This window comes from Variovorax sp. RO1 (assembly GCF_002849325.1).
GTDB lineage: Bacteria > Pseudomonadota > Gammaproteobacteria > Burkholderiales > Burkholderiaceae_C > Variovorax.
In genome coordinates, this window is sequence record NZ_PKMT01000009.1 from 111775 (window position 1) to 223172 (window position 111398).

Consider the following 111398-nt stretch of genomic DNA (forward strand, 5'->3'; position numbering starts at 1 on the left):
AGCGCGTTGTCGCTGAGCACGGCCACTTCGCGTGCGATGTCTTCCACGCTCGCATTGCGCCCGAGCGCCCCGGTGAGCACGTAGCGGCCACCGACGCGCCCGAAGGACGACAGCGGCACCGACGGGTTGAGGTCGAGCAGCGATTCGAGCAGCTCGGTGCGCCGCGCGGGTTTCACGTCTTCCTCGGTCCAGAGGTAGCAGATGCAGATGATCTGCATGTCGGAACTGGTGACGAAGATCGGCAGCTCATCGCGCCCTTCGATGCTCACCTGGACCACGGGCGTGCTGCCGGGAATGGGCTGCAGCTGCACGGGCAGCCCGCCCATCGCCGCACCGGCCAGCACATCGAGGCCCTTGAGTTGATCGAGCAGTGATTGCATACCTCTCCTTTGGGTTGTCTACCGTTGGAAGCGCGCGATGCTTCGCTGGATTCACTATAGGTGCAGCGACATAACATGTCAAAAATTCTTTTAGCCCATGCGCATGACTTTCGGCACTGGCGCGCTCTCTAGAATCCGCCGATGCCCCGCACCATCAACCCCGCGCGTGTCGATTTCGTGACGCTTCGCCTCTTCTGCGCAGTCGCCCAGTCGGGCAGCATCACCAAGGGCGCGGAGGCGTGCCACCTCGCGCTCTCGGCGGCGAGCCGGCGGCTTTCCGACTTCGAAGCCGCCACAGGCTCGAAGCTGCTCGAACGCAGCGCCCAGGGCATCGCGCTCACGCCCGCGGGCCACGTGGCGATGCAGCATGCGATGCGGCTCTTCCAGGGTTTCGAGCAGTTCAGCAACGAGCTGGGCGACTACGCCAGCGGCGTGCGCGGCCATGTGCGGCTGTGGGCCAACATGTCGGCGCTGACGGAGTTCCTGCCGACCACGCTGGCGACCTTCCTCGGGCAGCATCCCGATATCCGCGTCGAGGTCGAGGAACAGCTGAGCGGCGACATCGTGCGCGCGCTGGTCGACGGCCTCGCCGACGTGGGCGTGTTCGCCGAGAACACACCCGCCTACGGCCTCGACGTCGCGCCCTTCCAGACCGACGAGCTCGTGGTGCTGTGCGCCCGGCCGCACCCGCTGGCGCGCCTGCGTGCGAAGCAGGTCGACTTCAAGACCTGCCTCGCGCATGAGTTCGTGGGACTGAACCGCAGCAGCTCGCTGCTCGAGCTGACCTCGCGCGCGGCCGAGCAGGCCGGCATTCCGATGCGCCTGCGCGTGCAGGTGCGCAGCTTCGATGCGATGTGCCACATGATCGCGGCCAACCTCGGCATCGGCGTGGTGCCGCTGGCCGCCTGCAAGGCGCAGGTCGCCGCGCTCGACCTGAAGGTGGTGCACCTGAAGGACGCGTGGGCCACGCGGCGCCTGCTGATGGCGACGAAGACGGGCGCGGCGCTCTCGCCGGCGGCGCAGCTGCTGGTGCGGCAGCTGCTCGCCTCGTCGAACTGACAACCGACCGAGGCCCTACTCCGCAGCCTCGGCCTCGAGCACCGTCCACTCCGCATCAGTGAACAGCCGCGAGCGCGTCAGAAAGCGCACGCCCAGCGGCCCTTCCAGCGAGAACATGCCGCCGCGCCCCGGCACCACGTCGATGGTCAGCTGCGTGTGCTGCCAGTACTCGAACTGCGGCCCGCTGATGTAGAACGGCATGCCGCCGATGTGGCCCAGCAGCCGGTCGTAGTCGCCCACGATGAACTCGCCCTGCGCGTAGCACATGGGCGCGCTGCCGTCGCAGCAGCCGCCCGACTGATGGAACATCAGCGGGCCGTGCCTGGCGGCGAGGTCGTCGATGAGCGCAAGGGCCGCATCGGTCGCGGTGACGCGCAGGACCTCGCCGGTCATCAGAAGAAGCCCAGCTTGTTCTCGCTGTAGCTCACGAGCAGGTTCTTGGTCTGCTGGTAGTGGTCGAGCATCATCTTGTGGTTCTCGCGCCCGATGCCCGACTGCTTGTAGCCGCCAAAGGCCGCATGCGCCGGGTACTGGTGGTAGCAGTTGGTCCACACGCGGCCGGCCTGGATGCCGCGGCCCATGCGGAAGGCGCGGTTCATGTCGCGGCTCCACACGCCGGCGCCCAGGCCGTAGAGCGTGTCGTTGGCAATGGACAGTGCTTCTTCCTCGTCCTTGAAGGTGGTGACCGACACCACGGGCCCGAAGATTTCCTCCTGGAAGATGCGCATCTTGTTGTGGCCGCGGAACACGGTCGGCTTCACGTAATAGCCGTCGGCCAGATCGCCTTCGAGCTGCTGGCGCTCACCGCCGATCAGCACCTGCGCGCCCTCCTGCCGGCCGATGTCGAGGTACGACAGGATTTTTTCCAGCTGTTCGCTCGAGGCCTGCGCGCCGATCATGGTGGCCGCGTCGAGCGGGCTGCCCTGCTTGATCGCGGCCACGCGCTTCAGTGCGCGCTCCATGAAGCGGTCGTAGATCGATTCCTGAATCAGCGCGCGGCTCGGGCAGGTGCAGACCTCGCCCTGGTTCAGCGCAAACATCGTGAAGCCTTCGAGCGCCTTGTCGAAGAAGGCGTCGTCGCGCTCCATCACGTCGGCAAAGAAGACGTTGGGCGACTTGCCGCCCAGCTCCAGCGTGACCGGAATGAGGTTCTGGCTCGCGTACTGCGAGATCAGCCGGCCGGTGGTGGTTTCGCCGGTGAAGGCGATCTTGCCGATGCGGTTGCTCGACGCCAGCGGCTTGCCCGCTTCCACGCCGAAGCCGTTGACCACGTTGAGCACGCCCGGCGGCAGCAGGTCGCCGATGACCTCCATCAGCACCAGGATCGACACCGGCGTCTGCTCGGCCGGTTTCAGCACCACGCAATTGCCGGCCGCCAGCGCGGGCGCGAGCTTCCACACGGCCATGAGGATCGGGAAGTTCCACGGAATGATCTGTCCGACCACGCCGATGGGCTCATGAAAGTGGTACGCGAAGGTCTCGTGGTCGATCTCGCTGATGCCGCCTTCCTGCGAGCGGATGCACGAGGCGAAGTAGCGGAAGTGGTCGATGGCCAGCGGCAGGTCGGCGGCCATGGTCTCGCGAATCGGCTTGCCGTTGTCCCAGGTCTCGGCGGCGGCCAGCATGGCCAGGTTTTCCTGCATGCGGTCGGCGATGCGGTTCAGGATGTTGGCGCGCTCGGTGGTCGAGGTGCGGCCCCAGGCGGCCTTGGCCTTGTGGGCGGCGTCGAGCGCGCGGTCGATGTCGGCGGCGCTGGAGCGCGGCACTTCGCAGAAGACCTTGCCGGTGACGGGCGTGATGTTGCCGAAATACTGGTTCTCCACCGGCGCGACCCATTCGCCGCCGATGTAGTTGCCGTAGCGCGCCTTGAAAGGCACTGCGGTACCGAATTTGCCCGGTTCGAGCATGTCCATGGGTTGTCTCCGTTGGGTAAGGTGTGAACAGGCGGCACCGCGACATGCGGCGGCCCGCACAGGTACCGCAAGCGGCATACCTGCGCGGATCGGGACAATCCCCAAGCCCCGCGCCAGAGGAGCGCGGCCTGCGCAGAGGGTTTCCATTCGCAATCTGCGACATGTTTGCGCGAATACGGCGACTACGATGTCGCACAAGGCGAATCGCCGGCAACCCCTGTCATCGGAGTTCCGCAAGATGAGTGAAGCGTCAGTGCCATCCGTCAGCGTCGCGCAGGCCCGCGAGCTGTTCTTTGCGCAGGGCCGCGACCCGGCGCCGTGGATCGCGCCGCACATCTCGCGCTCGTGGCAGCGCAGCCGGCCGGTCGATCCGCAATGCATCGACCCCACGCCGATGGCGCCGTCGCTGCTCAACGAACGCCGCGAGCAGGCGATGCGCCTGCTCAGCTGCGCGCAGCCCGAGCTCGACGGGCTCGCCGAGCATGCGGTGGGCAATGGCTGCATCGTCGCGCTGTCGGACGCGACCGGCCTGATCCTCGAAGAAATCGGCAGCCCCGACTTCCTGCCCAAGGCCCAGCGCGTGGCGCTGCAGCCCGGCGTGGAATGGTCGGAGAGCCACCGCGGCACCAACGCCATCGGCACCGCGCTGGCCGAGCGTGTGGCGCTGATGGTGCTGGGCGGCGAGCACTACCTGGCGCAGAACGGCCGGCTGGGCTGCGCGGCGGCGCCCATCTTCAGCGGACGCGGCGAGCTGGCCGGCGCGCTCGACATCTCGGGCGAGACCGCGCGCGTGAACCACCACGCGCTCGGCCTCGTGCGCATGGCGGCACAACAAGTTGAGCACCGCATGCTGCTGGCCGAGGCCTCGGGCCATGTGCTGCGCTTCCATGCACGGCCCGCGCTGATCGGCACGGCGCGAGAAGGCCTGATGGTGATCGAGGGCGGGCGCATCGTCGCGGCCAACCGCGTGGCGCTCGACCTGTTCGGCCGCTCGTGGGAGGGTCTGCTCGACCTCGATGCCGAAGAATTCCTCGGCGCGCAATGGCCGCGCATGGAACACCGGCGCAGCCTGCTCACGCTGCCGGGCGGACGGCAGATCGCGACGGTCATGGAGCGCACGGGCACGGCGAACAGCGGCGCGGGCCGCAGCGGCGCGCGGCAAGCGATGGCCGCAAACACCGCTCCGATCGACAACGACGACGTCGTGCGCCCGCTGCTGGCGCGCGCCGTGCGCGTGCTCAACGAAGGCGTGCCGGTGCTGGTGAACGGCGAGACCGGCAGCGGCAAGGAGGTGTTCTCGCGCCGCCTGCACGCCGCCAGCCGCCGCAGCGCGGGCCCGTTCGTGGCAGTCGATTGCGCCTCGCTGCCCGAGACGCTGATCGAGGCCGAGCTGTTCGGTTACGAAGAAGGCGCCTTCACCGGCGCGCGCCGCAAGGGCATGCCGGGCCGCATCCGCGAGGCGCACGGCGGCGTGCTCTTCCTCGACGAGATCGCCGAGATTCCGCTCGCGCTGCAGACCCGCCTGCTGCGCGTGCTCGAAGGCCGCGTGGTCACGCCGCTGGGCGGTGGCCAGGGCGTGGCGGTCGATTTCGATTTGGTCTGCGCCACGCACGCCGGCCTGCCCGCGCTGGTCGAGGCCGGGCGCTTTCGCGCCGACCTGATGTACCGCGTCGCCGGCTTCACCGTCGCCCTGCCCGCGCTGCACGAGCGCGCCGACCGGCGCGCGCTGATCGCGCGGCTGTTTCTCGAATCGGGCGGCGCCGCCAAGCACCTGTGCCTGGAGAACGATGCACTCGAACGCCTGGCCGCCTACCGCTGGCCCGGCAACGTGCGCGAGCTGCGCAGCGTGCTGCGTGCGCTCGTCGCGCTGGCCGACCCGGGCGATGCGGTGACCGCCGATGCGCTGCCCGCGCACCTGCACGACGCCGGGCCCATCGCCGACTTCAGCGAAGCCACAGCGTCGCAACCCAACGCGCCCCTGCAAACCATCACGCGTCACGCCATCGACGAAGCGCTGCGGGCCTGCGACCACGACGTGGCGCGCGCGGCCCGCCGGCTCGGCGTGCACCGCAGCACCGTGTACCGCCACCTCGCGCGCCAGCGCCCGCCTGCGGGCAACACCAAAGACTGACTTGCCCGCACGCGCGGGACCGGCCAGACTTTGCGCATGGCCCTGTTCCCGCCTCCATGACCACCGGCAAACCCGCGCGCAAGCTCTCGGCCGTGCCGTCCACCTTGCGGATTCCGCTGGCCGCGCGGGCCTCGGGCGATGCGCTCTTTCCGCAGATGGCCGTGCGCGACGCCTACGCCGCCGGCATCCTCGAGCAGATCCGCGACGACGACCACGCCCTGCCCGACGACCGCACGACTATCTTCGGCATCCTCGCGCGCACGCGACGCTTTCGCAGCCTGGCGCAAGACTTCCTCAAGGCGAACCCGGGCGCGCGCGTCGTGAACATGGGCTGCGGCCTGAGCCACTACTTCCAATGGCTGGACGACGGCAAGTCGCGCATGACCGACGCCGACCTGCCCGAGGTGCTCGACCTGCGCCGCGAGCTGCTGCCCGACACCCATCCGCGCCACGACGTGCGCGAACTCGACCTGACGGCGCCTGATTGGTGGGAGCAGCTCGGCCTGCCGCGCAAGCGCCACGCGCAGCCGGTCTTCCTGTTCACCGAGGGCGTGCTGATGTACCTCACGCCCGAGCAGGTGAACGCCGTGCTCGTCACCTTCGGCGAGCGTGCGCCTGCGGGTTCGGTGCTGGCCTTCGATGCGATGTGCTGGCTGGCCGTGGGCCGCGCGCGCCAGCACCCGTCGGTGCGCGCGACGGGTGCGGAGTTCCAGTGGGGCCTGCGCCGCTACGACGACCTCACGCGGCCGCATCCGCGCCTGCAGCTGGACGGCACCTACCGCGTGATGGAAGGCATCGGCTGGCCCTACACGCTGTTCGCGCCGATGGTGCTGTTCTTTCTCGGCGTGCCGATCTATGCGGTGTACGCGCTGCGCGCGAAGGACTGACGCGTCTTTGCCGGCTCAGGCAAAGGGCACGCTGCGCCAAGGGCTGCGCGCGTCGCTCAGCAGCAGGCGGTTGGTGCGCAGCAGGTGCTCTTCGCGCGCATCGGCGTACTGCCAGATCAGGCCGCCCGCGATGTATGCCGCGCTCACCTGCGACCAGTCGGCATAGGCCGCACGCACCTGCGATTCGAGGCCGCCCGCGAAGCCCGTGAACTCCGCGCGATCGATGTAACCCAGCTGCACCGCCCAGCGCGACAGGTTGGCCAGTCGCACTGCATCCCAGGCCACGAGGCTCGTCAGCTATTCCGGCGCCACGCCGAAGTGCTTGCGCAAAGCCTTGACCCAGCTCTGGCTGCCCGTCATCAACTGGCCCAGCTCGGCGTTCGAGTGCCCGGTCTGCGCGGACAGCGCACGCATGTCCAGGTGCTCGCGCGCCTTGATCTGGAAGAACGCAGGAAACCACGCGTCCATGACCAGGCGCAGCACGCCCGGCGTGGATTGCACTGCCGCATCGATCGCGCCGATGGCCTTCCACGACGGCAGGTACTTGGCGCGCTGCCCTTCTTCGGTCAGCCAGCGCGCGGTCTGCTCGAAGCTCGCGCGGTCGGTCACGTTCCACACCTGTGCGACGCCTTCGCGCAGGGTGTCGTTGTCCCTGCCGGTGAGCACGGCATTCACGACGTCGCCATTGAAGGCCGACAGCGGCGTGCTCAGCGTGACCAGCCATTGCTCCTGCGCGGAAAGCGCCGGTGCGGCGGCGTCGAACTTCAGCTTGTCGTTGTCGAGCATCGAGTGCGCGAGCGTGTCCTTGAACCCCATGGAATCCCCCCAGAGTTGATGAAGTTGTTGAAGCCGCTCAGGCCCGCGATTGCAGTCGCACGACTTCCTGCTGCAGGAACGCGAGGAACGGCGCGCGCAGCGCTTCCTTCATGTGGGCGGGCAGCGCCATCGGTGGCGTCGAACCGGTCAGCATCTGGTCGCCCTTCTCCCCGATCTGCAGCGAGCGCGCCTCCACGCGCTCCAGCGCGATGCGCAGCGGCGACTCCATCAGGTCCTTGCCGTACAGCGCCTGCGCCGTGAGCGCCACGCCGTAGGGGCCGCCGAACAGCGGAAAGTCGGCCAGCGCGAACTGCAGCGTCTCGCCCGCGGAGATCTGGAACTTGTCGCTCACCTTGCCCAGCTTCTTGGCCAGCTTCGGGTTGGCGGGGTCGAGCAAGGTGTCGGCCGCGTCGTAGTCGGCCACCAGCTCGGCCAGCGTCCACACGCGCTGCTGCGCCTGCCGCTGGCTGCCGTTTTCCGCGTGGTACGCGACCACCGCCGCGACCGCTGGCGCCAGCAGTTCGCCGCAGCGCTTGAGCAGCACCGGCTCGGGTTCGTCGGCCACACCCGACCAGTCTTTCCATGCCTTGTAGCGCGCGAGCAGCGTCGAGACGAACGTAGGCGCGTCGTCCGCGCGCGCGGGCAAGGCATGGCCTTGGGCCGGCGGCGGCGCGGCCGACAGCACGGTGAAGTCGTCCTGCACGTACACCGCCTGGTCGGTCAGCAACAGCCCTTGCGACGTGCGCTTGCCGCTGAGCCGGTTCATTGCGTGATAGCCAAGAAAGAACAGCGGGATCTCGTCACCCAGCCAGGGCTTGGGCAGGTACATCTGCTCGACCGCTTGCGCGAACACCTGCGGTGCGTCTTCGTGGTCGGGGTGGTCGGCCTGGTCGGGCAGGAAGGCGAAGGCCGACAGGTCGGCATGCAGCGGCGCCTGCACCTGTTGCTGCACGCGTGCGCGCAAGGCATCACCATGGCGCGAGCGTTCGGGCGGCAGCGCGCCCAGGTGATCGGTGAACGACGAAAAAACGAATGACATGCTGAATCTCTCCCTGAAACCGTGGACATGTGAATAGGTATGCGGCCCGACATCTGCTTGCGTTGGCACTGCACGGCAGATCGGTCGTGATCGCGGCATGTCCTGGAAGGACATCGCCGCAATGCCGGCCCAAAGGAGGGGTTTCCGGCGGCTCACGGACTGAAAGATCACGCCTCCCTGTCGAAGGCGCGGCCATGCTAATTGGAAGCGTCGTTTGCCATTCTGACGAATTCTGAGAGCGGCTGCGATCACGAAATTCGTGCCGCTAGCATCACCGCATCTGCAACGTGGCCGCGCCACATACGGGAGTCAAACTAATGGGTACATGGTCCACCGCAGGCTTCGGCAACGACGAGGCACTCGATTGGCTGGCTGAGCTGCAAGAGGCCGACGACGCGCTCGCGTTCATCCGCGAGACCGTGGCGTCCGGATCGACGGAAGGCACCGTCGCCGCTGCCGAAGTGCTGGCGCTGCTCGCCGGCCAAGGCAGTGCCGACGTGCACCCGGACGCCGTCGACTGGTGCGTCGGCAAGGCCGCGCCACCCGCCGACTTGCGCCATGCCGCTGCCGACGCCCTGCAGGCCATCCTCGACGATCCCGATGCCGACGGGCACGACACCTGGGCCGAGTTGGGCGAGGACGACGAGGACTACCTCGCGTGGCTGGCGAACCTGAAAAGCCTGCAGGCACGGCTGCGCAACTGAGCACCGCCGAACGTCGCCGACGTTCCGGCAAAAAATTGCGCCGTGTTACGTAACGAGTGGCGACAGCTGCCCGTTTTGCACCGCGGGGCTGACAGGGTCTCTCGCACAAAAATCGTTTTGAATCAACGAGATACGGCGTTTTCTGGCAGGCGCTGAACGCTGAAAGCAAAGGCGGCACGCATGTTGCCCTCTGTAGTCATTTATTTGACGAGGAGGCCGCATGACCACCACCGTATCGCCGATCGCTTCGATCCCCGCAGCCGCCGAAAGCGGTGCTCCCGTGGTGCTTGCGCAGGCCAGCGTCACGCCCCTGGGCCCCGTCGGCGCCAGCGCCCCCATGGCCGCGCCCGCCGGGCCGTCCAGCCTGGGCACGCTGTCCAATGCCACGCCCGGCACCGTCGTCATGCGCGACGGAGTGCGCCTGCCGGTGGACGGCAACCAGAACCTCATTGCGGGCGATCGCGTGATCGTTCCTGACGGCGGCCAGGCCAACGTGCTCTTCCCCGGCTCGGCCACCAACAAGGCGCCGCTGGCCGGCGTGTTCGCGAGCGGCACCGACGCCACCATCACCTCGACCAAGCTGTCCAGCGGCCTGGAGCAGGTGAACGTCGACGTGGCCTCGGGCAACCTCGATGTGACCTCGCCCGACAGCGACGCGGAAGCCGCAGCCCTCGCGGTCAGCAAGAAGACCGCGGCCGGCAGCGGCATCGGCCTGGGCGAATTCGCGCTCGGCGCGCTGGGCGCCGTCGGCCTCGCCGCTGCGCTCGGCGGTGGTGGCGGCGGTGACGGCGGCGGCTTCCCGCTGTTCGTGTCGGGCATCGGTGACAGCGATGCCGATGCCGATTCGGACGCCGATGCGGATGCCGATTCAGATTCGGATGCAGACGCCGATGCTGATGCCGATTCGGACGCCGACGCAGACTCGGACGCCGATTCGGATGCAGATGCCGACGCGGATGCCGACGCTGACGCCGACGCCGATGGCGACCACCTGCTCGATCCGGGCGACGGTCTCGCCGGGGGGCTGCTGGGCGCCCTCGACAACGCGCTCGGCCTGGGCGGCGGTGCGGCCAACGTGCGCGGCGCCTCCGGTTCGTCGGGCACGCTGGCCTCGCTGATGCCCGTCGCCGACGGCCTCACCGACCTCGTCGACGACCTGCTCTCGCCGGTCACCGGCGAAGAGTTCACGCCCAACGATCCGAACGAATTCGAGCCCGTGGACAACGTGGTCGAAGACATTGCCATTCACGTGGGCGGCGTGGTGGCCCCCGTGGTCGACGGCCTGCTCGGTGAAGGCCTGACCGACGCCCTCGTCGGCTCGCTGATCGGCCAGGTCGACTACCTGACCGACGCGCTGGGCAACGCGCTCGAGAACGTGCTGGGCAGCGAAGGCCTGCTGGCCGGCGTCACCGTTCCGCTGGGCCTGGACGGTCTGGTGGATGACCTGCTCGGCACCGACGGCGTCGTCGGACAGGTGCTCGAAGGGCTCTTGGGTGATGGCAGCCTGCTGGGCAGCGTGCTTGGTGAAGACGGATTGATCGGGCAGCTGCTGGGGGATGACGGGCTGCTGGGTGGCGTGCTGGGTGACGACGGCCTGCTGGGCGGTGTCCTCGGTGGTGAAGGCGGACTGCTTGGCGGTGTGCTCGGTGACGACGGCCTGCTGGGTGGTGTCCTCGGAGGCGACGGTGGTCTGCTTGGTGGCGTGCTGGGTGACAACGGATTGCTGGGTGGCGTCCTCGGTGGCGAAGGCGGCTTGCTGGGCGGCGTGCTGGGTGACGACGGTCTGCTGGGCGGCGTCCTCGGTGGCGAAGGTGGTTTGCTCGGCGGTGTGCTGGGCGATGACGGCCTGCTGGGCGGTGTCCTCGGTGGCGAAGGCGGCTTGCTTGGCGGTGTGCTGGGCGACGACGGCTTGCTGGGTGGCGTCCTCGGTGGTGAAGGCGGTCTGCTCGGCGGCGTGCTGGGCGATGGCGGCTTGGCCAACGGCCTCCTCGGTGACGAAGGCATCCTGGGCGGCGTGCTCGGCGGCGACGGCGCACTGTCCGGCCTGCTCGGCAGCGAAGGCCTCACCGGCGGACTGCTCGGCTGCGACGGGCTCGTGGACAACCTGCTCGGCCCCGACGGCGCGGTCGGCGCCCTGCTGAGCGCAACCCCGGTGGCCGGCCTGCTTGGCGGCGAAGACGGGCTGCTCGGTGGCTTGCTGGGCGATGACGGGCTCCTGGGTGGCGTCCTCGCTGGCGACGGGCTGCTGGGCGGTGTGCTGGGTGACGACGGCATCCTCGGTGCTGAAGGCCCGGTCGGCGGTCTGTTGAATGGCGTCCTGGGCGGCGACGGTGGTGGCCTGCTCGGCGGTGTGCTGGGTGACGATGGCTTGCTCGGCGGCTTGCTGGGTGACGACGGACTGCTGGGCGGTGTGCTCGGTGGCGACGGTGGTCTGCTTGGTGGCGTCCTGGGTGACGACGGCCTCCTGGGCGGCGTTCTCGGCGGCGACGGTGGTCTGCTCGGCGGCTTGTTGGGTGACGAAGGCCTTCTGGGCAGTCTGCTCGGCGGCGGCGACGGTGGCTTGCTCGGCGGTGTGCTCGGCGACGACGGCCTCCTGGGCGGCGTCCTCGGTGGCGACGGGGACTTGCTCGGCGGCGTGTTGGGCGATGACGGCCTGCTGGGTGGCGTTCTCGGCGGTGACGGCGGCCTGCTCGGCGGCGTGTTGGGCGATGACGGCCTGCTGGGTGGCGTTCTCGGCGGTGACGGCGGCCTGCTCGGCGGCGTGTTGGGTGACGACGGCCTCCTGGGTGGCGTCCTCGGCGGTGACGGTGGTCTGCTCGGCGGCGTACTGGGTGACGACGGTCTGCTGGGCGGCGTCCTCGGCGGCGATGAAGGCGGCCTCCTCGGTGGCGTGCTCGGTGATGACGGCCTGCTGGGCGGTGTCCTCGGTGGCGGCGAAGGCGGCCTGCTCGGTGGCATCGTCGGCGAAGACGGTCTCGTCGGCAGCCTGCTTGGCGGCCTGCTGGGAGGCTCGGGCCCGGCCGCGGACATCCTGGCGCCGGTGTCGTCGGTGCTCGGCCATGCGGCCGATGCCGCCGAGCCCGTCGCGGCCGAAGCCACGCAGGCCGCATCCGGCGCCACGGCGCCCGCGACCGACATCCTGGCCGGCGCAGGCACAGCGGTCGCGCCGGTGCTCGCAGAGGTGGTGAACACCGTCGAACATGCGGTGTGCGAGGTCGTGGCCCCGATCACCAGCCTGCTCGACCACAACGGCACCGGCGCCACGCTGGCGCCCGTGACGAACATCCTGCACGGCCTGCTGGGCTGATCCAGGACGGGGGGCTGGCGACGGCCCCTTCCCTTTCGCTTCTTGCGCGCACATGCAGGCGCAGCGTTCCGCCCCCCGGCGCGCTGCGCCTTCGCACGTCCGCCGTGCACAATCGGCGCTCCCGAGCCCTTCTGCCCCACGCCGCGCATGCGAATCCACGAACTGAAACGACGACTCCGCGAGGCCGGGGCCGGCCCGAGCCACGAGCAGCGCATCCTGCGACTGTGGTCGCATGCGCTGCCGCGCAACAGCGGCCGGCGCCTGCCGGCCACGTTCTTTCCGTCGTCGCTGATGGAGGCCCTGCCGGCCATCGAAGCCGAGCTCGCGGGCCTGGCGCGCATCCATGCGATTCACCCCGGTGCCGATGGCTCCGAGCGACTGCTCGTTGCGCTGGCCGACGGCCAAACGGTGGAAAGCGTGCTGCTGCCGCGCGACGGCCTGTGCGTCTCGTCGCAGGTCGGCTGTGCCGTCGGGTGCCAGTTCTGCATGACGGGCCGCGACGGCCTGCTGCGCCAGGTCGAAAGCGCCGAGATCATTGCCCAGGTGGCGCTCGCGCGCCTGCGCCGGCCGGTGCGCAAGGTGGTGTTCATGGGCATGGGCGAACCGGCGCACAACCTGGACAACGTGATCGAGGCCATCGAGCTGCTCGGCACGGTCGGCAACATCGGCCACAAGAACCTGGTGTTCTCCACCGTCGGCGATGCGCGCGTGTTCGAGCGGCTGCTGCAGGCGCGTGTGCGGCCCGCGCTGGCGCTCTCGTTGCACACGACCGATGCGGCGCTGCGCCGCAAGCTTCTTCCGCGCGCACCCAACCTGACGCCCGAAGCCCTCATCGACGCGGGCGAGCACTACGCCCGCGCCACCGGCTACCCGATCCAGTACCAGTGGACACTGCTCGAAGGCGTGAACGACGGGCCCGAAGAAGTCGAGGGCATCGTGCGGCTGCTCTCCGGCAAGTACGGCGTGCTGAACATGATCCCGTTCAACACGGTGGAGGGCGTGGACTTCGGCCGCCCGTCACGCGAGCGCTGCGAGCAGATGGCCCGCACGCTGCACGAGCGCGGCATCCTCACGAAGCTGCGCTACTCGGCCGGCCAGGACGTCGACGGTGGCTGCGGCCAACTGCGGGCGCGCGCCGCCGAGGTGCGGGTGACCGTGCCGATCCGCCGGGCCGACGACCGGCTCAGCTGAGCGAAACCACCCAATCCCACACCGCAGCGGGCGCCTCGACCATCACGTTATGGCCGTGCGCGCCCAGGTCGCGGGCTTCGGGGTCGAGGGCGCGGGTCTGCTCGAGGGTGACCAGCGCATCGTGGCGGCCTTGGCCGAGGTGGATCGGGCAGCGCGCCAATCCCACCAGTTCAGACAGCGGCGGCTTGCCCACGGCATTGGCACGCGGGTCCATCGCGAGGCGCCAGCCCTCGGAATCTTGCGCGACGCCGCGCGCCACGACGGGCGCCGTCGCACCGACGATCGCTGCCAGGCCAGAGACCTTGAGGTAGCGGTCCCGCGCCTCTTCTTCTGTCGCGAATCGCTTGGCGGGCTGCGTCGCCAGCGTCTCCATGCGGCGGACCTCGTCATCGCTCCACGCGACCTTGATGCCGGCTGCGAACACCGCGTGCGGCGCGACGCCGAACCATCCGGTCGCCAGCGCAAGGCCGATCACACCGCCCAGCGAATGCCCGAGCACCACAAGCCGGCCTTCGGGCTGCAGATGCGGCAGCACCGCACGCGCCACGGTCGCGGCGTGCTGGCCGATGGCATACGAAGCCTGCCGGTCCGATGCACCGTGCCCGGGCAGGTCGAGCGCCAGCCAACGACCACGCCATCGCGCGCCGGCCTGCGCGCACAGCGGCGACCACACCGCGCCTGTGGCGCCCATGCCGTGCAGCAGCACCAGCAGGTCCGGGCCTTCGCCGCCTTGTTCCGTGTACATGTCCGTGGTCTCCAGGCACTTTCGATGGCGCGAGAATACCCGGCGACGCCGCGAAAAGAGCCTGGTCGGCACCCGCTGCCGCAACACAACGCGGGGCCTTGTCCGGCCCCGTTTGCGCGGAATGGCTGACGCGCCGTACCCTGTGGTTCGGGGCATGCTTGACGTTTTTCCCCGTCGCCCCTTGGCTCTTTCTTTTCCCTTCCCCTTCAAAGGCTTTCGCCGCCCCTCAAGAACCCATGCTTGATCGCCGATCCTTCCTCGCCGCCGGCAGTGCCGCCGCCGCACTCGCCGCCCTGGGACTGCCCGAAGAGGCGCTGGCCGCCAACGGCCTGCAACTGAGTCAGCCGGCGCCCTTCTCTTTCGATTCGCTCGTCGCGCAGGCCAAGCGCCTCGCCGCCCGCCCCTACAACGCCGGCGCGCCGCTGGCGCCGCAGGTGCTGGAGCGCATCGACTACGACGCGCACGGAAAAATCCGCTTCGACCCCGCCAACGCCCTCTTCCGCGACGGGCCCGGCGCGTTTCCGGTCACCTTCTTTCACCTCGGCCGCTTCTTCCAGACACCGGTGCGCATGCACGTGCTGGAGTCGGCCGGCGGCGACAGCTTTGCGCGCGAAGTGCTCTACAGCCCTTCGTACTTTTCGATGCCCCCCGACAGCCCCGCGCGCGCGCTGCCCGAAGGCGCCGGCTTCGCGGGCTTTCGCCTGCAGGAAAGCCGCCTGGGCGACCAGGGCAAGCTCGACTGGCAGAAGAACGACTGGGTCGCCTTTCTCGGCGCCTCGTACTTCCGCGCCATCGGCGAGCTCTACCAGTACGGCCTGTCGGCGCGCGGCATTGCGCTCGACGTCGCGGTGCCCGACAAGCCCGAGGAGTTTCCGAACTTCACGCGCTTCTATTTCGAGACACCCGCCGCAGGCAACACCACCTCGATGACCGTCTACGCGCTGCTCGAAGGGCCGAGCGTCACGGGCGTGTTCAAGTTCATCATGCAGCGCGGCAAGGCCGTGATCATGGACATCGACGCGCGCGTGTTCCTGCGCCGCGACGTGTCGCGCCTGGGTCTGGTGCCGCTCACGTCGATGTACTGGTATTCGGAAACGATCAAGCCCACCGCCATCGACTGGCGCCCCGAAGTGCACGACTCCGACGGCCTCGCGATCTGGAACGGCGCGGGCGAGCGCATCTGGCGCCCGCTCAACAACCCCACGCAGACCCGCGCCTCCGCGTTCGCCGACACCCGGCCGCGCGGCTTCGGCCTGCTGCAGCGCGACCGCAACTTCGACCACTACCAGGACGGCGTCAACTACGAGAAGCGCCCCAGCCTGTGGATCGAACCGCTGGGCGACTGGGGCGAAGGCTCGGTGCAGCTCATCGAGATCCCGACCGACGACGAGATCCACGACAACACCGTCGCCTTCTGGGTGCCCAAGGCCGATGCCAAGGCCGGGTCGAGCTACAGCCTGCAGTACCGGCTGCACTGGACCGACCAGGAGCCCTTTCCGTCACCTCTCGCGCGCTGCGTGGCTACGCGCATCGGCCGCGGCGGCCAGCCGGGCCAACCGCGCCCGCAGGGCGTGCGCAAGTTCATGGTGGAGTTCGTCGGGCAACCACTCACCACGGTGCCCTTCGGCGTGAAGCCCGAACTGGTGCTCACCGCGCCGCGCGGCAAGTTCTCTTATGTCTTCGCCGAGGCCGTGCCCAACGGCGTGCCGGGCCACTGGCGCGCGCAGTTCGACTTCACGCCCGAAGGCACGGAGCCGGTCGACATGCGGCTATACCTGAAGAACGGGGATCAGACGTTGACGGAGACCTGGCTGTACCAGTACCAGCCGGGGTGAGCGAAAGCGGCTGCATCTCGCAGCCTCAGTTGATTCGCGCGTGGGTCAGTTGCATGTCTTCAAACTGACTGCCCGTGAAGTCGACCTGCTCGCCCTGCAGGCCGGTCGCGCTCACCTGCGTGCCTCTGCAGTCGAGCAACTTCAAACCCGACCACTGGCTCGCATCGAAGTTCAACGCGGTCCAGTTGCACCCGGTGAAGGTGCAATCGCTGAGCGTGCTGGCCTTCAACTGCGACGCGGTGAAAGTGCAGTCGACGAAGGTGCATCCGCTGATCGCGATCCGCGCCATGTCGCACTGGTTGAAGGAGCAACCGCTGAACTGACACATGCTCCAGACGGCGTCTTGAAACGTGGTCGATGTGAAGCTGCTGCCACTGAAGGTGCTGGACGAGAAGGTGATCAGGTTGAGGTCGAGGCCAGCGTAAGCATTGCCGTCGCTCTGGCCGGAAAGACCCGCCGGCGCACCGCCCGCGCCCTTTCGCCACTTGTCGTGGTCCTCGATGATTTGTTTAGCGCTCATGGTGCACCTCGACAAATCCGACCGCACATGAGGGCACCACGCGGCCCAGAAACACCAGGGTGGCGGTGCTATTGATTTGAAGCGTGCGCGTCGGCGCAGCATTGAATGCGGACATGTGTTCCTCCCAGAAGCCGCTCCTGTGGATCAGGAGTCAGGCGGCGGATTGTGGGAGGCCCATGTGCGCAAAGAACGAGAGGAAAGAATCGGGCAACTATTGCGAAGCGGGCAGCGTGATGGACTGCACGCACCGCCCATTGCCCAGGCCGGCCCCGACCGGCCGCGACCCCTATTTCTTCGTAACCGACACCAGCTCGACTTCGAAATTCAACGTCGCATTCGGCGGAATCACACCGCCCGCACCGCGCGCGCCATACGCGATCGACGGCGGGCAGGTCAGCTTGGCCTTGCCACCCGGCTTCATCTTCTGCACGCCTTCGGTCCAGCATGGGATCACACCGTTGAGCGGGAACTCGGTGGGTTCACCGCGCTTGTACGAGCTGTCGAACTCCTTGCCGGTGTCGGGGAAAGTGCCGCGGTAGTGGACCTTGACCACGTCGGTGGCGGCGGGCGATGCGCCGGCGCCTTCCTTGAGCGACTGGTAGATCAGGCCGCTGGGCGTGGTGACGGCGGCAGATTGCGCAAAGGCTGCGGGGATGGCAAAGACGGACACGAGCGCGGCACAGACAAATGACTTCACGAAACACCTCGGTGGTTGAAAAGCTGCCGATTATGGACAGCCCCCGTGAAGCCGCCTGTACGCCGATGTATCCGATGGAACGGCCCTTGCTTTGGGACAGACGCACTGTCACCATCCACAAAGAGAGGAAGCCCCCATGCGCTCCAACGACGCCTCGCCGGCCCCCGTCGCCGGCACCGGCCATCTCAAGAAAGTCCTCGGCCCCATCCAGTTGTGGGGCATTGCCGTCGGCCTCGTCATTTCGGGTGAGTACTTTGGTTGGAGCTACGGCTGGAACACGGCCGGCACGCTCGGCTTCCTGGTCGCTACGGTGCTGGTGGCGACGATGTACACGACCTTCATCTTCAGCTTCACCGAGCTCTCGACCGCCATCCCGCACGCGGGCGGCCCCTTCGCCTATGCGCGGCGCGCCTTCGGGCCGCGCGGCGGTTTCGTGGCGGGCTTCGCGACGCTGATCGAATTCGTCTTCGCGCCGCCGGCCATCGCGCTGGCGATCGGCGCCTACCTCAACGTGCAGTTCCCGGGCATCAATCCGAAGTGGTTCGCGGTGAGCGCGTACGTGATCTTCATCGGGTTGAACTGGATCGGCATCGGCATTGCGGCCGCCTTCGAGCTGTTCGTCACCGTGCTCGCGATCTTCGAGCTGCTGGTGTTCATGGGCGTGGTCGCACCGGGCTGGTCGATGGCGAACTTCGTGGCAAACGGATGGGCCGGCGGCAACGTGCTGAACGGCGCGGCGGTATCGGGCATCTTCGCGTCGATCCCATTCGCGATCTGGTTCTTCCTGGCGATCGAAGGCGCTGCCATGGCGGCCGAAGAGGCGCGCGATCCGCACCGCACGATTCCGCTGGCCTACACCACCGGCATCGTCACACTGGTGCTGCTGGCCTTCGGCGTGATGATCTTCGCAGGCGGCGTGGGCGACTGGCGCCAGCTCGCGAACATCAACGACCCGCTGCCACAGGCCATGAAGGCGGTGGTGGGCGGCGACAGCGGCTGGCTGCACATGCTGGTGTGGATCGGCCTGTTCGGGCTGATCGCTTCGTTCCACGGCATCCTCATGGGCTACTCGCGCCAGATCTTTGCGCTCGCCCGCGCCGGCTACCTGCCGCGCTATTTCGCCGGCCTGAGCCCGCGCTTCGACACGCCGCACCGCGCACTGCTGGCCGGCGGCGTGGTGGGCATCGTCGCCATCTTCAGCGACACATGGGTGCAGTTCGGCGGCCAGACGCTCACCGCCAACATCGTCACGATGGCCGTGCTCGGCGCGATCGTGATGTACCTGATTTCGATGGCCGCGCTGTTCAAGCTGCGCCGCACCGAACCGAACCTGCTGCGCACCTACCGCGCGCCCTTCTACCCCGTGTTTCCGGCCATGGCGCTCGGCCTCGGCCTGGTGTGCCTGGGCGCGATGGTCTGGTTCAACACCATGCTCACGGTGCTCTTCCTCGTGCTGATGGCGGCGGCCTACGGCTACTTCCTGCTCACCTCGGCGCAGCGTGACGCCGCCGCGCCGGACGAGATGCTGTCGTCCACGCCCTGAAAAAAATCCCACGACACGATGCGCTACCGCACCACCATTGCCGGCCAAGTGTTCGCGTTCGACGATCTGCGACAGGTGCTCGCCTGCGCCAGCCCCGCGCGCTCGGGCGATTACCTCGCGGGCCTCGGCGCCGCCACCGCGCAGCAGCGCATGGCGGCGCGCCATGTGCTGGCCGACACGCCGCTCAAGCAGTTCCTCACCGAAGCGCTGATTCCCTACGAGCAGGACAACATCACGCGGCTCATCATCGACACGCACGACGCGCAGGCCTTCGCGCCGGTCGCACACCTCACGGTCGGCGACTTCCGCAACTGGCTGCTGTCCGAGCAGGCCACCACAGAGGCACTCGCCGCACTGGCACCGGGCCTCACGCCCGAGATGGTCGCGGCCGTGTCCAAGCTCATGCGCAACCAGGACCTGGTCGCGGTCGCAAAGAAGTGCCACGTGGTCACGCGCTTTCGCGACACCATCGGCCTGCCCGGCCACCTGGCCGTGCGCCTGCAACCCAACCACCCGACCGACGACCTGCGCGGCGTGGCCGCCTCCACGCTCGACGGCCTGCTTTACGGCGCGGGTGACGCGGTGATCGGCATCAACCCCGTGTCCGACAGCCTGCCGGTGCTCGGGCGCCTGCTGCACATGCTCGACGAGGTGATCCAGCGCTTCGAGATCCCCACGCAAAGCTGCGTGCTCACGCATGTGACCAACACGCTGAAGCTCGCCGAGGCCGGCGCGCCGGTCGACCTCGTGTTCCAGTCGATCGCCGGCACCGAGCAGGCCAACCTGTCGTTCGGCGTGACACCCGCGCTGCTCGACGAAGCCCATGCCGCAGCCCAATCGCTCGCGCGCGGCACCGTCGGCAACAACCTCATGTACTTCGAGACCGGCCAGGGCAGCGCGCTCTCGGCCAACGCCAACTTCGGCGTCGACCAGCAGACCTGCGAGGTGCGCGCCTACGCGCTCGCGCGGCGCTACCAGCCACTGCTCATCAACACGGTCGTCGGCTTCATCGGCCCGGAGTATTTGTATGACGGCAAGCAGATCATTCGCGCCGGCCTCGAAGACCATTTCAGTGGCAAGCTGATGGGCCTGCCGATCGGCTGCGACATCTGCTACACCAACCACGCCGAGGCCGACCAGGACGACATGGACACGCTGCTCGTGCTGCTGGGCACCGCGGGCATCAACTTCATCATGGGCATCCCGGGCGCCGACGACGTGATGCTCAACTACCAGAGCACCTCGTTCCACGACGCGCTGTTCCTGCGCGAGACGCTGGGCCTCAAACGCGCGCCCGAGTTCGAAGCCTGGCTGCAGCGCATGCAGATCACCGACACCACCGGGCGGCTCGCACCGCCCTCGGCCAACCGGCTGCTGAACGACATGGGCGGGCTGTCCGCGCTGGCGCCGTGAGCGATTCATCGGTCACCCCCAACCCCTGGGCGCAATGGCGCGCCGCCACGCCCGCGCGGCTTGCACTCGGCCGCGCCGGCGCCGGCATGCCCACCGACGAGACGCTGCGCTTCGGCTGGGCCCACGCGATGGCGCGCGACGCGATCCATGCGGCACTCGATGTCGACGCACTCGATGCCGCACTTCGCGCCGACCAGTGGGACGTGAACCGCGTGCGCAGCCGCGCCCCCGACCGCACCACCTACCTGCGCCGCCCCGACCTCGGCCGCCAGCTCGATGCGGAAGATGCCGCGCGCTTGCGCGATGAACGGCCGGCGGGCGGCTGCGACGTCTGCCTCGTGATCGGCGACGGCCTCTCCTCGCTGGCCGTCGCGCGCCATGCTGTGCCGTTGCTCGCCGCGCTGCGCCCGCAGCTGCCGCCCGGTACGCGGCTGTCGCCCGTGTTCATCGCCACCCAGGCGCGCGTGGCGCTGGCTGACGAACTGGGCGAAGCAGTCGGCGCTGGGCTGTCCGTCATGCTGATCGGCGAACGCCCGGGCCTCAGCTCCCCCGACAGCCTCGGCATCTACCTGACCCACGCGCCACGGCGCGGGCGGCATGACGCGGAGCGCAACTGCATTTCGAACGTGCGGCCCGAGGGGCTGTCGTACGCGCACGCGGCCCTCAAGCTGGCGTGGCTGGTGCGCGAGTCCCGAAGGCGTGGATTGACGGGTGTCGAGTTGAAGGACGAGAGCGATCTCTCGCTGTTGGACACCCGAGACGAGCCGTCAGCAGGTCTGCCGAAATAGTCAATAAACTGACTCTTAAGCCGCTTAAGACTCAGTTTATTGACGCGGCTCTCCGGTCTGCATCGCGGCCGAGAGTGCCAACACAACTGCCCGGCCCCAACCGCGACGCAGGCAATGCGCTCACGCTGTCGACCGCTTGCCTATGATCTTGTCATTCCACCCAGGAGACAAAGACATGACAGCCCCCCGCTACCCCCTCGCCGAACTGAAAGACCTGCCTGACGACATCCGCACCGCGATCCTCGCCGTGCAGGAAAAGGCCGGCTTCGTGCCCAACGTGTTCCTCGGCCTCGCGCGCCGCCCTGCCGAATGGCGCGCGTTCTTCGCGTACCACGATGCGCTGATGCTGAAGGAAGAAGGCTCGCTCACCAAGGGCGACCGCGAGATGATCGTCACGGTCACCAGCGCGGCCAACCAGTGCCTGTACTGCGTGGTGGCGCACGGCGCGCTGCTGCGCATCTACGAGAAGAAGCCGCTGGTGGCCGACCAGGTGGCGGTGAACTACCGCAAGGCCGACATCACGCAACGCCAGCGCGCGATGCTCGACTTTGCGATGAAGGTCTGCGAGCGCTCGCACGAGATCGACGACCGCGACTTCGGGCCGCTGCACGCGCACGGCTTCGACGACGAAGACATCTGGGACATCGCGGCCATCACGGCCTTCTTCGGCCTGAGCAACCGGCTGGCCAGCTTCAGCGGCATGCAGCCGAACCCGGAGTTCTTCCTGATGGGCCGGTTGCCGCGCGAGAAGAAGTAAGAAGCTGAAGCTGCGGCGACGGGCTCAGAAGGTGTGAATGAATCCGGCGTGGCCGAGCAGCCCGCCCAGGCGCGCCCCATCAAGGCGCAAAGCGCAGCCATAGCTGGCTATGGCGAGCATTTGCAACGCAGAGGGGCGTGTCTGGGCGGGATGAGCGGGCATGGCGGGTTCGTTCACACCTTCTCAGGCCTTGCCGCGGCACGAGGCCAGCGCGTCGAGCGCGGGCTTGTAGGTGGGCGTGGTCACGTCCATCAAACCCAGCACCGTGTGATACAGGTTGTCGTGCGTGAGCGGTGCGTCCAGGCCCGCTTCCATGCACGCGCGCGAAAGCTTGCGGCGCTCGCTCATGCCGTCGCCGAACCAGGTGACCAGGGGCACGTGCTTCTGCGCATCGGGCGCAAAGCTGTACGGCACGCCGTGCAGGAACAGCCCGTACTCGCCCAGTGACTCGCCGTGGTCGCTCATGTAGAGCAGCGCCGGGTCGTACTGCTTCGACTGCGTCTGAAGCCAGTCGATGGTGTGGCCGAGAAAACGGTCGGTCTGGGCGATCGAGTTGTCGTAGACGTTCATCAGCTCGGCATGCGCGCACTCGGCCAGCGCGTTGGTCTTGCACTCGGGCGCGAAGCGCTTCACATCGGTGGCCGAGCGTTTGTAGTAGGCCGGGCCGTGGCTGCCCATCTGGTGCATCACGAGCACGACGCCCTTGGCGCGGCGCTCGGCGGGCAGCGCGGTGATGCGTTCGTCGAGGCCCTTGAGCATCACGTCGTCGAGGCACTCCTCGCCGTCGCACAGCGCCTTCTTGGTGGCCGCATCGAGTCCGTCGAAGGCCGAGGCATTCGGAACGCGCGCGCACACGCCCTTGCAGCCGGCCTGGTTGTCGAGCCAGAACACCGCCAGGCCCGAGGCCTGCAGCACGTCCATGAGGTTCTCGTACTCGTCCTTGCGCGACTCGTAGCCGCTCTTGCCCAGCGGCGAGAACATGCAGGGCACCGAGGCCAGCGTGTTGGTGCCGCAGGAGCGCACCTCGCGGTAGCTCAGCACGTTGCGCTTGGCGAGCTCGGGCGTGGTGTCGCGGGCGTAGCCGTTCAGGCCGAAGTGGTCGGCGCGCGCGGTCTCGCCCACCACCACGACGAACAGCGGCGGCCGCTTCTGCGACGCGTAGCTCGCGCCAAGCGCGGTACCGGCGGTGATCGGAATCAGCTTGCTGCTGCGCTTGAACATCGGCTTGAGCACCACGGCGCCCGCCGAGTACAGGCTGGCGATCGGGTTCATCATGTAGCGCAGGTGCACGTTGTTGCGCATCAGCGGCGCGAGCTGCCGGTTCATGGCCACGCCCGTGCCCACGGCCACGACGGCGGCCAGCACCAGCAGCAGCGCGTTGCGCCAGGCATGCGACAGCAGCCCCATCGGCACGATGCGCACGCGCCAGAGGGCCCAGGCCGCCGGCAGCACCACCACGAGCACGTTGAAGGCCATGCGCCCGCTCAGGAGGTCGCGCGCTTCGTTGGGGTCGGTCTGGAACGCGTTCGCGATCATGCTCGGGTCCATCACCACGCGGTACTGAAGCATGTAGTGCTGCGCCACCGCGGCGATCACGACAACGGCCAGCCACAGCGGCTTCATCCAGCGCGACCAGGCCGTGAGCGACAGCATCGCGACGGTGCCGCAGAAGGTGAGCAGTCCCAGCGCGACGATGGTCGGCATGTAGGTGCTGGGCGCGCCGCCCAGGCGGGCCAGGTCGTTCAGCAGCGGCCAGTTGGCGGTGAGGCCGAGGTACAGGCTCAGCCAGACGATCACCTGCCGGGTCGAGCGCGGCTGCGAGATCCAGCCGTCGATGCGTTGCCACAGGGTGCCGGCGGCGCCCGCATCCGACAGCGGCACGGGGCCGGAATCAGAGCGGTGGGGCGCACGCGCGAGCAGCGCAGAGTCGAGACGCGAAACAGACATGCAGCCAATGTAGGCAGCGTGCCTGAAGAGAGCCTGAACACCTCATTCAGAGCGCATTCAGACTCGGCCGATGCGCGCGCGGCGCAGCAACCGCAGGCGCGGGCTGCGCGACACCACGCGGCCAGCGGGGCGGCTGATGCCGCGCTCCACCACGATCGAGACCAGCGCCGCCAGGATCGCGGCGGCCGTCACGTCGGTCGGGAAATGCAGGCCCAGGTACAGCCGGCTCCAGGCCACCACCACCGCGGCCACGAGCGCCAGCCGCATGGGCGTGCGCCACGGCAGGCACCACAGCGAGAAGGCTGCGGCGAAGGTGCCGGCCGCGTGCAGGCTCGGAAAGCCCGGCCGCGCGCCCTGCGGCACCCACTGGATGCCCAGGCCGTAGAACGCGGGGCGCGGGAACGGCAGCACCGAACGGAACACGTTCACCACCAGCCACACCACGACCACGCTGACGAGCGCGGTAAAAAAGGCATGGCGCCAGCGGCGGTCGAAGGCCGCGGCGGCGGCGATCGACAGTGCCAGCAGCGTCGGCAACACATCGGACGCGAACGCCGCGAAGCGGATGCTCCACGCCGGCGCGTGGGCCGAGGCGTTGATCCAGCTGAACAGGGCGAAATCAAGAGCTTGCATGCAGGCGTGTGGTGCGTTCGATGGGAAGACGTTTCCGGCGGTGCGTCACCGCCAGTTCGATGACAAAGCCGACCGTCCAGCAGACCCACGCGGTCCACAGCGTGTGGCTCATGTAGTGCGCGCCGCGCAGCTGCTGCGCCAAGCCCAGCACGAGGCCGGCGACCAGCGCCGTGCCGAGCCACACGATGGCCCCGCGCGGCGCCACATGCCGCAGCACGAAGTAGCCGCCGAGGAAGGCGAAGGCCGCCGAGGCATGGCCGGCCGGAAAGCAACCGCCCGGTCCGCCGTCGCGCACGCCCCAGGCCCAGTGCGACACGTACTGCGCCACGCCGCCGAACTCCTTCACATCCCAGGGGCAGCTGGTGTCGCTCGCGTGCTTGAGCAGGCTCACGGCCAGCACCGAGGCCAGCACGCTCAGTGCCAGCTGCACCCGCGCGGCAGTGGGCAGGCGCCGCAGCACGCCCACGGGCCAGCGGATGGCGGCGAACAGGCCGATCAGCAGCAGCCAGCTCAGGTTCTTGGCGCCCTCGTGCATCACGTGGACCAGGAAAGGGTTGTCGCGCCACGGAAAGCCCATCGGCGTGCCGGCCAGGCGGGCCAGCGGCAGGTCGCCGCCAAGCGCATCCCAGGTCATCAACAAGGCCAGAGCAAGCAAGGTCAGGACTCCGGGACGGAGGTTCGGGGAACGACGGGTCATGAAGAAAAACAGGCCTCGGAACAGACTGGCGCGAGCCTACGCACGCGGGATGAACCCAGTCTGAAGCGACCTGAACGATTCCTGACCCGATCGCCAGAGGGGCGGCGCTAGACTTCGAGTTTTTTGTAAGGGCCACCGCGTGCGAATCTTGCTGGTCGAAGATGACAGTTCGTTGGCAGACGCGGTCTGCAGCTACCTCGTCGCCAAGGCGTTCGTCGTCGACGTGGCCCCCAGCCTGGCCGAAGCGCGCGGCGCGCTGCTCTCGGTGCAGTACGCGGCGGTGCTGCTCGACCTGCACCTGGGCGACGGCGACGGCCTCTCGCTGCTGCCGCAGGTGCGCGCGCTGCGCGAGCCACCCATCGTCATCGTGCTCACGGCGCGCGACCAGGTCACCGACCGCATCCGCGGCCTCGATGCCGGCGCCGACGACTACCTCATCAAGCCCTACGACCCCGCCGAACTGCTCGCGCGGCTGCGCGCCGTGGAGCGCCGACGCAGTGCCAACACCTCGCCGGTGCTGCAGCTGGGCACGCTGGAGATCGATCTCGCCCACGACCGCGTGCGCAAGGACGGCGTGCCCGTCGTGCTCACGCAGAAGGAATGGGCGCTGCTGCGCGTGATGGCCACGCGGCCCGAGCGCATCCATACGCGCGACAACCTCGCCGATGCGCTCTACGGCTTCGGCGACGAGGCCGACAGCAACACGCTCGAGGTGTTCATCAGCCGGCTGCGGCGCAAGCTCGGGCGCAGCCACATCCAGACGCTGCGCGGCCTGGGCTACCGGCTGTCGTTCTCGGCGGACGACGAGGAATGAGCGGCGCCTTGCTTCGCGATCGTCGCGATTCGCTGGCCGGGCGCCTCACGCGCACGCTGATCCTGTGGGTCGGCGGCGTGTGGCTGCTGTGCGTGTTCGCCGTGGTCTGGTACGTGGACCGCGAGATCAACCACAACTTCGACAACGAGCTGGTGGAGGTGTCGCACCGCATGTTCGACATGGCGGTGCAGGAGCTCGAGAAGCTGAAGCGGCATCACGAGAACGGCACGCAGGACGCACCGCTGATCGCGCCCAAGCAGCTGTTCTCCGAAGACGCCGTGATGTACCAGGTGGTCGACGTGCACGAGCATGTGCTGCTGCGCTCGGCCGAGGCGCCCAACGACGCCTTCGACGTGCCACTGGCCGCAGGTTTCGCCAACAACCAGACCTGGCGCATCTACACCGTGCGGCACCCGACGCTGGGCCTGTACTTCCAGGTGGCCGACCCGCTCGACGAACGCCGCCGTGCGCTGAACCGCACGCTGTTCGGCCTGATCATCCCGCTCGGCGCGGTGTTGCCGCTGCTGGCGCTGGTGCTGCGGCGCGTGGCGCGCACCGAGCTGCGCGTGCTGCAACAGCTCGCCGGCGAGATCGAGAAGCGCAACGGCGCCGACCTGCGCCCGATCACCCTGCCCGGCCTGCCGCAGGAGTTGCGCGCGGTGGGCGACCACGTCAACCGCCTGCTGCAGCGGCTGTCGCAGTCGCTCGACGTAGAACGCGCGCTGGCCGCCAACGCCGCGCACGAACTGCGCACGCCGCTGGCCGCCGCGCGGCTGCGGCTGCAGACCGCGCTCGACCACGACCTGAAGCGCACCGACGTCGAAGGCGCGCTGCAGGCGCTGCAGATGCTCAGCCACCGCGCCGAAAAGCTGCTGCAGCTGTCGCGCGCCGAATCGGGCGCCTCGCTCACGCGGGCGCGGGTCGACCTGGTACAGCTGGCGGGCACGGTGGCGCAGGAGTTCTGGCAAGACCCGCAGATCAACGAGCGCCTGAAGCTCAAGGTGCCCGACAGCGCGGCGCCCGTGGCTTTCGGCGACGTCGACGCGCTGGCGATCGCGCTGCGCAACCTCGTCGAGAACGCGTTGCGCTACAGCGGCGACGGCCGCGTGACGATCGAAGTCGCGGCGCCGTGCGTGCTCGTGGTGCGCGATGCGGGCCCGGGTGTCAGCGCCGGGCAGCTGGAGTCGCTGCACCAGCGCCATGTGCGCCACGGCTCGGACCGCGCCGGCTACGGCCTGGGCATGTCGATCGTGGGCACCATCGTCGAGAAGCACAACGCGACGCTGGAGCTGGCCTCGCCGCCGCCCGGTATGGCGCGCGGCTTCGAGGCGCGCATCGTGCTGCGGCCGGCCTGAGCTTTTTGCGCCAGCGTCAGTCGCTGACGATCTCGCGCAGCCAGTCGGGCAGCGCCAGCGCCTTCTGCTTCGGGAAGTCGACCCAGATGGTGGTGGCGCCGCCGGCCGCGCAGAGCACGTCGGGCGCGTCTTCGCGGACCATCGTGGCCCAGCTCTCGAAGGTGGTGCGGCCCGGGTCGCTCACGTACATCTTGATCCGCACATTGCCCGGGTACTCGATCTGCCGGTAGAAGTTGCAGAAGGCGTTGACGATCACCATGCCCTCGCCGCCCGGCGTGGGCTCGACGCCGAGCGAGCGGATCCAGTCGATGCGCGCGGTCTCGAGGTAGCGAAAGTAGGTGCCGTTGTTCAAATGGCCCATGGCGTCCATGTCGCCCCAGCGGATGGGGATCAACATTTCATACACGAGCTTCTTCTTTTCGGGGATTTCGATTCTCATCGGTGGGCCTTGATGGATGCGAGGATGCCCAGGACGAACAGCGCCGCCGCCAGCCATTCGGTGGCCTGCGGCCAGCGGCCGTCCCAGAGGAAAGAGTAGAACAAGGCGAACAGCGTCTCGCTCACGATCAGTTGGCCGCACAGGCTGGCCGAGAGGCGCTGGCTGGCGACGTTCCAGAGAATGGTCGCAAGCCACGACGAACCGAAGCCGCTCGCCAGCGCAATCCAGATGAAGAGCATGCCGTCGGGCCGCGATTGCAGCGTGGCGACATCGCTGCCCGCCACCGCCCACAACAGCAAGGCACCCAGGCCAGTCGCAATGCCGAGCCAGTTGGCCCAGTCTGCCGCATGCACCTCGCGGTGCCGTTGCAGCCAGGCGGCATTGAGCAGGCCGTAGATAGTCCAGCTCGCCATCGAACACAGCGCCAGCGCGATGCCCCAGCCGAAGCGCGCACCACCGCCGCCACCGCCCGCGCCGTGCTGCGCCGACCACGCGCCCCAGATCATCAGCGCGATGCCCGCGCCCGTGAGCAGCAGGCCGGGCAGCAAGGCCCGCATGTGCAGGCCCGCGGGCCGGCCCAGCAGCATCATCCAGACGGGAATGGTGCCGATGATGAGGCTGGGCACTTCGGTGCCGGCCGCTTCGATGCCGAAGGCCAGCAGCAGGTAGTAGCCGCTGAAGCCCAGCACGCTGAGGCCGAGCGCCGCCAGCGCCTGCCGGCCCGTGGGCCAGCGCACGGCCGCGGGCCGCGCGAGCACCGCCAGCGCCGACACGGCTCCGAACACCGCGAAGCGCGCCGCCGTGATGTCGACCATGCCGAAGTGGCCGACCATGCGCGGCGCCACGAACACCAGGCCCCAGAGCGCCCCCGCAGCCAGCCCGGCTGCGATGCCGATCCACGCCCGCGGACTCAGATCGCGAACCCGTCGTCGGCCGCGATGACCGCACCGTTCACGAAGTGGCTCTCGCCGCTGGCCAGCAGCACGATCAGCCCGTCGAGGTCTTCGGGCTTGCCCACGCGCTTGCGCGGCAGCATGCTGACCAGCTTGGCGCCGCCCTCGGTGCTCCAGTGCTCCTCGTTGAGCTCGGTCGTGATGTAGCCCGGGCACAGCGCGTTCACGTTGATGCCGAAGCGGCCCCACTCGAGCGCCATGGCCTTGGTCATCTGCACCACGGCGGCCTTGCTCATGCAATACGCCCCGATCTGCGGCATGACCTTCAGCGCCGCTGACGACGCGATGTTGATGATGCGACCGCCGATGTAGGTGCCCGGCGCCTTGCCCTGGGCGCGCGCCAGCATGCGCTTGCCGACCTCTTGCGCCACGAAGAAGGAGCCCTTCACGTTGGTATCGAAGATGTAGTCGTAGTCGTCGGGCGTGACGTCCTGCAGGCGCTGCGTGGTGCTCACGCCCGAGTTGTTGACGAGGACGTCGATGGGCCCCACTTCGGTTTCGGCGCGCGCCACGGCGGCCTTGATGCTGCCGAAGTCGGTCACGTCGAGCTCGACCACGTGGGCGTCGCCGCCCTCGCCTTCGATGCGTGCGCGCAGTTCCTTGAGCTTCTCGACGCGGCGGCTGGCCAGCACCACGGCGGCACCGGCACGGGCCAGTGTTTTCGCGAACTGGGCGCCCAATCCGCTGGACGCGCCGGTGACGAAGGCCACGCGGCCGGAGAGATCGATGCTGTAAGCCATGGGCAGAATCCTGTGGAGTCGCGCAGGTGACGCAGGGTGCCTCGCCTGCGGGCGACAAGGACCACCGCCGGACGCCGCATAAAATGCCGGGCGAACCGCGACGCCCCCGCGCCTCTAAAAATCATTATCGACCCAACCCACATGACGCACGACGAAATCCTCGCCCAGTTCGGCCCTCGCGAAGCCATGGAATACGACGTGGTCGTGGTCGGCGGCGGCCCCGCCGGCCTCTCGACCGCGATCCGCCTCAAGCAGCTCGCCGCCCAGCAGGAGAAGGAAATCTCCGTCGTGGTGCTCGAGAAGGGTTCCGAGCCCGGCGCGCACATCCTGTCGGGCGCCATCATGGACCCGCGCGCGCTCAACGAACTGCTGCCCGACTGGGAAGAACTCGGCGCGCCGCTGAACCAGCCCGTGACCGACGACGCCATGGTGTTCCTGAGCGAAAAGTCGGGACTGCGCACGCCCAACGCGTTTCTGCCGGCCTGCTTCCAGAACCACGGCAACTACATCATCAGCCTGGGTGCCTTCACCAAGTGGCTGGCGCAGCAGGCCGAGAACCTCGGCGTGGAAATCTTCCCGGGCTTCCCGGCCGCCGAAGTGCTCTACAACGAGAACGGCTCGGTGCGCGGCGTCGCCACCGGCAACATGGGCGTCGGCAAGGACGGCGAACCCACCGAGAACTTCCAGCTCGGCATGGAGCTGCTGGGCAAGTACACGGTGTTCGCCGAAGGCGCGCGCGGCCACCTGGGCCGCCAGCTCATCGCCAAGTTCAAGCTCGACGAAGGCCGCGACCCGCAGACCTACGGCCTGGGCGTCAAGGAAGTCTGGGAAATCGATCCCAAGCGCCACCAGCCCGGCTTCGTGCTGCACACGGCCGGCTGGCCGATGGACAACAATACCTACGGCGGCGCGTTCCTCTATCACATGGAGGACAACAAGGTCACGATGGGCTTCATCACGGGCCTGGACTACAGCAACCCGTACCTGAGCCCGTTCGAGGAAATGCAGCGCTGGAAGCTGCACCCCAACATCCGCTGGTACCTCGAAGGCGACGAGGCCAAGGGCATCAAGCCCGCCAAGCGCATCGGCTACGGCGCGCGCGCCATCACGGCCGGCGGTCTGCAGTCGCTGCCCAAGACGGTGTTCCCGGGCGGCGCGCTGGTCGGCTGCGAAGCCGGCTACCTCAACGTGAGCCGCATCAAGGGCAGCCACGCCGCCATCAAGACCGGCATGCTGTGCGCCGAGGCCGCGTTCGACGCGGTCATGGCCGGCCGCCAGCACGACGAACTCACGGCCTACCCCGCCGCGTTCGAGAAGAGCTGGCTCTACACCGAGCTGAACAAGGCGCGCAACTTCAAGGCCTGGTTCAAGAAGGGCCTGGGCATTGCCACGGTCATGAACGGCGTCGAGCAGTGGCTGCTCAAGGGCCACATCCCATGGACCCTGCGCCGCACCAAGCCCGACCACCAGTACCTGAAGCCGGCCGCCGAATGCAAGCCCATCGTCTATCCGAAGCCCGATGGCAAGCTCACCTTCGACCGCCTGTCGAGCGTGTTCATCAGCAACACGAACCATGAAGAGCAGCAGCCCGCCCACCTGACGCTGAAAGACGCGTCGGTGCCGGTCAATATCAACCTCACCAAGTTCGCCGGCCCCGAAAGCCGCTACTGCCCGGCCGGCGTGTACGAGTTCGTGCCCGACGAAGCCAGCGCCGGCAAGGAGCGTCTGCAGATCAACGCGCAGAACTGCGTGCACTGCAAGACCTGCGACATCAAGGACCCGACGCAGAACATCGTCTGGGTGACGCCCGAAGGCGGCGGCGGTCCGAACTACGTGGGCATGTAAGCCCCCGCGGCATCGATGCATGAAAGCCCTCTTCGGAGGGCTTTTTCATTTTCAGGCCCGCTCAGGCGAGGTACGCGGCGACCTCGTCGGGCGTGAGGAAGTGCACCAGCGACACCTGCGGGTTCTGCTCGGCGTGCAGCACGTGGGTGAACCCGTTCCAGCCGCGCACGGGCTTGTCGTCCGTTTCCAGCGCGACGAGCACCAGCCGCCCCTGCCTGCGCGCGTTCTCGCGCAACGTGCCTTCCCCCCAGGACCACGCCATGCGGTCCACCAGTTCGCCCTTGGCGAAGGCCGTCGCCTGCAGCCAGAGGAAGGCGGCGGCATCGCTGTCCCCGTCGCGACGCGTGCGCGGCGGCTGCCGGATGCCCAGCGTCTGGGCGTGCGTTTCCATCAGGTCCTGCAGCAGCGAGAAGGCGTGGAAGTTGTTGTTGATGCCCTGGGCGCGAACGACCATGCCCGCGCGCGACGTCGGCAGCAAAACCACCAGCTCGTCTTCGTACGACAGCTGGGCCGCGGCGCGCAGGAAATGCAAGGCCTCGAAAGGCAGCGAGTCGTTGGCGTACATCGCCTCGACATGCGCGAGCAGGCCGTCGTCCGCCACCAGCGACCGGTGGTTGCGCACATCGCGCACCACCATGGTCATGAGCGGCAGCACCAGCAGGTCGACCGCGCGCTGGCGCGCATCGACCTCGAATCGCGCCTGCGGCGACAGCGACGCGAGCGCCGCTTCGGCGGCCTGCCAGGCGGCGAGTGCTTGCTCGTCCTGCGGTTCCTCGTCGTCCTCGTCGGGTTCGTACGGCTGCGCCGCGCAGTAAGGCGCCAGCGACGCCAGCAGGCGCCCCGCCAACTGCCGCACGGCGTCGAACATGAGCTGCGGATCGGCGCCGTTCTCGACCAGCGCGCCGCAGAACACCGCCAGCAACGCGGCCCGGTGCGGATGCAGGTCGCCGAGCTGCGCGACGGCGGCCCGCAGCACCTCGTCCTTCGCCGAGCCCTCCACCACCTCGAAGTAGAGCCCACGGACCTCCGGCCGCTTGAAGAAGGAAGCCTGGGTGTCGAGGTCGGCGCCCTGCAGCACAGGCAAACGCAGGGTGGCAAGGAGATCGGGAGGCAGCATGGGCATGCGCAAATTGTGCGGCACCCGCCGACGCTATCCTCGCGAGGCAAGGACACAAGGACACAAGGAGACAGGACCTCATGCACATCGTCATCACCGGCGGCGCCGGCTTCCTCGGCGCGCGCTTGGCGCGCACCCTGCTGGCCCTGGGCCAGCTGTCGCTCGCCGGCGCTCCCGCCCGCGATATCGCACACATCACGCTGGTCGACCGCGCACCGCCGCCGCCCGACCTCGCGGCCGACCCGCGCATCGCGGCCGCCACCGGCGACCTCAACGCCCAGCTGGCCGACGATGGCGCCACCTTCTGGCGCGAGGCCGATGCGGTGTTCCACCTCGCGGCCGCCGTCAGCGGCGAATGCGAGGCCGACTTCGACCTCGGCATGCGCAGCAACTTCGCCGCCACGCACGGCCTGCTCGAAAAGCTGCGCGCGCTCGGCACACGGCCGGTGCTGGTGTTCTCAAGTTCGCTCGCGGTGTTCGGCGATTCGCCCGAGCAGCCGCTGCCCGCGCTCATCGACGACCACACGCTGCCCACGCCGCAGACCAGCTACGGCATCCAGAAATTCATCGGCGAGCAGCTGGTGGCCGACTACACGCGCAAGGGTTTCGTGCAGGGGCGCAGCGTGCGCCTCATGACGGTGAGCGTGCGCCCCGGCCAACCGAACGGTGCCGCCTCGGGCTTCTTCAGCGGCATGATCCGCGAGCCGCTCGCCGGCCTGCGCGCGGCCTGCCCGGTGCCCGACGAAACGCCCGTGGCCATCGCCTCGCCGGCCCGCACCATCGAAGGCATCGTGCGCGCGGCCGAGGCCAGCGATGCCGACTGGGGCCCGCGCACCGCGCTCAACCTGCCCTCGCTGGCCACCACGGTGGGCGAGATGGCCGCCGCGCTCGAACGCGTGGCCGGCCGCGCCGCCACCGACCTGCTCGACCGCACGCCCGATGCCACCATCGGCCGCATCGTGAAGACCTGGCCGGGCCGCTTCGACACGCCGCGCGCCCGGGCCCTGGGCCTGGCGCCGGACGAGCGCTTCGACGACGTGATTCGTGCCTACGTCCGTGAAAGTCCCGACGCGGTGAAACTGGTTATTCGTGCATAGTCATTTCTTTGCGTGAAACCGGTCTCAGGCTGGTTCGCGCGCCCCCCTTTTTTCACCCGAGGAGACAGACAAATGAAGTTGACCCGACTGGCCGCCGGCCTGGTTCTGGGCATGGGCATGGCCTGCGCCGCTTTTGCGCAGACGACCATGAAGATCAGCATTTCCACCGCGCAGAACTCGCACCAGGGCGTGGCCATCGACACCTTCGCCAAGGAAGTCGAAAAGCGCACGGGCGGCCGTTACAAGGTCCAGACCTTCTACAACGGCGCGCTCGGCGGCGAACGCGAGTCGATCGAAGCGGTGCAGCTGGGCACCCAGGAACTGGCCTTCTCCTCGACCGGCCCGATCCCCAACTTCGTGCCCGAGACCAAGATCCTCGACGTGCCCTTCCTGTTCCGCGACAAGGCCCACGCACGCGCCGTGCTCGACGGCCCCATCGGCCAGGAGATGCTGACCAAGTTCGACGCCAAGGGCTTCAAGGCGCTGGCGTGGGCCGAAAACGGCTTCCGTCACATGACCAACAGCAAGCGCGACGTGAAGGCCCCTGAAGACCTCAAGGGCCTGAAGATGCGCACAATGGAAAACCCGGTGCACATCGCCGCCTACAAGGGCTTCGGCATCGTGACCACGCCGATGGCCTTCCCCGAAGTGTTCACGGCGCTGCAGCAAGGCACGGTCGACGGCCAGGAGAACCCGCTGCCGGTGATCATCTCGGCCAAGTTCGACCAGGTGCAAAAGCACCTCTCGCTGACCGGCCACGTCTACTCGCCCTGCATCTTCGTGATGAACAAGGGCACCTTCGACAAGCTGAGCGCGGCCGACAAGCAGGCCTTCATCGACGCTGCCAAGGAAGGCACCAAGGCCAACCGTGCGCGCGTGGACGAAGACGACGCCAAGGGCGTGGCCGACCTGCGCGCCAAGGGCATGACCGTGATCGACAACGTCGACAAGGCCAAGTTCGTGGCGGCGCTGGCACCGGTGAATGCCCAGTTCGAAAAGGACTTCGGCAAGGCCAACCTCGACAAGATCCGCAACTACAAGTGATGACCCGGCGGCTGTCCGCCTGACAGCGTCGATGCCCGCCCAGCGTTGTCTGGCGGGCTTTTTTCGTTGAGAACCCGAAGAAACCGAAAAATGCGAGCTGCTGTGTATGAAAGATAAATTCCTCGCCATCGAGCGCTGGACCACCGGCGTGTCGATGGTCGCCGCCTGCCTGATGCTGGTGATCGCCTCGGCGCTGGGCGTGTTCCAGATCGTCACCCGCTTCGTGCTGGAACAACCCGCCGAATGGAGCGAGATCCTGATCCGCGTGAGCCTGATCTGGATGGTGTTCCTGGGCATTCCGATGGCCTTCCGCCAGGGCGCGATGGTCAGCGTCGACGTGCTCTATCGCTGGAGTTCGCCGCGCGTGCGCCGCGTGCTCGACGCCGTGGTGTCGCTGGCCGCGCTGGCGCTGATGCTGGTCATTCTCTGGTGGGGCTGGGACTATGCGATGCGCGGGCGCGTGCAGTCGATGGCCGGCCTCGAAAGTCTGTCGATGGTGTGGGCCTACCTGGCCATGCCCGTCGGTTCTGTGTTCTGTCTGTTCGGCATTGCCGGCAATTTTCTCGATCCCAAGCGGCTCGAACTGGAGACCGCGCAATGAGCGTCGTGATGGTTGCAACGATGGTGCTGTGTTTTGCACTGTCGGTTTCGGTGGCCGTGTCCATCGGTCTGGCGTCGATCCTGGGCATCCAGGTCACCAACGCCAACATGCTGATCTCCGTGAAGGAGATGTTCAATTCGATCAACAAGTTTCCGCTGGCGGCCATTCCGTTCTTCATCCTGGCCGGCAACCTGATGGAAACCGGCGGCATCTCGCGCCGGCTGGTCGAGTTCGCCAAGAGCATCGTGGGCGGCGTGCAGGGCGGCCTGCCGATGACCTGCGTGCTGACCTGCATGATCTTCGCGGCGGTGTCGGGCTCGTCGGTGGCCACCACCTTCGCCATTGGCGCCATCCTGATCCCGGCGCTCATCAAGCACGGCTACCCCACGTCGTACGCGGCGGCGCTGCAGGCCACGAGCGCCGAGCTGGGCGTGATCATTCCGCCGTCGATCCCGATGATTTTGTACGGCGTGAGCGCCGAAGTGTCGATCGGCGAGCTGTTCATCGCGGGCTTCGGCCCCGGCATCCTGATCAGCCTGGCGCTCATGCTGTTCGTGTGGGTCTACTGCAAGTGGAAGGGCTGGGGCAAGACCGACGGTGAAGGCCGCATGCCTTTCGGCCGCGCGCTGTGGCAGGCCGGCTGGGCGCTGCTGATGCCGGTGATCATTCTGGGCGGCATCTACGGCGGCATCTTCACGCCGACCGAAGCCTCGGCCGTGGCGGTGTTCTACGCGCTCGTCGTGGGCATGGTGATCTACCGCGAGATCAAGATCACCGACCTGTTCGCGATTCTGCGCAAGTCGGTGCTGTCGTCGGCGGTGATCATGTTCATCATCGCCAACGCCGGCCTGTTCGCGTTCCTGATCACGCGCGCCGGCGTGCCCGACGCCATCGGCCACTGGCTGCAGGAAGTGCTGAAGTCGCCCGCGATGTTCCTGCTGGGCGTGAACGCGGCGCTGTTCGTGATCGGCATGTTCATCGAGACCAGCGCGGCCATCATCGTGCTGGCGCCGATCCTGGCGCCGGTGGCGGTGCACTTCGGCATCGACCCGGTGCACTTCGGCCTGATCATGGTGGTGAACCTGGCGCTGGGCATGATCACCCCGCCCTTCGGCGTGAACCTGTTCGCGGCGTGCACGGTGGCGCGCATCTCGCTCGACCGGATCGTGAGGCACCTGATCCCGTTCGTGCTGGTGATCCTGGCCTGCCTGATGGTCATCACCTACGTGCCCTGGGTCTCGCTGTCGCTGCGCGACCTGGTCTACAGCCGGTAGCCGCAGGCACCACGCCAACCCGCACACGGCGGGCGGCCTTCGCAGGCCGCCCGCCGTGTCGTTTCAGCGCTTCGGTTCCTGCTGCAGGTACTGGCTCGGCGGCACGCCGAGCGTGCGGCGGAACATCGCGGTGAAGGCGCTCGGGCTCTCGTAGCCGTGCGCCAGCGCCACCTCCAGGATCGATGCGCCCGCGGCCAGCCGCGGCAGGCTCAGCAGCAGCCGCGCCTGCCGGCACCACGCACCGAAGGTCATGCCGGTCTCGCGCTCGAACAGCCGGGCCAGCGTGCGCGCGTTCATGTGCAGGCGCGCGGCCCAGCCGTCGAGCGTGGCGGGCTGCGCGGGGTCGCGGATGAGCGCCCCGCACAGCGCAGCCAGGCGCGCGTGGCGCGGCATCGGCACATGCAGCGACAGCGCGGGTGCGGCCTCGATCTCGTCGAGGATCAGCTCCATCACGCGCTCGTCGCGGCCACCCGGCGCGTAGTCCAGCGGCAGCGACACGGCCGCCACGATCAGCTCGCGCAACAGCGCCCCCACATGGATCACGCGGCAGTCGGTGCCCAGGTCGGCGCGCGTGCCGGGCTCGACGAAAACCGTGCGCATCTGCACCTCGCCCGCCATGCGGATCTGGTGCGTCATGCCGGGCGGCACCCAGACGCCGCGCCCCGGCGGCACCACCCAGCTGCCGGCCGCGGCGCTGACCATCATCACGCCCGAGATCGCGTGGATGAGCTGGCCGCGCCGGTGCGCATGCGGCGGAATGAAGGCATCGCCCGCCGGATCGGTGGCCAGCACGGCCACGGCGCGCGGCGTCGATTCGCCTTCTTCGGGGCGCAGATTCAGTTTGTCCATTTCACGACGATGTTTGCACATTCGTAGCGAGAACATCTTTCCCTGTCTTCCTACGATGGCTTTCCCCCTCTTTTTCTCAAATCGGACACCGAAGAAAGAAGCCATCGCATGAACACGCGCCGACTCGGGCTGCTCACCGGCACCCATGCCGTCAACGACCTCTACCAGGGCCTCGTGCCCGCGCTGCTGCCCTTCATGGTGCTGGAGCGCGGCTACAGCTACACGGCCGTGAGCGGCCTGATGCTGGCGGCCACCGGGCTGTCGAGCGTGGTGCAGCCGCTGTTCGGCCTGTACGCCGACCGCCACCCCCGCGCCTGGCTGGTGCCCGTGGGCTTCCTGGTGGCGGCGCTGGGCGTGGTGCTGGCGGGCCTGAGCCAGAGCTACCTGCTGACCTGGATCGCGGTCGCGCTGTGCGGGCTGGGCATCGCGGCCTACCACCCGCCCGCCACCGTGGCCGCGCGCGCGGCCGGCGGCGCTTCGCAGAAAGCGATGAGCGTGTTCTCGGTGGGCGGCACCATCGGCGCCTCGTTCGCGCCCGTGCTCGCGGCCACGGTGGTCGGCGACGGCAGCCTGTCGCGCAGCTATCTGCTGGGCATTCCTGCGGTGGCGATGGGCGTGGTGTGGGTCGCGGTGAACGCGCGGCGCGGTGCCGTCGCCAGCAACGCGGCAGCCGCGGCGGCGCGCGCCGCGCAGGCCCGCGCCCAAGTGCTGAAGCCGCACAACGACTGGCGCGCCTTCAGCCTGCTGGTCGCGACCATCGTGGGCTGGTCGATCCCGTACGTCACCGTGCTGTCGATGCTGTCGCTGCGCATCACGCGCGACCTGCACGGCACCACCTTCCAGGGCGCCGCGGCGCTCACCGCCTTCACTGCAGCGGGTGCCGTGGGCACGCTGGCCGGCGGCTGGCTCGGGGATCGCATCGGGCGCATGGGCACGATCCGCTGCGGCTACCTGCTCGCGCTGCCGGCGATGGCGGGTCTCGTGCTCGCCTCCACGCCCGCCGCGGCGCTGGCCTGCACCGCGTGGCTCGGCATGAGCATGTTCCTGCCCTTCGCCGCGCAGGTGACGCTCGCGCAGGACTACCTGCCGCGCAACCCGGCCACCGCCAGCGGCATCACGCTCGGGCTTGCGCTCTCGGTCGGCGGGCTGGTGTCGCCGCTGTTCGGCCTGCTGTCGGATGCACGCGGGCTCGGCGTGACGCTCACGGTGGTGTTGTGCGTGCTGTGCGTCGCGACCGTGCTGGCCTTGCGGCTGCGCAACCGCACGGTGCAGGTGATGGTGGGCGAGGCTGCCGCGGCCTGAGTTCTAGCCCTCGCGCTCTGAACAACAGCCCACTGAAATCCGTGGGCGATTCAACGCCACGCGCCCCCTCTTTCACTGCCAGAATCGACGCAAGCTTCGACGTCGAGCCTGACAGACCCGAAGAAGGAAAAGGACGCCATGCATCGAATCGCCGCCCAAGGTTGCAGCCTCGCCGCCGCCGCGCTGCTGGCCACGGCCGGTTTCGCGGCCACGCCGGCCGCTGCGCCTGTGCCGTCGTCTGCGGCAGCACCCGTCATTTCGGCCAACCCCGTCGCCACCCTCGCCGAAGTGGAAACCGCCGTGCGCGCCTGGGCTGCGGCCTGGTCCGCCCGCGACGTGGAGCGCTACCTCGCGGCCTACGCGCCCGACTTCACCCCCGCACGCAGCCAAACCCGCGAACGCTGGGAGGCCGACCGGCGCACCCGCATCACGGGCAAGTCGCGCATCAGCGTGGGCATCGAGGGGCTGGTGATCAGCATCCAGGGCACGTCGGCCAGTGCGGAATTCCGGCAGGTCTACCGCGCCGACGCGCTCACCGAAACCGACCGCAAGACGCTCGAGCTACAGCGCGTGGGCACGCGCTGGCTGATCCGCAAGGAAAGCAGCGCGGGCAACTGACGCGCGTCAGCATGCCCTCTGTAGGCAAATGGTTCACGAAGGTGTCACCACTTGCAACGATGCTGCAGCCTTCGACCTCCGAAAGCTGTGGCCGCCATGTTTCCCACCAAGACCGAGAAGGCACGCGACGAACTCCAGGCCGGGCAGCGCACGCTCAGCCAGCGTGAGCGCGCCCTGCTGCTCATGGCCGACGGCCGGCGCTCGCTGACCGACTTCAGCCCGCTGTTCCCCAGCCGCGTCGAGGCCGAGCAGGCGATCCAGGGGCTGATGCAGCGGGGCTATCTGCAGGATGCGCGACCGGCCCCGGTGCAACCTACGCCGGCCCCCACACCCGTCCCCGCCGCCGAACCGATCCAGGTCGCCACATCGGCCGACAGCTTCGACGGCAAGCGCTCGCTGGCCACCACGCGCATGTTCCTGTTCGACATCTGCGAGCGCATGTTCGTGCGCCGCGACCCGCGCTTCGCCAACCAGATGCGCGACGCCCTGCGCGAGGCGCGCGACCGCGAGGCCATGCTGACCATCGCCGCGCTCATGCTCTCCGAGATCGAGAAAGCCGCCGGCCCCGAGCGCGCCGACTCGCTGCGCGAGCGCATCGACAAGCTGCTGCCGCTGGCCGAAACCGTGCACTGAACCTGGCGGCCAGAGGTCGCCATCCCTCATCCAGGGGACGCGGGCCCAGAGGGCCCCTTGCTAGAACTCAGTTCCCAAAACAAGGAGGTTCAGCATGCCGAGTCCGAAGAGCTATCACTTCACGCTTCCCAAGTCGAAACGACCAGGAGAGGTTTCCCTCAACGAGCCCTGGTACCCCGGCGTGCAGCCCTACTGGCCGACGTGCACGACGAAGCGATCGGTCGATCCGATCATGGGCATCACCACGGTGGTCATCCATGCCACGGCCGGCGGATCGTCTTCCGGCGCCATCTCGGTCATGAAAAAACCGACCGACGCCGCGTCGTTCCATTGGCTGGTTCCCGATGAAGACGAAGACCAGCACGGCGAACTCGTCTGGGCCTGCGTGCCGGAGGCGCTCGCGGCATGGCACGTGCGCAATGCGGCCTCGCACCCCGATGTGAACGACGGCGCCAAGCGCGTCAACCACTGGTCGCTGGGCATCGAGGTCGTGAACAAGCAGGAGCTCGACACGTTCTCCGACTGGCAAGTCGAAATCACGGCCCGCATCGTTCGCCATTGCTGGGCCAAGTACCCCAATCTGGCCCACGTGGTTTCGCACGCCAAGCTGGACCCGGACCGCCGTACCGATCCGGGCACCTTGTTCGATTGGGAACGGTTCAAGCACCTGGTGCTGAACGGCGAAGCCGATGCCGTTCCCGTGGCGGTCGCTTCCGCCAAGCCGCTCTCCCAACTGAGAGCGTCCCAGGCGCTGGGGTGCTGCCACACCTGAGGCCCCCACGAGCACTTCGACACCAGCCCCGGCCCCGCGATCCACTACACTCGCCGGGTCAGGAGAGAGCCCCGCATGACGGGGCCGCCGAAGGCGCAGGGGTTCCCCGAACGCTCAGGCAAAAGGACTGACAAGACGCCGGCAACCACCGGCGTTTCCTTGCTGGAGAGAGGCCGTGGCATTGCATGCGGCCCACCGAAGGAGCAAACCCCGATCGTGGGGCGAATCTCTCAGGTAAAGCGGACAGCAGGGGTGGCCCATGGCGTTGCAGCCATGGATTTCGACTGCCCCTTTGGAGTGCCCCGTGGCCGCTTCCTCCGCTTCTGACGCCCAACTTCTCAAGACACCGCTGTACGACCTCCACGTGGAGCTCGGCGCACGCATGGTGCCTTTCGCCGGCTACTCCATGCCGGTCCAGTACCCCGCCGGCCTCATGGCTGAGCACAAGCACACGCGCGATGCGGCCGGCCTGTTCGACATCTCGCACATGGGCCAGCTGCGTCTCGTCGGCCCCGACGCCGCCGCCGCCTTCGAAACCCTGATGCCCGTCGACGTGGTCGACCTGCCCGCCGGCAAGCAGCGCTACGGCCTGCTGCTGAACGACGAGGGCGGCATCCTCGACGACCTGATGTTCTTCAACGAAGGCCACGGCTCGCTCTTCGTGATCGTGAACGGTGCCTGCAAGGTGGCCGACATCGCCCACATCCAGGACAAGATCGGTGCGCGCTGCGAAGTGCAGCCCCTGCCCGACCATGCCCTGCTCGCACTGCAAGGCCCGCAGGCGGCCGCCACGCTGGCGCGCCTGTCGCTCGGCATCGAGCGCTTCGTGTTCATGACCGGCGGCGCGGTGCAGATCGGCGGCATTGCCGCCTTCGTCACGCGCAGCGGCTACACCGGCGAAGACGGCTTCGAAATCTCCGTGGCCGGCAAGGATGCCAACGCCCTCGCCCGCCTGCTGCTCGCGCAGCCCGAGGTGAAGCCCGTCGGCCTGGGCGCGCGCAACTCGCTGCGGCTCGAAGCCGGCCTGTGCCTGTACGGCAACGACATCGACACCACCACCACCCCGGTCGAAGCCTCGCTCAACTGGGCGATCCAGAAGGTGCGCCGCACGGGCGGCGCGCGCGAAGGCGGCTTCCCGGGCGCGGCCAAGGTGCTGGCCCAGCTGGCGGCCGTCGCCTCGGGTGCGGCCGGCCACACCGACCACGAGACGCTCACGCGCAAGCGCGTCGGCCTCGTGGCGCTGGAACGCATTCCGGTGCGCGACGGCACGCTGCTGCAGTCGCTCGAAGGCCACGACATCGGCACCGTCACCAGCGGCCTGCTCGGCCCCACGGCCGACCGCTGCGTGGCCATGGGCTACGTGGCCGCCGCCTTTGCCGAGCCCGGCACGCGCGTGCAGGCCATCGTGCGCGGCAAGCCGGTGCCGATGGAGGTGTCGACTATGCCTTTCGTGCCGACGCGCTACTACCGCGGCTGACCGCAGCTGAACACCGCAGACCCGGCTAGGCTCTGCACCCCGATTCCATTTTTTCCACGAGGAGTTTTTTCATGAGCATCAAATACACCAAGGACCACGAATGGGTGGCGGCCGAAGGCGGCGCCGCCACCGTCGGCATCACCGTGCATGCGCAGGACGCGCTGGGCGATGTGGTGTTCGTCGACCTGCCCGAAGTCGGCAAGACCTTCGCACAGGGCGAAGTCGCCGGTGTGGTCGAGTCCGTGAAAGCCGCCGCCGATGTGTTCATGCCCGTGTCGGGCGAGATCACCGAAGTGAACGAAGCGCTGCGCGCCGACCCGTCGCTGGCCAACAGCGACCCGCTGGCCTCCGGCTGGTTCTTCAAGGTCAAGCTGAGCGAGCCCGCACAGCTCGACGCCCTGCTCGACGCAGCGTCCTACGACAAGTTCGCCGCCGAGTCCTGATCCGCTGAGTCTTCAGCCACCTTCGTTCCTTCTTCCCCCGAGCCTTCACCGCCATGCCGATTCCCGCCCTTCCCTCTTTGCAAGAACTAGAGAACGCCGAAGAATTCCTCGCCCGTCACATCGGCATCGATGCAGCGGACGAGGCGCGCATGCTGCCGGTGATCGGCTCGGAAACGCGCGCGGAGCTCATCGACGGCATCGTGCCGGCGGCTATCCGCCGCGCCCGGCCGATGCGCCTGCCCGCGCCCGTCACCGAGGCCGACGCGCTGGCCGAGCTGAAGACGCTGGCATCGAAGAACAAGGTGTTCCAGAGCTTCATCGGCCAAGGCTATTACGGCACGCACACGCCGGGCGTGATCCTGCGCAACATCCTGGAGAACCCCGCCTGGTACACGGCCTACACGCCCTACCAGGCCGAGATCTCGCAGGGCCGCATGGAAGCTCTGCTCAACTTCCAGACGATGGTGTGCGACCTCACGGGCATGGCCATCGCCAACGCGTCGATGCTCGACGAGGCCACGGCCGCCGCCGAGGCCATGACGCTCGCCAAGCGCAGCGTGAAGAGCAAGAGCAACGTGTTCCTCGTGTCCGGTGACTGCCACCCGCAGACCATCGAAGTCATCAAGACCCGCGCCGCGCCGCTGGGCATCGAAGTCAAGGTGAGCACCGTCTCGGAAACGCTGCCGCACCTGATGGTGAGCGGTGAGTTCTTCGGCGTGCTCGCGCAGTACCCCGCCACCACCGGCCACGTGCACGACCTGCGCCCGCTCGCGGGCCACGCGCACCAGTGCGACGCCGCCTTCATCGTCGCGGCCGACCTGCTGGCGCTGACGCTCTTGGTCGCCCCCGGCGAGTTCGATGCCGACATCGTCTGCGGCACCACGCAGCGCTTCGGCATGCCGCTGTGCAACGGCGGCCCGCACGCCGCCTACCTGGCCTGCCGCGATTCGTTCAAGCGCTCGCTGCCCGGCCGCCTCGTCGGCGTGAGCGTCGACACGCACGGCCAGCCCGCCTACCGCCTCGCGCTGCAGACGCGCGAGCAGCACATCCGCCGCGAAAAGGCCACGTCGAACATCTGCACCGCGCAGGTGCTGCCGGCCGTGGTTGCCAGCATGTACGCCGTGTACCACGGCCCCGACGGCCTCACGCGCATTGCACAGCGCGTGGCCGTGCTCACCGCCATCCTCGCCAAGGGCCTGTCGCAGATGGGCCGCGAGCCGGTGAATACCACCGCCTTCGATTCGCTGACGATCCGCACCGGCGACGACACGGCCGCGATCATCGAGCGTGCGCAGGCCGGCGGCGTCAACCTGCGCCAGCGCCTGCAGCAGCACCTGGGCATCTCGCTCGACGAAACCACCACGCGCGCCGACATCGAAACCCTGTGGGCGCTGTTCGTGCCCGCCGGCACCGCGATGCCGCGCTTCGACGAACTGGCCGAAAGCACCACGCCGCTGATTCCCGACGACCTGCGTCGCACCAGCGCCTTCCTCACGCACCCGGTGTTCAACACCCACAAGAGCGAAACCGCGATGCTGCGCTACATCCGCAGCCTGTCGGACAAGGACCTCGCGCTCGACCGCAGCATGATCCCGCTGGGCAGCTGCACCATGAAGCTCAACGCGACCAGCGAGATGATCCCCATCACCTGGCCCGAGTTCGCGAACATCCACCCCTTTGCGCCCGCCGAGCAGCTGCAGGGCTACGCCCAGCTCGACGCACAGCTGCGCGCCTGGCTGTGCGAAGCCACCGGCTATGCGGGCATCAGCCTGCAGCCCAACGCGGGCTCGCAGGGCGAGTACGCGGGCCTGCTGGCCATCAAGTCCTTCCATGAAGCCAAGGGCCAGGGCCACCGCAACATCTGCTTGATTCCCTCGTCGGCGCACGGCACCAACCCGGCCAGCGCCCAGATGGTGGGCCTGCAGGTGGTGGTGACGGCCTGCGACGCGCAGGGCAACGTCGACATGGACGACCTCAAGCGCGCCTGCGAAAAGCACAGCGCCCACCTGGCCGCCGTGATGATCACCTACCCAAGCACGCACGGCGTGTTCGAAACCCGCGTGAAGGAACTGTGCGAGCTCGTGCATGAGCACGGCGGTCGCGTGTACGTCGACGGCGCCAACATGAACGCACTGGTCGGCGTGGCCGCACCGGGCGAGTTCGGCGGCGACGTGAGCCACCTGAACCTGCACAAGACCTTCTGCATTCCGCACGGCGGCGGCGGCCCGGGCGTCGGCCCGGTCTGCGTGGTCGAAGACCTCGTGCCCTACCTGCCGGGCCACGCCACGGCCGGCGTGCCCTCGAACGGCGTGGGCGCCGTGTCGGCCGCGCCGCTGGGCAATGCAGCCGTGCTGCCGATCAGCTGGATGTACTGTCGCATGATGGGCGCCAAGGGCCTGCAGGCCGCGACCGAAACGGCCATCCTCAGCGCCAACTACATCAGCGCGCGCCTGAAGGACCACTACCCCACGCTGTACGCGAGCCCCAACGGCCACGTCGCGCACGAGTGCATCCTGGACCTGCGCCCGCTCAAGGACACCAGCGGCGTCACCGCCGAAGACGTGGCCAAGCGCCTCATCGACTACGGCTTCCACGCGCCCACGCTGAGCTTCCCCGTGCCGGGCACGCTGATGGTCGAACCGACCGAAAGCGAACCGCTGGCCGAGCTCGACCGTTTTGTCGACGCGATGATCGCCATCCGCGGCGAGATCCGCCGCGTCGAAGAAGGCGTCTGGTCGAAGGACGACAACCCGCTCAAGCACGCGCCGCACACCGCCGCGAGCCTGATCGGCAGCGAGTGGAGCCACCCCTACTCGCGCGAACTCGGCGCGTTCCCGCTGGCCGAACTCAAGCAGGCCAAGTACTGGCCGCCGATCGGCCGCGTCGACAACGTCTACGGCGACCGCAACCTGTTCTGCAGCTGCGTGCCGGTGGGCAACTACCAGGAAGCCGAAGAGGCCTGAGGACGGCGCAGGCGCGGCGGCTCAGTGCCGCCGCTCAGCCTTCGCGGTGGTACATCGCCCACTGCACGGTGAGCAGGTCCGCCGCGATCTTCGCGGCGTTCACACCCGCGTAGGTTTCGGACGGATCGAACGCGAAGGCCGCCTGGTAGCGCTTGATGTGTGCATAGTCCCGGTCGAAGGTCATCGGGCCCATGAGTTCGGTGGGGTCGGTGCCGGCGGGAAGCGCCAGGAATTTGTCGGGGTCGGTGGTGCTCTGGTAGAGATCGACGCTCATCAGGTTCATGGCTTGCCCTCAAAGTCTGGAGCGCAATCATCTCGGCCCTTGGCGCTGCGTGCAATCGGCCAGCGCCTACACGGCGTGCAGGCGCGCAGCACGTGGGGCAGCGCCCCGCCGTGCCTCAAGGGTGCTCAGGGCTGCTTTTTCTTGGCCACGTCGCCCGTGGCGATCCGCTCGCGAAAGCCGCGCAAACTGGCCTTCATCTTGCGCTCGTTCTCGGGCCCCATGCGCACCAGGATCTTCTGGCCGGCCGAGAGCGATTCGAGCTTCGGATCGACGTACTCGTAGCGCACCCAGGGCCGCTGCGAGGGAATATCGCCCTTCACCTCGACCAGCTTCACCTGCACCGGCCCCGTGGGCTCGGGTGCCTGCAGCAGATGGTCGATCACGGCGATGAATCGGTCGTTGAAGTAGCGGCCCGGGTAGCCCAGCTCTTCGTACGCCTGCTGGAAAAGCGGGTACAGCCGTGCATACACCGCCGCCGCCTTGGCCGGATCGACCGACCCCGCCAGCATCACGATGCCGTTGTAGCGCGCCGCGTTGTTCGCCGCGATGGTCTGCACGCCGCCCTGCTGCGGCCCTTCGGTGATGAAGCGCTGCGGCGCGGGCCGCACCGGCCACTTGCTCGCGGGCGCCTGCTCGCGCGACAGGTTGTCGACCGTGGCGACGAAGCGCCGCGCCACGCCGTCGGACTGCAGGTAGGCCGCCACGGCCTTGCCGCCCAGCAGCTCGGTGAGCGCCTTCATCACGCGCGCATCGGAACTGGCCAGCGCGGGCAGCGCCGCATCGGGTGGGGCGAGTGCTTCGACCGGGTTCTGCGGGCCGATGGGCTCCGCGGCCTTGGGCGGCTCGGGGGGCGCGTCGTTCGGCGCGACGGCGGCCACGGGCGCGTTCGGCAGTGGCGCCAGTTGCTGCTGCTGGTACCAGCGCCAGCCGAAATAAGCCGCCACCAGCACGACGAGAACGAGGCCGATGATGGTGCCCATCGGCATTTCTTTGCGGGGTCGGAATTCGGGGGTGTCGCGGGGGGAGTCGGCGTCGGACATGGGCGGTTTCCTTTTGCGGGATGGCAGTGGGGAGACGAAAGGCAATGGTGCACCAGGATGGCCCGCCAGGGCCGCACGATCGCCACGTTCTCGTAACCCCCTGTGACGCCCCACCCGCGCCGAAGTTCAGTCGGTCAGCCCGTCACTCGGCGCCAATGCGCACCACATGCGCCTCGCGCGGATCGACGCGGCCCGCATGCAGGTCAGCGATCACGGCCTGCGCATGCGCGAAGCCGCGGCCCTGCGCCAGCGTCATCCAGCGGTTGCCCGGGCGGCTCAGCTCGGAGATGAAGCGGCCCTGCGCTTCATTGAAACGGCGGTTCACCTCCTGCGGGCCCCAGTCGGCATTCCGCTTGCGGATCTGCACCGGCGCGAAATACAGCAGCGGCGTAGGGCCGGGCAGCGCGCTGGTGTCGCCGAGAAATTCGGTCTTCTGCGCCGAGCCCGCATAGCAGTCGTACACCAGCGATTCGCCGAAGTGGTGGTGCACGGTGACGCGCAGGTCGTCGTGGCCCGCGAAGTCGACATACAGCGTGGGCACGTTGGCCGCCAGCGTGGCGATCTCGCCGTAGGCCACCGTGCGGTCGTAGCAGCCCAGCGCTTCGACGAAGGCGCGGTTGCCTTCCGACGTGGCCGCGATCAGCTGCACGCCCTCGCGGCGGCCGAGGCAGAAGGCCGTGCCGAACGCCGTCTTGCTCGATGCGCTCGACACCACCACCTGCGTCGCGCCGAAGAAGGCGTTGTCTTCCAGGAAGTCGGCCAGCATGAACGAGGTGATGAACAGCGGGCGCACCAGCATCTGGTAGTCCTCCAGCGCGGCGACGTAGCCCGCGTCGTGGCTGCAGCGCATGTACTGGTTGTAGGCCGACACCAGCTCGCTGCGGTGCGCCGCGCCGTCATAGAACCCGCGCGGCGTCACGCGCACGGGCTGCATGCGCAGGTGGCTCGCAATGGGGAAGTAGCCGTAGAAACGCTCGCCCACGGCCACGCCTTCGACGTTCGATGCCTCCACATCGGCAAAGCCCCAGGCCGGCATGTGGCCCCAGTCGGCGTCGCCGGTGGGAAAGAACTGCCAGTACTTCATCACCGCATCGCCGAAGGCCGCGTAGGTGATGTTGTTGGTGGTGAGCGAGAAGCGCTCGATCTTCATCAGCACCTCGCCCGCGGCAAGGCTGCCGGCGTCTTCCGAGGTGACGATGCGGGTGGTCCCGAGGGCGTCCTTGCGCGTTTCGAGGCGGGTTAAAGTGAATGCGTTGTTCATTCGCAAACTGTAGGACGGCCCGCTTCGCCGCGGGTTCGGAAACCCGGTCCATGCCCGCCGCACCCCGCTCCAAGCCCCTGAAACGCCCCACGCAGGCGCGCAGCAAATTCACCGTGCAGGCGATCTACGACGCCTTTGTTCGGATTTGGCGCGCGCAGGGCTGGGAGGGCGTGACCACGCGCGCCGTGGCGCTCGAAACCGGCATCGCCGTCGGCACCTTCTACGACTACTTTCCCGACAAGGAAGCCCTGCTCTCGGGCTATGTGCGCCACTGCGTCGAAGCGCTGCTCGCGCGGCTCGACGCGGACGTGATCGCGCCTTCAGACATCGACTGGCGCGAACGCACACAGCGCCTCGTGCGCCTCACCTGCGACACGCGCATCGATGGGCTGCCCGCGTTCGACCACGAGATGCTGATGCTCGAACACCGCGTGGCGGAGCCCAAGCACCACCGGCGCGTGTACGACGAGCTGCTCGCGCGCTGGACGCAGGCCTTCGCCGCCTGCCGCGACCTGCAGCCGCCGCCCTCGCCCGCCACGGTGCAGGCGCTGCTGACTGCGGCCTGGGGTGGTCGCCGCTACCGGCTGCTGGTGCAGCCCGACGACGCGGCGGGCGATACGTGGGTCGACGAGATGGAAGCGATGGTCATGGCGCGGTTGGCTGCGCGCTGAGCGCCTGCAGCCAAGCCAGCGTGCCCTGCAGCTCGGCCGGTCGGATCTCGTGCGCGCCCGGAAAGTCCGAGCCCGACAGCGCCAGCGGCAACCCGCGCACCCGCTCGCGCGTGGCCTGCGCGGCGCTCGGCGGAATCACGTTGTCGGCGCTGCCATGGCTCACCCACAGCGCCTTGCCCGCGAAGGCCTCGGGCGGCGCAATGTGCGGCACCACCTCGGGCAGCAGGCGGCTGTGCCACACCAGCGCGGCGCGCAGCTTCTCGGGCTGCGTGAGCAGCAGCGACAGCGACATGATCCCGCCCTGGCTGAAGCCGCCGACCACCACGCGCTCGGGCGGAATGCCCAGCTGCTGCGAGGCCGACGTGACCATCTCGCCGATGAGGAAGCGGCTCTCGCGCTCCTGCTCCTCGTCGATGCGGCGCCCGCCATCGGACAGCATCTCGAACTCGAACCACGCGTACGAGCCGGGCGACAGCACATACGGCGCGCGCAGGCTCAGCACATGGAACTGCGGCGGCATCATGCGCGCCAGGCCGAACAGGTCTTGCTCGTTGCTTCCCACGCCGTGCATCAGCACGAGCAGCCAGGGGTCGCCCGCGCCGGGCTGCGCGGGGTGATGCAGGAAGTGAAGCGGCAGATGAAGTGCGGTCATGGTGCGGGCGGCTGGATAGACTGGAGCGAAACGAAACGAAAGCATCTCTTGTTCATGCGACACCTTCGGGCCTTGAGCTTACTTCTTGCCACGATCCTGCCGGGCGTAGCGGCCATTGGCGCGCCAGCCACCGAGTTCAGGAAAGGCCCAGTGTGCCCCTTCGACGCGCGCGCGGTGCAGCTGCGCCCCAACCTCTGCGTGGGCTTCGATGCCGGCGCCTATGCGTCGCAACACAGCTACACGGAAGCTGGCAATCTGACCTGCGACGCCACCTCCACCGCAACCGCCGACACCCGGTGCCCCACGCTGCGCGTGCTGACCCGTGCGAACGGCAAGACGCATGCACGCGTTTTTCCGGCGCCGCGGACCGCCTCGCTCGGCGACCCCAGCGACGCCTGCGTGATCAAGACGATCGCCGTGAATCGCAGCGGCACCCGCTTCGCGCTCCAGGGCCAGGGTCGCGACTGCTTCGGCGGCACGGCGCGCTTCTCGGTCGAAGACGTGTTCGAACTGAAGCACGGCGCACCGGTGCTGGTGAAGAAGAACGGCGCCTACTTCCGCTGACCGCAGGGGTCAGCGAAAGCCCTTGGCCAGCGCCCGCGTGACCTCGGCCGACGACACCTCGCGGCAGCCGGTGGCGTTCTGCCCCGACCACAGCGGAGAGAAGTCGCCGCTGCCCTGCGCCTCGGCCTTGGCGCGCAACGGCGTGATGCCCGAGGTGGCGAGCGGAAACTCCGGCGCCGGGCCGATGGGCCCCAGCTCGCGCATCACACGATTGACGATGCCGCGCGCCGGCCGGCCGGTGAACAGGTTGGTGAGCGCCGTGTGGCGCGCGGCCTCGCTCTTGAGCGCGGCGCGGTGCAGCGCGCTGGTCATGGCCTCGGGCGTCAGCAGATAGGCCGTGCCGATCTGCACGCCGGCGGCGCCCAGCGCCATGGCCGCGGCCACGCCGTCGGCATCCGCAATGCCGCCGGCCGCGATCACCGGCACCTTCAGTGCGCGCACCAGCTGCGGCAGCAGCGCGAAGGTGCCGAGTTGCTTCGTGAGGTCGTGCGACAGGAAATGGCCGCGGTGCCCGCCGGCCTCGAGCCCCTGCGCGATGACCGCGTCGACGCCCTTCGCCTCGAGCCACAGCGCCTCCTCGACGGTGGTGGCCGACACCAGCACCTTCGCGCCCCAGCCGCGCACCTTCGCCAGCAGCGCCTCGGGCGGCAGCCCGAAATGGAAGCTCACCACCGGCGGCTTGAACTCGGCCAGCAGGTCGGCCACCTCGGCGCTGAACGGGTTGCGCCCCGGCCCGGTCGGAATGGCCGCCGGGTCGATGCCGAACTCCGCGTAGTACGGCGCGAGCGCGCCGCGCCACGTGGCTTCGCGCTCGTCGCTCGGTACCGGCGGCGTGTGGCAGAAGAAATTGACGTTGTAGGGCTTGTCGGTGCCGGCGCGGATCGCCGCGAGTTCGCTGCGCATCGCGTCGGGCCCGAGCATCGCGCCCGGCAGCGACCCCAGCGCGCCTTCGTTGCACACCGCGATCGCCATCGCACTGCCTTGCGCACCGGCCATCGGCGCCTGGATCAATGGAAGTTCGGTGCCGAGGATCTGTTGCAACGTCGTCATTCGGGGTGCGCTCCTGTGTCCGTGTGTCGAATGACGGCATTCTCCGGCGAAGCCGGTGGGCGCTGTGGCTGCGGGGTCATCGCCACGCGACCCGCTGCTTCGGCACAATCGCGCGCATGCGCCGCCCGCTCGCTCTCGCCCCCCGCTGCAGCATCCGCCACTACAGCGGCGAGTACCTGGGCCACGACCATGACCACGCGCAGATCATGTACGCGCTGGACGGCCGCATGGAGCTGGAGATCGGCGGGCGCGCCGCCTTCACCGACAGCTCGTGCGGCATGGTCATTCCGGCCGGCATGGCGCACACCTTCATGTCGCCGCGCGGCGTGCGCATGGTAGTCATCGACACGCCGGACGGCACCGGTGTCGATCGCCTGCGTCGCTTCGCCGTCACGGCCGCCTGCCGCAACGGCATCGACGCATCCTACGCCGCGCTGCAGCTGGCCAAGGTGCTGGAGGCGCCCGCCATCCTCGCGCGCCGCAGCATCGACTTGGCCCGCCTCGACACCGCGCTGGCCCGCGCCTTGCACGAACCCTGGGACACCGCGCGCATGGCCGCGCTGTACTTCCTGAGCCCGCAGCGCTTTCATGCGCGGCTGCTCGAGCTGACGGGCTTGTCGCCGCAGGCTTACCTGCGCGCGCACCGGCTCGACACCGCCGAGCGCCTGCTGCGTGACGGCTCACCGCTGGAGGCGACTGCGCTGCGCGTGGGCTACCGCTCAGCCAGCGCCCTGGGCTTTGCGCTGCGGCGCGAACGCCAGCTGGGCGCACGTGCGCTGCGCGCGACGCGCTGACTTCGCGCCGCATCCTTTTGCAGGTCGAGAGTCTCTCGACATTTGCGAGCGCCACTTCGCCCGAGCATGCGTGCATGAAGAACGCATCCCTCGCCGGCGCCTGCATGGTGCTGGCCGCCGCTGCCCTGTGGGGCACCACCGGAACCGCGCAGAGTTTCATGTCCGCCCACAGCTCGCCCTACTGGGTGGGCACGCTGCGCATGGCGGTCGCGACGCTGTTCTTCGCGGCCTTCATCGCGTGGCGCCGGCAGGGTGGCGACCATTCGACGCTGGCCGTGCCATCGTCCGCCTGGCCCTGGGTGCTGCTCGCAGGCCTGTGCATGGCCGGCTACAACCTGAGCTTCTTCGCGGGCGTGAAGGCCACGGGCATCGCCATCGGCACTGCGGTGGCCGTGGGCAGCGGGCCTGCATGGGCGGGCCTACTGCAGTCGGTGGTGTCGCGCAGGCCGCCCGCACCCTCCTGGTGGCTCGGCACGCTGCTGGCCATCGGCGGTGGCAGCCTGATGGTGATGCCGGACAGCGCCACCGGCCTGCACGCCGATCCGGTCGGGCTCGTGCTGTGCCTCGCCTCAGGGCTTTGCTATGCGGTCTACACGCTGGTGAGCCAGCGCCTCGTGCACCACTCACCGCCAGCGACGGTCACGTTCTGGGTCTTCGGCGTGGCTTCCACCGTGGCGATACCGGCGGCATTTGGCCTCTCGGGCCCCTTCTCGGCCACGCCCGCGGACTGGGCCATCGTCGCCTATCTGGGCCTGGTTTCGACCGGCGTGTCGTACCTGCTGTTCAGCCACGCGCTGCGGCACATCTCGGGCGCCTCGGGTGTCACGCTGGCGCTCGCGGAACCGGTCACGGCATTCGCGCTGGCCCTGCTCGTGGTGCACGAGCGCCCGGCGCCGGCGGCCTTTGCGGGGCTGGCGATGGTGCTCTCAGGCCTGGTGATCGTGGTGTGGACGGAGACGCGAAGCGCCCGCCGGCTCAGCGCTTCTTGCCGAAGTCCTTCAGCTTGAAATCGGTGTCGTCCTCATAGCCGTACAGGCGGCACACCGCGCGGAAGTCTTCCACCGGGAAGCCGGTCCAGGCGTAGTTGCGGGCGCGGCGGCCCGTCTTGCGGTTCTGTACGTCGAACGAGAGCGAGGCCTTCGGCTCGGGCAGGTTGATCGTCTTGTGCAGGCTGGGCACGAACTTGAATTCTTGCGTCTCGAAGCGCTTGGAGGCACCGAGCGCCGTGCGCACGACGATGGCCTCGGGCGTGAACTCGTAGCGCGACACGAAGAGGTAGTCGCGCCGCACCGCGACGATGACCACGAGCGCCAGCAGCAGCGTCACCGCATAGAACAGCGGCGTGTTGATCGTGCGGTCGACCAGGAAGCGGTAGGCGTAGTTGAACACCAGCGAGGTCAGGCCGACCATCAGCACCAACTGCCCGAGCTGCATCAGCAGCCACTTGCCCTTGTTCGAGACGGTAACGATCACGGCCGCTTTACTCCTCGCTGGTCCACTCCACCTGCACGCCCAGGCTGCGCAGGTTCTCCACGAAGCGCGGATGCGCGCGCCGGATCGGCGTGGCGTTGCGGATCTCGGACTTGCCCTCGATGCTCGCGGCCACCATGAAGAGCGCGATCGCCACGCGAATGATGTAGGGGCTCTCGACCACCGCCGGCGTGAGCGCGTGGCCGCCGAAGGTGATGAGCCGGTGCGGGTCGGACGAGAACACGTGCGCACCGAACTTCGACAGCTCGCCGGTCCAGCCCAGCGCGCCGTCGTACACCTTGTTCCAGAACATCGCGTTGCCCTGCGCGCGCACGCCCAGTGCAATGAAGATCGGCAGCAGGTCGACCGGGAAGTACGGCCACGGCGCGGCCTCCACCTTGGTGAGCACGTTGCTCGTGAACGGCGTCTGCACCTTCAGCGGACCGCTGCGGATGGCGCGCGACCAGCCGTCGGCATGCTCGATCTGCACGCCGAACTTGGCGAAGGTGCGATCGATCAGCGGAAAGTTGCCGGGCGCGGTGTTGCGCACCACGACGTCGCCGCCCGTGATCGCGCCCAGCGCCAGGAAGGTGGTGATCTCATGGAAGTCTTCGTCGAAGCGGAACTCGCCGCCGCCCAGCGTGCCGCCGCCATGCACCGTGAGCCGCGAGGTGCCCATGCCCTCGATGCGCACGCCGATCATGGCCATGAAGCGGCAGAACTCCTGCACGTGCGGTTCCGAGGCTGCGTTGGTGAGCGTCGAGGTGCCGCCCGCGGCAGCCGCGCACAGCACGAAGTTCTCGGTGGTCGTCACCGAGGCGTAGTCGAGCCAGTGGTCGGTGGGCGTGAGGCGGCCGGGGGCATACACCAGCAGCGAGCCCTCGGTGCGCTCCACCTCGCCGCCGAAGCGCTGGAACACCTCGACGTGCGGATCGATCTCGCGCACGCCCAGCGTGCAGCCCTTGACGTTGTCTTCCAGCCGCGCCACGCCGAAACGCGCCAGCAGCGGCGGCACCAGCATGATCGACGAGCGCATTTCCTCGGGCAGCCGGTGGCGGGCCGCGTCGAAGGCAGTTTCGCGATGGTGCAGCTCGAGCGTGCCGCTCTCGTGGTCCATGCGAACCTCGCTGCCCAGCGTGCGGAAGATGTCGAGGATCTTGCGCACGTCGGTGATGTCGGGCACCCCGAGCAGCCGCAGCGGTTCGCCGGTGAGCAAGGTGGCGCAAAGCACCGGCAGCACCGCGTTCTTGTTGGCGGAGGGAATGATGCGGCCGCGAAGGGGCGTACCGCCGTGCACGATGAGGTTGGACATGAAGGGAGCGAACAGAGGGGGCGAAGGCACGAACTGTTCGCGCCGGACGGCGGAACTTTACCGTTGGAAACGACGGGTTTCCGGGGGCTCAGTTGTAAGAATTTTGAAACGCGCGCGGCGCACAGGTGCGGCCGCGGCGTGGCCTGGGAGGCCCCGGGAGGCCGGTCAGGCCTTGCGCTGGAAGCCCGGCGCCTGGTCCACTTCGGTCGGCTTGTAGATCTTGTGCGCCGCCGTCGCGGTGCCCGCGTCGGCCACCACCAGCAGGCGCCACAGCGGCTCGCGCACCGCGCACAGGCTTTCGTCGGGCGTGAGCGCGAAGGTCGGCAGCGCCGGGGCGGTGCCCTTCACGACCACCTTGAGCAGCATCGCGCCCTTGGCGTTCGACACCTCGATGTCGTAGCCCAGCGCCTTGCTCGTCACGTCTTCCGCGTTGTAGCCGTAGCCCTTGAAGTGGCCCATGACGTAAGCCATGGCCGCGGCCTGGACGGCGTCCGTCGTGGTCGGACCGGCCGGGGCTGCGTCCTCGTCGGGTGCCACGCCGCCACGGGCCTTCGCGGCCGTGATGTCGGCATCGGTCGGCACCCAGCCGCGCGCACCGCGCACGAGCACGGCGAGCTGTTGTTCGGGTTCCCAGCTCGCCACGTGCCAGTCGGCGTCGTCGCGCACGCGCGTCGACACCTTGGCGCTCTTGTTGCTCTCGAGTTCGGCAATGGCCACGCGGTTGGTCTGCAGCACGGCGCGGAAGCCCTGGCCGGCGTCGAAGGTGCGCTTGAGCAGGGCCAGGCGGTCCTTGGCGCGCTGCGCCTGCTGGGCGCTGCGCACGCCGCCGCCGGGGCGGCGCTGGGCGTCGAGCGATTCCAGGTAGAACCAGCGGCCACCGGCCGCCACGCTCACGTACTCACCCCAGATGGTGGCGATGACGTTGTCGCCCGTGGCAAGCCAGGCGTGCTCGAACGGCTTGTCGCGTGCGTCGAACACCCCCATCTTGGCGACGATTTCGACCGGCGTGAGGCGCGGTCCGGAGAGCCGCATCTCATCGATGGCGGCGAGCACGGAGGGGTCGACTTCCTTGTCCATTCAGCGGAATTCTGGCGAGTTGTGAGGGGGTGGGAGTATGCCGCATCGGACCCCGACCCCGGGTGCGGCGGGCCCCGCCGCGTGTACCCTGCGTGCCTTGAAAGCCCCCGCATGCACGACCTGCTGACCTCCTATTTCTGGCATGGCGACACGCTGCGCAGCCGCAGCGTGGGCGGCGTCGTGCACGCGGCCCTGCTCGACGTGCCCGAGCCCCCGGCCCGCCTCGTGGCCGATTGGCAGCGGGAGATCGCCACGAACGTGCCGCTCGAACCCGGCGATGTCGAACCCATGCCCCTGGCCCGCGCGCGCACGCGCTGGCCCGACTACGCGCTGTGCGTGCAGTCGATGTCCGACTGGCTGGGCACGCTCGGCATGCCCGCCTCCCTGCTGCCCGCCAGCGACGTCGCCCTGATGGCCTGCCGCGGCGCCCGCTACCACCACGACGGCGCGCAGTACGGCGGTGCGGCCTTCTGCAACCTGTTCCTCAGCGAAGACAAGGGCCTGGACGTGCATTTCCCCGTCACGGGCCAGCGCATTGCGCTCACCCGGGGCACGGCGCTGCTGTTCGACACCGGCCAGCCCCACGCCGTCGTGCCGCGCGGCAGCGACCACGGTTTCGATGCGGCCGATTTCCCGTCTGCGCTCGATCTCACGCAGCTGTTCCTGACCTGGGAGCTGTCGATCGAAGACGCGCAGGTGGCGCATCTGCTCGGCGTCGGCTTCGATGTCGATCCGGTCACTGCGTCGCAGCTCGATGAAGAACAGGTCCGGGTGAATGGCGAGCAGGCCGAGGTCTGCGCGAACTCCGGCCGCTGGCGCAGCGCCCCGTAGCAGTCAATCGCCCTGGCGGTAGTGAGTCCCCGGCCGCGCCGCCGAATCGATGATGTCCCGCCACGACTTGCCCGCGCTGCGCAGTTGCTCGATCGACGGGCCCAGCGTGTTGCCGTAGCGGCTGTGCGATCTCGCTTCGAGGGCCTGCAGTTCGGCTGATGGCGTCAGCGCGCGGTAGTGCAGTTTCAGGTCGTCCCGCTTCCCGAAGATCCAGCGCGCCACCTGTTCTTCATCCACGCCATCGGCCAGCATCTGCAAGGCAGCGGGCCCGAGCGCGGCCACGGCTGCTTCGTAGGTCTTGCGTACGTTGGGGTCTGCCATGCGAACTCTGGGATGGATGTGAGGAGCGATTCGACCCATTGTGCATACGACGCGCACGCTACAGTGGCAGTCTCCTCATCCCTTTTCGTGCCTGCCCGGAGCCCGACGATGCGCTACCTCTTCAATGTGTTCGGCCACACCTTGCGCGTCGAAATGACCGATGCCCGCTGGCGCAGCCACTGGGTCGGCGCCGATGGAAAACTGGGCCCCGCCCAGCTCGCGATTCCACCCGACGTGGCGCCGACCGACCTTGCGCAGTACCTCTACGACATCTATCACGAGAACGCGACGCCGACGAATGGCGATGTCTTCGAGATCGTCGCGAAGTGAGCGTGGTTCGGCTATCGCTGCGTCGTCGCCTTCGATGACGTGCGAAACGCCAGCCAGGCCACACCGCCAAACGCCAGCACGAACACCAGCAGCGGCCCGACCTCCCGGGCCCTGAAGCCCTCGCTCACGAGGTTGGCCAGCAAGGTCCACGGGACCAGCGGAAACGCAAGCAGCACCACCACCGCAGGCACATGCGCGTGCGACGGAAAAAGAACCAGCGCAAGGCCCGTCGCCAGGAAGCTCGCCACCAGGTACGCGAGCAGGAGCTTGAAGACCACTTTCATGCGGCGATTCTGACCGCCCTTCTCGCACGGCCGGGGTGACAGATGACACGGCAATCTGCTACACCTCGCGGTACTCGTCCACACCCCGTGCGCAAGGAGATTCGACCGATGGCCCCAGCCAAGAAGCGCGTCGCCGCGAAGAAGCGATCGCCCGCTGATACGAAAGTCCCCAAGATGCCGCACGGGGTGCTGACGCCGGCGCTGTCGTCGGGCAACGTGCGCCTCCATGTGACCGGGCAGATCAAGCTGCTCAACAGCTGGGTCGACCTCCCGCCCGAGATGGCCGCGGCCATGGTGGCGCAGTCGGCGCAGGCCGACGCTCCCGCCGCGGGCCATCTGCCGGGCGAAGCCTCCCCCGCCCTCACCGCCGCGCTTGCCGGCACGGCCGACGCGCTGTGCACGCGGCTCTCGCCGGTGTCGACCTTCGGGCTCGCGCAACTCCAGCGCCTGCCGATGGACGTGGAAACCTCGATGGACCCGCGGCTGCAGCTGGCGGTGATGAACCGCCGCGCGGGCAAGCAGAGCATGCCGATCTCGTCCGCCGACGGCGACTCGGTGCCGGTCGTGGCGCGCGTGACCAGCCATGCCGAGTGGGCGGACATTCCGGATGTCGATGCGGGCTCCGACATCGGCACCGCGGACGACGGCACGGTGCTCGTCACGGGCCGCATTCCGCTCGGCAAGGCAGAAGCCATTCGACAGCATCCGGCCGTGCTCAGCATGAAGGCTTCGCAGCCGGTGCTGCCGGCGCTGAACAACACCCTCGCCTCGATGGGCGTGCAGGCCGACAACCCCGCGCTTGCCGGCACGGGCGGCGGCAGCGGCGTGGTGATCGGCGTGGTCGATTCGGGCGGCGACTTCGCGCACCAGAACTTCGTCAAGGCCAACGGCAAGACGCGCCTGCTGGCACTGTGGCAACAAGGCGCACCGGCCAAGGCGAACAGCCCCTACGGCTACGGCCGGCTCTTCGAGGCGGCGGACATCGACAAGGCGTTGAAGAAAGCCGACCCGTACAAGGCGCTGGGCTACGACCCGGGCGCGGGCAGCCCGGGCAGCCCTGGTTCGCACGGCACGCACGTCATGGACATTGCCGGCGGCAACGGCCGGGGGTCGCTGCAACCCGGCGTGGCACCCAAGGCCGACCTGATCTTTGTCGAGATGTCGGCCCGCGACATCGCGTGGACCGGGCACAACGCCGTGTTCAGCTCCTTCGGCGATTCGGTGCAGATGCTCGAAGCGGTGAAGTTCATCTTCGACCGGGCCGGCGACAAGCCCTGCGTCGTCAACCTGAGCCTGGGCACGAACGGCGGCCCGCACGACGGCACCTCGCTGGTCGAGCAGGGCTTCGACGCGCTGGTTTCGCAAAAGCCCAACCGCGCGATCGTGCTGGCGGCCGGCAATTCGCAGGAAGACAACACGCACACGGCGGGCACCGTGCCCGGCAACGGACACCTCGATGTGTCGTGGACCCTGGTCAACGGCAGGGGCGGCGAGTTCGAGCTCTGGTACGGCGGCAGCCAGCGCCTGCGCGCTGAACTGCTGGGCCCCGACAACGAGGTGCTGGCGAGCGTGGCGCCGGGAGAAAACTTTCCGCTCGGCGCGGGCAACGGCGAGATCGCCGCGTTCCTCAGCAGCCGCATCACGGACCCGAACAACAAGGACAACGTGATCGGCATCTGGCTGGCGCCCAACTGGCCCGACGGCGAGTTCAAGGTGCGGCTGCACGCCCTGGCCGCCGACGACGTGCCGTTCCATGCGTGGCTCGAGCGCCTGGACATCGGCCAGTCGTACTTCGGCAACCCCGTGAAGTCGCACCTGCTGGGTTCGCTGTCGACAGGCAAGCTGTCGATCGTGGTCGGCGCGTACGACGCCCGCAAGACGGGCGAGCCCGCCGCCAGCTTCTCGAGCGCGGGCCCCACGCGCGACGGCCGGCCCAAGCCCGAGGTCAGCGCACCCGGCGTGCAGGTGAAGGCCGCGCAGTCGCGCACGAAGGACGGCATGGTGAAGAAGTCGGGCACCAGCATGGCGGCGCCGGCGGTGACCGGGCTGGTCGCGCTGATGCTGGCCAAGGCCCACAAAGCGGGCAAGAAGCTGACCATCGCCGACATCCGCGCCAGGCTCAAGGCGGGCGTCAAGCCCGGCACGGGGCCGGCTGGCTGGGACCCGCAGCGCGGCGATGGCCGCGCCGGCAGCGGCGCCATCTGACGACCTGCCCATGACCCCCACACCCGGCGCGGTTGTGCCGAACCGGAACGGGGGGTGTAATCTGTGTTCCGGCCCCCATCTGCCCTCTCATGACCATCGACCTGCGCTCGCTCAAGAAGCTCGACTTTTCGGCCGCCCCCGCGCCGGTGTCGGGCGAGCGCGTCGTCGTGCTGGTCAAGCTGTGCGAAGGCGCCGAGCGCCCGGACTACATCGCCGCGCGCGCCGACATCGCGCCGGGCCTGTTCTCGGCGGAGATTCCGCTCGACAAGCTCCAGCAGCTCGAAGCCGACCCGGCCGTCGAATCGGTCGAACTGTCGCGCCGCCTGCCCAACATCTCCTGACTCGCGGCCCCGCGGGGTCGCGCCCTTCGCGCATGCCATGCCGGCAGGCGCCCGCACACACGTGCACGACAACCCCTCCCAAGGAACATCCATGAGAGTGCTCGACGATGCCGCGCGCGCGGCGGTCCGATCGGTGATCGCGGCCCACCAGGCGCAGCTGACCGCCCTGCCCGGCTACGTGGCGGCGGAGCCGGGCTTTCCGCTGGTCGATGGCCGCTTCCTGCGCGAGCCCGCAGTGATCGTGCTGGTCGACCGCAAGCGGCCCCTGACCGAGGTGCCCGTGGCCGAGCGCGCGCCCCGGCAACTGGGCCCGTACCGCGTCTGCGTGATGCAGGCCGACCCGGAGCGGCAGCTGGCCGCCAGTGCGGACTTCGAGGACACGGTGAACGCGCTCGCCGAAGCGGCCGTCAACCTCGTCTACAAGCCGCCCGCAGGCAAACCCATCGACAAGCCCTACAACGTGAAGCAGCCCTTCCTGTGCCACGTCGGCCCCGACGCCGGGTGGCCGGTGCTGCGGCCCTTTCTCGAAGGCACCACGCGCTCGCTGTCGGTGGCGATGTACGACTTCAACGCCGACCACATCGCCCAGGTCTTCATCGACCTCGTGCGCGAAGGCGGCATTGAGGCGTCGCTGAGCTGGGACGACGGCATGACGAAGGAAGAGCAGGTCATCCGCAAGAAGCTGCGCACGCTGCAGCAGGAGGCCGACCTGACGGCCTGGCTCGTGCAGTGCGGCAAGGGCCGCCGCTTCGCCAGCGCGTACCACGAGAAAGTGGCGGTGCGCGACGGCAAGGCCTTCTGGCTTTCGAGCGGCAACTGGAGCAAACGCAGCCAGCCCGACATCGACCCCGTGGGCACGCCTGCGCAGGCCAAGGGCATGTTCAGCAAGGGCAACCGCGAGTGGCATGTGATCTGCAACGACGCCGTGCTCTCGAAGGTCTTCGAGAAATATATCCAGCACGACCTCGCGGCCTCCGCGAAGGAGGACGCCGACGGCGCGGCCGACGCGGCGCTGAACGTAGCGCAAAAACTCAGGCTGCCCGATGTGTTCGTCCCACTCGACCACCTGCTGGAACAGGCCGTGGCCTTCGCGGGCCCCGTCGTGCCGGTCGAACCCGCGCGGCTGCCGTCGGTGAAGACCACGGTCAAGGTCCAGCCCGTGCTCACGCCGGACAACTACCTGCCGCACATCAATGCGCTCATCGACAGCGCGCAGACCTCGCTGTACCTGCAATTCGCCTACATGACCTGGAGCGATGCGGACAAGGACGCCGACTTTCGCGCGCTGCTGCGCAAGATCGCGCAGCGCAGCACCGAGCCGGACCTCGACCTGCGCATCATCCTGGGCAGCACCAGCGCTGCCGAGAACATCCGCAAGCTGGTCGAGGCGGGCTGCAGTCAGGAGGTGTTCCGCGTCCAGGGCAGCATCCACAACAAGGGAATCATCGTGGACGGCCAGACGGTGCTGGTGAGCAGCACCAACTGGTCGGGCGACGGCGTGCTGCGCAACCGCGACGCCGGCCTGATCATCCACAACGAGGACGTGGCGCAGTACTACCAGCAGGTCTTTCTCGACGACTGGGACTCGCGCGCCAGGAGCCGCGTGGACGACGACCCGCCGGTGACGCTGGCCTCAGCCGATGCGCCCACGCCGCCGGGCATGGTGCGGATGTCGTGGGGGGACTATCACGGTTGAGGTGGACGGCGGCTTTCGCGCTCCTCCACCCACCACTTCGATTCCAAGGCATTCATCGCACTTGCATTGGCGATCATCTCCTCGATCTGCGCGCGCGTGGCCGGCGAATCCACCATCCATGCCGTCTGTACGGCATGCGCGGGACCGCCGGCGGTCAGCCGGTACTCCAGACAAAAACGAACCTCATTGCTCATCGGTGATCGAACCCTCTTTCTCTGCCACCGATTCTGTCTGACTCAAGTGAAACAGAACGCTTCTTCGATGCGTCGCAGCCACAGGAAGCGATGGTGTTTTGAGGCCATTCGTTCACAATGATTGCACCGTTGTTGCAGCGGAAAGGAGTGTGAAATCATGTTCGACTTCTTGTTTCGGCCCACCCACACGGCCTATTTGAAACGTGCCTCGGCACTGCTCGAAGAGGCCCAGATGGCGCGCATCGAACACCAGGCTGCCGCAGAGCATCACAGCGCCCTCGCCCGCATGTACGCGGAACGTGCCCGGCGGCTCGAGAACGAGCTGTACCGGCAACCGCGCGCCGCGGAGCACGGAACCGAGGCGGTCGCGGTTGCGGTGGAAGACCGCCCGCAGCTGTATTCGCTGGATGGCAGCCGCAAGGCGACCACGCATCCGTCCGGCAGCTGACGCCGGCCTGCGCGATCGATCGCTTCGACGTCGCGCCCTGCGACAAGGGCGCGGCTGCGTCGGCGCGGTGATGTAATCCGGCTCCCCGGTCATCACCGCGAGAACCTCATGCGCCTCATTGCTGCCCCGCTGCTCGCCGCCTGCGCGGCCCTGGTCTTCTCCCATGCCCACGGTCAGGCTGCCGCGCCTTACGACGGCCCGCTGTTCGACACCCACCTGCACTACAACCAGGAAGCCTGGGACGGCACCGCCGGCCCCTTCCCGCCCACCGAGGCGCTCGCGCGCATGCAACGCAACCAGGTGAAGGCGATCATCGCGAACTCGCGGCCCAACGCCGGCACGCAAACATTGGCCGCCGCGCGCGAGACACGCGCCGCCGGCGTCACCGTGGTGCCCTTCGTGCGCCTGTACCGCAACCGCGACGACTACAGCAACTGGTTCCGCGACGAGACCATCTACGAGATGGTGCAGACCGAACTGGCGCGCGGCACCGCCAGCGGCCCTTACCGCGGGCTCGGCGAATTCCACCTGTACGAGAGCGCCAACGCCAACGGCCCGGTGGCGAAGAAGCTGATCGCTCTGGCCGAAGAGAAAAAGCTCGCCGTGCTCGCGCACGTGGACGACGTGGCCGTCGACCTGCTGATGGCGAACGCGCCGTCGAAGGGCCGATCGCTGCGCCTCATCTGGGCCCACACCGGCATTGGCGGCACGCCGGTCGAGCGCGTGCAGGCGATGCTGGAGCGCTACCCGCTGCTGATGGGCGAACTCTCGTACCGCCCGGGCCTGACCTGCGAAGGCGGGCGCCTGTGCCCCGAATGGCGCGCGCTGATCCTCAAGTACCCGGAGCGCTTCATGGTCGGCTCCGACACCTGGGTCAACCAGCGCTGGAGCGCCTACGACGAGATCATGCGCGGCTACCGCACCTGGCTCGGCGACCTGCCGCCCGCCGTGGCGCAGCGCATCGCGTGGGGCAATGCAGCAGCGCTGTTCGACATGCGCTGAGGCAGACCCGCGCGGGATGTCTCAGGCTTCTTGAGTTGGCAGCGCGCGCACCTCGCGCAACCGCTGGTGCGCGGCGCCGTCCCACACCACGGGCTGCTGGTTCTTCGCGCACAGGTAGTGGTGCGTGAACACGCCGAGGTACGCGTCCAACGTCTGCTGCGCGGCATGCTCGCCAGCGAGGTCCATGCACATCGCGGCCACCTCGCTGGTACAGAAGTGGTCGTCGCGGCCGGAGTTGCGCAGCTTGTATTGCGTGATCTGCTCCGGCTGCAGGCTCAGCACCGGCAGCCGGTCGAGGTAGGGGCTGCGGCGAAACATCTTGCGTGCCTCGCCCCAGGTGGCGTCGAACAGGATGAACAGCGGGCGCTTCGCGGCACTGCCATCGGCCGGGTCAGGCAGCAAAGGCACGACGCTCAGCACCACGCGCTCGGGCGCCGCGTACTGCCCCGGGAACACCACGTAAGGCTGCCATTGCGGGTCGTTCAACAGCGCGAGCAGCGCGGGATCGGTCTCGGTGCGGGCCCAGCCGAAGGCGAAGGTATCGGGCACTACATCGGCCACCAGCCACCCCGTGTTGGTGGGCTTGAGCGGTTCGATGTCGGCCATGAGCAGGCACACGCCCGCGCGCGTGGCCACCGGAGGACGCACGGCGCACATGCAATGGCTGGGCACCAGGCGGCAGCCCGCGCAGCGTTCGCGCTTGAAACCGCCACGGGCAAGAAAAGGCTTGGCACTGCGCGCGAGGCGCGCGGCGCGAAGGAGGGAGACGGCATGAGGCATGCGGCGATTCTCGACGCCGTGGCCCGCCGCATGGCGGCCCCTGCCTTCACCAACGCCGCCGCGATGCCTCGGGATCAGGGCGCGCGAACCGGTGTGACCTTGCGGATCAGGTTGCCGAAGGTGTCGGCCACGTACAGATTGCCGGCGGCATCCACCGTCACCCCATAAGGCTGCTTGAACGTGGCAGCCGCGCCGATACCATTCTGCGAACCCAGCACGCCGGGCTGGCCGGCAAGCGTGGAGACCACACCCGCCGGCGTGATCTTGCGCAGCAGGCTGTTGCGGGTGTCGGCCACGTAGACGTTGCCCTCGCTGTCCACCGTCAGGCCGCTTGGCTGATAGAACGTTGCCGTGTCGCCGGGCCCGTCAGCCGACCCGGTCTGGCCCGTGCCAGCCAGCGTCGAGACCACGCCACCGGGTGTGATCTTGCGGATCCGGTTGTTGCCGCTGTCGGCCACGTAAATGTTGCCGGCCACGTCAGTCGCGATGCCATAGGCCTGCCGGAAAGATGCCGCAGCCCCGGTGCCATTGGCAAACCCTGCAGTGCCCGATCCGGCCAGCGTGATGACGTCGCGGGCAGGCGTGATCCTGCGAACCACGGCACCTGCGAGTTCAACCACATAGACGTTGCCGGCAGCGTCCACGGCCGTCGACGCGGGGTAGGCGAAGGTGGCGGAGGTGCCGTTGCCATCGAGTGAACTGAATGTGCCGCTGCCCGCGAACGTGCTCACATCGGCCGCTGGCGTGATCTTGCGGATGCGGTTGCCGGTGAACTCCGCAGCGTAGGCATTGCCCGTGGCGTCCAGTGCAAGACCAGCCAGCCCCTGGAACGATGCGGCGAGGCCGTTGCCATCCACCGAGGTGCCTGCGGCGTTGCCCGCAAATGTCGTGACATCGCCAGCGGGCGAGATCTTTCGCACAAGGTTCGTTGCCGTATCCGATACAAGCAGGTTGCCGCTCTTGTCGACGACCACGCTGTAAGGAAGATAGAACGATGCGGCGGTCCCGTTGCCATTGACCGATCCGGTCGTGCCGGACCCAGCGAGCGTGGACACCTGCGCCACCGCCGCCGAGCAGGCGACCGCCACGTCGCCGACGTCGGCCGCAGCCTTGCCGCTGCCCTTGCTGACGGTGCAGAACTGCCACTGGGGCTGGGTGCGCACGCTGACCTCGTAGGCCGAACCTTCGGTGAGCGCAGTGGCAAAGCTGAACTTGCCGTTGGCCGTGAGCTTCAGGTCGTCGCCTGCATTGTTCTGGAGCACGAGGCTGCCGGCGAGGCCGGTGACGGTGCCACCGACCGTGTGGGTCACGACGACGGGAGGCGGCGGCTCGGGCTGCGGCTGTGCTGGCGCGACGATCGGCAGGAAACCCGCGCCACCGCCGCCTCCTCCACCGCCGCAAGCCACCAGCAGCACGATCACACCGGCCATGGCACCGCAGCGCCCGTAAGAACTCGCTCGCTTGGAAAGCATCACTGCCCCTTGGGGAAACCCGCTCTCCGGCTGGAGTGCCATCTGTTTCTGAATGTCTATTTTTGTAAGTGGTGTACGCCGAGACCATCCCCAAAAACAAGTAAATACGGCGGCGCTTGTCCGTGCGGCCACGCGCGGAGGGGCCGACGAAACGCTCGAAAAGAGGTCGTGAAAGAGACGGTGCGGCTCGCCCCCTCGGGGCCGTCAGACCAGGCGCAGGTCCTTCGCCGCCGCACCGCCGAACACCTTCGCCACCTGCGCCGGCGACAGCCCGTACATCCGCTGGAACAGCCCGCCCAGCACTGCCCGGTACTCGTTGAGCACCGGGTAGTCGCGGTTCTGGAACAGCGTAGCCTGCGTCAGCGGCTGCTGCTCGCCCACGATGCGCCCGCCCGCCTGCGCGGCCAGGCCGCCGCCGAGCACCCAGTACACGGTGCCGTGCCCGTGGTCGGTGCCGCGGTTGCCGTTCTCACGGAAGGTGCGGCCGAACTCGCTGACGACGACCACCACGGTCTGGCGCCAGGCGGTGTCGCCCATCTCCTGCGCAAAGCCCGCCACGCCGCGGCCCAGTTCTTCAAACCGGTTGGCCAGGTAGCCCTTGGCCGCGCCCTGCCCCACATGGGTGTCCCAGCCGCCGACGTCGACAAAGCCGATGTCGAAGCGATCGCGCATCAGGAGCGCCATGCGGCGCGCGACCTGCTCGAAGCCCTTGGGGCTCATGGCGTTGCGGCTGGCGGCGTCCATCTCGGCCTGCATGGCGCGCGCCACCTCGTCGCGCAGCTGGAAGCCCTCGGCCACGGGCTGTGCGAGCGCGGTGTTGCGGTACATCGACGCAATGATCTGGCTCTGCCGCGCATCGACGCCCGCTCGCGCGACGCCCGCGAGCGCCATGTTGGCGGCCTTGGCGTCGTCGCCGCGCAGCACGATGGGCAGCTGGTCGGTGAAGGCGATGGGCGACACGTCGGCCAGCGGCCCGGCGCCGAGCACGCCGGCCAGCCGGTTGAGAAAGCCCGAGCGGTAGTCGCGCCGCGCGGTGTCGGGCGCCACGCCGAGCTCGATGGCGTCCTGCGTCTCGAAGTGGCTGCGCGTGAGGTCGTCGGTGCCGGCAAAGGCAATGAAGGCCGCCTGCTTCTGCTGGAACAGCGGCAGCACGCTCTGCGCGAGCGCGGGGTGCAGGCCCCAGTCGGCGTCGAGCGGCAGCGCACCGTCGGGTGTACCGGGCCGGGAAATGGCGATGTTGGGGCGCGAGGCGTAGTAGAAGTCGGCGTTGCCTGTGGGCACCAGCAGGCTGGTGCAGTCGTAGGCGCCGCGCAGGAACACGACCAGCAGCTTGGTGCCCTGGGCGGCGGGCGCGGCGGCCACGCGCGCGGCGGCGCCAGCGAAGGGCGTGGCGGCGATGAGTTGCAGCAGGTGTCGGCGTTGCATGAGGGAGCCTTTCAACGGCGCATCAGCTCGGGCGATGCGAGCAGGAAGGTGTTCCACTCCGGCGGGTTCTTCGCCTGCGCGAGCGCCTGCTGCGTGTCGGCGCTCAGGCCGGGCTGCAGCGCACGCACGGCGCGCGACTCGGCCAGCGGCGGAAATGGCGGCTTCTCGAGCGGGGCCTTGTCATCGGTGCGGAACAGCACGGCGCCGCTCATGCCAATGGCGCGCGCAACTTCGAAGCGGATGTTCATCTGCCCCGCGCTGGCCCACGCGGCCTCGTTGAGCGGGTAGCCATCGGGCGTCTCGTGGGCGTAGAGGGTCTCGCCCATGCGGTTGATCCAGCCGATCATCGGCTGCGGGTTGAGCACCACGCGCTCGTCGTAGGCCAGCCGCACGCCCGCCACCACGTAGTGCACGGGGTCGCGGAACTTGCGGCCCAGCGAGGCCGCGAACTCGCGCGATTCGAACAGCGTCTGCAAGGTGGCGGCGATGTCGCCGTCGCTGCGCGTGAAGGTGGCGGCCATGCGCTCGACCAGCGCGGGCGGCGCCTCGTCGGCCACGAAGTACACGGCGAGCTTGCGCGAGATGAAGCGCGCAGTGGCCGGCGCGCGCGCCAGACGGTCGAGCGCCTCGTCGGTCTCGGCCAGGCCACGCGCCTGGATCGGCTGGCCCAGGAAGGTCTTCGGACCATAGTCGTGCCGGTTCGGGTGGAACTCGAACAGGCCCTGGCGCACGTAGTCGGCGCGCACGGCCGCGCGCACCGCGGGCGGTGCCGCATCGGGCGGCTGCACGCTGACGCCCACGCCGGTGAGCACGCGCGCCAGCTCCTGCACGTCGGCCTGCGTATAGCCGCCGCCCACGCCGAGCGTGTGCAGCTCCATGAGTTCGCGCGCGTAGTTCTCGTTGATCCGGTTGGCGGCGTTCTGCGCGTTGTCGAGGTAGCGCAGCATCGCCGGATGCCGCGCGGTGGCGCCCAGCAGGTCGCGGAACTTGCCGAGCGCGTGCGGGCGGATGGCACTTTCTTCGTAGTCGCCGACCATCGCGCGGATCAGGTCCTTGCGGATGCTGACGTTGAAGTGGTTCATCCAGAACCAGGTCATCTGCTCCTGCAGCTGGTTCGGCGAATACAGCGCGCGCAGCAGGAAGCGCTGCTGCGCCTCGCGCGTGAGCTTGTTGAGTTCCAGCTGGTAGGCCGTGCGCGCCGCCTTCTTGGCTTCTTCGTCGGGCAGCGCATCGGCGGCCTTGCGCTGGGCGTCGAGCGCGAAGACGAGCTGGTCGAGCGGCGTGCGCGAGATGGCCATGGCGTCGATCTGCGCCTGCGCTGCCGCGGGCAGCGCACGGGGCGCGGGGCGCAGCTGGCGACCCATCCAGCGCGGCAGGCCGTCGCGCGCCAGTTCGGCCTGGCTGCTGGCGTTGGCGCCCCAGCTCACGCGGTCGAGCCAGCGCAGCTGCGCGACGGGCGTGTCGGCGGCGTGGCCCAGCGCGGTGAGCGGCGGGCCTTCGGGGCGCAGCAGGCCGGTGGAACAGGCGGTGAGCGACAGCACGGCAGCCAGCGCCACGGCGATCGCGCGCGAACGGTGCAGCTTCGGGAACAACGGCATGCGGCTCATCATGAACCGATCAACCGCCGCGCGATGTAGGCGGTTGACCGACCTCAGGCCACGGTCAGGTAAAGCTGAGGGTCAGCTTCGTTTCAGGACGAAACGGCAGGGCCGCAGCCCCGTGCCGTCAGGCTGTCGCGACGCTGCTCGGCTCCGCGCCCGCGATCTGCCGCAGCGCGCGCTCGAACACTTCGACGGGCTGGCCGCCGGAGATCAGGTGCTGGTCGTTGATGATGATCGCGGGCACCGAATGGATGCCGGCGTCGGTGTACATCCGCTCGCGTTCGCGGGTCTCGGCCGCGAACTCGTCGCCGGCCAGGATCTCGCGGGCCCGCGCCGCATCGAGCCCCGCCTCGGTCGCCGCGCGCACCAGCACCTCGGGGTCCGAAGGGTTCTGGCTGTCCGTGAAGTAGGCCTTCAGCAGCAGCTTCTTCAGCGTCACCTGCTTGGCCGGGTCTTCCAGCTCGGCCCAGTGCAGCAGCCGGTGGGCGTTGAAGGTGTTGTACACGCGGGGCCGGCCGCCGGGGCTGAACTCGAAGCCGACGGCCGCGCCGCGCTGGCGGATCGCCTCGCGGGCCTGCGCCTGCTGCTCCTGCGACGAGCCGTACTTCTGGTTCAGGTGCTCGAAGGTGTCCTGGCCTTCGGGCGGCATCTGCGGGTTCAGCTCGAAGGGCTGGAAGTGCAGCTCGGCCGAGACCTCCGGCGCCACCCGTTTCAGGGCCGCTTCGAGTGCGCCAAGGCCCACGGCGCACCAGGGGCAGGAGACATCGGAGACGAAATCGATCTTGAGATGGGCGGTCATGGCGCCATTCTTCATGGCGCCACAACCCCTTTGTGCGCGCGGGGTCTTCAGCTCAGGCCACGGCCTTGCGGCGTTCGCGGTCCGTGCGGGCGCTGGCCATCGTCTCTTCGCGCAGTCGGTCGTACTCGGCCTTGTCGACGGGCACGGCATTGGGATCGCCCAGGTCGCGCATGTGAACGCGGTAGGTTTCGCGGGCGCTCATGGCGGCCAGCGCGGCAAGCACGGTCACCGCGAAGGTGATGGCGCCGACGGTAAACCACACGTTGGTCGAGCCCGGAGGCGCCACGGCGGCGAACAACGCGGGCAGCAGCGCGGTGAAGGTGGTGCCGATGTTCTGCGAGATGGCCATGGCCGACACGCGGTTGCGGGTGCGGAACAGCTCCGGGTAGAAGCTCGGGAAGGTCGCGTTGTAGCCTTGGTACACGATGCCCCACATCAGCAGCGACATGCAGATGGCCAGCGGCACGTTCTTGATGCTGATGGCGTACAGGTACACGAACGAGAGCAGGCCCGAGGCCAATGCGCCCACGATGATCGGCGGCTTGCGGCCGATGCGGTCCGACAGGTTGCCCACGAACGGGATCACCAGCACGGCCAGGATGTTGCCCAGCACCGGAATCCACAGGTACACGTCTTTCTGGAAGCCGATGCCGTAGGCGGACTGCACCGCGTAGGCCGCGCCGAACACGGTGGCGACCACGGGAATCACGTTCATCAGCGCCATGCAGACCACGCGCAGCATGTCGGCCCAGCTGTCGGTGAAGGCCTGGACGATGGGCGACTTCGCCACTTCGCCCTTCTTGTCGACCTCGGCAAAGGCCGGCGTTTCGTCGACCTCGCGGCGGATGATGTAGCCGGCCACGATCACGAGGAAGCTCAGCAGGAACGGAATGCGCCAGCCCCACGAGTTGAACGCTTCTTCAGGCATGTAGTGCGCGAGCGGCAGGAACACGGCGGCCGCCAGAATCTGGCCGGCCTGCACGCCCTGCAAGGTGAAGCTGGCGAAGAAGCCGCGGCGCCCGAAGGGTGCGTGCTCCAGAATCATCGAGCTCGCGCCCGAGATCTCGCCGGCCACCGCGAAGCCCTGCACCAGGCGCAGCAGCACCAGCAGCGCGGGGGCCAGCAGGCCGACCTGGTCGTAGGTCGGCAGCAGGCCCACGGCCACGGTCGAGAAACCCATCAGGAACATGCACAGCACCAGCACCTGCTTACGCCCGTGCGTGTCGCCCCAGTGGCCGAGCACGAAGGCGCCGATGGGGCGCGCCACATAGCCCACGCCGTAAGTCGCCAGCGACGCAATGATGGCCGTGGTCGGGTCGCCCTTGGGGAAGAAGATCTGCGGAAAGATCAGCGCCGCGGCGGTCGCGTAGATGAAGAAGTCGTAGTACTCCAGCGCCGAGCCGATCCAGCCGCTGGCGGCGGCTTTCTTCGACTGGCGCCTGCCTTGCGGCTCTTTGGCTGAGGGATTGGCCATGGGTTGTCTCCAGGGGTGTGGCTAAGGTGACGGATGCGAGGGGGAAAAATCAGTCTTGTTGCTGCTGTGGCTGTTGCTGCTGTGCTTGCGACGCCATGCGCGCGGGCGCGTTGAGCGCGCCGTAGGCGTCGTAGCCGCCCATGCGCTGCGCGACCTCGAAGAACAGGCCGCCTTCGAAACTCTCGGTGTAGATGTGCAGGTAGTCGCCGGCCGCCGAGCGGTCGAACAGCACGCCCGCGTCGTGCATGCGCGCCAGCAACTCGGGCGCGAGGTCGATGCGCGTGGCCAGGTCGTCGTAATAGTTGTCCGAGATCGGCACGAAGCGCGTGCCGTTGGCGCGCAGCCGGGCCACGGTGTCGAAGATGTCGTCGCAGTCGAGCGCGATGTGGTGCACCGCCCCGCCACCGGTCACGCTCAGCGTGCGCGCGGTGCGCGTGCGCTGGCTCAGCGACACGTTCAGCACCAGCCGCAGACTGCGGTCGGCATTGGCCACGCCGCGGCTGCGAATCAGACCGAAGGGGTCGGCCAGCTCCAGGCTCTCGCCGGGCTCCAGGCCGAGCACGGCGCGCGTGAACAGCACCCAGGTGTCGAGCTGGTCGAGCGCCAGGCCCAGCGCGACGTGGTCGATGCGCGTGAGGCCGGCATCGTGCGCGTCAGGCCCTGCGTCCTCGAGGATGAAGTCGGTCTCGTACAGCCCGTTGGCGCCCAGCGCCTCGGGCACGAAGTGGATCAGGTTGCCGCCCGGCGCCACGATGGCCGGCACGCGCAGTTCGTTCGGGCCGACCGGGCTGTCGTGGCGCAGCGAGCGCATGGCGGTCGCGCGGCCCACGGCCGCGAGCGGGTCGGCGCAGCGCACGCCCAGCGCGCACACCGAGGTGCCATGCGCCTCGAAGCGGCGGCGCGCAAACGAATCGGGCTGCGCGTTGACGATGAAATTGATGCCACCCTGGCGGTACAGCGTGACGGCCTTGGAGCGGTGGCGGCCAACGCGGCGGCATCCCAGCTGCCCCAGCAGCGCGCCGAGCGTGACGGCCGAGGCCTCGTCGGCCGCGAACTCGATGAACGACAGGCCCGAGAGCACCGGCGCGGGTGGCGGGTTGAACAGCTCCACGCGCTGCGGCTGCGCGGGTGCATCGCTGGCGGCGAGCCGCTCGCGCGTTTCGCTTTCGAGGTACAGCAGCGAGCGCATCGCATCGACCGCGGTGCGGCGGTTCGGCGTTTCGCGGAAGATGTCGTTGAAGATCTCGAGCGACAGCGGCCCGGTGTAGCCCGCGCGCAGCACCTGCTCGAAGAAGCCGGTCACGTCGAAGTCGCCCTGCCCCGGAAACGAGCGGTGGTGGCGCGCCCACTGCAGCACGTCCATCGACAACAGCGGCGCATCGGCCATCTGCACGAAGAAGATCTTCTCGCCCGGAATGGCGGCGATGCCCGCCGGATCGTCCTTCAGCGACAGCGTGTGGAAGCTGTCCAGGATCAGCCCGAGGTGCGGGTGGTCGGCGCGCTGCACGATGTCCCAGGCCTGGGCATAGCGCGAGGTGTGGCGGCCCCAGGCCAGCGCCTCGAAGCCCACGCGCAGGTTGCGGCGCGCAGCGCGCTCGGCCAGCTCGTGCAGCTGGGCAGCGGCACGCGCCGGGTCGTTCACCGACAGCGGCGAGGTGTTGGAGCAGCACAGCACCAGCGGCGCGCCCATGGCTTCCATGAGGTCGAACTTGCGTTCGGCGCGCTCCAGGCTGCGCTGGAACTGCGGCTGCGGCATGCCTTCGAAATCGCGGAACGGCTGGTACAGGTCGATAGCCAGGCCCAGGTCGGACGCGATGCGGCGCAGCTCGGCGGCGGTGCCGCGGAAGTTGACGAAATCGGCTTCGAACAGCTCGATTCCATCGAAGCCCGCCGCCGCAATGGCTTCGAGCTTCTGACGGAGGGTGCCGCTGAGCGAGACGGTGGCAATGGCGCGGTGCATGGGATGGACTGTAGAAAGAGCCCGGGCGCGCCACAACGCAAATCAGCCCCTTCCGATCGATGATCGCACGCTGCCGATCATCATTCGCACGAAATAGGGGTTACACCTAGCCAACCCGGAGGTCCGGGCCGGGCGTTTTTTCAGAGGCTGCGCCAGTAATCGATCAGCATCTGCGCGAACTCGACCGGCCGCTCCACCGCGCTCAGGTGTGCCGCGTCGATGGTCGCCAGCCGCGCGCCCGGGATCTGCGCCACCATGGCCTCGGACATGGCCATCGGCGTGGCCTCGTCCTGCAGCCCGCCGATCACCAGCGTGGGCGTGGCGATGCGGCGGTTGCTGTCGCGGAAGTCGATGGCGGCCACGGCGTTGCAGCTCTCGATGTAGCCCTGCGCATCGGTGCGCACCAGCGTGTCGTGCAAGGTGCGCGCGGCCACCACGCCTTCGGGCGTGGCGGCATAAGCCGGCGTGAGCCAGCGCGCCACGGCGCCCGGGGCGATGGCGGCCACGCCCTTGGCGGCCACGGTTTCCGCGCGCAGGCGCCACGGCGCCTGGTCGGGGTAGTGGGCAGCCGAATTGGCGATGACCACGGTCTTCAGCAGTTCGGCGTGCCGCACCGCCAGTGCCTGCGCGGTCATGCCGCCCATCGACAGGCCGACGAAGTGCACGGGCTCGCCGCCCGTCTCGCGCGCGATCAGGTCGGCCGCGTCCTGCGCCAGCGTTTCAACGCGCAGCACGCCGGGCACCACCTCGGAACCGCCGTGGTTGCGGTGGTCGTAGCGGATCACCGTGTGGGCGCGCGCGAGCTGCGCGGCCACGCCGTCCCACATGTGCAGGTCACAGCCGAGCGCATGGCTGAGCACGACGAAGGGGCCTTCGCCTTCGCGCACGACATTCAGGCGGGGGGTGGAAGTGGTCATGGAGTGGAGTCCTTCTTTGGGGAGGATGGAGAAGCAGGTTGCGAGAGACGCGGCAGCCACAGGAACGCGATGGCCAGCAGCACGACGCCGGCCATCAGCATCGGCACGACCATCGGCCAGGCGCCGTAAGAAAAACTGGTGTCGACAAACAGCGCGGCGACCTGCCCCACGCAGAACGCGACCATCATCATGCCGAAACCGGACCACGACACGGCGCGCCCTGCCAGGTGCGGCAGGTCGCCCACGGCGCCGGCCTGCCCGCAGGGCTGGTGGATGCCGTGGCCGAGGCAGTACACGGCGTGGCCCGCCAGCAGCGGCACGGCGCTGTGCGGCAGCAGCCAGCAGCCCAGCGCCTGGATGACGGCGCCCGTGATGCTCAGCACTGCGCCCAGCCGCACGGTGCGCATCGGCCCGAAACGGCGCAGCAGGCTGCGGCACATCGTGGTGCTGAAGATGTAGACCAGCGAGCCGCCGGCCGGAATCCAGCCGTACCACGCAGGCGACCAGCCGAGGTAGCCGATGTAGACCATCGGCGAGAGCAGCAGGAAGCAGAACAGCCCGCCATAGGTGGTCGCCGCCACCGAGGCCCAGGCGCGGAACGAGCGGCTCGCGAACACCGCGCGCGTGCTGCCGCGCGGTGCGGACGATTCGCCCGTCATCGGTCGACGCGTTTCATCGAACGAGCGCCAGCACAGCGCGAACAGCACCGCTGCGTAGACCGCCATCACGACCATCACCCAGCGCCAGCCTGCACCTTGCACCAGCCAGGCGCCCAACAGCGGCGCCACCAGCCCGACCATGCCCAGGCCCGTGAGGCCCCGCGCCATGACGTGCGGGCCCTCGTGCGCCGGATACAGGTCGCGCACCGCGGCGCGTGAGCACACGAGAATCGCCGCCATCGAAAAACCCTGCAGCGTGCGCCAGCCTGCAAGCACCGCCACGCTGCCCGCAAAGGCACCGCCGAAAGCCGCGACCACATAACAGGCCAGCCCCGCGAGCAGCACCGGCCGGCGGCCGAAGCGGTCGGCCAGTGGGCCGCACAGCAGCTGCGCAAAGCCGAAGGCCAGCACGAACAGCGTGAGGCTGGTGCTGGCCGAGCCCAGCTCCTTCGCGATGGCGGGGAGCGCGGGCAGATAGCTGTCGGTGGCGACCGGTTGCGCGGCCAGCAGCAGCGGCAGCAGCAAGGTGAAACTGACGTCGAACCGGCCCTTCTTCGGGGCGACCGGCGCGTTCACTGCGCCGCGGACGGAGCGGATGAAGCGAGCGTTGCGGGCAGCAGGCCCTTCTCGCGCAGGATGTTCGTCGCGATGCCGAACGCATGGTTGGCCACCGGCACGCCGCAGTAGATGGCGGCCATCATGATCACTTCCTTGATCTCGTCGGGCGTGAGGCGCGACTCGGGCGGGCCGTCGAGCGCGGCGCGCACATGCATCGCGAATTCTTCGTAGGCATGGATGCCCAGCATCATCGACAGCACCATGAAGCGGCGCGTCTTGTCGCCCAGCGCGGGGCGGCCCCAGATGTCGTTCCACGCGTGGCGCGTGATGAGTTCCTGGAACTCGGCGTTGAAGCCGTTGCGGTTGGCGAGCGACTTGTCGACCCACGCGTCGCCGAGCACGCGGCGGCGGTTGACGAGCCCGTCTTCGTAGGGGTTGCTCGGGGTGTCGTCGGGGGCGGTCATTGCGAGAGTTCCTTGTCGGATGAGAGTTGGGCTTGCAGGGCTTTCACCTCTGCCACAGCGGTTTGCCCGGCGTTCACGGCGAGCGCGGGGTCGAACCATTCGTCGGCCGCGTCGCGCGGCAGCTCGGCACGCAGCCGGTCGATGTTGGCGCGCATGCGCGCCGCATCAACCTGCAGACCGGGCAAGGCGCCGGCCATGGCGCGCACGCTGCCATGCGCCGACATCAACAGCTGCGGCCATTCGGCCAGCTCGGCCTGCCAGGCGCCGAGCGCGCGTTCGTGCTGTTGCGGCATCGCGCCGAGCAACGCGGCCACGCGCTGCGGCGCGCGGTGCGCGGCGGCAATGGCGACCATCGAGGCCACGGGGTTGCGCTTGTGCGGCATCGCCGACGAGCCGCCGCGTCCGGGTTCGCTGGGCTCGGCGACCTCGGCCACTTCGTACTGGCCGAGCAGCGAGATGTCGACCGCGACCTTGCCGAGGCTGCCCGTCATCAGGCCGAGTTCGCAACCGAGCGCGACCCATTCGTCGCGCTGCGTATGCCACGTCGCGCCGGGGTCGCCCAGGCCGAGTTCCTTGGCCATGCGCTGGCGCACCGCGGCGCCCTGCCCCTTCATCTGCGCCAGCGTGCCGACGGCACCGCCGAGCTGCAGCTGCAACGCGTGCTTCGCGGCGGCGCGCAGGCGGGTGCGGCTGCGCACCAGCGGCGCGGCCCAGCCGGCGCACTTGAAGCCGAAGCTCGTGACCGAGGCCGGCTGCATCAGCGTGCGCGCGAGCATCGGTGTCTCGGCGTGCTGCACGGCCAGTCGCAGCAACGCATCGGCGGCCTTGGCGAGGTCGGCTTCGACGAGCGCAACGGCCTCGCGCGTGACCAGCGCCATCGCGCTGTCGATCACGTCCTGGCTCGTGCTGCCGAAGTGCACGAAGGGCGCAGCTTCGGCATTGAACAGGCCCACCGCTTCGCGCAGCGCCTTCACCAGCGGGATGGCGACGCTGCCCGCGCGCCCGCTCTCGCGCACGATCTTGGCCACATCGAACAGCTCGACCTTGCAGCTGCTGACGATCGAATGCGCGGCGCTGTCGGGAATCAGCCCCTCGGCCGCCTGCGCGCGCGCGAGCGCGGCCTCGAAGCGCAGCATGGCGTCGACGAAGGCGCGGTCGCTGAAGGCGCCCAGCGTTTCGGAGGTGGAAAGGAAGCCTTCAAAAATGCTCATGCGTGTTCCGATGTTTCTAGTATTTCAGTTGCGCCACGGCGCGCAGTTCTTCGGGGGACGCAGTGCCGAAGCCGAAGAACTCGAGGTAGGCCGGGATCATTTCGAACAGCATGTCGGTGCCGACCTGCACCTGGCAGCCCTTGGCCTTGGCGGCCTGCAGCAGCGGCGTGTATTCGGTCTTCATGACGACCTCGCCGACGAAGGTGTCGGGGGCGATGCGGTCCACGTCGAACGGCAGCGGGTCGGTGTCCTTCATGCCCAGCGGCGTGGCGTTGACGACGATGTCGAAGCCGGCCGGGTCCTTCGATCCCGTGGCGACCTTCATCTGCGGGTAGTGTTCGCGCAGCCGCGCGGCCAGTGCCTGCGCGGAGGCGTCGCTCATGTCGAACAGCATCAGCTCGGCCGCGCCGGCTGCCGCGATCGATGCCGCAATGGCCGACCCGACACCGCCCGTGCCCGACACCAGCACCCGCGTGCCCTTGAACAGGCGCCCCTTGCGCTCCACGCCGCGCACGAAACCCGTGCCGTCGAACTGGTCGCCCAACAGGCTGCCGTCGGGCCGCTTGAGCACGGCGTTGCAGGCGCCCGCGACGCGCGCGGTGGGCGTGACCTCGTCGACCAGCGACATCGTCGTGACCTTGTGCGGCATCGTGACCAACGCACCGCGCAGGTTCGAGAACTTGAAGATCTGCGCGAGCGACACCGCGTAGTCCTCGGGCTTCACGCCCATGGGCACCACCACCGCGTCGATGCCCTGCTTGTCGAACCAGGGGTTGTAGATCATCGGCGCCTTGAAGGCTTCGGTGGGATAGCCGATGTGGGCGATGAGCGTGGTCTTGCCGGAGATCATGGGGAGATCACTTTTTGCCGCGGGCGCGGGGATGTTTGTCTGTTCGTGGAATGCCGCGGAACCGGCTTTGCCGGGCCGCAGGCGTTGCCCCCTGCAAGGGGGTTGGAGAAGCGACACGAAGTGCGCGAAGCCTGGGGGTGAGTCATCTATGCCACGCTCGGAGACTGATAGCGCAACGGCGTTGCGATCTCGGCGTGCATCGCCGGCGGGTAGATGAGCTCGCGCAGAAAGTCGGCATCGGCCTGCATCGCATCCGCCGCGTCGAGGTGGCCGAAGTAGCGAAAGTAATGCGGCATCTGCTGCACCAGCATCTCGAAGCCGGCCTGCGCATTGAGCCCGCGCGCACGCGCTGCGCGCACCAGCGGCGTGGGCTGGTTGCGCAGCAGGATGTCGAACAGCGCCGCGTGCGGCGCCATGCGCGCCACGTCGAGCGGCAGCGCGTCGTCTTCGGCCAGGCCGAGCGGCGTGGCGTTGATGACCAGGTCGTAGCCCTCGGGCGCGTTGCTGTCGACCGCGACCACGGTCGCATCGAAGAAGGCGTCGAGCTTGGCGGCCACGCCCGCGGCCTTGCCGGAGGCGGTGTCGAAGAAGGCGATGTGCTCCGCGCCGTTCACCGTGCCGCCTTCGGCCAGCGCCACGCCGATGGCCGCGGCGCTCACGCCCGCGCCGAGGATCAGCACGCGCTTGCCGCGGAACGGCACATTGCAGCGGTCGAGCGCGCCGATCAGGCCTTCGCCGTCGAACAGGTCGCCCTCGAGCTGGTCGCCCTCGGTGCGGCGCACCACGTTGACCGAGCCCGCCACGCGACCGAACAGGCCGCAGCCGTCGAGCAGGTCGACCACACGCGGCTTGTGCGGCGGCGCGATCACCATGCCGCGCACGTTGCGCGCCAGGAAGGCCGACTTCATGAACACCGCGAAGTCGCGCACCGGCACCTGCATGGGCACCAACACCGCGTCGATGCCGTAGCGCGCGAAGGCCGCGTTGAACATGCGCGGCAGGCGCACATTGCGGACGGGGTCGCCGGGGATGAGGTAGGCCTGGGTGCTGCCAGTGATGAATGGGCTCATGGGCGTGCTTCCGTTCGTCAATCGCTCGTTTCGGGGCGGAACAGCGGGCTTTATAGTCCCTTCGCGAGCGGCGTGCTGGCACACGAGCCACCAAACGTTCGATGATCGATCTTTAAAGTTCGTCAATCGATCAAATTACGGGTTTTCACTTAGTCATTCGGGCCCCGTCGCCGGGCCGGACCCGGGCACACTTCCGCCCATGACCCCCACCAGCCCCGACGACTCGACGCCGCCCGCCGGCCTGGACAAGCGCGACTGGATCGCCGGGCTGGAACGCGGCGTGAGCATCATCGAAGCCTTCGACGACGCCAACCCGCGCCTCACCGCCAGCCAGGCCGGCCAGCGCACGAACATGACCCGCACCGCCGCGCGGCGCTATCTGCTCACCCTGCAGCACATGGGCTACGTGGCGAGCGACGGCAAGCTGTTCTGGCTCACGCCGCGCGTGCTGCGGCTGGGGCAGTCGTACCTCGAATCGGCCCGCTTGCCGCGCGTGGTGCAGCCCTTTCTGCAGCGCGTGGCGGCCGGCACCAACGAGATCGCTTATCTCAGCGTGATGGACGGCGACGAGGTGGTCTACATCGCCCGCAACGGCCCCAACCGCAGCATGAGCACCGGCTACGTGCTCGGCGCGCGCGTGCCGGCGCAGGTGACGGCCTCGGGCATGCTGATGCTGGCGCTGCGCAGCGATGCCGAGCTGAACGAGTGGCTGGCGATGCGGCAGCTGACGGTATTCACCTCGCACACCATCGCGAGCATGGAGCGCATGAAGCTCGAGCTGGCGCGCATCCGCGCCCAGGGCTGGGCGCTGTCGGAGCAGCAGCTCGACCTGAACTCCCGCGGCATCGCCGTGCCGCTGCGCGACCGCCACGGCACGCTGGTGGGCGCGCTGAACATCACGATGCCGATGGGGCACGAGAGTTCGGAAGACGCGGTGGCGCGCGTGCTGCCGGTGCTGCGCGAGACGGCGCAGGCGATGCGCAACCTGATCTGATCTGATCTGAGCTGAATCGGCGGCGCGTCGGCCGTGCCGGCGCTTTCTTTCGAAGCAGCCGCGACAGGCAGTCCCGCCGTGCCGCCTCACTTCACCACTTCACCCGCACGCCCGCCGCCGCATTGATGGAGCTGCCCACCCGCGCCTCGCCGCCTGCGGCCCACTGCTTGCCGAGTTCGCCGTAGAGGCTGGTGCGCTGGCTCACCGCCAGCGTGAAGCCCGCGGCCAGCTCGGTGCTCGTGCCGCCGATGGGTGCGCCGACGGGCGTGATCGCCGCCGGGTTCACGAAGCGCGCGACGTCGTTGCCCTTGGCGCTGCGATAGACGTTCAGGCGCGCATAGGGCTGCAGCGTGCCGGCGCCGGTCGCGAAGCTGCCCTTGATGCGAACGCCCGCCCGGCCGATCCAGCCGCTGTCCGCATCCTGCTGCACGAGTGCGCCCGGGATGGACACATCGTCAAGCCGCAGCCGTTGGTGGATCAGCTGCAGTTGCGGTTCCACCGACCAGCCGCCCGCGCCGATCGCGAAGGCCTTGCCTACTTCGATCGATGCCAGGAAGCTGTTGCCCTTGCCCGAGACGCCCGCACTCAGGAACGGCTGCACCGTGTAGCGGTGGCGGCCGGCCTGCAGCACCGCATCGGCATAGAAGCCATCCGCGGTGGTGAAGGTTCCGTAGAGGCCCAGGTACTGGCTGCGCAGGTCGTTGCTGCCCGCGGCGGTGTTCAGGAGGCCGCTGCTGAAGCCGCTGGTGCGGGTGCTACCTTCGAACTGGCCCACGTAGATGCCCGCGCGCCAGTCCGGGTTGGCCCACAGGTCGGTGCCGGCCTGCAGCCCGGTCAGACGGCCCTCGCTGTGCGGCGAGACGGTGCCGCCCTGGCGGATGTCCATGTCGGTGGAGATCAGCCGGCCCCAGGCGCGGCGGTTGTTGCTGTCGGTGCCCTGCGTTGCTCCCGCGCCGCCGCGCACGTCGTCGTCGCCGATGCGTTGGCTCAGGCTCGCGAGCATGCCCAGGTTGCCTTGGCGCAGCTGGTGGGGCAGCGCCGCGAACAGCGAGGCCTCAGCGCGGTAGGTCGGCAACCCGGCACCGCCGGAAGTGCCCGGAGTGCCCGTGCCCGGCGTGCCCGGTTCGGCCTCGGTGCGCAGGTACCAGTTCTCGCCGCCGCCGCTGGCGTCGCCCGCGTACAGCCGGTACTCGAAGGCACCGGCATCGACATGGCCGCCCGAGAGCGCGAAGGCGTCCTTGGTGGTCTGCGCGGTGGTGGTCGCGCCGTTGCGCGCGCTGATGAGCTCGATGCCCGCGCCGCTGGTGCGTGCGCCCAGGCCGCCGAGGTTGGAAATCTGCACCGTCGTGCGTCCACTCGCGCTGGCGGCAGCACCATCGAGCACGAGGCGGTCGGCGGTGCCGGGGTTGTCCAGTTTCGCGGCCAGGCGCAGTACACCGTTGCTGCCGACGTAGGGGCCGGTCAGCGTGAGCGTGGTGCCGGGCGTGCTGCCCAGCAGCGAGACGGTGCCTGCGTTGTTCAGGCCTGCCATCTTCTGGCTGAAGCCCGCCAAATCGAGCGTGGCGCCGCTGGCCACCACGCCGCTCGACGCTGCGCTGAGGGCGTTGGCCGCGCCGGCCTTGAGGGTGCCCGCAACAACGCGGGTCTCGCCGCTGTAGCTGGCCGTGCCTGCGAGCGTGAGCGTGCCTGCACCCACCTTGACCAGCGAACCGCCGGCGCCGCTGATGGCGCCCGAGATCGTGTTGTCGCTGCCGACTGCACCGGTGGTCAGCGCCTTGGCGCCGAGCACCACATCGCCCGCGCCGCCGAGCGAGCCGATGCTCGTGCCGGTGGTGGCCAGGTCGATGCGCACCTGCGCGCCGACCGCATTGGTCACCGTGGCGCCGGCGGCATTCGCGCCGTCCTGCAGCCGCAGCGTGCCCTGGTTGGCAATGACCAGCGTGCCCGCGTCGGCCTTGCCGCCGAACTGCAGCGCCGCGCCCGAGGCGATGCCGACCGCGCCCGTGCCCAGCGCGCCGCTGGTCTCGGTGGCGAGCGTGCCCGCATCGACCAGCGTGCCGCCGCTGTAGCTGTTGGCACTGGCCAGCGTCAGCGTGCCGGCGCCGATCTTGCGCAGCTTGCCGGTGCCGCTCATCGCGCCGGCGTAGATGCCGGCGGTCTTGTCCTGATCGAACGCGACCTCGGCGTTGTTGACGATGTTGCCCTGCAGGCTGGTGGCGCTGCCCTGCAGCACGCCGCCCTTGACGGTGGTGCCACCGGTGTAGGTGTTGAGACCCCCGAGGATCAGCCGGCCCGCATCTTCCTTCGAGATGCCGCCCGCGCCCGAGAGCGCGACATTCATCGTCGCGGTCATGTTCACGCCCGCGGCCGTGTTGTCGCCCACACGCACCAGCGCGTTGGCGTTGTCCAGCGTAAGGCCGTCGCCCTGCACCACGTAGCCGTCGACCGCGAACTGCGCACCGGCGATGCGCACCGCGCCGCCGCCGCCATCGACCGTCACGGTGCCGGCCTTGCCGCCGAACACCGCGAACTGGCTCTGTGCCCAGTTGGCGTTGAGCTTGCCGTCCATGTCGGTCCAGCCATCGCCCGGACTGCCCACGCGCCAGGTCCCGCTGCCGCCGGCCAGCTGGTTGTCGTTGTACTTGGTGCTGTCGCCGCCGTCCCAGAAGTTGAGCGACAGGCCCGCGCGGTTGACCAGGTTGACCTGGTTCGCCACAGAGGCCTGCACCTGCAGGTCGGCCAGCTTGGCGCCGGCCGGTACGGTGCCGATGTCCAGGCCGAAGTCGGTCAGCGTGCCGCCGTAACTCATGAGGCGATACAGCCCTGGCCCGAAAGTGCCGCCGGCCGACTGCGCGATGTTCAGCGTGCCATTCAGCTGCAGATTGCCCGTGACATCGATCAGGTCGTTGAGCGCGCCGCCGGGCACGCCGGCCTGGCCGAGTTCGTAGTTCAGCGTGGCGCCGCCGCCCAGTGCGAGCGCACCGAGCGTCAGCGTGCCGGGGCTGTTGCCCGCGGCGAGGATGCCGCCGTCGACGACGAAGACCGCACCCGCGATCGTGCCGCTGCCCGCGAGCGTGGCGCCCGACCGCACCTGCACGGTGCCCGTGCCCGTGGCGCTGCCGCTCTTGTTGTTCACGCTCAACGTGCCGGCCGTCACCTGGGTGCCGCCGGCGTAGGTGTTGGCACCCGACAGCGTGAGCGTGCCGCCGCCCACCTTGACGATCGAACCGCCGGCGCCGCCGGTGCCGCTGATCGTGCCCGACAAGGTGCTGTCGCCGCCGCTGCCGCCGAGCGTGAGTGCGCTGCCGCCGAGCACCAGCTCGCCTGCGCCGCTGAGCGAACCGAAGCTCACGCCAGCGACCGCCTGATCGATGCGCACCTGCGCGCCGGCCTGGTTGATCACCGTGGCCTTGTCGGCCGAGGCGTAGTCGGCAAAGTCCAGCACCCCGCCCGCGGCGTTGGTGATGGTCGAGGTGCCGGCGCTTGCCTTTGTCTGGAAGCGCACCGAGCCCAGGTTGTAGATGGCCGCGCCGCCCGCATCGGCGTTGATGCCGAACAACAACCTGCCGGGGGCCGCGACGCTCACCGGGCCGCTGCCCAGGGCGCCGGTGACATCGGTGGAGAGCAAACCGGCGTCGACGAAGGTGCCGCCCGTGTAGGTGTTCGCGCTGCCCAGCAGCAGAATGCCGCCGCCGATCTTGCGCAGCCGGCCGCTGCCGCTCATCGCACCGTCATAGGAACCGACGACGAACAGGTTCGGGTCGAAGACGACCTCGGCGTTGTTGACGATGTTGCCCCGCAGGCTCGTCGTGTCGCCCACCAGCACGCCGGCCTTGACGGTGGTGCCGCCGGTGTAGCTGCTGGTGCCGCGCAGCACCAGCGTGCCCACGTCGTCCTTGACCAGGCCGCCCGTGCCGGTGAGCGCGACATTCATCGTCGCGCTGCGCGCGGTGTCGGTGCCCGAGCCATCGCCCACGCGCACCACCGTGCCCGAGGCGCCGAGCTCAATCGCATCGCCCTGCACCACATAGCCATCGGCCGCGAACTGCGCGCCGGTGATGCGCACCGTGCCGCCCGCGTTACTGACATTGACGGTGCCGCCCGTGCCGCCGAACACCGCGAGCTGGTCCTGCGCCCACGCCGCGTTGATCTTGCCGTCGGTGCCGGTCCAGCCGTCGCCGGGCACGCCCACGCGCCAGGTGCCCGCGCCGCCGGCGATCTTGCCGTCGTTGTACTTGCCGGCGTCGCCGCCGTCCCAGAATTTCAGCTCGAGGCCCGCACGGTTGACCAGGTTGACCTGCTGGGCCACCGCGGTCTGCACCTGAAGGTCCGTGGCCGCGACCGGCGTGCTGCCGATGTCCAGGCCGTTGTTGGCAAGCGTGCCGGTGTAGTCGATCAGGCGGTAGATGCCCGCGCCGAACGTGCCGCCCTTGGACTGCGCCACGTTGAGCGTGCCGTCGAGCCGCAGGTCGCCGTTGACCTTGATCAGGTCGTTGAGCAAACCGCCGGCGGTGCCGGCCTGGCCAAGGTCGTAGTTGAGTACCGCGCCCTCGTAGAGGCTCAAGCTGCCGAGCGTCAGGGTGCCTGCGCCGCCATTGCCGGCCGACAGCACGCCGTCCTTGTCGACGGTGACCGCGCCCGCGATGCTGCCGCTGCCTGCGAGCGCCCCGCCGCCGAACACCCGCACCGCGCCGCTGCCGGTCGCACTGCCGCTCACGTTGTTCACGCTCAGCGTGCCGGCTGCAATGGTGGTGCCGCCGGTATAGGTATTGGCACCGCTCAACGCGAGCGTGCCAGCACCGACCTTGACGATCGAGCCGCCCGTGCCCGAGCCCGGCTGCGAGAAGATGCTGCCCTTGTCGCTGACGGTGCCCGAGATCGTGTCGCTGTGGCCCAGCCCGCCGAGCGAGAGTCGCGTGGCGCCCAGGACCACGGCGCCGCCGCCCGAAACCGCACCGAGCTCCACAGCGGACTTGCCCGTCGCGCCCGACACATCGAGCGTGGCGCCTGCGGCGTTGGCGACCGAGGCATTCGTGCCCGTCGCGCCATCGACGAAGCGCACCAGGCCGCCGGCCGTGTTGACGATCTGCGCACTGCCGGCTGTGGACGTCTGGCCGAAGGCCAACAGGCTCTTGCTTCCGTTGGTGATCGTCGCCGTCCCGGCGCTGGCGCTCTCGAAGAAGTTGATCGCCCCGCCCGCGTTGGTGATGGTCGATGCACCGGCACTCGAACTGCCGCCGAACTGCAACGCGTTCGCTCCGGCCATCTGCCAGGTCGCGCCATTGAGCGTGATCTTGGAGGAAGCGGCCGTGGCGCTCTGGGCAAACGACAGCATGTTGCCGCTGTCCGCGCCTGCGGCGCGGCCCACCGTGTACGCGTTGCCGCCGGCGCTCGCCTTGTCGCTGAAGATCAACTGCGAGCCGATGCCCTGCTGCTGCACCGCACCGCTGCCGAGCACGCCGGTCACGGTCGTGAAGATGCTCACGCCGTCCTGCAACACCGTGCCGCCGCTGTAGTTGTTGGCCGCCATGAGGCTCAGTGAGCCGCCCTTGCCGGTGACGGTGAGCGAACCGCCACCGGTGATGGCGCCGCCCACGCCGAAGAAGTTGTTGCCCAGGTCGAGGGTGCCGCCGCCAGCGCCGAGCGCGACGTTGCGCATGCTGAAGAACGGCGCGGAACCCGTGGCGATGCGCAGGGTGCCGCCGTCCAGCGCCAAGCCCGTGCCGAACACGCCGAGGTTGGTGTCGCCCGAGATCTGCAGGATGCCGCCCTTGACCGTCGTGCCGCCGCTGTAGCTGTTGCTGCCGGTCAGCACCAGCGTACCGCCCTCGTCCTTGACCAGTCCGCCCGTGCCGCCGATGGCCGCGTTGATGGTGGCGGTCATGCCCGCGCTCGCGGGGCCGCCATCGCCCACGCGTACCGTGGTGTTCGCTGTGTTGATCGTGAGCGGATCGCCATTGACCACATAGCCGTCGACCGCGAACTGCGCGCCGCCCATGCGCACCGGACCGCCCGCGCTCTGGTTGTCCACCGTGACGATGCCGGCCTTGCCGCCGAAGACCGCGATGCCGTCCTGCTGCCAGCCCACATTGAGCTTGCCGTCCACGCCGGTCCAGCTGGCGGTCGAGCCGCCCGCGCGCCAGGTACCGCTGCCGCCCGCGATCTTGCCGTCGTTGAAGTTCGCGGAGTCGCCGCCGTCCCACAGGGTGAGTGTCGCGCCGCCGGTGTGGACCAGGTTGACTTGATTGGCAATGCTGGTCTGCACCTGCAGGTTCTTCGTATCCGTCGGTGCAAGGCCGACGTTCAGGCCGTTGTCGGTCAGCGTGCCGGTGTAGTCGATCAACCGGTACAGGCCGGCACCGAACTGGCCGCCCGCGGACTGCGCCACGATGAGCGTGCCGTCGAGCCGCAGATCGCCGTTGACACGGATCAGGTCGTTGAGCGCGCCGCCCGCCACGCCAGCTTGACCGAGCTCGTAGTTCAGAACGGAGTTGGCGCCGAGCCTCAGTCCGCCGACGGTCAGCGTGCCTGCAGCGCCATTGCCCGGCGACAGCAAGCCCGTGCCCACGCCCACCGTGCCGGCAATGCTGCCGCTGCCGGTGAGCGTCCCGCTCGACTGCACCACCACAGCGCCGCTGCCGGTGGCGCTGCCGCTCGCGTTGATGACTGCGAGCGTGGTGCCCGAGACGTTCGTGCCGCCGCTGTAGGTGTTGGCGCCAGTCAGCGCCACCGCTCCCAGGCCGCTGAGCGCGAGCGCGCCGCCGCCGTCGATCGTGCCGGTCAGCGCCAGCGGATTCGTGCCACTGACGTTGAGCGTCGTGCCGGCGCTCAACGTCAGGGCATTGCCCACCACGGTGCCCGTCACGCTGGCGCGCAGGTTCGCGTTGCCGGTCACTGCGAGTGCGCCAAGACCCAGGGCGAGGTTGCTGCCCACGTCCAGCGTACCGCCCTGCAGCGTCGTGCCGCCGTAGTTGTTGTTGCCGCTCAGCGTGAGCGTGCCGGCGCCGTTCTTGATGAGGCCACCGATGCCGCTGACGGTGCCGCCCAACGTGAAGTTGTTGTTGCCCTGCACGGTCAGGTTGCCGACAAGGTTCACGTTCTGGGCCAGCGTGAGGCCGTTCGCCGCGGCCTGGATCGCGCCGCCGTTGCCCATCAGCGTGCCGGTGCCGAAGGCGCCTGCGTCATCGAAGATCGCGACGCCGCCGTTGAGCAGGGCGCTGCCGCTGACCACCGGGCCGTTCAGGGTCCAGGTGCCGCTGTTGACCTGGAGGTTCTCGAAGTTCAGGTACTGCGCGGCCTTGATCTCGCCCGAGGCAGCACCACCGCCGGCGTTGCGCAGCACCAGCGTGTCGGTGCCACCAACGCCCGCATCGACGGTGCCGGCGGCCGCGAAATTCAGCGTGCCGCCCGACGGCGCCGCCACCACAGTGGCCGGCACCAGGCTCGGTCCGCCGTTGATGGACGAGCCTGTGGCCGCGATGAAGGTGTCGTTGCGCGCCCCGGTGCCGAGCGAAACGCTGCCGTTGATCGTGCCCGCGTTGGTGAAACTGTTGCCGCTGGAAGTCGGGCTCTCGAACGCGATGCGGCCGGTGATCGTGCCGGTGTTCACCATGTTGATCTGGCCGCCACCATAGACGGCGACCACCGCTGCATCGGCCTCGGCCAGTGTCGCTTTGGCGATAGCCCCGGTGGTCATCGTTCCGTTGTTGGTGATCGTCGTGATGCCGCCGCCGCCGTTCTGCAGCGCGAGCGCCAGGCCGGCCAGGCCGACGGACGCATCCCTGGTGCCACTGATCGTCCCGTTGTTGATGACGGTGGCCGTACTGGCCCCGCCGTTGCCCATCACAACGCCCGTGGACAGGTTCGCGGTGCCGTTGCCGAACAGCAGCGGATCGATCTGGCCGTTGTTCGTGAGCTTGATGTCGGAACCTGTCAGCGTCATTGCGCTGCCGCTTCCACCCGGCAGCACGCCGACGGTCGCCCCGGCGTTCACCGCCACGTTCAGGTTGCTGGCGCCGTTCGCATAGTCCGGCGCCAGCAGGGGGGCGGCGCCGTCGCAGGTCACGTCGTTGGATGCAACCGTGCATCCCGCCTGCGCCGGGAAGAAGCTGGTCGCGAAAAACGCGAGCGCAGCGCCCACCACTGTCGCCGTGCCGCTGCCCTTGCCGCAGCCCTTCGCCAGTTCCGATGCAACGCGAAACCGGCCCAGCCGACGGTCGAAGATCACGCGGTAGATGTGGTTCACAGGTCTCTCCTCCAATTTTGTAAATCAATGTTATCCAGCCGATGAATCCGAGGTCTCCGTAGATGCGAGAAATCAGCGAAGGACCGAAGGGAAGGCGAGGAAGTGTCTGGAAGCCACAACATTCCGAAGCCCACGCCAGTCGTTGCGTCCGCGACCGGCGGCGCGATGCCATCCCGTTCGGCCATCGGGCTGCATCCAGAGAGGCACTGACAGCATTCCGACAGCATCCGCCCGGCAGGATGCGGGCTCTTATCCAAAAAACACTGGAGACAAGCCATGTCCGATCGCTTCCCCACCGACGCCCACACCCGCCGCCACTGGCTGCAAGCCGGCGGCGCCCTCACCCTCGGCGGCCTGCTGCCTTCGATGGCCTTTGCGCAGGACGCTTGGCCCAGCAAGTCGGTGCGTTTCGTCGTGCCCTTCGCACCGGGTGGCAGCTCGGAAATCGTGGCGCGTTCCACAGCCGCCGAGCTGTCGCGCACCCTGGGCCAGAGCGTGTTCGTCGACAACAAACCCGGCGCGGCCGGCAACATCGCCATGAGCGAAGTCGCGCGCGCCACCGACCAGCACACGCTGATCCTCGGCCACATCGGCACGCTGGCCGTGAACCCGTACATCTTCGCCAAGCTGCCCTACGACGCGAACAAGGACTTCAAGCCCGTGAGCCTGCTGGCCAAGGTGCCCAGCCTGTACGTGGTGCACCCCGACGTGCCGGCGAAGAACCTCAAGGAATTCATCGCCTATGCCAAGAGCAAGCCCGGCAAGCTGAGCTACGGCTCGGCCGGCAACGGCAGCGCCGGCCACCTGGCCTTCGAGTACCTGAAGATGACCGCCGAGGTCTTCATGCTGCACGTGCCCTACCGCGGCACCGGCCCGATGGTGACCGACCTGCTCTCGGGCCGGCTCGACGCCTCGGCCATCGGCGCGGCGGCGATCATTCCGTTCATCAAGGCCGGCAAGGTGCGCTGCATCGCGACCGGCTCGGCCAAGCGCCTCGCCCAACTGCCCGACGTGCCCACCGTGGCCGAGCAAGGCTTCCCCGGCTTCGAGATGACGCAGTGGTACGGCATGCTCGCGCCGGCCAGCATCACGCCCGCGCAGATGACCAAGCTCTCGACCGAGACCATGAAGGCCGTGAAGTCGCCCGACTCGATACAGCGGCTCACCGCCGATGCGGCCGAGGCCGTGGGCGGCACGCCCGAGCAGTTCGCGCAGTTCATCACCGCCGAACAGAACCGCTGGCAGAAGGTGATCGCAAGGGCAAGCATCAAGCCGGATTGAGGCAGGCAGGCTTGGTACGCCGCCCCGGAGATTTCGAAACATGACGAAAGCGATGGATTCGCGCCGAGGGCAAGGCGCAAACCGCAGCGATACCCGTAGGTATCGCGAGGATTTGCAACGCCGCCATCGGTGCGAAGACGCGCTTTCGTGTTTCGGAATTTCCGGGGCGGCGTACTAGCATCGGCGCCATGCGCATCCTGCTGGCCGAAGACGAACACACCCTGGGCACCTGGCTCTGCAAGGCGCTGGAGCATGCGGGCATCCAGGTCGAATGGGTGGACGACGGCCGGCTGGCCGACCGGGCCTTGCAGCAGCGCGACCACGACGCGCTGGTACTCGACCTTGGCCTGCCCGGCATGGACGGCCACACGGTGCTGCAGCGGCTGCGCGAACGCGACCAGCGGCTGCCGGCGCTGATCCTCACGGCGCGCGATTCGCTGAACGAGCGTGTCGCGTCCCTCAACGCAGGTGCCGACGATTTCCTTGCCAAGCCCTTTGCGCTGGCCGAGCTCGAGGCCCGGCTGCATGCGCTGGTGCGCCGCGCGCGCGGCGTGGAGCATCCGCGCCTGGCCTGCGGGCCGCTGGTGTACGACGGCGCACGCCGGCAGTTCACGCTGGGCGGCGAGGCGCTCGCCCTGTCACCGCGCGAACAGGCCGTGCTGCGCGCGCTGGTGCAGCGCAGCGGCGAGCCGCTGTCGAAGCAGCAGATCCTCGACCGCGTGTTCTCCGACGACGACGAGGTGCATCTCGAAGCGGTCGAGGTGCTGGTCTACCGGCTGCGCAAGCGGCTCGACGGCAGCGGCGTGCGCATCGTCACCTTGCGCGGTCTCGGCTACGTGCTGGAAGCGGACTGAGTGAGCGCGCTGCGCCGCTTCACCGATCGCCTGCGCCGCACCAGCCTGTGGCAGCGGCTCGCGCTGTTGCTGTTCCCCGCCCTGCTGCTGGTGACGGGCATCGAGCTGTGGATGACGCGGCACGATGCGCTGGCCGCCGCCAATGCGGCGTATGACCGCTCGCTGCTCGGCGCGCTCAAGTCGATCGACGCGAACATCTCCACGGCCTCGGGCGGGCTGTCGGTCGAGCTGCCGTACACGATGTTCGAGTTCTTCGAGCTCACGGCCAGCGGACAGGTGTTCTTTCGCGTCGCGACCTCCGATGGGCTCGTGGAGCTGGGCAGCGCCGACCTGCCAGCGCCGCCCGTCGAGCCCGCGATGGGCGTGCCGGCCTTCTACGACGCCACCTACTTCGGCGAGGCCGTGCGGCTCGCGGCCTACCGGCGCGACCTCGACCGCGCGCCGTCCGGCAGCACCGGGCGCAGCGTGCTGATCCAGGTCGGCGAGAGCACGCGCTCGCGCCAGGAGTTCACAAGCCGCTTCGTGCGCAGCGCGGCGCTGCGCGACGGGCTGATTCTCGCGATGCTGCTGTGCGGCACCGCGCTGGCACTGGCGGCGGCGCTGCGGCCGTTGTCACGGCTGGCGCGCGAGGTGCAGGCACGCACGCCCGACGACCTGACCCGCATCGCCGAGACCGACCTGCCCGCCGAGGTGCGCCCGCTGGTCGCCGCCGTGAACCAGCAGATGGCGCGCACGCAGGCGCTGGTGGCGCAGCAGCGGCAGTTTCTCGACGACGCCTCGCACCAGCTGCGCACGCACCTGACCACGCTGCAGATGCAGGCCGACTACGCGCGGCGCGAAGACGACCCCGCGCAGGTGCGCGCCGCCCTCGACGCGCTGGGCGCCGAGATCGGCCGCGCCACGCGCAGCGCGCAACAGCTGCTGGCGCTGGGCCGCAGCGACACCGTGGCGGTGGAGCCCGCTGAATTCGACACCGCCGAACTGCTGCGCGAGGTGGCCGTCGACCTGCTGCCGCTGGCGCGCGCCAAACGAATCGACTTGGGCATCGACCTGGGCATCCATGCGCCCTCCCCCGACCTGCACGCGGTGGGCGACCGCGGCCTGCTGCGCGAAGCGCTGAGCAACCTCGTGGCGAACGCGATCACCTACACGCCGGTGGCGGGCACCATCACGCTCTTCGCGGCCGGCGATGCGGCGGGCTGGAGCCTCAATGTGGAGGACGACGGCCCGGGCCTGAGCGACGAAGAACGCGCCACGCTGGGCCAGCGCTTCCGTCGCGGCACGCGCGCGGGCGCCGGCGGCTTCGGGCTCGGCCTGGCGATCGTGCGCGCCATCGCGCAGCGGCACCGTGGCGATCTGCGGCTCGAAGCGCGCGGCGCGGGGCCGGGCCTGCATGCCATCATCTGGTGGCCCCGTCCCGCGGGGTGAACCGCCGCCCTTCTTCTTCGATGCCACGCCCCTTCGCTTTCACCCGTCGCCATGCGTTGCGCGCGCTGTCCGCGTGGCTCGCGCCTGCCGCACTGCATGCGACGGCGGCAGCGGGCGATGCGTCGGAAGGACCGGCGGAATGCGTGATTCCCGCCAAGGCCGGCGGCGGTTTCGCGCTGACCTGCGCACTCGCGCGCGACGCGCTGCAGGCCGTGCGCCCCGCGCGCACGCCGCTCGCGCAGCGCTACCTGCCGGGCGGCATCGGCGCTGTCGCCTTCGACCGCATCGCGAGCGGCCAGCTCGGCGGGCCGGGCACGCTGGTCGCGTTCTCGAGCGGCTCGCTGCTCAACCTCGCGCAGGGCCGCTTCGGGCCGCACCCGCCGTCGGCCGTGCGCTGGATCGCCACGCTCGGCACCGACTACGGCGTGGTCGCCGTGCACCGCGACTCGCCCTACCGGCGTTTGCAGGACCTGATCGCCGCGCTGCGCCAGGACACGTCGCGCATCGTCTTTGGTGCGGGCGGCACGGTCGGCAGCCAGGACTGGGTGAAGGCCGCGCTGCTGGTGCGTGCGGCGGGCGGCGCACCGAAGGCGATGCGCTTCGTGTCCTTCGAAGGCGGCGGCGACGCGCTCGGTGCGCTGCAGGGCAAGCATGTCGATGCGTTCCCGGGCGATGCGGCCGAGGCGCTGCAGGCCATCGCCGGCGGCGCGGCCGTGCGACTGCTCGCGGTGCTGTCGGAAACGCGACTGGGCGGTGCGCTCGCGGGCGTGCCCACCGCGCGCGAGCAAGGCGTGGACATCGTCTGGCCGACCGTGCGCGGCGTGTACCTCAGCGCCAACGTGCCCGACGCCGCCGTGCGCGCATGGACCACGGCCTTCGCCGAGGCCACGGCCGCGCCGGGCTATGCGGCGCTGCGCGAACGGCACAGCCTTTATCCTTTCGCGCTCACCGGCGCCGCGCTCGATGACTACGTGCAGGCGCGCATCAAGGCCTACCAGGCACTCGCCGACGAGCTCGGCCTGCGCCGCTGGAAGCCTTGACCACATCCGCAAATCCATGACCGAAGACGACATCACCCAACACATCATCGACACGCTCGGCGGCGGCCATTTCGAAGTGGCCGACGACAACACCTTCTTCTTCCACGGCGCGGACAACAAGTTCCCCTTTGCCACGATCGTCACGAAGGACAACGACTTCGACAGCGCCTCGAACCTGAACCGCCCCGGCGTGTTTCGTCTGAACGTGGGTGTGGGCAAGGAGACCTTTCGCGCGCTGTTCGGCGACGCAGAGCCATCGGGCATCGACTACACCGCGCTCGACCGGCTCATGCCGCACCCGGTGTACGCAAAGATGTACTGGGTCAGCGTGATCAACCCCAGCGCCGCGACCTTCGAGGCCGTGAAGCCGCTGCTGGCTGAGGCCCGGAACCTGCTGGCCTCACGGGATAAGAGCTAAGCGCTCAGGCTGACGACCGCGACAGCGTCGCCAGCTTCTTCCTGGCGCTTTGCAAGAGCCCGACCTTCTCGACCGGCAGCTGCGCCTTCGTATCCCCGAGCTTGACGATCTCGAGCGCCGCGGGTTTCGGCATGAGTGCGTCGCGCGGCGTGAGGCCGTTGAACTTCGCGTTCGAGATGACGTGCACCTTCAGGTGACGGTGAATGTTCTTCGAGAGCTTCTTGCAGGCGGCCGCCAGGGTGGCTTCGTCGGGAATCGACTGGCCGTGCACGACGAGCAGCTCCAGGGTGCCGTCTTCGTCCTCTGCGAGCACGAAGGCGCGCACGACCGAGGCCTTGAACTTGCCGCGCAACATCGCGCGGACCGGCTCGGCCGCAGCGAACGATTTGAGCGCGATGTTGCGCAGCTCGTCGTGGAAGATGAAGGCGCGGTCGATCGAGAAGGTCTCGGCCTCCTCGGCCTTGGGCTTGTGGCGCTTCAGGATGCCACTGCCGACGAGGTGCTCCAGCGTGCGTTCCACATCGGCCGTATCGAGCTTCGAGCGATGGGCCAGTTCGCTGGAAGACAAGGGTTGGTCGGGCGCCGCGTAGGCGACCATCAAGAGCTTTTGCACCTCGGGGGCGAAAAGAAAATCTGTAGCACTCATTTCGCGGTTCTCTACTTCTCTGCGTCTGTGGGGTTCTCTACAAGCGGGTTGCATTATCGAGAGCACCCCTGCTTCCCGTGCGATGCGGCTTTCTCCACGGCGTTTTCGCGGCGGATTCCGTCACCGCGCATGGCGCCGGCCTACAGCGGCGCCCGGTGCGCGCCGGTAAGAACGGCTGAACACGACAAGGAGCTTCAGCCATGGACCTGGAACAGACGATCGACAAGATCAAGCAAGTGGATGCCGCGCGCGCCGACTACCCCGGCGAACACCTCGTCGTGCTCGGCGCCGGCGTGCTGCTGTTGCTGGCCGCGGGCCGCAGCCGGTCGTTCCTGATGCGGATCGTCGCGGGCGCCGCCGGCGGCGCGCTGATCGGCCGGGCCGCGAGCGGCACCGGCGGCATCGCGAAGCTGGCCGGCGTATTGCAGAACGGAGGCCTGGCATGGCCGCGGCGCTGACCTCGCAGGCCCACCCGCCTGCATCCGACCCGCGGCGATACTGGGCCCCTTGCCTGGGCGTGGCATTGGTGGCGATGTCGCTCTTCTATGTGACCTTGAAAGACCTGGTGCAAGAGAGCGCGGCGCGCGCCGCGGTCTTGACCACCGCCGTCGTGCCCGCCGAGCCCGACAAGTCGACCACTGACCGCGCGTTGCCGGATGCGGTGACCCGCGCATCCACGGAACCGGCCCCGCTGACGAACACGAAATTCGACGCCCCGGTGATCGCCCCCGCAGCGCCCGCCGCCAAGGCCGTGCCTGCCGTCGTCGAGGTGCACAAGTGCGTCATGCCCGAGGGCGATGCGGCCTACTCCGACGGGCCGTGCCCCGCAGGCGCACAAGCAACCACGCTGCGATTTCCGCGCGACCTGCACGCCTCGGCGAACTTGTGAGTTGGTGAGCGGCTCAGGCCGCCTTCAGAAACACATCATGGTCCGGCGCGAAATTGGCGTGCAGCGGCAGCATCGCGCCGCCGAGCGCACAGGCCTGCGCCCCCGCCCGCCCGCCGTGCAGCCGCGGCGACCACAGGCCTTCCCAGTTGCACTGCGCGAGCGCCGCGCGGGTCTGCACCAGCAGCGCGTCGAGCAGCGCGCGTGACATCGAACCGTCCATCACCACATCGGCCAGATCGAGCACCGCGGTGCTGCTGACGATGGCGTGCGCCAGCGCCCGCGACGCACTGCCGAGCCAGGCCTGCGTGGCCGCGGCGAACGGTGCCTCGAGCGCGCGGTCGTCGTACGCGGCCGTGGCGTCGCGGCCTTCGGCGCGCAGGCGCTGCTCGAGCTCCCACAGCGACGCCTCGGCCACCACCTGCGTCGACACGCCTTCGGAGGGCTTCTCCGTGCGCATCGGGATCGACGCGAGCGCGCCCGCGTTGCCGTGCGCACCCGTGTGCAGGTGCGAGTTGATGACCAGCCCGCCGCCCACGAAAGTGTCGACGAAGATGTACAGGAAGCTCTTGAGGTCGTGGCCGCGCCCGGTCACCAGCTCTGCCACGCAGGCCGCCACGGTGTCGCGCGCAAAACCCACGGGCACATCGGTGCGCGCGCGCACCTCGGCCAGCAGGTCCATCTGGTTCCACTCGTCCGACTGCGTCTTCGACAGCCCCAGCGTGCGGTGCCAGCCGCCGAGCTGGAACGGCGCCGCCAGCCCCGCGCCCACGTTGCGCGCGGCCAGCGGACCGAGCCCGTCGCGCAGCCGGTGGATGTGCTCGGCGATCACTGGCAGCAGCGCCTCGGCATCCGGAAACTCGTAGCGGATCGCGTGGTGCTCGCGCACCTGCGCCGTGAAGTCGATGAGCAGCCACTCGGCCCCGCGCCGCCCGAGCTTGACGCCGATGGCGAAGGCGCCGTCGGGGTTGAGCGCCAGCGGCACCGAAGGCTGGCCGATGCGCCCGCGCACACGGCTTTGCTTGACGATGAGGCCGTCGTCCTCGAGCCGCGCGGTGATGAGGCCGATGGTCTGCGCGCTCAGCCCCGTGAGCCGCGCGAGGTCGGCCTTGGGCAGGCTGGTGTGCACGCGCAGCGCCTGCAGCACCACGCGCTCGTTGAACTGGCGCATGCCCACCTGGTTGGAGCCGCGCGGACGCAGCAAGACCGACGGGAGCTCGAGGGCATCGGGATCAGGCATGCGCCTCCGCGGGCAACTGGTCAGCGGTCATCGCGCCAGTCATCACGGCCACGGTGTCGCTCATGCTGATCTTTCGGGGGTTGAGAACGGCGGCGCGGCGCCCGAGGCGTGCCACGTGGATGCGGTCGGCCACCTCGAACACATGCGGCATGTTGTGGCTGATGAGCACCACGGGCAGGCCGCGCTCGCGAACGCGGCGGATCAGCTCGAGCACCATGTTGCCCTCCTTCACGCCGAGGGCGGCGGTCGGTTCGTCCATGATGACCACATGCCGCGCGAAGGCCGCGCTGCGCGCCACGGCCACGCACTGGCGCTGGCCGCCCGAGAGGGTTTCGACCGCCTGCGTCATCGACTGGATGCCGACCTTCAGGTCGGCCATGCGCGCCGTGCTTTCGAGCAGCATCTTCTTCTTGTCGAGCATGCGCAGCACGTTGCCCATGAAGCCGGGGCGGCGCAGTTCGCGGCCGAGAAAGAGGTTCTCGTAGATGGTCATGGCGGGCGCCACCGCGAGGTCTTGATAGACCGTCTCGATGCCGGCGCGGCGCGCGTCGAGCGGGTTGCGGAAATGCACCGGCGCGCCGTCGAGCAGGATCTGGCCTTCGTCGGGCACGATGGCGCCCGACAGCGCCTTGATGAGAGACGACTTGCCCGCGCCGTTGTCGCCGATCACCGCGAGGATCTCGCCCTCGCGCAGCTCGAAGTCGACGCCATCGAGCGCGGTGACCTGGCCGTAGCGCTTCACCAGGCCCTTGGCCTGCATCACGATCTTGGGGTTGGTCACGGTATTCATCAACGTGCTCCCTTGCGCGAGAGCTGATCGGCCGCCACCGCAAGAATCACCAGCACGCCCGTCACCAGCACCTGGTAGATCGACGACACGCCCATCAGCGTGAGCCCGTTGCGGAACACGCCCACGATGAGCACGCCGATGAGCGAGCCCAGCACGATGCCGCGCCCGCCAAACAGGCTGGTGCCGCCGAGCACCACGGCCGTGATGGCGTCGAGGTTCTCGGTCTGGCCCGCGTTCGGATCGCCCACGCCGGTGCGCGCCACCGACAGCAGCGAGGCGATGCCGTAGAACACGCCCGCCGCCACGTACACGCCCAGCAGCACGCGCTGCGTGGGAATACCCACCAGCCGCGTGGCCTCGGCGTTGTTGCCGACCGCGTAGATGTGCCGGCCGGATGCTGTCTCGCGCAGCACGAACCACGCGAGCACATACAGCGCCACCATCAGCACCGAGCCCCACGCCACCTCGGCGCTGCCGATGGTGAAGGTGGTGCCCAGGCCCGTGAGGCCGGCAGGCAGGTCGGTGATCGTTTGCGACGACGAATACAGCTGCGTGATCGCGAACGCGATGTTCAGCGTGCCCAGCGTCACGATGAACGGCGGCAGCTTGATGCGCGTCACCAGCAGGCCGTTGAGCAGGCCGAACAGCGTCGTCACGCCGATGCCGCACAGAATGGCCAGCGGCACCGGCATCCCGAGCTCGGTCGCGAACTTGCTCATGACGATGCTGCCCAGCGCCATCACCATGCCGCACGACAGGTCGATGCCGGCCGTGAGGATGATCAGCGTCTGGCCGATGGCGATCACGCCCACCACCATCACCTGCTGCAGGATCAGCGACAGGTTGCCGCCCGTCAGAAAACGGTCGGACTGCGTCGCAAAGAAGATGCACGCGCCGAGCAGGGCCAGCCACGGCCCGAGGGCGCCCCACGGGATGTGGTGCGTTGGAGATTTCGCCATCGATGTGTACTCCCGGGACGACCTGTTTACTTCTTGCCCCAGCACAGCTCGGTGCCGGTCTTGGTGTCCTTGCTCTCGACGCCGGCCACGCTCTTGCCGGCGATGAGCGTCACGCCGGTGTCGACATAGCCCGAAGCCTTCTTGCCGGTCTTGGCGAACTCGACGCCCGCGGCCACGCCCATCGCGGCCATCTTCAGCGGGTACTGCTGCGAGGTCGCGGCAATGACGCCGGCGGCCGTGTCCTTGATGCCCTGGCAACCGCCGTCGACCGAGACGATCATCACGCCCTTCTCCTTGCCCGCGCGCTTGAGCGCGTTGTAGGCGCCGGCCGCGGCGGGCTCGTTGATGGTGTAGACCAGGTTCACGTCGGGCGCCTTCTGCAGGCAGTTTTCCATCACCGTCTGCGCCTTGGCCTGGTCACCGAAGCTGTCAGCCATGCAGACGATTTCGGGCGCCTTCGACAGCTCGTTCGACTTGGCGTCGTTCGCAGCCAGCCCGAAGCCCTTCATGAAGCCGTTGTGGCGCTGCGCGCCCACGGGGTGGCCCGGCAGCAGGTCGAGCGCGACGATCCTGGGCGTCTTGCCGGCCATCGCGGCCTTGGCGTACTCGCCGATGAGCACGCCGGCCGTGTAGTTGTTGGTGGCAAAGAGCGCATCGGTCGCGTCCGGCGGATCGGCCGGGCTGTCGAGCGCGATCACCATGATCCCCTTGTCGCGCGCCTTCTTGATCGCCGGCACGATGGCCTTGGCGTCGCTCGGCGTGATGAGGATGGTCTTGGCGCCCGCGGCAATCATGTTTTCCATCGCCGTGATCTGGCCCGCGTTGTCGCCGTCGGCCTTGCCCGCGCCCGACAGCAGCTTGGCGCCGAGCTTCTTGGCCTCTTCCTGCGCGCCCTCCTTCATCTTCACGAAGAACGGATTGGTCTCGGTCTTGGTGACCAGGCCGATGACCGGTTCGCCAGCGGCCAGGGCCGTGGAGGCAGTGGAAGCGGCCAGGGCCAGAACGGCCAGGGCGGGAACGAAACGCGGGCTGATGAACATGGGGGTGTCTCCTTCAGGGGCGGGGCACGGCGTTTTGCCGTGCTTTTCTGTGAAACCGGCGGCCTTCTTGTTTGCAATTCAACGAGAACGCACCGGACGCGAGACGGACTATCGAACAGTCGACTTACTAAATCAAGTTGATTGAGTTATCGAAAACCCGCGTTTGAACAGATTCGTGGGGCGTGACATCTGCCGCGGTTCGTTGACTTGCGGCTCGCTGTTTGTAATTCCAAACGCCTCAGTTTCTGGGCTTCACCGACCTTTGAGACCAGTTCTTGACGATTGCCTCGAATGCCGATTCAGCGCTCATCTGGGTGCGAAAAGTCGGCTACGGGCCGAAATGCAAAGAAGGTGCGCTCTTTGTCACCACGGCTGGCAAGCCCCGGCGCTGGCGATGAATGCAGCGCCTCGGGCGGGCGCGCTCAGGCCCGGTTCGGACGCGCCGAGGGCTCGAGCACCACCATCCGCCAAGCACACAGCGACCCCGCCACCGCCAGCACCGCCGCCAGCGCGAACATCGTGCGATAGCCCAGTTCCTGCGCCACCGCCCCGCCGAGCAGCACACCGAGCACACCGCCAAAGCCGTAGCCGATCACCGTGAACAGCGCCTGCCCGCGTCCGCGCAGGTGGCCGGGGAAGCGGCGCGACACCACGGCAATGCAGGCCGTGTGGTGCGCCGCGAAGCTCAGCGCATGCAGCCACTGCGCGACGACCAGCGCCGCGATGAAGCCACCGAGCCCGGCCGTGAGGCCGAGCCGCGCCACGCCGGCGATGCCGCACACCAGCATCCAGCGCGGCATCGGCAACAGGCCGATGAGGCGGCCCTGCAAAAAGAACCAGACGATCTCGGCCACCACCGACAGCGCCCACAGAAGGCCGATGGTGCTCTTGCCGTAGCCGATCGAATCGAGGTAGAGCGAGAAGAACGCGTACACCGAGAAGTGCGACATCACCTGGAAGAACAGCGACGCAAAGAACCAGCGCACGGCGGGGATGCGCAGCACGGGGCCGATGGGTTCCTTCACGGCGTCGTGCGCAGCGGGCGGCTCGCGCACGTCGGGCAGCTTCATCGTGGCGATCAGCACCACGGCCAGCGTGCCGGCGGCCCAGTACGGAAAGTGCTTCATGCCGAAGCGCTCGAACCATTCGCCCGCAACGAACACGGTGACCAAAAAGCCGGCCGAGCCACACAGGCGGATGCGCCCGTAGCGGCCCCAGTCGCCCGCGACGATCTGCGCCATGGCCGCCTCGGTGAGCGACATCATCGAGCTGGTGTGCGTGAACATCACGAGCAGCACGAGCGCGAGCCACCAGGCGCCGCCGTGCCACCACAGGCCGAAGGAGCTGGCCAGCGCCACGGCGGCGCTGAAGCGCAGCAGCTTCACGCGCTGGCCGGTGTGGTCGCTGAGCGCGCCCCAGGCATAGGGCGCAAAGACGCGCGTGATCGATTGCACCGAGGCCAGCAGGCTGATCGTGAAGATCGGCAGGCCCAGGTCCTTGAGCCACAGCGGCAGGTACGGGTTGAAGAAACCGATGTGCGCGAAGTAGCTGGCCGACAGGCCAGCGAATGCCAACAGGTGGCCGCGCCCCGCGGCCACAGGTGGCGCGGCGGACACTACAGGAAGGACGACTGCGGCGACGCAGCTTCGCTCTTCTCGGCAGGCGGGTTCACGTCGCCGCACTGCGCGCGGTTGCGCAGCACGTGTTCCATCACCACCAGCGCGAGCATGGCTTCGGCGATGGGCGTGGCGCGGATGCCCACGCAAGGGTCATGGCGGCCCTTGGTGATGACTTCGACGGGGTTGTTGTTCACGTCGATGGACTGGCGCGGGCTGATGATCGAGCTGGTGGGCTTGATCGCGATGCTCACCTCGAGGTCCTGTCCTGAGCTGATGCCACCCAGAATGCCGCCGGCATTGTTGGTGAGAAAGCCCGTCGGCGTGATCGAGTCGCCATGCGTGGTGCCGCGCTGCGTGATGCTGTCGAAGCCGGCGCCGATTTCCACGGCCTTCACCGCGTTGATGCCCATCATGGCGTAGGCGATCTCGGCGTCGAGCTTGTCGAACAACGGCTCACCCAGACCCACGGGCACGTTCGTGGCCGTGACGCGGATGCGCGCGCCGCACGAATCGCCGGCCTTGCGCAGGCGGTCCATGTAGTCCTCCAGCGCGCTCACGTCGGCGATGGGGGCGAAGAAGGGGTTGTTGGGGACGTGGTCCCAGCTCTCGAAGGGAATGGCGATCTCGCCGATCTGCGTCATGCAGCCGCGGAACACCATCCCGTATTTTTCGGCCAGCCACTTCTTGGCGACCGCGCCGGCCGCGACCATGGGCGCGGTGAGCCGTGCCGAAGAACGCCCGCCGCCGCGCGGATCGCGGATGCCGTATTTCTTCCAGTAGGTGAAGTCGGCGTGGCCGGGGCGGAACTGCTGGGCGATCTGCCCGTAGTCCTTGCTGCGCTGGTCGGTGTTCTGGATCAGCAGCGCGATGGGCGTGCCGGTGGTCTTGCCTTCGTACACGCCGGACAGGATCTGCACCGCGTCGGGCTCGTTGCGCTGGGTGACGTGGCGGCTGGTGCCGGGGCGGCGACGGTCGAGGTCGCCCTGGATGTCGGCCTCGCTCAAGGCCATGCCCGGGGGGCAGCCGTCGATCACGCAGCCGATGGCCGGGCCGTGCGACTCGCCGAAATTGGTGACCGCGAAGAGAGTTCCGAAGGTGTTGCCGCTCATGGCGGGGATTATCCCCACAAAGCAGCAGCCGACTCAGTCGGTGGTGTTTTCCATGCGCTTGGCGAGCACGCCGAGCTGCAGCTCGATGCTGAACAGCCGCTCGTTCAGCACCGCCGTCTGCAGCCGGATCGCCTCGACGATGGCCTTGGTCTGCGGGTCGGAGGTGCTGTCGGACAGTTCTGCCAGGTCATGCAGCTTCTTGCGCAGTTCGTTGCTCATGGGGCCTCCGTTCGGTCGTGGGGTGCGTCGTGGAAGCCCCAGTATGGAGGCTCGTCAACGCTCCGGCAATGCGGCGCCGCCCGGGGGTACGGCGTCCTCCTGCGCATGCGACGCGCCCACGCCGCGCAGCCGCACCGCCACCAGCACGCCAACGAACAACAGCACCACCGCGCACAGGCCGGCCACCAGCCGCAGGGCGCGCAGCAGCGCCTCGCGCCCGGTGTCGAGCAGCGCGGCGCCGGTGGTACTGGGCAGTTCCGCGGCCAGCGCGACCGCGCCGCCCAGCGTGCTGCGGGCGGCTTCGACCGCGGCCGCATCGGACAGACCGGCGGGCACGGCATCGGCCATGGCCGCGCGGTAGATCGCTGCGCCGACGCTGCCGAGGATGGCGATGCCCAGCGCCCCGCCGAACTCGGAGCTGGTTTCCGAGATCGCCGAGGCCACGCCCGCGCGCTCTGGCGGCGCGCTGCCCACGACCAGGTCGGTGGCCAGGGTGAACACCGGCGCCAGGCCGAGCGAAGAAATGATCGCGCTCGTCACCATCCAGGCCAGCCCGCCCTGCGCGGGCAGCAGCACCAGCATGCCGAAGCCCAGTGCCGCCACGCCCAACCCGCCGCCCATGACATAGGCCGGGCACAGGCGCCGCGTGAGCGCGGGCACGATCATCGAGCCGACGATGAAGGCGCCGGCGCTCGGCATGCTCCACAGGCCCGCCTCCAGCGGCGACAGGCCGAGCACCAGCTGCAGGTACTGGGCGTTGTACAGAAAGAGCCCGAACATCACGAAGCAGGCCAGCATGTAGGCCCCGAGCGAGACGCTGAAGGCCGGCAGCCGGAACAGGCGCAAGTCGATCATCGGATTGGCCAGCCGTCCCTGCCGGCGCGCGAACAACCAGCCGAGCAGCGCACCGACCGCGATGGCCAGCAGCGACACCGCGTCGGGACCGTGCTCGGCCACCTGCTTGATGCCGTAGATGGCGGCCAGCACCGCGCCCAGCGAGAGCGCCACGCTGGCCAGGTCGAGCGCGCCCGCGTCGGGGTCGCGGTACTCGGGCAAGAGCCACGGGCCGAGCGCCAGCAGCAGCACCATCACCGGCACGCCGATGAGGAACACCGAGCCCCACGGAAAGAACTGCAGCAGCACGCCGCCCAGCACCGGGCCGATGACCGCGCCGGCCGAGTAGCTCGAGATCCACACGCCGATGGCCACGGTGCGCTGCGCCGGGTCGAGGAACATGTTGCGGATCAGCGAAAGCGTGGATGGCGCCAGCGTGGCCCCCGCCACGCCCAGCAGCGCGCGCGTGGCGATCAGCATGTTGGCGCTGGTCGAGAAGGCAGCGAGCACCGAGGCCACGCCGAACGCCACCGCGCCGATCAGCAGCAGCCGGCGCCGCCCGATGCGGTCGCCCAGCGTGCCCATGGTGACCAACAGGCCGGCCACGAAGAAGCCGTAGATGTCGACGATCCACAGCAACTGCGAGGCGGTGGGCTTGAGGTCTTCGCTGATCGACGGGATCGCCAGGTTCAGCACCGTGAGGTCCATCGAATAGAGCATGCACGGCAGCGCGATGACCGCCAGCCCGGTCCATTCGCGCGCCGTGGCGCGGGCCGGCGTCGGCCGGTTCGTGGTGCCGCTCATGGGCCGGCCCCCCGGTTGCCGCTGTCGCTGCTCGAGAAAACCTTGCGCACCTCGATGCTGCTGAAGCGCGCCGAAGGGATGCCGGCCGCGAGCTGCAGCGCCTCTTCTTCGCTGTCGGCCTCGACCAGATAGAAGCCGCCCAGCTGCTCGCTGGTTTCGGCGAACGGCCCGTCGGTGACCGAGAGTTTGTCGTTGCGCATGCGCACCGTGACCGCCGTGCCGGCCGGCTGCAAAGCCTCGGCCACGACGAGCTTGCCGAGCGCCTGCAGATGGGCGTCGTAGTCGATGTGTTCGTTGATGTAGTGGTCCATGTCCTGCGCCGAGAAGTGGCTCGTCTGCGCGTCGGTTCCGTAGATCAGGCAAAGGTATCTCATGCGACATTCCCCTTCGGGTTTTCGATCATTTCCATGACGTCGATGGGACGCACTTCGATGGCGCCGTAGCGCGCCATCGGAATGCGGCCGGCCAGCTGGATCGCGGCGTTCAGGTCGCGCGCTTCGACCAGGATGAAGCCGCACAGCTGCTCGCGCACTTCGGCGTAGGGGCCGTCGACGTGCGAGCGCTGGCCCTGGCGCACCTGCACCACCTTGGCGGCGCTCACCGAGGTCAGCGCCTCGGCGGCGATGAAGTGGCCAGCGGCTTCGAGCAGGCGGTCGTAGGCCATCGAGTCGGCGTTGAGCGCGCGGCGCTCGTCAGGTGACAGTGCGCGAAGCACCGCTTCGTCGCAATGAACGAGGCAGAGGTATTTCATGCGGAATCTCCTTGCAGATTTGAGTGAGGACATCACTGGTCGAACGGCGACGGCCGAAATCGACACGGGCCGTCAAAAACTTTTTGTGCCCGGCAAAGACGCCAGCTGCCGCTCCAGAAATTGCCGCTCGGGCTGCTGGCGGACCAGCGACAGCGCCTGCAGATAAGCCTCACGTGCGTCGTCGGTGCGGCCCAGGCGCCGGCACAGCTCGGCACGCGCGCCATGCGCCAGGTGGTACTGGGCCAGCTCGCCACGTGCGAGCAACGCATCGATCAGCGCCAGCCCGGCCGCCGGCCCGTCGCGCATCGCCACGGCCGCCGCGCGGTTGAGCTCGGCCACGGGCGAAGGGTCGAGCCGCAGCAGCACGTCGTACAGGCCGACGATCTGTGGCCAGTCGGTGTCGGCGGCCGCGGGCGCTTCGGCATGCACCGCGGCAATGGCGGCCTGCAAGGTGTACGGGCCGAAGCGGCGCGACAGCAGCGCGCGCTCGACCAGCGCCGCGCCCTCCCCGATCTGTTCGCGGTGCCACAGGCTGCGATCCTGCGCGTCGAGCAGCACGAGCTCGCCCTGCGCCGAGGTGCGTGCGGTGCGGCGCGCGTCGTGCAGCAGCATCAGCGCGAGCAGGCCCAGCGCCTCGGGGTCGGGCAGCAGCTCGGCCACCAGCCGCCCGAGCCGGATCGCCTCGGCCGAGAAGTCGGCGCGCGTGACGCTCTCGCCCGACGAAGCCGCATAGCCTTCGTTGAACACGAGGTACACCACGCGCAGCACGGCGTCGAGCCGTTCGGGCAGCTCCGCCAGGCCCGGCACCTGGTACGGAATGCCGGCGTCGCGGATGCGCGCCTTGGCCCGCACGATGCGCTGCGCGATGGTGGGCGCGGGCACGAGAAAGGCGCGCGCGATCTCCTCGGTCGCCAGCCCGCAGACCTCGCGCAGCGTGAGCGCCACCTGGGCGTCGGGCGCGAGCGCGGGGTGGCAGCAAATGAAGACCAGGCGCAGGCGGTCGTCCTCGAGCGCGTCGGCATCGGGGTCGGCCTCGTGCCAGGCGGGCGCGGGGTCGGCCAGCGTGTCGGTGTGGGCGGTGGCCTCGTCCCACGCGGTGAAGCGCGCCTGCCGACGGATGCCATCGATCGACTTGAAGCGCCCCGCCGACACCAGCCAGGCGCGCGGGTTGGCCGGCACGCCTTCGTGCGGCCATTGCTCGAGCGCAGCGCGAAAGGCGTCGTGCAGGGCTTCTTCGGCCCGGTCGAAGTCGCCGAGCAGGCGCACGAGCGTGGCGAAGATGCGGCGCGACTCGGTGCGGTAGATCGCGTCCAGCGCGTCGAGTACGCCGGTAGGGGCCGTCGGTTGTTCTGTCACCCGGTGTCGCCGCCGAGCAGCCAACTCTCGAGCTTGACGAGCGAGCCCGTCCAGCCGTGGGTGTGGCCCTCACGCGCCGCTTCGTCGAAGAACTGCTGGTGCATGAGCACGAGCTCGCAGCCGCCCGCGTCGGGTTCAAGCTGCACCGTGACGCGCGACTCGCGTTCGGGCGTGCTGCGCCAGGCCCAGCTGAAGACCAGCTTGCGCTCGGGCACGACCTCCAGGTAGGTGCCGCTCACATCGTGCGTCTCGCCGTCGGCCGCCAACATCGTCACGCGAAAGCGCCCGCCCACGCGCAGGTCGACCTCGGCCAGCGGCACGACGATCTCTTCGGGGCCGAACCAGTGCTTCAGCGCTTGCGGGTCGGTCCACGCGCGCCAGACTTTGGCGGGGCTGACGCGGAAGTGCCGGCGGAGCGTGAGCGAGGGGCGCTCGGTGATGGGGCTGGTGGTGGGGCCGGGGGAAGGTTTCGCCATTCGGTGTCCTCCTGGTGATAGAGAAAGCGCGCCAGTGCATCGAGGCGGCCGGTCCAGAACTTCTCATAGCGCGAGAGCCACACGGCAGCCTCCTGCATCGGGCCCGCCGACAGCTCGCAGCGCACGACGCGGCCCGCTTTCGTGCGCGAGATGAGGCCGGCACCTTCGAGCACGCGCAGGTGCTTCATGAAGCCGGTCAGCGACATGCCATGCGGTTCGGCAAGCTCGGTCACGCTGAGGCTGCCCTCGCCCAGCGCTTCGAGCACGCTGCGACGCGTCGGGTCGGACAGCGCCGCAAACACGGCGTCCAGGGCATCTGAGTGAACCATGCGGTTGAGTATCTGGAGCGGCCCGCGGGCCGTCAAGCAATGGGCCCCGCGCAGGAACGGTTTATGCATGCTGCATCGCAGCATCATCCCCGCGAAGGAGCGCCCATGCTGGACCGAACCGCCACCCAGTTCTCTCACGTCAAGCCCGCCGACACCGAGTACGTCTCGGGCGGGCTGCGAGACTTCTTCCTGTATCGCGACCTCGGCATTGCGGCCGCCACCCACGGCAAGGTGATCGCGCACCTCGTCAAGGCCAACATGGCACCCGAAACGGGCACCGGCTGGCACCGCCACGAGGCGGACTTCCAGATCGTGATCATGCTCAAGGGCTGGGCGCGCTTCATGTACGAGGACAAGGAAACGCGCGTCGAGGCCGGCGACGTGGTGCACCAGCGCCCCGGCATCCGCCACTTTCTCTTCGACTATTCGCCCGACATGGAGTACCTGGAAATCGTCTCGCCGGCCGACTTCAAGAGCATCGACGTCGAGCCGGTCTGCGAGATTCCGCCGCCCACGCACTGGCCCTGAAACCCGCTGCCAGCGCGGCTTCGCGCGCCGATAAACTCCTCGCGTCTCACCAGAAACGACAACAACCGAGGAGAGAGAACTTGCGTATTCATACGGCCCGCCTGACGGCCGGCTTGCTGTTCGCGTGCGCCTTGACGGCCACCCACATCAGCAACGCCGCATCCCCCACCACCGCTTCCACGGCCTCTGCTGCGAGCTCGCTCGAAGCCGAGCAGGAAGCCGCCTTCAAGGCCGCCAAGGCCGTCCAAAAAGCCGGCCCCGCCGACATCGCCCTGCGCGACCAGGCCCACCTGCACCTGCCCGCCGGCTACGTCTGGGTGCCGACACCCGCCGCCGCGCAGCTCATGCGCAGCATGGGCAACCGCACCGACGACACCTTCATCGGCGCGATCTTCCCCGCCGACGACGGCGACTGGATGGCGGTCGTGAAGTTCGTGAAAGAGGGCTACATCAAGGACGACGACGCCAAGGACTGGAACGCCGACGAACTGCTCACCAGCCTGAAGGAAGGCACCGAGGCCGCGAACGAGGAACGCGCCAAGCGCGGCATCCCGGCGATCGAGGTCACGGGCTGGGCGCAGAAGCCGCAGTACGAAGCCTCGACGCACCGGCTGGTGTGGTCAGCGCTGTCGAAGAAGAAAGGCAGCGACGGCGGCAACCCCGGCGTCAACTACAACACCTATGCGCTGGGCCGCGAGGGCTACGTCAGCCTGAACCTCATCACCAACGCGAACGACCTCGAGAAGTACAAGCCCGACGCCACCAAACTGCTCGGCGCGCTGCAGTACGACGACGGCAAGAAGTACGCGGACTTCAACGCATCGACCGACAAGGTCGCCGCCTACGGCCTGGCCGCGCTGGTGGCCGGTGCCGCCGCGAAGAAGCTGGGCCTCTTCGCAATCGCCCTCGCCTTCCTGGCCAAGTTCGCGAAGGTCGCCGTGGTGGCGGGCGGTGCCGCGCTGTGGGGCCTGACGAAGCTGTTCAAGAAGAAGAGCTGAGTCGCAACTCCGGGCTCAGCGCCCTGCGAAGCGCGGTGCGCGCTTCGCAGTGAAGGCCGCCACGCCCTCGCGCGCATCCGCGCTGCCCGATCGCTCACGCAGCAGGCGGTGCTCCATCTCGAAGTGTTCTTCGATCGGGCGCGCCGTCGCACCGCTGCACAGTGCCTTGATGCCCGCGAACGATGCGGTCGCGCCGTTCGCCAGCCGCGTCACCAACGCTTCAGCTGCGGCTGCGAGTTCGGCGTCCGGGTACAGCGCATCGACCGCACCCGCCGCCAGGCAGCGCGCACTGTCGATCGGGTCGCTGAGCATCAGCCACTGCTGCGCGCGCACCGGCCCGATGCGACGCGACAGGAAATACGAACTCCCCGCGTCCGGCGACAGCCCGATGGCCGCGTAGCCCGTGCGCAGCTTCATCGACTCGGCCGCGAGCACGAAGTCGCCGCACAGCGCCAGCCCCACGCCCGCACCGCCGACCGTGCCGTTCACCGCCACCACCAAGGGTGCCGGGTTTTGCGCCAGCCGCAGCAGCGCGGGATGCAGCCTGTCGAGGATGGCGTCGACCAGTTCAGGCAGTTTCTCGCCCGCAGCCACGAACGAATCGATGTCGCCGCCTGCACAGAACACGCGCCCCTCGCCGGTCAGCAGGATCGCGCGCGGTGCGGCGTCGATCACCTCGTCGATGGCGCGCGACAGTGCATGGCTGCTCGCCAGCGACACCGAGTTGGCGCGCTCGGGCCGCTTCAGCACGATGCGGCCGATGCCGTCCTGCACGCCCCAGGCAATGCCTTCCTCGAACTGCATCGTGGTCATCTCAGATGCCCGTGAGCCCGCCAGTGCACATGAGCGTCTGGCCGCTCACGTAGTCCGACTCGGGCGCGCACAGCAGGTACACCGCGCCGGCCGCTTCTTCGGGCGTGCCGCCGCGGCCCAGCGGGATCGACTGTTCCATCATCGCCAGCAACCCCGGGTTGACGCCGACCTTGATCTCGCGCCCTTCGATGTTCGCCGTGGTGGCCTCGGCCGTGCTGGCCGTGAGCCGCGTCTGGATGAAGCCGAAGGCCACGCAGTTCACCGTGACGTTCATGCGGCCCCACTCCTTGGCCAGCGTCTGCGTCATGCCGACGATGCCGGCCTTGGCGGTCGAGTAGTTGGCCTGGCCCGCATTGCCGAAGAGCCCGGCCACCGACGAGATGTTGACCACCTTGCGCACCACGCGCCGACCGGCTTCGGTCTCTGCCTTGCCGAGCGCGCGAATCACCGGCTGCGCGGCGCGCAGGATGCGAAACGGCGCCGTCAGGTGCACGTCGATCATGGCGTACCACTGCTCGTCGGTCATCTTCTGCACCACGCTGTCCCAGGTGTAGCCGGCGTTGTTGACGATGATGTCCAGGCCCTTGAATTCGCTCACCGCCGTACCGACGAAGCGCTCTGCAAAGTCCGGTGCCGACACGCTGCCGACGCAGGCCACGGCCTGGCCGCCTGCGGCGCGGATGGCCTGTACGGTTTCTTCGGCCGGTTCGGCATCGAGGTCGTTGACGACGATGCGGGCGCCTTCCGACGCGAGCTTGAGCGCGATCGCACGGCCGATGCCGCGGCCCGAGCCGGTGATGAGGGCGACCTTGCCTTCGAGTTTGGGTGTCATGTCTTCTCTCTTCTTTCGTTCAGGGGATTCAGCGCAGCGCCACGAGCGCTTCGCCTGCGATGCGGGGCTGGCCGTACTGGTTGGCGCTGAGCACCTCCACGCGCACGCAGCGCTCACCGTTGTGTTCCAGCTTCTCGAGCACGCGGCCGGTGCAGCGCACGGCATGGCCCAGGTGCGTGATGCCCTGGAAGCGCACGTCGAAGCGGCGCAGCTGCGATTGGGGCGCCCACTGCGTGAGCAAGCGGCCGAGCCAGGCCATGCCCAGCATGCCCTGCGCGAACACGTCGGGCATGCCGGCCTTGCGCGCGAAATCGGTGTCGATGTGGATCGGGTTGTGGTCGCCCGAGGCGCCCGCGAACAGCGCGAGCGTGGTGCGGTTGACCGGTGCAAGCTGCAAGGCGGGCAGCTCGTCGCCGATCTGAATGCTGTCGTAGGTGGGATGGGTCATCGTGCGTTCCTTCTTCAGTGGCGGCACACGATCACGGTGCGCAGTTCGGCCACGAGTTCGTCGCGCTGGTTCGTGGCGCGCGAGGTCTTCACGACGAATTCGAGCGCGCCGTTCTTCTTGTCGTAGATGTCGCTGATGGTGGAGCGCACCGTCACCGTGTCGCCCACGCAGGCCGGCCGGTGGTACTCGAAGCTCTGCTCACCGTGCAGCAGCTTCGACAGCGGAATCTGCAGGTCGTCGAGCATCTGGCCCGACGCGCCCGAGTCCAGCTCGGCCGCGAACAGGAAGGTGGGCGGTGCGGGCAGGTCGGGGTAGCCGGCATCGCGCGCCGCGGCGGCATCGGTGTAGACCGGGTCGGTCTCGCCGATCGCCTTGGCGAAGAACTGCAGCCGGGTGCGCTCGATGGGCAGCACCGAAGCGGGCAGCTCGTGGCCGATCCATTTCTTGTCGATCATGTTCTGCCTTTTCCTCAGACGCGTTCGTACAGCGTGACCACGCAGGCGCCGCCCAAACCCAGGTTGTGCTGCAGCGCCATGCGCGCGCCTTCGACCTGTCGTTTGTCGGCTGTGCCGCGCAGCTGCTGGACCAGCTCCGTGCATTGCGCAAGACCGGTCGCGCCCAGTGGGTGGCCCTTCGACAGCAGGCCGCCCGACGGGTTGGTCACCACCTTGCCGCCGTAGGTGTTGTCGCCGTCGACCACGAACTTCTCTGCGCCGCCGATCGGGCACAGGCCCAGCGCTTCGTAGCTGATGAGTTCGTTGTGCGCAAAGCAGTCGTGCAGCTCGACCACGTCGATGTCCTTCGGGCCGACACCGGCTGCGTCGTACACCTTCTGCGCCGCCTCCTGCGCCATGCTGAAGCCGACCACTTCGCGCATGTCGCGGCTCTCGAAGGTGACGGCGCGGTCGGTGGTCATGGCCTGCGCCTTGATGCGCACGCTGCGGTCCAGGCCATGGCGCTCGGCGAAACGCGGCGAGCAGACGATGGCCGCAGCCGCACCGCAGGTCGGTGGGCAGGCCATGAGCCGCGTCATCACGCCGGGCCACATGACGGGCGCGGCCATCACTTCGTCTTCGGTGACGACGGTGCGGAACAGCGCCACCGGGTTGTTCGACGCGTGGCGGCTGGCCTTGGCGCGGATCTTCGCGAAGGTCGACATCTGCGTGCCGTACTGCTGCATGTGCGCCAGGCCCGCGCCGCCGAAGTAGCGCAGCGCCAGCGGCACCTGCTCATTGCCGACCAGCTCGTCGGTGATCGACTCGAAGTGGTCGAACGGGCTTGGGCGGTCATTGAACACCGCGCCGAGTGCGCCGGGGCTCATGTGCTCGAAGCCGAGCGCCAGCACGCAGTCGGCCGCGCCGCTGGCCACGGCCTGGCGCGCGAGGAACAGCGCGGTCGAGCCGGTGGAGCAGTTGTTGTTGACGTTGACGACCGGAATGCCGGTCATTCCCACTTCATAGAGCGCGCGCTGGCCAGCGGTGGAGTCGCCGTACACGTAGCCGACGTAGGCCTGCTGCACCAGCTCGTAGCCGATGCCGGCGTCTTTCAGCGCGGCATTGGTGGCGTGCGCGGCCATCTGCGGGTAGGGCTGGTTCGCGCCCGGCTTGGTGAAGGGGATCATGCCGACACCGACGACGTAGACATCCTGGCTCATGAGGGGCTCCTGAAATGAATGAATGGAAAGAAGGAGAGAGTTCGTCAACCGTCAGGCTACGCTTCGTTGACGGTCTTGCCAAAACGGTTCGCGCAACCGGGTCTTGAGCACCTTGCCGGCGCCCGAGAGCGGCAGTGCCTCGGCCACCGCCACGCTGCGCGGGCACTTGTAGTTCGCGATCAGCGCCTTGCAATGCGCGATGAGCACATCGGCCGCCAGCTCCTGGCCCGGCTTGAGCACCAGCACCGCATGCACGGCTTCGCCCCACTCCTCGCTCGGGATGCCGATGACGGCGCAGGCCGCCACGGCCGGATGCTGGTTGATGGCGTTCTCGACCTCGGCCGAATAGATGTTCTCTCCGCCGCTGATGATCATGTCCTTCAGCCGATCGACCACGAAGATG

General features: G+C 68.7%; 108 protein-coding genes and 2 riboswitches (2 of these 110 only partly in view). Of the genes, 46 read left to right on the forward strand and 62 right to left on the reverse strand.

Features of this window, described 5'->3' with window-relative positions; genetic code table 11:
- A protein-coding gene (locus CY658_RS30165; RefSeq protein WP_101493669.1) for a YjfI family protein crosses the window boundary here: on the reverse strand, positions 1 to 380 show its 5' portion. 37 nt of this gene lie to the left of the window's left edge; 380 of the gene's 417 nt are visible here — the first part of the coding sequence; the start codon lies at positions 378 to 380; its stop codon lies off the left edge, out of view.
- A 141-nt stretch (positions 381 to 521) separates the two neighbouring features.
- Here CY658_RS30165 and CY658_RS30170 point away from each other — a divergent pair, with 141 nt between their 5' ends.
- Positions 522 to 1439, forward strand: a complete 918-nt coding sequence (locus tag CY658_RS30170; RefSeq protein ID WP_101493670.1) for a LysR family transcriptional regulator — start codon at positions 522 to 524, stop codon at positions 1437 to 1439.
- Positions 1440 to 1454: 15 nt separating this feature from the next.
- Here CY658_RS30170 and CY658_RS30175 read toward each other — a convergent pair whose 3' ends face one another.
- Together CY658_RS30175 and adh are read right to left on the reverse strand one after the other, a co-directional pair.
- Positions 1455 to 1832, reverse strand: a complete 378-nt coding sequence (locus tag CY658_RS30175; protein WP_101493671.1) for a DUF779 domain-containing protein — start codon at positions 1830 to 1832, stop codon at positions 1455 to 1457.
- A complete protein-coding gene (adh, locus tag CY658_RS30180; RefSeq protein ID WP_101493672.1) occupies positions 1832 to 3352 on the reverse strand; it encodes an aldehyde dehydrogenase in 1521 nt (506 codons plus the stop codon). The genes CY658_RS30175 and adh overlap by 1 nt, the downstream gene beginning before the upstream one ends.
- Positions 3353 to 3590: 238 nt before the next feature.
- Here adh and CY658_RS30185 point away from each other — a divergent pair, with 238 nt between their 5' ends.
- Positions 3591 to 5483: a sigma-54-dependent Fis family transcriptional regulator gene (locus CY658_RS30185; RefSeq protein WP_101493775.1), complete on the forward strand. Its 1893-nt coding sequence runs from the start codon at positions 3591 to 3593 to the stop codon at positions 5481 to 5483.
- Positions 5484 to 5539: 56 nt separating this feature from the next.
- Positions 5540 to 6370: a class I SAM-dependent methyltransferase gene (locus CY658_RS30190; RefSeq protein WP_180839086.1), complete on the forward strand. Its 831-nt coding sequence runs from the start codon at positions 5540 to 5542 to the stop codon at positions 6368 to 6370.
- 15 nt (positions 6371 to 6385) lie between these two features.
- On the opposite strand, the gene CY658_RS30195 is transcribed toward CY658_RS30190, so the two are convergent.
- From CY658_RS30195 to CY658_RS30205, 3 genes are read right to left on the reverse strand one after another with little or no spacing between them, the layout of a single operon-like run.
- A complete protein-coding gene (locus CY658_RS30195) occupies positions 6386 to 6655 on the reverse strand; it encodes a DUF1266 domain-containing protein (protein ID WP_180839087.1) in 270 nt (89 codons plus the stop codon).
- A gap of 12 nt (positions 6656 to 6667) precedes the next feature.
- The gene (locus CY658_RS30200; RefSeq protein ID WP_101493674.1) at positions 6668 to 7186 is read right to left on the reverse strand and encodes a hypothetical protein; all 519 of its coding nucleotides are present in this window, start codon (positions 7184 to 7186) and stop codon (positions 6668 to 6670) included.
- Positions 7187 to 7223: 37 nt separating this feature from the next.
- The gene (locus CY658_RS30205; RefSeq protein ID WP_101493675.1) at positions 7224 to 8225 is read right to left on the reverse strand and encodes a hypothetical protein; all 1002 of its coding nucleotides are present in this window, start codon (positions 8223 to 8225) and stop codon (positions 7224 to 7226) included.
- A gap of 317 nt (positions 8226 to 8542) precedes the next feature.
- Between CY658_RS30205 and CY658_RS30210 the strand changes: the two genes are divergently transcribed.
- The 3 genes from CY658_RS30210 (at position 8543) to CY658_RS30220 (ending at position 13427) form a co-directional block, all read left to right on the forward strand.
- Positions 8543 to 8929, forward strand: a complete 387-nt coding sequence (locus CY658_RS30210) for a DUF4259 domain-containing protein (RefSeq protein WP_101493676.1) — start codon at positions 8543 to 8545, stop codon at positions 8927 to 8929.
- A gap of 220 nt (positions 8930 to 9149) precedes the next feature.
- Entirely contained in the window at positions 9150 to 12236 is a 3087-nt protein-coding gene (locus CY658_RS30215; protein WP_101493677.1) for a hypothetical protein, read from the forward strand.
- Between the two features lie 147 nt (positions 12237 to 12383).
- The gene (locus CY658_RS30220; RefSeq protein WP_101493678.1) at positions 12384 to 13427 is read left to right on the forward strand and encodes an RNA methyltransferase; all 1044 of its coding nucleotides are present in this window, start codon (positions 12384 to 12386) and stop codon (positions 13425 to 13427) included.
- Here CY658_RS30220 and CY658_RS30225 read toward each other — a convergent pair.
- Positions 13420 to 14172, reverse strand: coding sequence for an alpha/beta fold hydrolase (locus tag CY658_RS30225; RefSeq protein WP_101493679.1), 753 nt, complete (start codon positions 14170 to 14172; stop codon positions 13420 to 13422). The genes CY658_RS30220 and CY658_RS30225 overlap by 8 nt on opposite strands.
- A 236-nt stretch (positions 14173 to 14408) precedes the next feature.
- Here CY658_RS30225 and CY658_RS30230 point away from each other — a divergent pair, with 236 nt between their 5' ends.
- Positions 14409 to 16007: a glucan biosynthesis protein gene (locus CY658_RS30230; RefSeq protein ID WP_101493680.1), complete on the forward strand. Its 1599-nt coding sequence runs from the start codon at positions 14409 to 14411 to the stop codon at positions 16005 to 16007.
- Positions 16008 to 16032: 25 nt separating this feature from the next.
- Here the strand turns inward: CY658_RS30230 and CY658_RS30235 are convergent, their stop codons facing one another.
- A complete protein-coding gene (locus CY658_RS30235) occupies positions 16033 to 16527 on the reverse strand; it encodes a pentapeptide repeat-containing protein (protein WP_101493681.1) in 495 nt (164 codons plus the stop codon).
- Positions 16528 to 16813: 286 nt separating this feature from the next.
- Positions 16814 to 17224, reverse strand: a complete 411-nt coding sequence (locus CY658_RS30240) for an FKBP-type peptidyl-prolyl cis-trans isomerase (protein ID WP_101493682.1) — start codon at positions 17222 to 17224, stop codon at positions 16814 to 16816.
- A 136-nt stretch (positions 17225 to 17360) separates the two neighbouring features.
- Between CY658_RS30240 and eat the strand changes: the two genes are divergently transcribed.
- The 4 genes from eat to CY658_RS30260 all read left to right on the forward strand — a co-directional run bounded on the left by eat (position 17361) and on the right by CY658_RS30260 (position 21725).
- A complete protein-coding gene (eat, locus tag CY658_RS30245; RefSeq protein WP_101493683.1) occupies positions 17361 to 18767 on the forward strand; it encodes an ethanolamine permease in 1407 nt (468 codons plus the stop codon).
- An 18-nt stretch (positions 18768 to 18785) separates the two neighbouring features.
- Positions 18786 to 20180, forward strand: coding sequence for an ethanolamine ammonia-lyase subunit EutB (locus tag CY658_RS30250; RefSeq protein WP_101493684.1), 1395 nt, complete (start codon positions 18786 to 18788; stop codon positions 20178 to 20180).
- Positions 20177 to 20968, forward strand: a complete 792-nt coding sequence (gene eutC, locus CY658_RS30255) for an ethanolamine ammonia-lyase subunit EutC (protein ID WP_101493685.1) — start codon at positions 20177 to 20179, stop codon at positions 20966 to 20968. The genes CY658_RS30250 and eutC overlap by 4 nt, the downstream gene beginning before the upstream one ends.
- A 175-nt stretch (positions 20969 to 21143) precedes the next feature.
- Positions 21144 to 21725, forward strand: a complete 582-nt coding sequence (locus CY658_RS30260) for a peroxidase-related enzyme (RefSeq protein ID WP_101493686.1) — start codon at positions 21144 to 21146, stop codon at positions 21723 to 21725.
- A 183-nt stretch (positions 21726 to 21908) separates the two neighbouring features.
- Here the strand turns inward: CY658_RS30260 and CY658_RS30265 are convergent, their stop codons facing one another.
- Genes CY658_RS30265 through CY658_RS30275 form a run of 3 tightly spaced genes read right to left on the reverse strand, consistent with a single transcriptional unit; the run spans position 21909 to position 25002 of the window.
- A complete protein-coding gene (locus tag CY658_RS30265) occupies positions 21909 to 23672 on the reverse strand; it encodes a phosphoethanolamine transferase (protein ID WP_101493687.1) in 1764 nt (587 codons plus the stop codon).
- A gap of 57 nt (positions 23673 to 23729) precedes the next feature.
- Entirely contained in the window at positions 23730 to 24305 is a 576-nt protein-coding gene (locus CY658_RS30270; RefSeq protein WP_101493688.1) for a phosphatase PAP2 family protein, read from the reverse strand.
- Positions 24292 to 25002: a phosphatase PAP2 family protein gene (locus CY658_RS30275; RefSeq protein WP_101493689.1), complete on the reverse strand. Its 711-nt coding sequence runs from the start codon at positions 25000 to 25002 to the stop codon at positions 24292 to 24294. Before CY658_RS30275 ends, CY658_RS30270 begins: the two co-directional genes overlap by 14 nt.
- Before the next feature lie 139 nt (positions 25003 to 25141).
- Between CY658_RS30275 and CY658_RS30280 the strand changes: the two genes are divergently transcribed.
- Positions 25142 to 25816, forward strand: coding sequence for a response regulator (locus tag CY658_RS30280; RefSeq protein ID WP_062474437.1), 675 nt, complete (start codon positions 25142 to 25144; stop codon positions 25814 to 25816).
- Positions 25813 to 27171: a sensor histidine kinase gene (locus CY658_RS30285; protein WP_101493690.1), complete on the forward strand. Its 1359-nt coding sequence runs from the start codon at positions 25813 to 25815 to the stop codon at positions 27169 to 27171. Before CY658_RS30280 ends, CY658_RS30285 begins: the two co-directional genes overlap by 4 nt.
- Positions 27172 to 27187: 16 nt before the next feature.
- On the opposite strand, the gene CY658_RS30290 is transcribed toward CY658_RS30285, so the two are convergent.
- The 3 genes from CY658_RS30290 to CY658_RS30300 form a co-directional block, all read right to left on the reverse strand.
- On the reverse strand, positions 27188 to 27610 hold the full coding sequence (locus tag CY658_RS30290; RefSeq protein ID WP_101493691.1) for an acyl-CoA thioesterase: 423 nt from the start codon (positions 27608 to 27610) through the stop codon (positions 27188 to 27190).
- Positions 27607 to 28443 (reverse strand): DMT family transporter, encoded by an 837-nt coding sequence (locus CY658_RS30295; protein WP_441351224.1) that lies wholly within the window; start codon positions 28441 to 28443, stop codon positions 27607 to 27609. The genes CY658_RS30290 and CY658_RS30295 overlap by 4 nt, the downstream gene beginning before the upstream one ends.
- 77 nt (positions 28444 to 28520) lie before the next feature.
- Positions 28521 to 29303, reverse strand: a complete 783-nt coding sequence (locus tag CY658_RS30300; protein ID WP_101493693.1) for an SDR family oxidoreductase — start codon at positions 29301 to 29303, stop codon at positions 28521 to 28523.
- A 141-nt stretch (positions 29304 to 29444) separates the two neighbouring features.
- Here CY658_RS30300 and CY658_RS30305 point away from each other — a divergent pair, with 141 nt between their 5' ends.
- Entirely contained in the window at positions 29445 to 31148 is a 1704-nt protein-coding gene (locus CY658_RS30305) for an electron transfer flavoprotein-ubiquinone oxidoreductase (RefSeq protein WP_101493694.1), read from the forward strand.
- A 61-nt stretch (positions 31149 to 31209) separates the two neighbouring features.
- Here CY658_RS30305 and CY658_RS32605 read toward each other — a convergent pair whose 3' ends face one another.
- Complete coding sequence (locus CY658_RS32605; protein WP_143713812.1) at positions 31210 to 32271, reverse strand: hypothetical protein; 1062 nt, start codon at positions 32269 to 32271, stop codon at positions 31210 to 31212.
- 74 nt (positions 32272 to 32345) lie between these two features.
- Here CY658_RS32605 and denD point away from each other — a divergent pair, with 74 nt between their 5' ends.
- From denD to CY658_RS30330, 4 genes are all read left to right on the forward strand, one after another.
- Positions 32346 to 33362 carry a D-erythronate dehydrogenase gene (gene denD, locus CY658_RS30315; RefSeq protein ID WP_101493696.1) on the forward strand — a complete coding sequence of 339 codons (1017 nt, stop codon included), beginning with the start codon at positions 32346 to 32348 and terminating at the stop codon, positions 33360 to 33362.
- 72 nt (positions 33363 to 33434) lie between these two features.
- A complete protein-coding gene (locus CY658_RS30320; protein ID WP_101493697.1) occupies positions 33435 to 34406 on the forward strand; it encodes a TRAP transporter substrate-binding protein in 972 nt (323 codons plus the stop codon).
- A 106-nt stretch (positions 34407 to 34512) separates the two neighbouring features.
- Positions 34513 to 35007, forward strand: coding sequence for a TRAP transporter small permease (locus CY658_RS30325; RefSeq protein ID WP_101493698.1), 495 nt, complete (start codon positions 34513 to 34515; stop codon positions 35005 to 35007).
- Positions 35004 to 36281 (forward strand): TRAP transporter large permease, encoded by a 1278-nt coding sequence (locus tag CY658_RS30330; RefSeq protein ID WP_101493699.1) that lies wholly within the window; start codon positions 35004 to 35006, stop codon positions 36279 to 36281. Before CY658_RS30325 ends, CY658_RS30330 begins: the two co-directional genes overlap by 4 nt.
- 63 nt (positions 36282 to 36344) lie before the next feature.
- On the opposite strand, the gene CY658_RS30335 is transcribed toward CY658_RS30330, so the two are convergent.
- Positions 36345 to 37130 carry an AraC family transcriptional regulator gene (locus CY658_RS30335; RefSeq protein WP_101493700.1) on the reverse strand — a complete coding sequence of 262 codons (786 nt, stop codon included), beginning with the start codon at positions 37128 to 37130 and terminating at the stop codon, positions 36345 to 36347.
- A gap of 108 nt (positions 37131 to 37238) precedes the next feature.
- Between CY658_RS30335 and CY658_RS30340 the strand changes: the two genes are divergently transcribed.
- The 7 genes from CY658_RS30340 to gcvP all read left to right on the forward strand — a co-directional run bounded on the left by CY658_RS30340 (position 37239) and on the right by gcvP (position 45338).
- A complete protein-coding gene (locus CY658_RS30340) occupies positions 37239 to 38432 on the forward strand; it encodes an MFS transporter (RefSeq protein ID WP_101493701.1) in 1194 nt (397 codons plus the stop codon).
- Between the two features lie 138 nt (positions 38433 to 38570).
- Positions 38571 to 39050, forward strand: a complete 480-nt coding sequence (locus CY658_RS30345) for a L,D-transpeptidase Cds6 family protein (RefSeq protein WP_101493702.1) — start codon at positions 38571 to 38573, stop codon at positions 39048 to 39050.
- Between the two features lie 96 nt (positions 39051 to 39146).
- Positions 39147 to 39683, forward strand: coding sequence for a hypothetical protein (locus CY658_RS30350; protein WP_101493777.1), 537 nt, complete (start codon positions 39147 to 39149; stop codon positions 39681 to 39683).
- Positions 39684 to 39777: 94 nt separating this feature from the next.
- Complete coding sequence (locus CY658_RS30355) at positions 39778 to 40455, forward strand: N-acetylmuramoyl-L-alanine amidase (protein ID WP_101493703.1); 678 nt, start codon at positions 39778 to 39780, stop codon at positions 40453 to 40455.
- A gap of 49 nt (positions 40456 to 40504) precedes the next feature.
- A riboswitch (glycine riboswitch) is annotated at positions 40505 to 40595 on the forward strand.
- Between the two features lie 12 nt (positions 40596 to 40607).
- Positions 40608 to 40712, forward strand: a riboswitch (glycine riboswitch).
- Positions 40713 to 40759: 47 nt separating this feature from the next.
- Entirely contained in the window at positions 40760 to 41932 is a 1173-nt protein-coding gene (gcvT, locus tag CY658_RS30360; RefSeq protein ID WP_101493704.1) for a glycine cleavage system aminomethyltransferase GcvT, read from the forward strand.
- Positions 41933 to 42003: 71 nt separating this feature from the next.
- A complete protein-coding gene (gene gcvH / locus CY658_RS30365) occupies positions 42004 to 42375 on the forward strand; it encodes a glycine cleavage system protein GcvH (RefSeq protein ID WP_099796453.1) in 372 nt (123 codons plus the stop codon).
- Between the two features lie 53 nt (positions 42376 to 42428).
- Positions 42429 to 45338 carry an aminomethyl-transferring glycine dehydrogenase gene (gene gcvP, locus CY658_RS30370; protein ID WP_101493705.1) on the forward strand — a complete coding sequence of 970 codons (2910 nt, stop codon included), beginning with the start codon at positions 42429 to 42431 and terminating at the stop codon, positions 45336 to 45338.
- Between the two features lie 34 nt (positions 45339 to 45372).
- On the opposite strand, the gene CY658_RS30375 is transcribed toward gcvP, so the two are convergent.
- From CY658_RS30375 to CY658_RS30385, 3 genes are all read right to left on the reverse strand, one after another.
- On the reverse strand, positions 45373 to 45621 hold the full coding sequence (locus tag CY658_RS30375; RefSeq protein ID WP_101493706.1) for a hypothetical protein: 249 nt from the start codon (positions 45619 to 45621) through the stop codon (positions 45373 to 45375).
- Between the two features lie 125 nt (positions 45622 to 45746).
- The gene (locus CY658_RS30380; RefSeq protein ID WP_101493707.1) at positions 45747 to 46661 is read right to left on the reverse strand and encodes a DUF3014 domain-containing protein; all 915 of its coding nucleotides are present in this window, start codon (positions 46659 to 46661) and stop codon (positions 45747 to 45749) included.
- Between the two features lie 142 nt (positions 46662 to 46803).
- Positions 46804 to 47922 (reverse strand): DUF2855 family protein, encoded by a 1119-nt coding sequence (locus tag CY658_RS30385; RefSeq protein ID WP_101493708.1) that lies wholly within the window; start codon positions 47920 to 47922, stop codon positions 46804 to 46806.
- Positions 47923 to 47972: 50 nt separating this feature from the next.
- Between CY658_RS30385 and CY658_RS30390 the strand changes: the two genes are divergently transcribed.
- Positions 47973 to 48593, forward strand: a complete 621-nt coding sequence (locus tag CY658_RS30390; RefSeq protein WP_101493709.1) for a TetR/AcrR family transcriptional regulator — start codon at positions 47973 to 47975, stop codon at positions 48591 to 48593.
- Here the strand turns inward: CY658_RS30390 and CY658_RS30395 are convergent.
- Entirely contained in the window at positions 48568 to 49245 is a 678-nt protein-coding gene (locus CY658_RS30395) for an alpha/beta hydrolase (RefSeq protein ID WP_101493710.1), read from the reverse strand. The two genes, CY658_RS30390 and CY658_RS30395, sit on opposite strands and share 26 nt — an antisense overlap.
- Positions 49246 to 49395: 150 nt before the next feature.
- On the opposite strand from CY658_RS30395, the gene CY658_RS30400 reads away from it, so the two are divergent.
- The gene (locus CY658_RS30400; RefSeq protein WP_101493711.1) at positions 49396 to 49809 is read left to right on the forward strand and encodes a hypothetical protein; all 414 of its coding nucleotides are present in this window, start codon (positions 49396 to 49398) and stop codon (positions 49807 to 49809) included.
- A gap of 9 nt (positions 49810 to 49818) precedes the next feature.
- On the opposite strand, the gene CY658_RS30405 is transcribed toward CY658_RS30400, so the two are convergent.
- Positions 49819 to 50859, reverse strand: a complete 1041-nt coding sequence (locus tag CY658_RS30405) for an NAD(P)H-dependent flavin oxidoreductase (protein WP_101493712.1) — start codon at positions 50857 to 50859, stop codon at positions 49819 to 49821.
- Positions 50860 to 50975: 116 nt separating this feature from the next.
- On the opposite strand from CY658_RS30405, the gene CY658_RS30410 reads away from it, so the two are divergent.
- Entirely contained in the window at positions 50976 to 51653 is a 678-nt protein-coding gene (locus CY658_RS30410) for a helix-turn-helix domain-containing protein (RefSeq protein WP_101493713.1), read from the forward strand.
- A gap of 74 nt (positions 51654 to 51727) precedes the next feature.
- Entirely contained in the window at positions 51728 to 52660 is a 933-nt protein-coding gene (locus CY658_RS30415; protein WP_101493714.1) for a DMT family transporter, read from the forward strand.
- Here the strand turns inward: CY658_RS30415 and CY658_RS30420 are convergent.
- The 3 genes from CY658_RS30420 to CY658_RS30430 form a co-directional block, all read right to left on the reverse strand.
- Positions 52629 to 53126, reverse strand: coding sequence for a hypothetical protein (locus tag CY658_RS30420; RefSeq protein ID WP_257885027.1), 498 nt, complete (start codon positions 53124 to 53126; stop codon positions 52629 to 52631). The two genes, CY658_RS30415 and CY658_RS30420, sit on opposite strands and share 32 nt — an antisense overlap.
- Positions 53127 to 53133: 7 nt before the next feature.
- A complete protein-coding gene (locus CY658_RS30425) occupies positions 53134 to 54435 on the reverse strand; it encodes a UDP-N-acetylglucosamine 1-carboxyvinyltransferase (protein WP_101493715.1) in 1302 nt (433 codons plus the stop codon).
- Positions 54436 to 54600: 165 nt separating this feature from the next.
- The gene (locus CY658_RS30430) at positions 54601 to 55512 is read right to left on the reverse strand and encodes a protein NO VEIN domain-containing protein (protein ID WP_101493716.1); all 912 of its coding nucleotides are present in this window, start codon (positions 55510 to 55512) and stop codon (positions 54601 to 54603) included.
- A 111-nt stretch (positions 55513 to 55623) separates the two neighbouring features.
- Between CY658_RS30430 and CY658_RS30435 the strand changes: the two genes are divergently transcribed.
- Positions 55624 to 56343: a hypothetical protein gene (locus CY658_RS30435; RefSeq protein WP_101493717.1), complete on the forward strand. Its 720-nt coding sequence runs from the start codon at positions 55624 to 55626 to the stop codon at positions 56341 to 56343.
- 3 nt (positions 56344 to 56346) lie between these two features.
- On the opposite strand, the gene CY658_RS30440 is transcribed toward CY658_RS30435, so the two are convergent.
- Positions 56347 to 56664 (reverse strand): hemagglutinin, encoded by a 318-nt coding sequence (locus CY658_RS30440; RefSeq protein ID WP_101493718.1) that lies wholly within the window; start codon positions 56662 to 56664, stop codon positions 56347 to 56349.
- Between the two features lie 108 nt (positions 56665 to 56772).
- On the opposite strand from CY658_RS30440, the gene CY658_RS30445 reads away from it, so the two are divergent.
- A complete protein-coding gene (locus CY658_RS30445) occupies positions 56773 to 56994 on the forward strand; it encodes a DUF7661 family protein (RefSeq protein ID WP_101493719.1) in 222 nt (73 codons plus the stop codon).
- Between the two features lie 11 nt (positions 56995 to 57005).
- Here CY658_RS30445 and CY658_RS30450 read toward each other — a convergent pair whose 3' ends face one another.
- The gene (locus CY658_RS30450; RefSeq protein ID WP_101493720.1) at positions 57006 to 57278 is read right to left on the reverse strand and encodes a hypothetical protein; all 273 of its coding nucleotides are present in this window, start codon (positions 57276 to 57278) and stop codon (positions 57006 to 57008) included.
- A 108-nt stretch (positions 57279 to 57386) separates the two neighbouring features.
- Between CY658_RS30450 and CY658_RS30455 the strand changes: the two genes are divergently transcribed.
- From CY658_RS30455 to CY658_RS30465, 3 genes are all read left to right on the forward strand, one after another.
- Positions 57387 to 59483 (forward strand): S8 family serine peptidase, encoded by a 2097-nt coding sequence (locus CY658_RS30455; RefSeq protein WP_180839088.1) that lies wholly within the window; start codon positions 57387 to 57389, stop codon positions 59481 to 59483.
- A gap of 89 nt (positions 59484 to 59572) precedes the next feature.
- Positions 59573 to 59824 (forward strand): hypothetical protein, encoded by a 252-nt coding sequence (locus tag CY658_RS30460; RefSeq protein ID WP_099796436.1) that lies wholly within the window; start codon positions 59573 to 59575, stop codon positions 59822 to 59824.
- A gap of 91 nt (positions 59825 to 59915) precedes the next feature.
- Entirely contained in the window at positions 59916 to 61520 is a 1605-nt protein-coding gene (locus CY658_RS30465) for a phospholipase D-like domain-containing protein (protein WP_101493722.1), read from the forward strand.
- Here CY658_RS30465 and CY658_RS30470 read toward each other — a convergent pair.
- Positions 61511 to 61714, reverse strand: coding sequence for a hypothetical protein (locus CY658_RS30470; RefSeq protein ID WP_101493723.1), 204 nt, complete (start codon positions 61712 to 61714; stop codon positions 61511 to 61513). The genes CY658_RS30465 and CY658_RS30470 overlap by 10 nt on opposite strands.
- Before the next feature lie 157 nt (positions 61715 to 61871).
- On the opposite strand from CY658_RS30470, the gene CY658_RS30475 reads away from it, so the two are divergent.
- Both CY658_RS30475 and CY658_RS30480 read left to right on the forward strand, forming a co-directional pair.
- Positions 61872 to 62162, forward strand: a complete 291-nt coding sequence (locus CY658_RS30475) for a hypothetical protein (RefSeq protein WP_257885028.1) — start codon at positions 61872 to 61874, stop codon at positions 62160 to 62162.
- Positions 62163 to 62270: 108 nt separating this feature from the next.
- Complete coding sequence (locus tag CY658_RS30480; RefSeq protein WP_101493724.1) at positions 62271 to 63164, forward strand: amidohydrolase family protein; 894 nt, start codon at positions 62271 to 62273, stop codon at positions 63162 to 63164.
- Positions 63165 to 63185: 21 nt separating this feature from the next.
- Here CY658_RS30480 and CY658_RS30485 read toward each other — a convergent pair whose 3' ends face one another.
- The 13 genes from CY658_RS30485 to CY658_RS30550 form a co-directional block, all read right to left on the reverse strand.
- Complete coding sequence (locus CY658_RS30485; RefSeq protein ID WP_101493725.1) at positions 63186 to 63944, reverse strand: tRNA-uridine aminocarboxypropyltransferase; 759 nt, start codon at positions 63942 to 63944, stop codon at positions 63186 to 63188.
- A 74-nt stretch (positions 63945 to 64018) separates the two neighbouring features.
- A complete protein-coding gene (locus tag CY658_RS30490) occupies positions 64019 to 65374 on the reverse strand; it encodes an NHL repeat-containing protein (protein ID WP_180839089.1) in 1356 nt (451 codons plus the stop codon).
- 246 nt (positions 65375 to 65620) lie between these two features.
- Positions 65621 to 66841, reverse strand: a complete 1221-nt coding sequence (locus CY658_RS30495; protein ID WP_101493727.1) for a DUF1501 domain-containing protein — start codon at positions 66839 to 66841, stop codon at positions 65621 to 65623.
- 11 nt (positions 66842 to 66852) lie between these two features.
- A complete protein-coding gene (locus tag CY658_RS30500) occupies positions 66853 to 68439 on the reverse strand; it encodes a DUF1800 domain-containing protein (protein WP_101493728.1) in 1587 nt (528 codons plus the stop codon).
- A gap of 127 nt (positions 68440 to 68566) precedes the next feature.
- Entirely contained in the window at positions 68567 to 69241 is a 675-nt protein-coding gene (locus CY658_RS30505; RefSeq protein ID WP_101493729.1) for a DsbA family oxidoreductase, read from the reverse strand.
- A 52-nt stretch (positions 69242 to 69293) separates the two neighbouring features.
- Positions 69294 to 70715 carry an MFS transporter gene (locus tag CY658_RS30510; RefSeq protein ID WP_101493730.1) on the reverse strand — a complete coding sequence of 474 codons (1422 nt, stop codon included), beginning with the start codon at positions 70713 to 70715 and terminating at the stop codon, positions 69294 to 69296.
- Positions 70716 to 70764: 49 nt separating this feature from the next.
- Positions 70765 to 72675, reverse strand: coding sequence for a bifunctional sugar phosphate isomerase/epimerase/4-hydroxyphenylpyruvate dioxygenase family protein (locus tag CY658_RS30515; protein ID WP_101493731.1), 1911 nt, complete (start codon positions 72673 to 72675; stop codon positions 70765 to 70767).
- 140 nt (positions 72676 to 72815) lie between these two features.
- Positions 72816 to 73592, reverse strand: a complete 777-nt coding sequence (locus CY658_RS30520) for an alpha/beta fold hydrolase (RefSeq protein ID WP_101493732.1) — start codon at positions 73590 to 73592, stop codon at positions 72816 to 72818.
- On the reverse strand, positions 73589 to 74827 hold the full coding sequence (locus tag CY658_RS30525; RefSeq protein ID WP_101493733.1) for a multidrug effflux MFS transporter: 1239 nt from the start codon (positions 74825 to 74827) through the stop codon (positions 73589 to 73591). The genes CY658_RS30520 and CY658_RS30525 overlap by 4 nt, the downstream gene beginning before the upstream one ends.
- Positions 74824 to 75273 (reverse strand): carboxymuconolactone decarboxylase family protein, encoded by a 450-nt coding sequence (locus CY658_RS30530; RefSeq protein WP_101493734.1) that lies wholly within the window; start codon positions 75271 to 75273, stop codon positions 74824 to 74826. Before CY658_RS30530 ends, CY658_RS30525 begins: the two co-directional genes overlap by 4 nt.
- Positions 75270 to 76484 carry a 3-carboxy-cis,cis-muconate cycloisomerase gene (gene pcaB, locus CY658_RS30535; protein ID WP_101493735.1) on the reverse strand — a complete coding sequence of 405 codons (1215 nt, stop codon included), beginning with the start codon at positions 76482 to 76484 and terminating at the stop codon, positions 75270 to 75272. The genes CY658_RS30530 and pcaB overlap by 4 nt, the downstream gene beginning before the upstream one ends.
- A 16-nt stretch (positions 76485 to 76500) precedes the next feature.
- Entirely contained in the window at positions 76501 to 77334 is an 834-nt protein-coding gene (locus CY658_RS30540) for a shikimate dehydrogenase family protein (protein ID WP_101493736.1), read from the reverse strand.
- A gap of 146 nt (positions 77335 to 77480) precedes the next feature.
- Positions 77481 to 78404: a shikimate dehydrogenase family protein gene (locus CY658_RS30550; RefSeq protein WP_101493737.1), complete on the reverse strand. Its 924-nt coding sequence runs from the start codon at positions 78402 to 78404 to the stop codon at positions 77481 to 77483.
- 199 nt (positions 78405 to 78603) lie between these two features.
- On the opposite strand from CY658_RS30550, the gene CY658_RS30555 reads away from it, so the two are divergent.
- Entirely contained in the window at positions 78604 to 79398 is a 795-nt protein-coding gene (locus tag CY658_RS30555) for an IclR family transcriptional regulator domain-containing protein (RefSeq protein WP_101493738.1), read from the forward strand.
- A gap of 91 nt (positions 79399 to 79489) precedes the next feature.
- Here the strand turns inward: CY658_RS30555 and CY658_RS30560 are convergent, their stop codons facing one another.
- Positions 79490 to 87643 carry an autotransporter-associated beta strand repeat-containing protein gene (locus tag CY658_RS30560; protein WP_101493739.1) on the reverse strand — a complete coding sequence of 2718 codons (8154 nt, stop codon included), beginning with the start codon at positions 87641 to 87643 and terminating at the stop codon, positions 79490 to 79492.
- Positions 87644 to 87919: 276 nt separating this feature from the next.
- Between CY658_RS30560 and CY658_RS30565 the strand changes: the two genes are divergently transcribed.
- From CY658_RS30565 to CY658_RS30585, 5 genes are all read left to right on the forward strand, one after another.
- Positions 87920 to 88924, forward strand: coding sequence for a Bug family tripartite tricarboxylate transporter substrate binding protein (locus tag CY658_RS30565; protein ID WP_101493740.1), 1005 nt, complete (start codon positions 87920 to 87922; stop codon positions 88922 to 88924).
- Positions 88925 to 89112: 188 nt separating this feature from the next.
- Positions 89113 to 89778 (forward strand): response regulator, encoded by a 666-nt coding sequence (locus CY658_RS30570; protein ID WP_101493741.1) that lies wholly within the window; start codon positions 89113 to 89115, stop codon positions 89776 to 89778.
- Positions 89779 to 91206, forward strand: coding sequence for a sensor histidine kinase (locus CY658_RS30575; RefSeq protein ID WP_257885029.1), 1428 nt, complete (start codon positions 89779 to 89781; stop codon positions 91204 to 91206).
- Between the two features lie 20 nt (positions 91207 to 91226).
- Complete coding sequence (locus CY658_RS30580; protein WP_101493742.1) at positions 91227 to 92246, forward strand: Bug family tripartite tricarboxylate transporter substrate binding protein; 1020 nt, start codon at positions 91227 to 91229, stop codon at positions 92244 to 92246.
- A gap of 16 nt (positions 92247 to 92262) precedes the next feature.
- Positions 92263 to 92664, forward strand: coding sequence for a DUF6194 family protein (locus tag CY658_RS30585; protein WP_101493743.1), 402 nt, complete (start codon positions 92263 to 92265; stop codon positions 92662 to 92664).
- 4 nt (positions 92665 to 92668) lie between these two features.
- Here CY658_RS30585 and CY658_RS30590 read toward each other — a convergent pair whose 3' ends face one another.
- On the reverse strand, positions 92669 to 93310 hold the full coding sequence (locus CY658_RS30590; RefSeq protein WP_101493744.1) for a hypothetical protein: 642 nt from the start codon (positions 93308 to 93310) through the stop codon (positions 92669 to 92671).
- A gap of 200 nt (positions 93311 to 93510) precedes the next feature.
- On the opposite strand from CY658_RS30590, the gene CY658_RS30595 reads away from it, so the two are divergent.
- Positions 93511 to 93768: a hypothetical protein gene (locus tag CY658_RS30595; RefSeq protein WP_099796404.1), complete on the forward strand. Its 258-nt coding sequence runs from the start codon at positions 93511 to 93513 to the stop codon at positions 93766 to 93768.
- The gene (locus CY658_RS30600) at positions 93753 to 94199 is read left to right on the forward strand and encodes a hypothetical protein (RefSeq protein ID WP_101493745.1); all 447 of its coding nucleotides are present in this window, start codon (positions 93753 to 93755) and stop codon (positions 94197 to 94199) included. The genes CY658_RS30595 and CY658_RS30600 overlap by 16 nt, the downstream gene beginning before the upstream one ends.
- Positions 94200 to 94212: 13 nt before the next feature.
- Here the strand turns inward: CY658_RS30600 and CY658_RS30605 are convergent, their stop codons facing one another.
- The 13 genes from CY658_RS30605 to CY658_RS30665 form a co-directional block, all read right to left on the reverse strand.
- Complete coding sequence (locus tag CY658_RS30605) at positions 94213 to 95436, reverse strand: ROK family transcriptional regulator (protein ID WP_101493746.1); 1224 nt, start codon at positions 95434 to 95436, stop codon at positions 94213 to 94215.
- Positions 95429 to 96226 (reverse strand): ATP-binding cassette domain-containing protein, encoded by a 798-nt coding sequence (locus CY658_RS30610; RefSeq protein WP_101493747.1) that lies wholly within the window; start codon positions 96224 to 96226, stop codon positions 95429 to 95431. Before CY658_RS30610 ends, CY658_RS30605 begins: the two co-directional genes overlap by 8 nt.
- On the reverse strand, positions 96226 to 97185 hold the full coding sequence (locus CY658_RS30615; protein WP_101493748.1) for an ABC transporter permease: 960 nt from the start codon (positions 97183 to 97185) through the stop codon (positions 96226 to 96228). Before CY658_RS30615 ends, CY658_RS30610 begins: the two co-directional genes overlap by 1 nt.
- 26 nt (positions 97186 to 97211) lie before the next feature.
- Entirely contained in the window at positions 97212 to 98225 is a 1014-nt protein-coding gene (locus tag CY658_RS30620; RefSeq protein WP_101493749.1) for a sugar ABC transporter substrate-binding protein, read from the reverse strand.
- A 422-nt stretch (positions 98226 to 98647) separates the two neighbouring features.
- A complete protein-coding gene (locus CY658_RS30625; RefSeq protein ID WP_101493750.1) occupies positions 98648 to 99841 on the reverse strand; it encodes an MFS transporter in 1194 nt (397 codons plus the stop codon).
- The gene (aroC, locus tag CY658_RS30630; RefSeq protein ID WP_101493751.1) at positions 99841 to 100953 is read right to left on the reverse strand and encodes a chorismate synthase; all 1113 of its coding nucleotides are present in this window, start codon (positions 100951 to 100953) and stop codon (positions 99841 to 99843) included. Before aroC ends, CY658_RS30625 begins: the two co-directional genes overlap by 1 nt.
- 33 nt (positions 100954 to 100986) lie before the next feature.
- Positions 100987 to 101172, reverse strand: a complete 186-nt coding sequence (locus CY658_RS30635) for a hypothetical protein (RefSeq protein ID WP_056583411.1) — start codon at positions 101170 to 101172, stop codon at positions 100987 to 100989.
- A gap of 54 nt (positions 101173 to 101226) precedes the next feature.
- Positions 101227 to 102810 carry an MFS transporter gene (locus tag CY658_RS30640; RefSeq protein WP_101493752.1) on the reverse strand — a complete coding sequence of 528 codons (1584 nt, stop codon included), beginning with the start codon at positions 102808 to 102810 and terminating at the stop codon, positions 101227 to 101229.
- Complete coding sequence (locus CY658_RS30645; RefSeq protein WP_101493753.1) at positions 102807 to 103184, reverse strand: YciI family protein; 378 nt, start codon at positions 103182 to 103184, stop codon at positions 102807 to 102809. Before CY658_RS30645 ends, CY658_RS30640 begins: the two co-directional genes overlap by 4 nt.
- A complete protein-coding gene (locus CY658_RS30650) occupies positions 103181 to 103561 on the reverse strand; it encodes a YciI family protein (RefSeq protein ID WP_101493754.1) in 381 nt (126 codons plus the stop codon). The genes CY658_RS30645 and CY658_RS30650 overlap by 4 nt, the downstream gene beginning before the upstream one ends.
- Positions 103562 to 103633: 72 nt before the next feature.
- Positions 103634 to 104917, reverse strand: a complete 1284-nt coding sequence (locus tag CY658_RS30655) for an RNA polymerase sigma factor (protein WP_101493755.1) — start codon at positions 104915 to 104917, stop codon at positions 103634 to 103636.
- A complete protein-coding gene (locus CY658_RS30660; protein ID WP_143713822.1) occupies positions 104914 to 105357 on the reverse strand; it encodes an SRPBCC family protein in 444 nt (147 codons plus the stop codon). The genes CY658_RS30655 and CY658_RS30660 overlap by 4 nt, the downstream gene beginning before the upstream one ends.
- Complete coding sequence (locus tag CY658_RS30665; RefSeq protein ID WP_143713820.1) at positions 105267 to 105722, reverse strand: ArsR/SmtB family transcription factor; 456 nt, start codon at positions 105720 to 105722, stop codon at positions 105267 to 105269. The genes CY658_RS30660 and CY658_RS30665 overlap by 91 nt, the downstream gene beginning before the upstream one ends.
- A gap of 105 nt (positions 105723 to 105827) precedes the next feature.
- Between CY658_RS30665 and CY658_RS30670 the strand changes: the two genes are divergently transcribed.
- The gene (locus tag CY658_RS30670) at positions 105828 to 106250 is read left to right on the forward strand and encodes a cupin domain-containing protein (protein WP_101493757.1); all 423 of its coding nucleotides are present in this window, start codon (positions 105828 to 105830) and stop codon (positions 106248 to 106250) included.
- A gap of 80 nt (positions 106251 to 106330) precedes the next feature.
- A complete protein-coding gene (locus CY658_RS30675; RefSeq protein ID WP_101493758.1) occupies positions 106331 to 107248 on the forward strand; it encodes a DUF2167 domain-containing protein in 918 nt (305 codons plus the stop codon).
- A 15-nt stretch (positions 107249 to 107263) separates the two neighbouring features.
- On the opposite strand, the gene CY658_RS30680 is transcribed toward CY658_RS30675, so the two are convergent.
- The 6 genes in view from CY658_RS30680 to CY658_RS30705 are tightly spaced (at most 51 nt apart) and all read right to left on the reverse strand, a layout consistent with a single transcriptional unit that may run on beyond the window.
- On the reverse strand, positions 107264 to 108052 hold the full coding sequence (locus tag CY658_RS30680; RefSeq protein ID WP_101493781.1) for an enoyl-CoA hydratase/isomerase family protein: 789 nt from the start codon (positions 108050 to 108052) through the stop codon (positions 107264 to 107266).
- 10 nt (positions 108053 to 108062) lie between these two features.
- On the reverse strand, positions 108063 to 108893 hold the full coding sequence (locus CY658_RS30685; RefSeq protein WP_099796383.1) for an SDR family NAD(P)-dependent oxidoreductase: 831 nt from the start codon (positions 108891 to 108893) through the stop codon (positions 108063 to 108065).
- A gap of 28 nt (positions 108894 to 108921) precedes the next feature.
- Positions 108922 to 109341, reverse strand: coding sequence for a MaoC family dehydratase (locus CY658_RS30690; protein WP_101493759.1), 420 nt, complete (start codon positions 109339 to 109341; stop codon positions 108922 to 108924).
- A 14-nt stretch (positions 109342 to 109355) separates the two neighbouring features.
- Positions 109356 to 109796, reverse strand: a complete 441-nt coding sequence (locus CY658_RS30695) for a MaoC family dehydratase N-terminal domain-containing protein (RefSeq protein ID WP_101493760.1) — start codon at positions 109794 to 109796, stop codon at positions 109356 to 109358.
- Between the two features lie 14 nt (positions 109797 to 109810).
- Entirely contained in the window at positions 109811 to 110995 is a 1185-nt protein-coding gene (locus CY658_RS30700; RefSeq protein WP_101493761.1) for a lipid-transfer protein, read from the reverse strand.
- A gap of 51 nt (positions 110996 to 111046) precedes the next feature.
- Positions 111047 to 111398 carry the 3' end of a long-chain-fatty-acid--CoA ligase gene (locus tag CY658_RS30705; RefSeq protein WP_101493762.1) on the reverse strand. The gene runs 1208 nt beyond the window's last position, so 352 of the gene's 1560 nt are visible here — the last part of the coding sequence; its start codon lies beyond the right edge, outside the window; it ends in the stop codon at positions 111047 to 111049.

Excerpts from the sequence above, each read along its gene's own strand:
- CY658_RS30185 (WP_101493775.1), top strand. The coding sequence starts at position 3,591 with ATGAGTGAAGCGTCAGTGCCATCCGTCAGCGTCGCGCAGGCCCGCGAG.
- CY658_RS30190 (WP_180839086.1), top strand. The coding sequence starts at position 5,540 with ATGACCACCGGCAAACCCGCGCGCAAGCTCTCGGCCGTGCCGTCCACC.
- CY658_RS30230 (WP_101493680.1), top strand. The coding sequence starts at position 14,409 with ATGCTTGATCGCCGATCCTTCCTCGCCGCCGGCAGTGCCGCCGCCGCA.
- CY658_RS30590 (WP_101493744.1), bottom strand. The coding sequence starts at position 93,310 with ATGAGTGCTACAGATTTTCTTTTCGCCCCCGAGGTGCAAAAGCTCTTG.
- CY658_RS30685 (WP_099796383.1), bottom strand. The coding sequence starts at position 108,893 with ATGACACCCAAACTCGAAGGCAAGGTCGCCCTCATCACCGGCTCGGGC.
- CY658_RS30345 (WP_101493702.1), top strand. The coding sequence starts at position 38,571 with ATGCATCGAATCGCCGCCCAAGGTTGCAGCCTCGCCGCCGCCGCGCTG.
- CY658_RS30405 (WP_101493712.1), bottom strand. The coding sequence starts at position 50,859 with ATGACGACGTTGCAACAGATCCTCGGCACCGAACTTCCATTGATCCAG.
- CY658_RS30200 (WP_101493674.1), bottom strand. The coding sequence starts at position 7,186 with ATGGGGTTCAAGGACACGCTCGCGCACTCGATGCTCGACAACGACAAG.
- CY658_RS30595 (WP_099796404.1), top strand. The coding sequence starts at position 93,511 with ATGGACCTGGAACAGACGATCGACAAGATCAAGCAAGTGGATGCCGCG.
- CY658_RS30565 (WP_101493740.1), top strand. The coding sequence starts at position 87,920 with ATGTCCGATCGCTTCCCCACCGACGCCCACACCCGCCGCCACTGGCTG.
- CY658_RS30175 (WP_101493671.1), bottom strand. The coding sequence starts at position 1,832 with ATGACCGGCGAGGTCCTGCGCGTCACCGCGACCGATGCGGCCCTTGCG.
- CY658_RS30650 (WP_101493754.1), bottom strand. The coding sequence starts at position 103,561 with ATGAAATACCTCTGCCTCGTTCATTGCGACGAAGCGGTGCTTCGCGCA.
- CY658_RS30635 (WP_056583411.1), bottom strand. The coding sequence starts at position 101,172 with ATGAGCAACGAACTGCGCAAGAAGCTGCATGACCTGGCAGAACTGTCC.
- CY658_RS30540 (WP_101493736.1), bottom strand. The coding sequence starts at position 77,334 with ATGATCTCCGGCAAGACCACGCTCATCGCCCACATCGGCTATCCCACC.
- CY658_RS30485 (WP_101493725.1), bottom strand. The coding sequence starts at position 63,944 with ATGCCTCATGCCGTCTCCCTCCTTCGCGCCGCGCGCCTCGCGCGCAGT.
- denD (WP_101493696.1), top strand. The coding sequence starts at position 32,346 with ATGCACATCGTCATCACCGGCGGCGCCGGCTTCCTCGGCGCGCGCTTG.
- CY658_RS30690 (WP_101493759.1), bottom strand. The coding sequence starts at position 109,341 with ATGACCCATCCCACCTACGACAGCATTCAGATCGGCGACGAGCTGCCC.
- CY658_RS30350 (WP_101493777.1), top strand. The coding sequence starts at position 39,147 with ATGTTTCCCACCAAGACCGAGAAGGCACGCGACGAACTCCAGGCCGGG.
- CY658_RS30665 (WP_143713820.1), bottom strand. The coding sequence starts at position 105,722 with ATGGTTCACTCAGATGCCCTGGACGCCGTGTTTGCGGCGCTGTCCGAC.
- CY658_RS30610 (WP_101493747.1), bottom strand. The coding sequence starts at position 96,226 with ATGAATACCGTGACCAACCCCAAGATCGTGATGCAGGCCAAGGGCCTG.
- CY658_RS30390 (WP_101493709.1), top strand. The coding sequence starts at position 47,973 with ATGCCCGCCGCACCCCGCTCCAAGCCCCTGAAACGCCCCACGCAGGCG.
- CY658_RS30215 (WP_101493677.1), top strand. The coding sequence starts at position 9,150 with ATGACCACCACCGTATCGCCGATCGCTTCGATCCCCGCAGCCGCCGAA.
- CY658_RS30700 (WP_101493761.1), bottom strand. The coding sequence starts at position 110,995 with ATGAGCCAGGATGTCTACGTCGTCGGTGTCGGCATGATCCCCTTCACC.
- CY658_RS30270 (WP_101493688.1), bottom strand. The coding sequence starts at position 24,305 with ATGCAAGCTCTTGATTTCGCCCTGTTCAGCTGGATCAACGCCTCGGCC.
- CY658_RS30300 (WP_101493693.1), bottom strand. The coding sequence starts at position 29,303 with ATGGCTTACAGCATCGATCTCTCCGGCCGCGTGGCCTTCGTCACCGGC.
- CY658_RS30325 (WP_101493698.1), top strand. The coding sequence starts at position 34,513 with ATGAAAGATAAATTCCTCGCCATCGAGCGCTGGACCACCGGCGTGTCG.
- CY658_RS30430 (WP_101493716.1), bottom strand. The coding sequence starts at position 55,512 with ATGGACAAGGAAGTCGACCCCTCCGTGCTCGCCGCCATCGATGAGATG.
- CY658_RS30170 (WP_101493670.1), top strand. The coding sequence starts at position 522 with ATGCCCCGCACCATCAACCCCGCGCGTGTCGATTTCGTGACGCTTCGC.
- CY658_RS30615 (WP_101493748.1), bottom strand. The coding sequence starts at position 97,185 with ATGGCGAAATCTCCAACGCACCACATCCCGTGGGGCGCCCTCGGGCCG.
- CY658_RS30425 (WP_101493715.1), bottom strand. The coding sequence starts at position 54,435 with ATGTCCAACCTCATCGTGCACGGCGGTACGCCCCTTCGCGGCCGCATC.
- CY658_RS30375 (WP_101493706.1), bottom strand. The coding sequence starts at position 45,621 with ATGAACCTGATGAGCGTCGATCTCTACCAGAGCACCACCGACCCCGAC.
- CY658_RS30550 (WP_101493737.1), bottom strand. The coding sequence starts at position 78,404 with ATGAGCCCATTCATCACTGGCAGCACCCAGGCCTACCTCATCCCCGGC.
- gcvH (WP_099796453.1), top strand. The coding sequence starts at position 42,004 with ATGAGCATCAAATACACCAAGGACCACGAATGGGTGGCGGCCGAAGGC.
- CY658_RS30645 (WP_101493753.1), bottom strand. The coding sequence starts at position 103,184 with ATGAGATACCTTTGCCTGATCTACGGAACCGACGCGCAGACGAGCCAC.
- CY658_RS30600 (WP_101493745.1), top strand. The coding sequence starts at position 93,753 with ATGGCCGCGGCGCTGACCTCGCAGGCCCACCCGCCTGCATCCGACCCG.
- CY658_RS30285 (WP_101493690.1), top strand. The coding sequence starts at position 25,813 with ATGAGCGGCGCCTTGCTTCGCGATCGTCGCGATTCGCTGGCCGGGCGC.
- CY658_RS30250 (WP_101493684.1), top strand. The coding sequence starts at position 18,786 with ATGCGCTACCGCACCACCATTGCCGGCCAAGTGTTCGCGTTCGACGAT.
- CY658_RS30480 (WP_101493724.1), top strand. The coding sequence starts at position 62,271 with ATGCGCCTCATTGCTGCCCCGCTGCTCGCCGCCTGCGCGGCCCTGGTC.
- CY658_RS30450 (WP_101493720.1), bottom strand. The coding sequence starts at position 57,278 with ATGAAAGTGGTCTTCAAGCTCCTGCTCGCGTACCTGGTGGCGAGCTTC.
- CY658_RS30220 (WP_101493678.1), top strand. The coding sequence starts at position 12,384 with ATGCGAATCCACGAACTGAAACGACGACTCCGCGAGGCCGGGGCCGGC.
- CY658_RS30320 (WP_101493697.1), top strand. The coding sequence starts at position 33,435 with ATGAAGTTGACCCGACTGGCCGCCGGCCTGGTTCTGGGCATGGGCATG.
- CY658_RS30295 (WP_441351224.1), bottom strand. The coding sequence starts at position 28,443 with ATGGTCGGCCACTTCGGCATGGTCGACATCACGGCGGCGCGCTTCGCG.
- CY658_RS30225 (WP_101493679.1), bottom strand. The coding sequence starts at position 14,172 with ATGTACACGGAACAAGGCGGCGAAGGCCCGGACCTGCTGGTGCTGCTG.
- CY658_RS30445 (WP_101493719.1), top strand. The coding sequence starts at position 56,773 with ATGCGCTACCTCTTCAATGTGTTCGGCCACACCTTGCGCGTCGAAATG.
- CY658_RS30495 (WP_101493727.1), bottom strand. The coding sequence starts at position 66,841 with ATGCAACGCCGACACCTGCTGCAACTCATCGCCGCCACGCCCTTCGCT.
- eat (WP_101493683.1), top strand. The coding sequence starts at position 17,361 with ATGCGCTCCAACGACGCCTCGCCGGCCCCCGTCGCCGGCACCGGCCAT.
- CY658_RS30410 (WP_101493713.1), top strand. The coding sequence starts at position 50,976 with ATGCGCCGCCCGCTCGCTCTCGCCCCCCGCTGCAGCATCCGCCACTAC.
- CY658_RS30205 (WP_101493675.1), bottom strand. The coding sequence starts at position 8,225 with ATGTCATTCGTTTTTTCGTCGTTCACCGATCACCTGGGCGCGCTGCCG.
- CY658_RS30580 (WP_101493742.1), top strand. The coding sequence starts at position 91,227 with ATGCCACGCCCCTTCGCTTTCACCCGTCGCCATGCGTTGCGCGCGCTG.
- CY658_RS30585 (WP_101493743.1), top strand. The coding sequence starts at position 92,263 with ATGACCGAAGACGACATCACCCAACACATCATCGACACGCTCGGCGGC.
- CY658_RS30395 (WP_101493710.1), bottom strand. The coding sequence starts at position 49,245 with ATGACCGCACTTCATCTGCCGCTTCACTTCCTGCATCACCCCGCGCAG.
- adh (WP_101493672.1), bottom strand. The coding sequence starts at position 3,352 with ATGGACATGCTCGAACCGGGCAAATTCGGTACCGCAGTGCCTTTCAAG.
- gcvP (WP_101493705.1), top strand. The coding sequence starts at position 42,429 with ATGCCGATTCCCGCCCTTCCCTCTTTGCAAGAACTAGAGAACGCCGAA.
- CY658_RS30460 (WP_099796436.1), top strand. The coding sequence starts at position 59,573 with ATGACCATCGACCTGCGCTCGCTCAAGAAGCTCGACTTTTCGGCCGCC.
- CY658_RS30380 (WP_101493707.1), bottom strand. The coding sequence starts at position 46,661 with ATGTCCGACGCCGACTCCCCCCGCGACACCCCCGAATTCCGACCCCGC.
- CY658_RS30235 (WP_101493681.1), bottom strand. The coding sequence starts at position 16,527 with ATGAGCGCTAAACAAATCATCGAGGACCACGACAAGTGGCGAAAGGGC.
- CY658_RS30640 (WP_101493752.1), bottom strand. The coding sequence starts at position 102,810 with ATGAGCGGCACCACGAACCGGCCGACGCCGGCCCGCGCCACGGCGCGC.
- CY658_RS30620 (WP_101493749.1), bottom strand. The coding sequence starts at position 98,225 with ATGTTCATCAGCCCGCGTTTCGTTCCCGCCCTGGCCGTTCTGGCCCTG.
- CY658_RS30385 (WP_101493708.1), bottom strand. The coding sequence starts at position 47,922 with ATGAACAACGCATTCACTTTAACCCGCCTCGAAACGCGCAAGGACGCC.
- CY658_RS30330 (WP_101493699.1), top strand. The coding sequence starts at position 35,004 with ATGAGCGTCGTGATGGTTGCAACGATGGTGCTGTGTTTTGCACTGTCG.
- CY658_RS30355 (WP_101493703.1), top strand. The coding sequence starts at position 39,778 with ATGCCGAGTCCGAAGAGCTATCACTTCACGCTTCCCAAGTCGAAACGA.
- CY658_RS30290 (WP_101493691.1), bottom strand. The coding sequence starts at position 27,610 with ATGAGAATCGAAATCCCCGAAAAGAAGAAGCTCGTGTATGAAATGTTG.
- CY658_RS30340 (WP_101493701.1), top strand. The coding sequence starts at position 37,239 with ATGAACACGCGCCGACTCGGGCTGCTCACCGGCACCCATGCCGTCAAC.
- CY658_RS30695 (WP_101493760.1), bottom strand. The coding sequence starts at position 109,796 with ATGATCGACAAGAAATGGATCGGCCACGAGCTGCCCGCTTCGGTGCTG.
- CY658_RS30435 (WP_101493717.1), top strand. The coding sequence starts at position 55,624 with ATGCACGACCTGCTGACCTCCTATTTCTGGCATGGCGACACGCTGCGC.
- CY658_RS30470 (WP_101493723.1), bottom strand. The coding sequence starts at position 61,714 with ATGAGCAATGAGGTTCGTTTTTGTCTGGAGTACCGGCTGACCGCCGGC.
- aroC (WP_101493751.1), bottom strand. The coding sequence starts at position 100,953 with ATGAGCGGCAACACCTTCGGAACTCTCTTCGCGGTCACCAATTTCGGC.
- CY658_RS30465 (WP_101493722.1), top strand. The coding sequence starts at position 59,916 with ATGAGAGTGCTCGACGATGCCGCGCGCGCGGCGGTCCGATCGGTGATC.
- CY658_RS30530 (WP_101493734.1), bottom strand. The coding sequence starts at position 75,273 with ATGACCGCCCCCGACGACACCCCGAGCAACCCCTACGAAGACGGGCTC.
- CY658_RS30520 (WP_101493732.1), bottom strand. The coding sequence starts at position 73,592 with ATGACCACTTCCACCCCCCGCCTGAATGTCGTGCGCGAAGGCGAAGGC.
- CY658_RS30680 (WP_101493781.1), bottom strand. The coding sequence starts at position 108,052 with ATGCAGTTCGAGGAAGGCATTGCCTGGGGCGTGCAGGACGGCATCGGC.
- CY658_RS30670 (WP_101493757.1), top strand. The coding sequence starts at position 105,828 with ATGCTGGACCGAACCGCCACCCAGTTCTCTCACGTCAAGCCCGCCGAC.
- CY658_RS32605 (WP_143713812.1), bottom strand. The coding sequence starts at position 32,271 with ATGCCCATGCTGCCTCCCGATCTCCTTGCCACCCTGCGTTTGCCTGTG.
- CY658_RS30510 (WP_101493730.1), bottom strand. The coding sequence starts at position 70,715 with ATGGCCAATCCCTCAGCCAAAGAGCCGCAAGGCAGGCGCCAGTCGAAG.
- CY658_RS30555 (WP_101493738.1), top strand. The coding sequence starts at position 78,604 with ATGACCCCCACCAGCCCCGACGACTCGACGCCGCCCGCCGGCCTGGAC.
- pcaB (WP_101493735.1), bottom strand. The coding sequence starts at position 76,484 with ATGAGCATTTTTGAAGGCTTCCTTTCCACCTCCGAAACGCTGGGCGCC.
- CY658_RS30500 (WP_101493728.1), bottom strand. The coding sequence starts at position 68,439 with ATGCCGTTGTTCCCGAAGCTGCACCGTTCGCGCGCGATCGCCGTGGCG.
- CY658_RS30210 (WP_101493676.1), top strand. The coding sequence starts at position 8,543 with ATGGGTACATGGTCCACCGCAGGCTTCGGCAACGACGAGGCACTCGAT.
- CY658_RS30260 (WP_101493686.1), top strand. The coding sequence starts at position 21,144 with ATGACAGCCCCCCGCTACCCCCTCGCCGAACTGAAAGACCTGCCTGAC.
- CY658_RS30305 (WP_101493694.1), top strand. The coding sequence starts at position 29,445 with ATGACGCACGACGAAATCCTCGCCCAGTTCGGCCCTCGCGAAGCCATG.
- CY658_RS30490 (WP_180839089.1), bottom strand. The coding sequence starts at position 65,374 with ATGGCCGGTGTGATCGTGCTGCTGGTGGCTTGCGGCGGTGGAGGAGGC.
- CY658_RS30265 (WP_101493687.1), bottom strand. The coding sequence starts at position 23,672 with ATGTCTGTTTCGCGTCTCGACTCTGCGCTGCTCGCGCGTGCGCCCCAC.
- CY658_RS30415 (WP_101493714.1), top strand. The coding sequence starts at position 51,728 with ATGAAGAACGCATCCCTCGCCGGCGCCTGCATGGTGCTGGCCGCCGCT.
- CY658_RS30515 (WP_101493731.1), bottom strand. The coding sequence starts at position 72,675 with ATGCACCGCGCCATTGCCACCGTCTCGCTCAGCGGCACCCTCCGTCAG.
- CY658_RS30440 (WP_101493718.1), bottom strand. The coding sequence starts at position 56,664 with ATGGCAGACCCCAACGTACGCAAGACCTACGAAGCAGCCGTGGCCGCG.
- CY658_RS30570 (WP_101493741.1), top strand. The coding sequence starts at position 89,113 with ATGCGCATCCTGCTGGCCGAAGACGAACACACCCTGGGCACCTGGCTC.
- CY658_RS30605 (WP_101493746.1), bottom strand. The coding sequence starts at position 95,436 with ATGCCTGATCCCGATGCCCTCGAGCTCCCGTCGGTCTTGCTGCGTCCG.
- CY658_RS30335 (WP_101493700.1), bottom strand. The coding sequence starts at position 37,130 with ATGGACAAACTGAATCTGCGCCCCGAAGAAGGCGAATCGACGCCGCGC.
- CY658_RS30455 (WP_180839088.1), top strand. The coding sequence starts at position 57,387 with ATGGCCCCAGCCAAGAAGCGCGTCGCCGCGAAGAAGCGATCGCCCGCT.
- CY658_RS30505 (WP_101493729.1), bottom strand. The coding sequence starts at position 69,241 with ATGACCGCCCATCTCAAGATCGATTTCGTCTCCGATGTCTCCTGCCCC.
- CY658_RS30475 (WP_257885028.1), top strand. The coding sequence starts at position 61,872 with ATGTTCGACTTCTTGTTTCGGCCCACCCACACGGCCTATTTGAAACGT.
- CY658_RS30275 (WP_101493689.1), bottom strand. The coding sequence starts at position 25,002 with ATGACCCGTCGTTCCCCGAACCTCCGTCCCGGAGTCCTGACCTTGCTT.